Source organism: Pseudomonas sp. Z1-29 (assembly GCF_051131995.1).
GTDB lineage: Bacteria > Pseudomonadota > Gammaproteobacteria > Pseudomonadales > Pseudomonadaceae > Aquipseudomonas.
The window spans coordinates 3,260,533-3,375,875 of record NZ_CP071645.1; the positions used below are offsets into that span (position 1 = coordinate 3,260,533).

Here is a 115,343-nt window from a genome sequence, read left to right on the forward strand (position 1 = left end):
CCAGCAAGGGCGCCACGCTGGTCTATGGCGATGGCAGCTATGTCAGCGCCACCGTGCCGATGACCACCGTGCAAGGCACGGCGGGCAACGACGTCCTCACGGGCACCGCCGCCAGCGAAATTTTCTACGGTGCGGCCGGCAACGACACCATCAATGGCGCGGCCGGGAGCGATATCCTGGTGGGCGGCGCGGGCGTCGACAAACTCACTGGCGGCACGGGCGCCGACACATTCCGCTTCACCAGCCAGTCCGACAGCTATCGCAATGCAACGGCGAGCTTCGACGACACCATCACCGATTTCGACGTGACCCAGGACAAGATCGATCTTGCCGGCCTCGGCTTCACCGGCCTGGGCAATGGCCGTGGCGGCACCCTGCAAGTCAGCTACAACGCCAGCAGCGACCGCACCTACATCAAGGACTACGACGCCGATGCCAGCGGCAATCGCTTCGAACTGATTCTCTCGGGCAACCTGGCGAGCACCCTGACGGCGAGCAACTTCATCTTCAATCGGGTCATCACCGGCACCACCGGCAGCGACTCTTTGTTGGGCAGCGACACCGCCGATACCTTGCTCGGCCTGGCCGGCAACGACAGCCTCAGCGGTGGCGCGGGCGACGACAAGCTCGACGGCGGCGCCGGCATGGACACCCTCACGGGCGGCGCCGGGGCGGACACCTTCGTGTTCGCCAACCGGCTGGACAGCTACCGCAACTACAACACCGGTGGCGCCAACCTGGGCGATTTGATCACCGACTTCAACATCGCTGCCGACAAGATCGACCTCTCCGCCATGGGCTTCACCGGCCTGGGCGACGGCAAGAACAATACCGTCTACCTGGTGCTCAACAGCGCCGGCACCAAGACCTACATCAAATCCCTGGAGGCCGATGCCAACGGCAACCGCTTCGAAGTGGCACTGGACGGCAATTACCTCAACACCCTGACCAGCGCCAACTTCGTCTTCGCGACAACATCGCCGACCAACCAGGCACCGGTGCTAGCCACGCCATTGCTGGACCAGAACGCCAGCGAAAAGACGCCCTTCAGCTACGTGGTGCCGGCCACCAGTTTCACCGATCCGGACAATGACAGCCTCAGCTACACCGCCAAGCTGGCCGATGGTAGCGCCCTGCCCAGCTGGCTGACGTTCGACGCCGCCACCCGCACCTTCAGCGGCACGCCACCCGACACGGCATCGGGCACTTACTCGATCCAGGTCACCGCGACCGACGGCAGCAACGCCACCGTCAGTGACAGCTTTACCCTGGCGGTGCAGGACGTGCCCGGCTCGGTGGTGATCAACGGCACGCCAAACAACGACACGCTGACCGGCACCGTCGCCAACGAACAGATTTTCGGTGGCGCGGGCAACGACACCCTCAATGGCGCAGCGGGCAACGACATCCTGGTGGGCGGCACGGGCGTGGACAAACTCACCGGCGGCACGGGCGCCGATGTGTTTCGCTACACCTCCAAGCTCGACAGCTACCGCACCGGTTCCACCAGCGCCAGTGACCAGATCCTCGATTTCGACGTGGCCGCCGACAAGATCGATGTCGCGGCGCTGGGCTACACCGGTCTGGGCAACGGGCTCAACGGCACGCTGCAAGTCAGTTACAGCTCGTCAACCAACCGCACGTACCTGAAGGACCTCACGGTCGATGCCAACGGCAACCGCTTTGAAATCTCCCTGGCGGGAAATTTCGTCAGCAGCCTGACCGCCAATCACTTTGTCTTTGCCGACCAGAACACCCCGACCAACGTGGCGCCGGTGGTAGTCACTCCGCTACTCGACCAGAACGCCAGCGAAAGCACGCCGTTCAGCTACACGGTGGCCAACAACAGCTTCAGCGACGCCAACCAGGACGTGCTGACCTACACCGCGACCCTGGCCAATGGCAGCGCCCTGCCCTCGTGGCTGAGCTTCAACGCCAGCACGCTGACTTTCAGCGGCACGCCCACCAGCACTGCGTCCGGCAACTACGACGTGCTGGTCAAGGCCACCGATCCGTCCGGCGCATCGGTCAGCGACAGCTTTGCCCTGGTGGTCGCCGATGCGCCCGCCAACACCATCACCGGCACGGCCAATGCCGAAAGCCTCAACGGTACGGCAGGCGCCGACCTGATCCTCGGCCTGGGTGGCAACGACACCATCAAGGCTGGGACCGGTGCCGACATCATCGACGGTGGCGCCGGAAGGGACTCGCTGTATGGTGACGCCGGCGCCGACACGTTCCGCTACAGCAACCTGTCCGACAGCTACCGGGACTACGACACCGGTGGCGTCACGGCCACGGACACGATCTATGACTTCACCGTCGGCGTCGACAAGATCGACGTCTCCGGGCTGGGTTTCCTCGGCCTCGGCGACGGCAGCAACGGCACGCTCTACATGACGTTGAATGCGGCCGGCGACAAGACGTATGTCAAGTCCAGCCAGGCTGATGCCGATGGCAACCGTTTCGAGATCGCCCTGAACGGCAACTACCTCAACACCCTGACCGCCAGTGATTTCGTCTTCGGCGAACGCGCCCAGCAAGACATCCTCTATCTGCCGACGCTCGGCCAATCCAACGCACGCCTGCTGCGCATGAGCGAGGATGACGATCAGTCCGGCACCTCGATGCTGGTCAATGACCTGAACAAGTACACCACCTATGACGTGCGCAGTCAGTTCAGCGACGCCGACGGCAACGGCATCGACATCGCAGTGGGTGGCAGCACGGTCAACGGCTTGTCGACCCTCGGCGCCGAGGAGCTGAAGTTGTGCTGGTGGCTGACCGACACCAACCAACCCGGGCCGGCATTGCTGCGCGCCGTGACCTTGTTGCGCGACCAGCTCACCGAACTCAAGGCCATCGACAACGTGACCATGGGTATCATCTGGGGCCAGGGCGAGGAAGCCGCCCAGGAGATCGCCCGCTCCACCGACAAGGCAGCGGCTGCGGCGGCCTACAAGGCGTCGACGCTGAAGGTTTTCGATTACCTGCACGCCCAACTCGGCAATTTCAACGTGTACCTGATGGAAACCGGTCACTACGAGCAGGACGCCGCGCGTGCCCGTGGTTACTCGGAGGAAAAGATTGCTTCCATCGTCGAGGGTGTGGGCTACGTCCGCGCCGTCCAGGAAGCCATCGCCGCCGAGCGCGCCGATGTGAAACTGGCGGTGGACTACAACGACCTGCCCTTGCGTTATGAAGTCGATCCGTTGGTGTATCCCGACGATGTCTGGCACCTGCACGAGGAGTCGGCGGAAATCGTCGGCCAGCGCCTGGCGGACTACATCGCCAATGACCTTGGCTTCCAGGGCAACCCCAACGACAACAACAGTGTGCAGGACATTTTCGACGGCGCGCAGAACGAGGGCGGGAAGATTTCCGGCACCGACCAGGCCGACACCCTGGTAGGCAGTTCCGGCAACGACATACTGGACGGTGACCTGGGTGCCGACTCGTTGACCGGCGGCGATGGTAACGACATCTACGTCGTCGACAACGCGTTCGACAGCGTGGTGGAAACCAATACCTCGACTTCGCAGATCGATACGGTACAGGCCTCGGTCAGTTGGACCCTGGGCGCCAACCTGGAAAACCTGGTGCTGACCGGCGTGTCGGACATCGACGGCACCGGTAACGAACGGCGCAACTTCATCACCGGTAACGCCGCCAACAACGTGCTCAATGGCGCGGTGGGAGCGGACAGCATGAGCGGCGGCGACGGCAACGACACCTACTACGTCGACAACGCCAGCGATACCGTGATCGAGACCAGCAGCAACCCAGTGTCCGGCGGCATCGACGGCGTCCACAGCAGCCTCGCTACCTACACCTTGGGCAACAACGTGGAGAATCTGTACGTCGACAGCGCCGGGGCCGCCAACGGGATCGGTAATGCACTGAACAACACGCTGTTCGCCGGCGTGGGCGACAACGTCCTGGACGGACGCGATGGCAACGACACTGCCTCCTACGACCGGGCCCTGGCCGGGGTGACCGTGAACCTGTCGACGTCCGCGCAGCAGAACACGGTGGGTTCCGGGCTCGACACGCTGAAGTTCATCGAGAACCTGACGGGCAGTGCCTACGCCGACACGCTGTCGGGCAACAGTGCCGGAAACATCCTCAACGGCGGTGCCGGCAATGACACGCTGGTGGGCGGCTCGGGCGATGACCGGCTGATCGGCGGCGCCGGCGCTGATAACCTCACCGGCGGCACTGGCGCGGATACCTACGCGTTTACTGCGCTGTCGGACATGGGCGTCGGCGCCGCGCGGGATGTGATCAACGGCTTCAAGACGGCTGAGCTGGATAAACTGGACTTCACCGGCCTGGACGCCAACCCGCTGACCGCCAGCATCGATGCCTTTACCTTCATCGGCAGCAACGCCTTCGACGCCAGCAACGCCACCGGCCAACTGCGTTTTGTCGATGGCATCCTCTACGGCAGCGTCAATGCCGACGCCACCGCCGAGTTCGAGTTCGAACTGGTGGGCGTCAAGGAGCTGCACGCCAGCGACTTCACCGCCTGAGTGAACGAGGGGGCTGCTGCGCAGCCCAGCGGGAGCAAGCTCCCTCGCCACAACAGCACTGATGAAGCAAACCCTGTGGGCAGGAAGCATCGGGGCCCAGGGCAGTGCCCCTTGTGGGAGCGAGCCTGCTCGCGAAAGCGGTGTGCCAGGCTGAACGGCGTTGAATGTACTGCCGTCATCGCGAGCAGGCTCGCTCCCACACGGTGCATCCGTGGCGAGGGAGCTTGCTCCCGCTGGGGTGCGCAGCAGCCCCAAAAAGGTTGATGGGGTCCAGCCTGACACCGCGCGGTGATTGGCTTTGGGGGCGCTTCGCACCCCAGCGGGAGCAAGCTCCCTCGCCACAACAGCATTGATGAAGCAAATCCTCGTGGGCAGGAAGCATTGGGGCCCAGGGCAGTGTCCCCTGTGGGAGCGAGCCTGCTCGCGAAAGCGGTGTGCCAGGCTGAACGGCGTTGAATGGACTGCCGTCATCGCGAGCAGGCTCGCTCCCACACGGTGCTTCCGTGGCGAGGGAGCTTGCTCCCGCTGGGGTGCGCAGCAGCCCCAAAAAGGTTGATGGGGTCCAGCCTGACACCGCGCGGTGATTGGCTTTGGGGGCGCCTCGCATCCCAGCGGGAGCAAGCTCCCTCGCCACAGAAGCGATGCGGCTCGGCCGGTTCCTTAGAACAGGCTTTGCACCTGTTCCAGCACCGCGCGGTTCATCTGGCCGGTGTGGGTGTGCAGGCTTACATAACTTTCGAGCATGTCCAGCTTGGTATCGAGCAGGTCGCGGCGTGCCTGGAACAGGCGTTGCTGGGCATCGAGGATGTCGACCGTCGAGCGCACGCCGCCCTGGAAACCCTTCTCGGTCGACGTCAGCGCCCGCTGGTTGGATTCCACCGCCCGTAGCATCGCCTTGCTCTTGGCGAAGCCCGCCACCACGCCCAGATAGTCGGTTTCGATAGCCTCGGCCAGCTCCTGACGCTGCACATCGTAATCGGACTGGGCCCCGGCCAGCTGGGCCTCGGCCTTGGCCACCGATGCACGCACCGCGCCGCCGCGATACAACGGGATATCCAGTTGCACCCCGACGTAGTAAGTGTCCTGGCGCGGGTCGAGCTCCTGGTACTGGCGGGTTTCCCGACGGGTCAACTGAGTGGTGAGCGACAACGTCGGATAATGCCCGGCGCGCTGGCTGTCGGCCTGGGCCTCGGCGACTTTTACCGCCGCCAACCGCGCCGCCAGCTCCGGACTGGCCTCACGGGCAATCGTTGTCCAATACGGCAGATCCTGCTCCGGCGGGATCGGGCTGCCGGCGGGGAGTTCTTCGCGCATCGCCTGGATGTCGTCGATCGGCACGCTGGCCCGCCCCGACAGTGCTCGCAGCGCAGCCACGCGGCGGGCCTGGGCTTCGGTTTCCTGAGCCTCGACCAGATCGAGCCGGGCCTGGGCCTCGTCGATATCGGTGATCGCTCCCTGGCCGCCCTCATAGAGCTTTTTGCTCTGGAGGACCAAGCCACTGATAGCGGTTTTCTGCTGGGCGATCAGCTTGAGTTCGTTCTCGGCCCGGGCCACGTCGAAATAGCCCTTGGCGACCCGATCGAACAGGGTCTGGCCGGCCACATCGAATTGTTGACTACCCAGCGCCCCCCGCGCCTTGCCTTCCTGATAAGCCGCCCAACGCCCCTTGTCATAGAGCGCCTGCTGCGCGGCCAGGGTCACACTGTTCGCCTGGTAATCGTTGCTGTTGACGTAACTGCTGTCGTCGCCGCCATCGGTACGCCCGCCATAGCCATAACGCGACGACAGCGACACTTGCGGATAAAGACCGCCACGGCCGATCGCCTCCTCCTGCCGCGACGCGTCGTAGGCATGGGTCGCCGCCTGCAAGGTCGGATCGTTGAGGCGCGAGGCATCGTAAGCGGCGATCAGGCTCAGCCCGCCCTCCGCCGCCCAGACGGGGCCGATCACCGCCCAACTGGTGCACAGGCTCAACAGCACACGGACGCCATAACGGCAACGGTCGGTCATGCTCATTCCTCTTTGAAGGCCGCCAGCAAGCGTTCGCGCAAGGGTTTCATCAGGTAATTCATCAAGGTCCGTTCACCGGTCACCACGGTGACGTCGGCAAGCATGCCGGGGCGCACCAGCAGCCCGGCGCTCTGCAGCGAAACGACGGTGTCGGCGGGAATCTCGACCTTGGCGGAGAAATATGGCTGGTGGGTCTGCTGGTCGATCAACTGGTCCGCCGACACGGTGGTGATCGTGCCGGTTACCGTCGGCGTGTCCACCCGTTGCAACGCAGTGAAATGCACGTGCACCGGCAGCCCTGGGCTCAGCTTGTTGGCCATCAGCGGATCAAAACGCGCGGTGATCGCCATCGGCGCATCCAGCGGCACCACCTGCATCAGCGTCTGCCCGGCCTGGGCGACGCCGCCGACCGTATGGATCGACACGTCCATGACCTGCCCCGCCACCGGCGCGCGGATCGCCCCGTTATCCACCTCAAACTGCAAGGCGCGGATCTGATCGGCATAACCGGCGGCCTCGGCCGAGACCTCGCTGAGTTGGGTTTCGGCATCGCGCCGGAATTCCTGCTGCGCCTGCAAGGCCTTGAGCCGGCTTTCGTTGATTGCCTGGCGCGTGCGGCCGACATCGCCAATGCCGGAAGCGATCTGCCCGGCCAGTTGCGCCGCGTTGCGCTCGGCCTCGAAGAGTTTGTTGCGCGGCACGTAGCCTTCCCGAGCCAATTCGCGCAAACCTTCAAGCTCTTGCTGCTGAAAACGCATCTGCGCGTCGTAGTTGCGCTTGACCCCTTCATAGCCCTGCAACTGTTGCTGCAAGGCGCCGACTTCATGTTCGATGATCTGCAGGCGGCTGCCCAGTTCGGCACGGCGTGTCAGGAACAGTTGCTTCTGCAGCGCCATGGCCGCCTTGACGCGCGGCTCCTCGGCGCGCTCCAGCAATTGCGCCGGCCAGTGGATTTCATCGGCGCCGAGGCGCTCGGCCATCAAGCGCGCCTCGATGCTGCGGTCATTAAGCAGCTTGCCCAGGGTCACGTCCAACTGCGCTTGGGCCTGCACCGTGTTGAGCTGCACCAGCAACTGGCCCTGGCTGACGCGGTCGCCGTCGCTGACCAGCAGCTTTTCCACGACCCCGCCCACCAGCGATTGCACTGCCTTGCGCTCGCCCGCCACCACCACGGTGCCGCTGCCGACCACACCCTGGTCGAGCGGCGCCAGGCACGCCCAAAGCAGGAAACCGCCCAAGGTCAGGGCCAGGAAGACCACGCCGTAGCGCGCCGCGCCGCCGGCATCGGTACTGGCGTTGGGTAGCGTGTTGCTGCTGAGCACGCTCAAGCCGTGGTCGCCGTGGGCCGGCGTCGCCGGTTTCAAATCACGCATCTTTACCCGCCTCCCGCACGGCCGTCGGCCTTGGGCCTGGCATCAGCGCCTTGAGCACCCGGTCGCGCGGGCCGAACGCCTGCTGGGTACCGTCCTTCAGCACCAGGATGTGATCCACTACCGCCAGAACGTTGGGCCGGTGGGTGATCAACACCACCGTGCTGCCGGCGGCCTTGAGCACACCGATGGCCTGCACCAGCGCGAGTTCGCCGGCTTCGTCGAGGTTGGAATTGGGCTCGTCGAGGACGATCAGCGAAGGGCTGCCATAAAGCGCACGGGCCAGGCCCAGGCGCTGCTTCTGTCCGCCGGACAGGCCAAGCCCGCCGGGGCCCAGCGGCGTGTCGTAGCCCTTGGGGAATCTCAGGATCATTTCGTGAATGCCCGCGTGACGACTGGCGGCGATGATCTTGTCGGCGTCCTGCTCGCCGAAACGGGCGATATTGTCAGCGACACTGCCATCGAACAGTTCGATGTCCTGGGGCAGATAACCGAGGTACGGGCCCAAGGCGTCATGGGACCACTGGCTGATCTCGGCATCGTCCAGCCGCACCGAGCCACCCATGGCCGGCCACACGCCAACCAATGCCCGAGCCAAGGTCGATTTGCCGCTGGCGCTGGGCCCGACCACCGCCAGTACCTCGCCCTTGTCCAGGCTGAAATTGATGCCACGCAGGAGCGGCTGCGTCGCACCCGGCGGCCCCACGTAGAGCTGCTCCAGGCGCACCGCGCCCGTTGGCGGCGGCAATGGCATGCGCAGGCGATCGCGAGGATGTTGCGCGAGCAGCTGGCTCAGACGCTGGTAACTCTGGCGCCCGGCGTTGAATTGCTTCCACGAACCAATGGCGATTTCCACCGGCGCCAGGGCGCGCCCCAGCAACAACGACATGGCAATCATCATGCCCGCCGACAATTGCCCTTCGAGTACCAGCAGCGCCCCCAGCCCCAAGGCCAGGGACTGGCCGGAAATCCGCACGAAACGGGTCGCCGAAGTGATACGCGCACCGCGATCACTGGCATGCGCCTGCGCCGCGATGATCCGTTGCTGCAGCAGGCTCCAGCGCTGGCGCAGCGGCCCGAGCATGCCCAGGGCCTGGATGACCTCGGCATTCTGCAGGGTGCTGTTGACGTAGATCGACGATTGCACGCCCAGCCGATTGGCCTCCCCCAGGCGCGTGCGGGTCGCCAGCTCGCCCCACAGTGCCAGGCCGACCAGCAACGCTGCGAGGATCAGGGTCAGCACGCCGAACCAGGGGTGGATGATGAACGCCACCAGCAGGAAAATCGGCAACCACGGTGCATCGAGCAAGGCGATCAGCCCCTGGCCGGTAATCAGTTGGCGCAGGGTGGCCAGGTCACTCAGCACCTGCGCCGGGTTGGCGTTGTGCTCGCGCAGGCTGCGGGCGAACGCTGCATCGAAAATCCGCTCGCCCAAGGCATCGTCCAGCCCGGCGCTCATGCGGATCATCACTTCGCCACGCACCCACTCGATCAACGCACTGAACATGAACAGCCCGAGAGCGATCAAGGTGAGCATGAACAGCGTGGTTTCGTTGCGACTGGTGAGGACCCGATCGTAGACCTGCATCATGTACAGCGATGGCACCAGCACCAGCAGATTGATCACGCCGCTGAAGAGGGCCAGCGACCAGAATACCCGGCGATAACTCAACAAAGCGGCGCCGATGTCATGCCGAGGATCAAGAAAAAAACCCATAGAGAATCAACCCGCAAAAGGAATAAACGGTCCCGGCGCAATCCATTGCGAGCTATTTGCCTTGAGGCGTCAGAAAAAAAGCGCCATGTAGCTGACATTGTCGCCATCGGTGGCGAACGTCGGTGCTACGGGCGCCAAGTACTGACAACGTAAGCAAGGGTTAGTTGCCGGGGGGAGTTTGGGGTTTTTTAGGCGATCAGTAAAGGAAGGGGCTGCTGCGCAGCCCAGCGGGAGCAAGCTCCCTCGCCACGGGAATGTCTTAGGCCGAGGGTCTATGGAGGCTAGCCGAGGAAACCGCCTCTTCAGGCTGCGGAGATTGCCGCGAAGTCACCAGGCCGACAAAGGAAATGACCAAGGCCAGGCCTAGGGTGGTGCTCACTTCGCTGCGGTGCTCGGGAGTCACCATCATCACCGCCAGGGCCGCGCAGATAAACACGATCACCGCCCAGGTGAGCCAGGGAAACAGCCACATGCGAAAGCCCAGCTCGACGCCTTGGCGAAGCAGCTTGCGGCGCATACGCAACTGGGACACAGCGATCGCCAGGTACACCAGCAAGGCGATGGCGCCGGAGCTGGCGAGCAGGAACTGGAACAACCCGGCCGGCATGAAGTAGCTGAACAAGGTGATGCCCAAGCCCAGTACCGTACTGGCTATCACCGCTGCCCGGGGCACGCCAGCGGACGAAGTCACTTCCACCACCCTCGGCGCATCACCACGCCGGCCGAGGGAATAGAGCATGCGTGAAGCAATGTAGATGGAGGAGTTCATGCAACTGGCCACGGCAATCAATACCACCACGTCCACCATGAATTTGGCGTGGGGAATGTTCATCAACTCCAGCGCCCGCTGGTAGGAGCCCACCGAGGCCAGGAGCGGATCGTCCCAGGGCACCACGGAAATCACCACGAAGATCGACAGCAGATAAAACACGCCGATGCGCCAGATCACCGAGCGCGTGGCCTTGGCGATGTTCTGTGCCGGGTTGCTGGATTCGGCGGCGGCAATCGTCACCGCCTCCGTACCAATGAAACTGAACATGATGGTGATGAAGGCCCCGACCACGGCGGACAAGCCATTGGGCGCGAACCCGCCGTGTTCCTCCATCAAGCGACTCAAGCCGCTGGCTTCGCGCTCGGGAATCCAGCCCATCAGCACGGCGAATCCCAGGGAGATGAAACCGATGATCGCGATCACCTTGGCCATGGCGAACCAGAACTCGAACTCGCCGTATTTGGACACGCTGAACAGATTGGTCACGGCCAGGGCAATGATCGACACCGAGGCAAACAGCCAGGCATCAACGGAGGGAAACCACTGGTTGAGTACATGACCCGCGGCGAGCGCCTCGATGGGAATCACCAGCACCCAGAACCACCAGTACAACCAACCGATGGTGAAGCCTGCCCAGCGCCCGATCGCCTGGTCGGCGTAGGTGGAGAACGAGCCGGTGTCTGGCCGGGCTACCGCCATTTCGCCAAGCATGCGCATGACGAGCACCACCAGCAGACCGGAAAAAAGATAAGCCAACATGACGGCCGGACCGGCAGCGGCGATCGCATGGCCCGAGCCGACAAACAGGCCGGCGCCGATGATCCCGGCGATTGAAAGCATGGTGACGTGACGAGGCTTGAAGCCCTGCGCCAAGTGGCCGTTCGAATCCTTGAAGCTCGGGCTGGTCATGGTTTTTTATTCTCTTGTCGACATTGTGGCGTGTCGAGGGACCGTCGGTGCTGCTGGTTTCGCTCCTCCTCAAAGCGGCACACCCTGGATGTCTGATCCGTCCCTCGCGAATTGGGCTCTGCAGTAAAGTTGAGCCACGTTACCCGCCTACACTCCCGATTTAGTTACCTGTGAGCGCCGCCTTTTTGCCTGATCTCGCCAAACCCGGTCCTGCGTAGAGGCTCTGCGGCTGACGACGAAGGCGGCTCATCGCCTTAAGCATATAACTCTATGTTATTTGTTTTATTTTTTTTAGATCATTTAGATTAAGCCTTAAGCCCAATGGCTTCGCACGGTGATACCACCAAGGAGCGTTGGTCCTCACCCAATCATCACCGCACTCTCATAAACGGGCCACCGTCATGCAGCTTCTTACGCTTCCTCCCTCCCCCGGCCTGGCTACCTCGATCCGCGCCACGGCCCAAGTGTTCGCCGATCCCAGCTCCCAGGCACTGCTGACGCACTTGCAGCAAGTCGCGCCCAGTGACGCCAGCGTGTTGATCATTGGCCAGACCGGTACTGGCAAGGAGCTGGTCGCCCGCCACGTCCATAACCTCAGTGCTCGACGCGACAAACCGTTCGTGGCGGTGAACTGCGGGGCGTTTTCCGAGACGCTGGTGGAGGCCGAATTGTTCGGCCATGAAAAAGGCGCGTTCACCGGCGCCTTGACCGCCAAGGCCGGGTGGTTCGAAGAAGCCGACGGCGGCACGCTGTTCCTCGATGAAATCGGTGACCTGCCATTGCCGATCCAGGTCAAGCTTCTGCGCGTTCTACAAGAGCGTGAAGTGGTCCGCCTCGGCTCGCGCAAGCCCATCAGGATCAATGTGCGGGTGCTGGCGGCCACCAACGTGCAACTGGAAAAAGCCATCAACGCCGGGCATTTTCGCGAAGACCTGTATTACCGACTGAGTGTGGTCAGCCTGGTGCTCAAGCCGTTGCGCGAGCGTCCCGGCGACATCCTCCCGCTGATTCGCCATTTCATCGCCGAGTACAGCCGCAGGCTCGGTCATGGCGAGGTGACGCTGGATGCCCAGGCCCAGCGCAAACTGCTCGACTACTCGTGGCCGGGAAATATTCGCGAACTGGAAAACGTCATCCATCACACCTTGCTGATCTGCCGCAACAAGGTGATCGGCGTGCAGGACCTGCACCTGTCGAACTTTCGCATCGAGCGCCAGGACGCGTCCCAGGACAACACGCCGCAAACCACCGAGGCACTGCTGGAAAAAGCCTTCGAGCAACTGCTTGAGCAAGCGCACGGCGATGTCTATGAAAAAGTCGAAGCTGCCCTGCTGCGCACCGCCTACCGCTACGCCAGTTGCAACCAGGTCCACACCGCAAGCCTGTTGGGCCTGAGCCGCAACGTCACCCGCAGCCTGCTGATCCGGATCGGCGAGCTGGTGGTCAACAAACGGCGCCCGGCGCTGAGTACGCGCGATGGTCGGGTGGTCAACCTTTCAACCTGAGCCAACGTTCACCTGTGGCGAGGGAGCTTGCTCCCGCTGGGCTGCGAAGCAGCCCCAACCTGTCGCTGTGATGTCAGATCCACTCAATCAGCTGCATTGGGGGCGCTATGCGCCCCAGCGGGAGCAAGCTCCCTCGCCACGGGTTCGCTGTCTGGACGAAAGGCCATCACCACGCCGGGCGGCTTTCGCAAAAGCGACCCAAGTCGTCAGGATTCCTTGCTGCAATCGCGCGGCGTGATGCCTTTGTCCTTGGCGTATTGCTGCGAAGACGCTTCGATGATCGGCCGCAGCAACGCGCGGTCGGCCTGCACCCAGTCACTGATCAGCTTCCACTGCGTGCCGTCCCACTGCTGGAAGCGCACCGCGCCGCCGCCCTCGTGGTCCGAGCAGGACAATTGCAACGGCTGCACCAACCCCAGCGCCCCCAGCTCCTTGAGACGTGCATCATCGAGCTTGAGATTCTCGAAGCCCCACCGAACCTGCTCGCCGGTCAACGGTTGCTGGCCGAACTTCTGCTGGGCAATGCGCAGCGCCTCGACGTTGAGGATGCCGTTGACCACGCCCAGGTTGTAATACACCGTGCCGAAACGCTTGGGGTCCGCCAGGTCGCCATGGCCGGCGTCGACCACGTCCTTCTTGATGCCTTGCAGCACCGGGAAACCGGTGCCCGACGGGTGCGTGGTGATCGCGATGAAACCCTTGGCCGCAGCACCGGCAGGCGCGGCGTCATCCTCGGAGTTGCTCCAGATGTTGCCGATGATGTGATCGGCCGGGAACCCGACTTTCTGCGCGGTTTTCAGCGCCACCGGGTTCATCACACCCCAGCCGCGCAGGATTACCCAGTCAGGTTTTTCCCGACGGATATTCAACCACTGCGACTGTTGCTCGTTGCCCGGATGCGGCACTTCGAGCAAGGTCAGCGCAAAACCGTATTTATCCGCCAGGGTCTGCAACACCTTGTTGGTTTCCTTGCCGTACGGCGAGCCGTGGTACAGGGTGACGATCTTCAGGCCCCTGAGTTTGTCCAGCCCACCGGCGCGCTGGCCGATGTAGTTGATGATCGCCGACACCTCGGAGTACGGGTTCAATTGCAGCGGGAAGACATAGGGAAACACGCTTCCATCGGTGGAGTCGGTGCGGCCGTGGTTGATGGTGATCAGCGGCAGTTTGTCGGCGGTGGAGCGCTCCAGCGTGGCGTAGGCGATGCCCACTGACAGCGGGTTGGTCGCAGCCGCCGGTGTGCCATTCAAACCTTTCTTCAGGCGCTCGTAGCACTCGACGCCCTTCTCTACCACGTACTCGGTTTCGCATTCGCTCCAGGTCAGCTTCACCCCGTTCACGCCGCCGTTGGCGTTGACGTACTTGAGGTAGTCGATGAAGCCACCAAAAAAACCCGTACCGCCGGCCGCATAGGGACCGACGCGATAGCTTTGCAGCGGGAAATATTGCTCGTTGTCCGCCTGCACGGTGAACGCGGCGGCGGTGAGGCTCAGGGCCAGTGCGAGGGTGCTGGCGAATGATCGTTTGAACATCGGATTTTCCTTGTTATGGAGCCATAGAGAAATCAACGGTGGCGCTGTTCAGTAGCGCAGCGGCCACAGCCGCGCACGCTGGCGAAGTCGTTGCCAGAGGCGCGCAAGGCCCTCCGGTTCCTTGATCAGGAACAGGATGATCAGCGCGCCGAAAAACATTTTTTGCAGGTTTTCCACCTGGCCGGCATCGATCAGCCCGCCGGGCAGCAGCGACACCAGGTTGGAAAGCAGCACCGGAAACAGCACGATGAAGGCCGCCCCGAGGAAGTTGCCCAGCAAGCTGCCGAGCCCGCCGATAATGATGATGAACAGGATCTGGAATGAGCGATTGAGATCGAAGCCATGGGGTTCGACGGTGCCCAGATAGGCGAAGGCCCAGAGCGCGCCGGCCACGCCGAGGTAAAAGCCGCTGATGGCAAAGGCCAGCAGCTTGGTTTTCGCCAGAGGAATGCCGATCACCGCCGCGGCCGTGTCCATGTCGCGCACGGCCATCCACTGGCGGCCCAATTCGCTGCGCACCAGGTTCTTGCCCAGCCAGAACAGCGCCACCACCACCGTCAGGGTCAACAGATAACGGCCGGCCGGCGCGTCCAGGTTCACGCCGAAAATATCCAGGCGCGGCGCGCTGACCACCCCCGACGCGCTGTCGTTGGAAAACCAGCCAAAGCGGGTCAGCGTCCAGATCACGAAGAACTGCGCCGCCAATGTCGAGACCAGCAGATAGAAGCCCTTGATGCGCAGGCTCGGCAGGCCGAACAGGAGCGACACCAGCGCCGCCGTCAGCCCGCCCAAGGCAATGCTGAACAACAACGGCAAACCGCCGACACGCACTTCAAGGTTGTAGGTGGCGAACGCCCCCACGGCCATGAACGCCGCAGAACCCAGGGACAACTGCCCGGCGTAACCGGTGAGCAGATTGAGCCCCAACCCGGCCAGGGACAGCACCAGAAACGGAATCAATATCGCGCTGAGCCAGTAGTCATTGCCCAGCCATGGCACCACGACGAATGCAACCAGCAGCAGCGCCGCCAGCCCGTGGCGATCCTGGCGCAAGGCAAAGACCCGGCGGTCCTCGGCATAACGGGTGTTGAACTGACCTGCTTCTCGATAAAACATGCTGCTCTCCTAGACCCGTTCGATGGCGCGTTCGCCAAACAGCCCGGCCGGACGCACCAGCAGGAACAGCAGCGCCAGCGCGTAGGGAAACCAGTTTTCGATGCCACTGCCGATGAACGGCCCGAGATATACCTCCGCCAATTTTTCCGAAGCGCCGATGATCAGCCCGCCGACAATCGCCCCGCTGATCGAGGTGAACCCGCCAATGATCAACACCGGCAAGGCCTTGAGCACCACCAGCGACAACGAGAACTGCACGCCCAGGCGAGCGCCCCAGAGCAGGCCGGCGACCAGCCCGACGAACCCCGCCACCGTCCACACCACGACCCAGACCCGCTGCAAGCGAATACCCACGGCCAGCGCCGCCAGCGGGTCATCCGCCACGGCTCGTAGCGCCAGGCCCAAGCGGGTCTTGTTGAACAGCCAGGACAGCAGCGCCACCAGTGACGCGGCGGTCAGCGCGGCGAAAATGTCGAACTGCGACAACAGCATCCCGCCCAGCTCCAGCGGTTCATCACTGATGCCCAAGTCCAGGCCATGCACCTGGGCACCCCACAACGCCTGGGCGAAACCTTCGATGACATAGGAAAGCCCAAGGGTGGCCATGAACAGCGTGATCGGCGATCGATTGACCAACGGGCGCAACACCACACGCTCCACTGCCACGGCGATCAGCAGCATCGCCACCAGGCTGATGAGAAACGCCAGCCAGAACGGCACGCCGCGCTCCAGCAGGCTGACGAAGGTCAGCGCCGAGAACAGCACCATCGCGCCCTGGGCGAAGTTGAACACCCCGGAGGCCTTGTAGATCAGCACAAAACCGATGGCCACCAAGGCGTACATCACCCCGGCCAGCAGCCCGCCAATCAATACTTCAAAGAAAAATTCCATAGCGTTTCCTGTTTTGCGGGCGCAGCTTGCCGACCCTTCCTGACGGAAAGGCGTCGCATTGCAAAAAATCAGTGTCGAGTGCCGAGGTAAGCCGAAATGACCTCGGGGTTCTGCCGTACCACATCCGGGGCGCCGTCGCCGATCTTGCGACCGTAATCGAGCACCACCACGTGGTCGCTGATGTTCATGACCACGCCGATGTCGTGCTCGATCAACACCACCGTAGTGCCCAGCTCACGGTTGATGTCGACAATGAATCGGCTCATCAGCTGTTTCTCCTCGGCGTTCATGCCCGCCATGGGCTCGTCGAGAAGCAACAACCGCGGCTCCGCCGCCAGGGCGCGGGCCAGCTCCACGCGCTTCTGCAAACCGTAAGGCAAGGTGCCCACCCATGCGTCGCGCCACGGCTGCAAACGCAAGAACTCGATGACCCGCTCGGCCGCTTCGCGCTGGCTGTCGTCCTCCTTACCGGCCCGCCCGATACGCAACACCTGCTCAATCCAGGTGCTGCGACGCTTGAGGTTGCGCCCGGTGAGCACGTTGTCGAGCACGCTCATGCCCTTGAACAGCGCGATGTTCTGGAACGTCCGGGCGACGCCCCGCACCGCCACGTCGTGGGCGCGCATGCCGCGGCGCTCGCGATTCTCGAAACGTATGCGCCCTTGCTGGGGTTGGTAGACCCCGCTGATGATGTTGAGCAATGAACTCTTGCCGGCGCCGTTGGGGCCGATCAAGGCGCAGATCTCGCCGGCGGCAACGCTGAAGCTGATGTCGGTGATCGCTTTGACGCCTTTGAACGACAGCGAAATGTTGTCCAGCTCGAGGAGCTGCGTGGCGGCCGTTCGGGTCATGTGGTCGCCTCCTTCCAGGCGCGTTGTGATTGGCGTTCGTCCCGTTCATTGGTAGTGGGGGCCAATGAAATCGTCGGCACCTCCCAATGGGCCGCACCCTCCCACTGGCGGACGTTGATACCCAAGGTGTCAAAAAATGCCTGGGTCTCAGGCTTTAGCGCATCACCCACCAGCAGCGGTGCATGGATTCGTGAAAACCCAAGCACGTCGCGCAGAGGCCGGCGCACCAGCCAATGACCGATGAACCTTCGCAACGGCCCCGGACGTGCCGCCAGGGCCCAATCCACCAGTCTGCGTGCCCCATCGCCCGGTGCCGGCAGGCGCTCCAGCACATAGCCGTGCAGACGCTCGTAGGTTTCCGGGGTGCCGGCCACCAGCGTCGGGCCCAGCTCACGTCGGTCGCGGTCACGGGTCGCCAGGTTTTCCGGGAAGTTCAAGCGGAAACCGGCGATCAGCCAGGGCGCGAGCAGATACCGCGCCTGGCCGCCCGAGGCGAAACCGCGCGCCGCCAACGCTTCCTCCTGCCGTCGCAGTCCTTCGCGCTGTACCAGTTGCTGCCCGTGTTGCAACAGCTCGGCGTGGCTGATGCATTGTTGCTCGATGGCTTGTGGCCCCCGGCGATAGAAAACGAACGCCGTTTGCTGCGCATGTGCCAGCGGGACGCGTTCATCGAGCGTCCTCGCCTCGATCAACGTGGCGTAATCCAGCGCCTGATCAAACGCGACCGAGCCTGACAGTCCGCGCTTGTCCAGATAGATCACCACGCGGGGGGCCAACTGCGCCGCGCCTAGACGCGACAATTCTTCGTGCCCCTCGGCCAGCACAAAATCCGGCTGCAATTCGCCGAGCAGTTCGACCTGCCCCGCGACTCCGTCCAACGGATCGAACAGGCTCGCCGCACCACCCAGCCATTGCGCCGCCAACGCCGCCACGATCGCCTGTGGTGTCGGGCGACTGATGATCGTCAGGGTCGCGCTCACCGAGAATCCCCGAGCTTGCAGGGCACTCGCCAGGCGCTGCACCTCATCGGCCAGCTGCCGCCAGGTCCGCACCTGCCAGACACCCAGGTGCTTGTGGCGCAGGGCGACGTCCGTACCGTGCCCCAGCGCCTGTCGATGCAGCCAATGGGGCAACGTGTCGAAGGTTTCAGTGAGCGTGCCCATGCTGCCTCCCCGCCTAAGCGACCGCCGCCGTCTTGACCGTCAATTTCCCCTGCTCCAGCTCACGCACCAGCGGCAGGACCCGCTTGCCGAAATACTCGACTTCCTCCTGGAAATGCAGGAACGCGGCCAGTACCAGGTCCACTCCCACGGCTTTCAAGGCGACGATGCGCTCGGCAATCTGCTGGGGTGTGCCGATCAGGTTGGTCTTGAAACCGTCGTTGTATTGCACCAAGTCTTCGAAGCTGGACTTGGCCCAGTTACCCTCGCCTTCGGGGCTGGCCTTGCCGGCCTGTTTTGCCGCGTCGCCAAAAGCGTTGACGGCTTCCGGGTCGGCCTGGTCGATGATCTGGGCCAGCACCGCGCGGGCCTCTTCCTCGGTATCGCGGGCAATGATGAAGGCGTTCACGCCGACCTTCACCTTGTGGTTGTTGGCCGCCGCTTTGGTCCGCAGGTCATCGACCTGAGCCTTGACCCCTTCCACTGTGTTGCCGTTGGTGAAGTACCAGTCGGAGACCCGCGCAGCCATGTCCCGCGCCGCCCGTGAGCTGCCGCCCTGGAAAATTTCCGGATGCTGCTGCAGCGGCTTGGGCTTGAGCGTGTAGTCGCGAAAGCGATAGAAATCACCGGCGAAGGTGTAGTTGTCGGTGGTCCAGATGCCCTTGAGCGTGGTGATGAATTCCTCGGAACGGCGATAGCGTTCATCGTGCTCCAGCCAGGGCTCGCCGATGGCGGTGAATTCGCCCTTGAACCAGCCGGACACCACGTTGATCGCCACGCGGCCGCCAGTGAGCTGATCGATGGTTGCGATCTGCTTGCCCAGCACCGAAGGCGTCCACGGCCCTGGCAAGACCGCCGCGATGACTTTCAGGCGCGTGGTGGCCGCCAGCAACGCGTGACTGAACGCCACCGATTCGTGCTGGTATTCGGCGCCATAACCGGCGGTAAAACGGATCTGGGTCAGGGCATAGTCGAAGCCGGCATCCTCGGCGATCTGCGCCAGCTTGCGGTTGTAATCGATCCCCCAGTCGGTGCGCTGCGGGATTTTGCTGACCACCAGCCCGCCGCTGACATTGGGCACCCAGTAGGCAAACTTGATCGTGTCCTGGCTCATTGCGTGTACTCCCGGCTCGTTGAGATATAGGCGTCGTCGCCTTTGCTCAACGGCTAGAGCAGCAACCGTGCCACTTGGATTTTCCCCTTATTTTCAGTGAGTTAATTCGCCCACTCAGTTTTGCGACTGTCGTGCGGCGAGCAAGCTGCTGGATCGCTGTTGCACAGCCAACACCCGGCGTACTGCCGCGCAAAAGGTGGACTGTTGCCTGTCGAACAGTCGCCGGACAGATTGCTCGCGGGACGACAGCATTTAAGCAGGGAAACCCGGCGAACCCCTTGTTTTGATTGGCTTCGAGCAGCGGCATGGAGCGTGCAATGGCTGTCGGCAACGGCAGGCCTTGGCCTTGCCCGCCCTCTTTTCCTCAGAAGGAACACCGCCATGACCGCACAGCAACAATACCTGCCGCATGTCCTTTCCACCGGCACCCACTACGAAGCCCTGGCCGAGCGCTTCCGGCCGATTTTCGCGCGTATCCAGGCCGGGGCGCTGGAACGCGAACAGACCCGCAGCCTGCCTTTCGAACAGGTGAAATGGCTCAAGGAAGCGGGTTTTGGCGCCGTAAGGGTGCCGGTCGAATATGGTGGCGCCGGCGCCTCGCTGCCGCAATTGTTGCAACTGCTGATCGAACTGGCCGAAGCCGACTCCAACCTGCCCCAGGCGCTGCGCGGGCACTTCGCCTTTGTCGAGGATCGCCTCAACGCCCATGCCACCCGCCCGCAGGACGTCTGGTTCAAGCGCTTCGTCGACGGTGACCTGGTGGGCAACGCCTGGACCGAAATCGGCGCGGTAAAACTTGGCCAGGTCATCACCCGGGTTTCCCGCCAGGGTGACCAATGGGTGGTCAACGGCACCAAGTACTACAGCACCGGCAGCATCTTTGCCGACTGGATCGACCTGTATGCCCAACGCGACGACACCGGCGCCGACGTGATCGCCGCCGTCAGCGTTCATCAGCCGGGCGTCAGGCAAAGCGATGACTGGGATGGTTTCGGTCAACGGACCACGGGCAGCGGCACGTCAGTATTCGAGAACGCCGTGGTAGAAGACGAAAACCTCATCGACTTTTCCACCCGCTTCAAATATCAGACCGCGTTTTACCAGTTGGTATTGCTCGCCGTGCAGACCGGCGCCGGGCGCGCCGCCGTCCGCGACATCAGCGAACAGGTGCGCCAGCGCACGCGGGTGTTCAGCACCGGCAACGCCAGTGAAGTGAGCCAGGATGTGCAAGTCCAGCAAGTGATCGGCAGGGCCTCGGCCCAGGTCTACGCCGCCGAAGCCACCACCCTGCGCGCCGCCGATGCCTCGCAGCGGGCCTATCAAAGTCGCTTCGACCTGGACGCCGAGAAGGAACACACCGCCAACCTCCTCGCCGAACTGGAATCGGCCCAGGCCCAGGTGGTGGTCGCCGACCTGACACTGCGCGCCACCAGCGACCTGTTCAACGCCCTCGGCGCCTCCGCCACCAGCACCAGCAAAGCCCTCGACCGCCACTGGCGTAACGCCCGGACGGCGGCTTCGCACAACCCGCTGATCTACAAGGAACGCATCATCGGCGACTGGGAGATCAACGGGACGGAGCCGCCGTATGTCTGGCAGATTGGTGGGGGGTCTAAGCAGCGCTAGGCGATAGCACCGGACGTAGGAATTTCAGCCAAAGGTGGGTATCGCATGGTCAACACTGCCCACCTCAACGCGTCTATCCCGGGAATCGTGCCGGATGTCCGGGATGAATGCCCAACGTAGCCGGCGTACTCTTCGACTCCTCGCAGATGCGCCTCCCAGCGTGCCTTGTCAAAATTCACCCCAAGGATGATCACGCTACCCGTGGCAACCCTCTCCGCCTGGACCTTGAGCCGGGTCATGTACCAGTAATCCATGGCCGCGCTGTTGAACAGCTTGCCCTGATTGCCGTTGGCAAAAGGCGTCTTGAGTTCGATGAAGTGGAAGCGCTGCCCATCGCTGTCGCGGATCCACAGGTCACATTGCTTGCTGACAATATCCATTTGCGGCCAGTGTTGATCGAGCGCGACCTTGTACTCGACTCCGACGTCCGCCAGCTCGCTGTCGGGACCGCGCAGCCCGCAGGAATGGATCAACCAGAAGTAGAACTCGAACTTCAACCAACCTTCGAATCCGTTGGCCAGGGCGCTGACAGCGCAAGGCAGGTGTTTGCGATCAGCTTCCCATGAGCGCATGAAACTACCAAAGGCTGCCGCCACGTCAGGGATACCGGCCATGGTTACGTCCTGTGAGGGTCGAGTTGACGAAGCCTTACGCAGGCTCCGGTTGTTTACGTTGAGGTACATCAAGCGAGGTACTGACGTGCGCTGTCGACACTAACTGTTCACCCTCCTCAGCGGACAACTTCGCCCAGTGCCTCCCGGAACGCCGATACAGATCAGCATCACGCGGGATCTCGACGCGCTTGAGCAGCCGTTGCTGGTAGCAGCCAAACAGATGCTTGAGAAAAATAGGCGGCATCACGACGTCGGTGCTTGGTACATCGAACGAAATGGCCCTAGTCCATTCTTTTTGAAAAAATGAGCCGAGAAAGATGGACCTGACCTCCTGTGGCTCGCCTATGGAAATCCAGGTCGCCGGGCTTTTACCATCCTGCAATTCGGCCAACCATCTGAACAGCCGACCGCTCTTCACTGGGTAAGGTATCAATGCTCCCGCTTGCAGCTTCGCCGCGAGATGTTCCTCTGATAACCGGTGCGTAATTCGTACCATCGGATTTTGCTGTATCCGTGCCAGGAAAAACTGATTGTCGGCCATGGCCCCCCGGTGGAGCGCCCAATGAAACACCACCAATATGGAGAGGACCACCGCGCCAACGACGTAGTATTCAATAGAAAGCGGGATGTCGACGTAGCGAGGGGAGAAAGTAATGAATACGGCACTGAGGAGAAGCGTAAGCGCAGAATTGCGGAGCTTTTTGTTCACGTTATCGCAACCATGGAATTGGCCGACGATATTACATCGCCACCACCCGACTGGACACCCCTATCCAAGGCTGATGAGTCAATCCAAACCATGACACAGGGTATAACCATGCGCATCGAGCCTTTTACCATTTACATTCCCGAACGGACTCTTGATGACCTGCGCCATCGCCTGCAAAACACTCGACTACCGGTGCCACTGGCCAGCCAGGGCTGGAGCGAAGGCATACACATGGACGTGCTTGGGGAACTTCTTACCCAGTGGTCGACAACCTTCGACTGGCGCGCCCAGGAAGCCGCGCTCAATCGCCTGCCGCAATTTGTCGCCACGCTCGGCGAGCAGCAGGTTCATTTCGTCCATCAGCGCGGCGTCGGGCCCAATCCGATGCCGCTTGTGCTCACCCACGGCTGGCCCGGGTCGTTCATCGAGATGCAGCGCATCATCGAACTGCTGACGGATCCGGCCAGCCATGGCGGCGATCCAGCCGATGCGTTCGATGTGGTGGTGCCGTCCTTGCCCGGCTACACCTTTTCCGCGCCGTTCAAACAGGCGGGTTGCGGGCCTTTCGAGGCGGCGGGTTTGTGGAGCGAGCTGATGACGGGGCTCGGCTATGAGCGGTTCGGAGCCCAGGGCGGCGATGTCGGCGCGGCCGTATCCACCTGGTTGGGCGTGCGTTTCCCCGAGCGACTGACCGGCATCCATCTCAACTACATTCCCGGCGCCTACCGCCCGCCCCTGGGCGAAACCGACCCACCTTTGAGCGAAGAAGAAACCGCTTACCTGCAACGCGCCGCTGCCTTCAGCGAAGCCGAAGGCGCCTATGCGCATATCCAACGGACCAAACCGCAAACCCTGGCCGCGGGCCTCAGCGACTCTCCGGCGGGGTTGCTGGCCTGGATGGGAGAAAAGATTCTTTCGTGGTGCGATACGAGCCCCGCCATCAGTCATGAATGGCTGCTGACCAATGTGACGCTCTATTGGCTGACGAACTGCATCGGTTCGTCGTTTCGCCCGTATGTGGAAGGCAGCAGGCGGCCCCTGCTGTTCAACAGCGGCGAGCGGGTGAAACCACCGCTTGGGGTCGCGCTGTTTCCCAGGGAACTGCCGCTGCCGCCACGCAGTTGGGTGGAGCGTGGCTATAACGTCAAGCGATGGACGCAGATGCCGCGCGGTGGTCACTTTGCTGCGTTGGAGCAGCCGGAGTTGCTGGCGGAGGATATTCGGGCGTTTTTTCGGGATTTGCGATGAGCTAAAAGACCGTCTGCAAATCTTGTAGGAAATGACTACCCGTGGCGTGGGAGCTTGTTCCACCGGGGCGGCGAAGCGGCCTAGGATCGAGGGCTCCATTTCGTCAGACGCTCCGCATCGCCCGGTTTTTCGGCGGCTGCGCCACCGAGCGGGAGCAAGCTCCCTCGCCACGGGTTCGGTGTGCGTCCTACAGGTCGGTTGTGGGGGTTGGGATCGACTTCTATAGTCGGGTCGTCGCTGGCTTTGGCTGGTGACTGGGTTTCGCAGCCCGAGTGAACAATCTGGATACCGTCAAATGATTTCAGGCAAACTTGCCCGTGTTCATTTTATGGCGGTTGCGCGCGGGAGATCTTCGGGTCTGCCGAGTTTTGGATTCGTTCCTCGGTCTGCGAACCCTCGCGCAACTGCCACCCATATGATTCGCAGCAGAAAGGTGGCTATTCTTCCTATCGAATGAGTTCAACCTAATGACCACGAATCAAGCATCTTCCCGCTACACCCCCCTCACCCCGATCGCCACTACCTACCCGGTCCTGCTGATCGACACTCACGCGCCACTGCCCGAGCTCCACGCCTGTGTCAGCGAGCGCCTGCACGCCACGCTCGATTACCTGACGCTGGTGGCCTGCTCCAGCCTGCGCGACTCATCCACCAGTGATATCAACACTCTGACCAACGTTGCCCGGATCCTCGTGCAGGACGTGGCCGACGTGTTCGGCGTCATTGAACGACGCGGTCTGGAAGGTTGATTTAAAACCCGTGGCGAGGGAGCTTGCTCCCGCTGGGCTGCGAAGCAGCCCTAAGTCAGCGACTCAATATCGCCAGGCACACTGCGGTGTCTGATCCAAGGGGTGCCTCGCACCCCAGCGGGGATAAATCCCCTCGCCACAAAGAGCCTCCCACCGGGAGTTACATCAGAGTTCAACAAACGGAGTTAATTACATGGAAGTCGACAACCAGCTGTCCCCCGCGCAATGCACCGGCATGGAAGACATCCGCCGCGAAATCGATGCCCTGGACCAGACTGTCATCAAACTCTTGGGCAAGCGCTTTCAATACGTATTGGCGGCATCGAAGTTCAAGACTTCGGCGACCTCGGTCCGCGCCCCGGAGCGTTTCCAGGCGATGCTGGCAATTAGGCGGCAATGGGCCGAGGCCGAGGACCTCAGCCCGGATGCCATCGAAAAGATGTACAGCGACCTGGTCAATCACTTCATCTCTGAAGAGATGAAACACTGGGCGGCGCAACAATCCAAAGCCTGAGCCATGCACCTGTGGGAGCGAGCTTGCTCGCGATGACGGTGGCAAGTCAGACACTTTCGTCACTGAACGACCGCTATCGCGAGCAAGCTCGCTCCCACACTGGATTTTCGGCGGATATAGATCTCACGGTACACATAGGACCCTGTGGGAGCGAGCCTGCTCGCGAAGGCGTCGGCACATTCAGCATCTTAATTGGCTGACACTCCGCCTTCGCGAGCAGGCTCGCTCCCACAGTTGGATCAGAGTACGACAGCGAGATCCAGGTCGGCTACTAGGCCGCCTCGCGGGGGACGTTGATCTCGGGCGCCCCGTTAACCACGCTGGCTGAACGAAGGTGTTGTGGAGTGGGCAACCCGGCATGGATGCCGGGTTAGCCGCGCTGGGCCAGGGACGGCCCTTCGCGGCGGGCCCACGGAGCAATGCCTTCGTTCAGGCACACCGAGCCCGGGCGAGGTGCCGAGTGGTGGGGCAAAGCGTTTTTGGTTACTTTTGGCGCTCTTCCAAAAGTGACCCGCCGTAAGGGCGGAACCCTAAGTAGCCGTTACCCAAGCAATGGATATGTACTCAGCAGCGGGCGCCAGCTCCCTCGCCACAGGGCCCCGCATGTCAGTTCATGGCTTCAGGCTCCTTCAACGCCGCCAACACCAACGGATGCAAAACCGCATCCGGATGCTTCTCCTCCCAACCCTGCAAATCCCTGCGCATGCCCGGCGTCCAGAAGTTCTTGATATGTTGACGAATGCCAGCCACCGCCAGCGCCTGATCAGGCTCCGTGGCGAAGTAGCGAGCAATCTCGTTGGCCATCTTGATCAGGTTCTGCGAGCTCATCGGCGCACCTCGGCTTTCTCGGCGTGACGACGTTCCTTCAGCAGGCGCCGCTGTTCGTCGCTGAAGGCCTGATAACGCTTCTGCCATTCCGAAGGCTGGCTGACCCGCACGATTTCCACCGCCGTGACTTTGTATTCCGGGCAGTTGGTGGCCCAGTCCGAGTTGTCGGTGGTGATCACGTTGGCCCCGGATTCAGGGAAGTGGAACGTGGTGTAGACCACCCCCGGCGCCACCCGCTCGGTGACCTTGGCGCGCAGCACCGTCTGCCCGGCGCGACTGCTGATACCGACCCAATCGTCCTCGGCGATGCCGCGATTCTCAGCGTCGGTCGGGTGGATTTCCAGGCGATCCTCCTCGTGCCACGCCACGTTGTCGGTGCGCCGGGTCTGCGCGCCGACGTTGTACTGGCTGAGGATCCGTCCGGTGGTCAGCAACAGCGGATAACGGCCATTGACCTTCTCCTCGGTGGGCACATAGCCGGTGAGCATGAAGCGCCCTTTGCCGCGCACGAATTGGTCGATGTGCATGGTCGGCGTACCGTCCGGCGCGGCATCGTTGCAAGGCCACTGCAAGCTGCCGTGACGCTCCAGTTCGGCGTAGCTGACACGACTGAAGGTCGGCGTCAGGCGGGCGATTTCATCCATGATTTCCGAAGGGTGGTTGTAGTGCATCTTGTAGCCCAGGGCATCGGCCAGGGCGATGGTGGCTTCCCAGTCGGCCTTGCCGGCCAACGGGTCCATGACCTTGCGAACACGGGAGATACGGCGTTCGGCGTTGGTGAAGGTACCGTCCTTCTCGAGGAACGAGCTGCCCGGCAGGAACACGTGGGCAAACTTGGCCGTTTCGTTGAGGAAGATGTCCTGCACGATCACGCATTCCAAAGCGGTCAGCGCCGCAGTCACATGCTGGGTATTGGGATCGCTCTGGGCGATGTCCTCGCCCTGGCAGTAAAGCGCCTTGAAGGTGCCGTCCAGCGCCGCCTCGAACATGTTCGGGATGCGCAGGCCCGGGTCGGGTTGCAACGTCACGTTCCAGGCCTGCTCGAACTGGGCCCGCACCGCTTCATTGGAGATGTGCCGATAGCCCGGCAGCTCATGGGGGAACGAGCCCATGTCGCAGGAGCCCTGGACGTTGTTCTGCCCACGCAGCGGGTTCACCCCGACGCCCTCGCGGCCGATATTGCCGGTGGCCATGGCGAGGTTGGCGATGCCCATCACCGAGGTGCTGCCCTGGCTGTGTTCGGTGACACCGAGGCCGTAGTAGATGGCCGCGTTGCCGCCGGTGGCGTAGAGCCGCGCGGCGGCGCGGATCTGCTCGGCGGGCACGCCGCACACCGGGCCGAGGATTTCGGGGGCATTTTCCGGCAAGCTGACGAAGTCGCGCCAACGGGCGAAATCTGTCGCCTCGCAACGCTCTTTGACGAAAGGCTCATCAACCAGCCCCTCGGTGACAATCACGTGGGCCAGCGCGTTGAGCATCGCCACGTTGGTGCCCGGACGCAGCTGTAGATGCAGCTCGGCACGGGCGTGAGGCGAATCCACCAAGTCGATGCGCCGCGGGTCGATGACAATCAACCGCGCGCCCTGGCGCAGGCGGCGCTTGAGCTGGGAGCCGAACACCGGGTGCGCATCGGTGGGGTTGGCGCCCATCACCATGATCACGTCGGCTTTCATCACCGAGTCAAAATTCTGCGTGCCGGCCGATTCGCCCAGCGTTTGCTTGAGGCCATAACCCGTCGGCGAATGGCAGACCCGCGCGCAGGTGTCGACGTTGTTGTTGCCGAACGCCGTGCGCACCAGTTTCTGCACCAGGTAGGTTTCTTCGTTGGTGCAGCGGCTGGAGGTGATACCGCCGATGGAATCGCGCCCGTACTTGAGCTGGATGCGCCGCAGTTCGCTGGCGGCGTAGGTGACCGCCTCCTCCCAGCTGACTTCCTGCCACGGGTCGTCGATGTGCTTGCGGATCATCGGCTTGGTGATGCGGTCCGGGTGCGTCGCGTAGCCCCAGGCGAAGCGGCCCTTGACGCAGGAGTGGCCGTGGTTGGCCTGGCCGTTCTTGTCCGGAACCATGCGCACCAGTTGTTCGCCTTTCATCTCGGCGCGGAACGAGCAGCCCACGCCGCAATAGGCGCAGGTGGTGACGACGCTGCGCTCCGGCTGGCCGATTTCGACGACGCTCTTGTCGATCAGCGTCGCTGTCGGGCAGGCCTGGACGCAGGCGCCGCAGGACACGCATTCGGAGTCGAGGAAGTTGTCACCGCCGGCCGCTTCGACACGGGAATCAAAGCCGCGTCCGCTGATGGTCAGGGCGAAGGTGCCCTGGATTTCCTCGCAGGCGCGCACGCAGCGGCTGCAAACGATGCACTTGCTCGGGTCGTAGTCGAAATAAGGGTTGGACACGTCCTTGGCTTCGGCCAGGTGATTGGCGCCTTCGTAGCCGTAGCGCACCTCCCGCAAGCCCACCTGCCCCGCCACGGTCTGCAACTCGCAGTTGCCGTTGGCCGGGCATGTCAGGCAGTCCAGCGGGTGATCGGAGATGTACAGTTCCATCACGTTGCGACGCAGCGTGGCGAGCTTTGAGGTCTGGGTGCGGACCACCATGCCGTCGGTCACCGGCGTGGTGCACGAGGCCGGGTAACCGCGCATGCCGTCGATCTCCACCAGGCACATACGGCAGGAGCCGAAGGCTTCCATGCTGTCGGTGGCGCACAGTTTCGGGATGGTGGTACCGAGCAAGGCCGCCGCGCGCATCACCGACGTGCCGGAGGGAACGCTGATTTCACGGCCATCGATGGTCAGGCTGACCTGCACGTCGCTTACTCGGGCCAGGGTGCCCAGGTCGATGTCGCTGGCTGGATCGAAGATGTTGATCATTGGTCGGCCTCCGTGGTCGCCAGACCGAAGTCGGCGGGGAAGTACTTGAGGGCACTGGCGACGGGGTAGGACGTCATCCCACCGAGGGCACAGAGCGAGCCGTATTGCAGGGTGTCGCAAAGGTCTTGCAGCAACGCCGCCTGTTCCTGGCGGGCGTTGGCATCGGTGCTGGCGATCAAGCGATCCACCACCTCGACGCCACGGGTCGAACCGATGCGACACGGCGTGCATTTGCCACAGGATTCCTCGGCGCAGAATTGCAAGGCGAACCGGGCCATCCGGGCCATGTCCAGGCTGTCGTCGGCAACCACCACGCCACCGTGCCCGAGCATCGCGCCCATGGCGGCGAACGCTTCGTAGTCCAGCGGTGTGTCGAACTGCGCGGGGGGTACCCACGCGCCCAGCGGGCCACCGACTTGCGCGGCCTTCAACGGCCGACCGCTGGCGGTGCCGCCGCCATACTCCTCCACCAACTCGCGCAGGCTCAGGCCAAATGCCCGCTCCACCAGCCCGCCGCGACGAACGTTGCCGGCCAGCTGGAACGGCATGGTGCCCAGTGAACGGCCCATGCCGAAGTCCCGGTAGAACTGCGCGCCCTTCTCCAGAATTACCGGCACCGAGGCCAGGGTCACCACGTTATGAACCAGCGTCGGCAAGCCGAACAGGCCCTGCAACGCCGGCAGCGGCGGCTTGGCACGCACCATCCCGCGCTTGCCTTCGAGAGATTCCAGCAGCGCTGTTTCTTCGCCACAGATATAGGCGCCGGCGCCCACTCGCACTTCCAGCTCGAAGGCGCGGCCACTGCCGCCGACATCGGCGCCCAGGTAACCGGCTTCGCGGGCGATGTGCAGCGCTTCGTTCAGCGTGCTGACGGCGTCGGGGTATTCCGAGCGCACATAGATGTAGCCCATGGTGGCGCCCACCGAGATCCCGGCGATGACCATGCCTTCGATCAGCAGGAACGGATCGCCTTCCATCAACATGCGGTCGGCGAACGTACCGGAGTCGCCTTCGTCGGCATTGCAGACCACGTATTTTTGCGGGCCCTGCGCGTCGCGCACGGTGCGCCACTTGATGCCCGCCGGGAACGCCGCGCCGCCCCGGCCGCGCAAGCCGGAATCCAGCACTTGGGCAACCACCTCGGCGCCGTCCATCCGGATCGCCCGGGCCAGGCCGAGGAACCCGCCTTTGGCCCGATAGTCGTCGAGGGACAAGGGCCGGGTGATGCCGGCACGCGCAAACAACAGGCGCTGCTGGCTTTTCAGATACGCAATGTTCTCCACCAGCCCCAAGGCCGAAGGATGACCGCCCGGGTCGTGGCCAAGCGCATCGAGCAGGCCTGGCACATCTTGCGCGGTGACCGGGCCAAACCCCAACCGCCCTTCGGGCGTTTCAAGCTCTACCAGGGGTTCCAGCCAATACAGCCCGCGAGAGCTGGTGCGCAGCACCTCAAGCGGCAATTGCCGACGCTCGGCCTCGCGCACCAGCGCATCCGCCACCTTGTCCGCACCGACGGCGCGGGCCACTGAATCACGGGGAATGCAGAGGGTCAGCATGGGCCATCCTCCAGGCAGCCGTTCACCAACTGGCGCAGGCGTTCGGGGGTCAGCCGTGCGTGCAACTTCCCGTCCAGCTCCAGGGCCGGCGAGCACACACAGGCGCCCAGGCAATAGACCGGCCGCAGGCTGATCGCCCCGTCGGCACTGGTGCCGTGATCGTCCAGCGCCAGTTGTTCGCGCAACTGCGCAGCCAGGCCTTCTGCCCCCATGCTCTGGCACGACTCCGCCCGGCACAGGCGCAGGGTATGGCGCGCCGGCGGCGTGGTGCGAAAGTCATGGTAGAAGCTGATTACCCCGCGCACTTCAGCCTGGCTGAGATTGAGGGCATGGGCGATTTCAGGGACGGCGGCGTCGGGAACGTACCCGCAACCTTCCTGGATGGCATGAAGGATGGGCAACAAGGCACCGGGGGTGTCCTTCTTGCGCGCCAGCACGCTGTGAATCAGAGGCAGGTGAAGCGTCTCATCAGGCATAAACGTACCTCGGCATCTCGAACGACACCGCCGCGTGGCGGTAGTCGTCCGGAGTCTTGGCTAGGGCGTGCGGCCCACGTCACGGTAGCGTGGCAAATCCGATCGCCATTCCTGCTCTCCGGCCAGGTGTCTTCGGCGCACCTGGTCCGGGGCATCTTCACAGCTTGCCACTCCCGGGGGGCGGCGATTGCACGTGGACGACGAAACGTGTCCTGAAAGCGACTGGGGTGCGAGCAATTTCTTCTAGGAAGTGGCTTCCTGGCTAGAATTGTAGTCATTCGAATCGTTTATGGAGGGTGAACTGAAGCGAAGGGGGAACGTGTAAGGGATGAATAGGTCGACTCCGACGCGCTCGACAGACAGGAGGAAGTCGGGCGTTCCGGTTGCACTGAAGACTTTGTCCAAGCGCAAAAGTGCAACCTGAAGTGATTCCTATTTTACCGGGCACCTGCGAAACCCAAAATTAAATTATTCAAAGTCCCTAACAGGGATCCAGCGTTAGTGTACCTTTGCAATTATTTAGCTTTTGTACGTTGCCGAGAGGGAGACTAATTGCTTGGCGTGTCCGATCCTTCCCGTAAATAACCTTACTAGACGAAGTTAGGCCTTTAGCTGTGTGAGCCCCCGCCCCCCCCTACACAAGTTTGGTAAAGCTGGCAAGTGCCAACTGAAGACTGAGCAGTCCAACTATCTCCGGTGCAAGTCTTATAGGCAGACGACTTGCTCCATGCGGCTTGGCGTTCAGCATCATGCGCTGCCTCCGCAAAATTAAATTGCAACGCAAGAAGAGAAAACGACGCAACGCACAATTCATTTCTTTTACCCTCAGATATTGCGCCAACGGCAGATAGACTATCAACCGGTTAGCAACGAATTAGGTCCGATCATCAGGCTCAGCCCTGCCTAAAGAATGGCCCAGAAGGCACGAAGTCGTATAAGAACACTGGTCTGTAATAACTTAGACCGTATGAAGATCATCTATTAACAGCATTCTTGTTTTACCCTGCCGAAGCGCAGCTAAGCACGCATACTCTGTTACTGCAGAGCCTTATTAGCAGCTGCCTTTTTTTAGGGTGCCATTGCAATTATTTAGTTTGCTAACATCCCCGAGGGGAAAGAAATTCGTATTTCGTATATTAGAGTTAGCTTGAGTCCCCCTGCAGGTCTGATCCAGGTTGCAAGTGCCCGTTGGTTTCTGAGTCATATAAGTCATTCCGGAGCACGATGAACGTGCCGACGATTTGTTCCATTCGGCTAGGCAGTCCGGGTCATGCGCTTTAGGCCCTCCCTGGTATAGGTTAGTATCTGCCTGCGCAAAATTACATTGCGCTGCAAAAACAACAAGGGACGTAATGCATAATTTTGGAAAATTCATTTTTGTTGTCCTTCATGCGTATTTGTGTCGATGGCAAGCTGGCATCAGCCTCCTGCCGATGGGTCAGTACTGACAAAGAACCTCAGCGCTGATCAGAGAATGGTCCAACAACACAATCACTGAACCTGTAAAGGTTGACAGTTCTTTAGAGTGTTTTGCTTTTATGTACATCGCATTTCGCTATAGCAGGCAGCCTTTCGACGTTACTACAAGATAACGCCGAGCCGAATCTCGCCTTCTGGCGGCTGTGGTTCCTCGGCCGAATCCCTTGGCAACGTCGTACCGTCACCCCGAAAAGCTTGCTTCAAAGTTCGGAGGTGCGCATCATTTTCGACTCCCAGGCGAGTGGCACGGCATGATCCAACCAGCACCAAAACACCATGGATGAACACCAGGAAGCCATCAAGAACAAGATCCGCGCCGCAGTAGAAACCAGCGATTCTGACGAGATCACCTATCGCTCTGAGTGGCTCGGTTACATGCCCTTCCCGGTTTTTCGATGGGTTGAACATCAAGGAAAGGATTTTTCCGGCGACTTTCCTGCCGATTGGACCCTTGAGCATCTGGCCAGTCTTGAGCGCGCGGGGTTCCTTGAAATGCTTGAGACCTACGAGAACCCGGAAGACCCGTTTGATCGGGACATCAGGTATCGCGTCTTGATTGGGCGCGAGTAGCAGTCCCCCGAAAAAATCCAGAGACAGCTCAATGACCACCGAACGCTACGACCAACTCGCCATCTTCTCAGTCGTGGCCCAGGAGCGCAGTTTCACTCGGGCGGCGGCCAGGCTTGGCATGTCGCAACCGGCACTGAGTCGGGCGATGCGACAACTGGAAGAACGGCTGGGAGTCCGGCTGTTGTCGCGTACCACGCGAAGTGTTGCCCCGACCCAAGCGGGCGAACGCCTGTTGCAGGTGGTTGCGCCGCGGTTTGAAGAGATCGATCAGGAGATGGCGATGCTCAGTGAGTTTCGCGACAAACCGGCCGGAAAATTGCGCATCACCGCTGGCGAGCATTCTGCAATCACCGTGCTCCAGCCGGTTCTCGCCAAGTTGCTCCCTGACAATCCCGACCTGAACATCGAGATCATCGTCGACTACGCTTTTACCGACATCGTCGCTGAGGGGTTCGATGCCGGCGTGCGGCTGGGCCCGCAGGTCGCCAAGGACATGATCGCCATGCGCATTGGCCCCGACATGCGCATGGCGGTCGTCGGCTCGCCGGCGTACTTCGCCCAACATCCCAAGCCGCTGATTCCAAACGACCTGACGGCGCACAACTGCATCAACTTGCGCATGCCGACTCATGGTGGCCTGTATGTCTGGGAATTTGAAAAAAGCGGTCAGGAACTGCAAGTCCGGGTAGAAGGCCAACTGGTTTTCAACACGATTGCCATGCGCCTGGAGGCGGCGCTCCAGGGCTTGGGGTTGGCCTTCATGCCGGAAGATCTGGTGCAGGAAGCTGTCGCGCAAGGCCGGCTGATCCGGGTACTGGACGATTGGTGCGAGCCGTTTTCCGGCTATCATCTGTACTACCCGAGTCGCCGCCAGACCTCTCCGGCCTTCACGCTGCTGCGCGAAGCCTTGCGTTACGAAGACTGACTGGCATCCAGTGCCTCAGCGGCACGCTTGGCCGCAGCGGCCTCGCCCTGCTCGTCCAGCAGCTGGATCAATTGGCGCAATTGCGCAGCGCTCAATCCGACCCGCAAGCTCGCAGCCATGTGTGAACGCAGTTGTGACTCCACCCCTGGGGTCACCGCCAGAGCGGCGACCGTCGCCAGCTCCCGGCTTTGCCAGTCCAGGTTGTCGCGCTCGAAAATATCGCCGAACAGGTGCGTCTGCAGATATTGGTTGATGACCGGGACGAAGTCGAACAGCGGCCCTTGGACAGGCGCGCCGGCGATCCGTGTCTGGTTGGCCTTGCCCGCCACCAGTAATGCATCGCCGGTAGGGATCGGGCGAGTCGGCTCGCGCACCGGAGCATCCTGCACGCCGCGTTGCTTTCGGGCCTCCACGACTTTCATCAATTCGCCCAGCGCGTTGAGGCTGCGGGGAAACCCGCTGTAAGCGTAGAGCTGCACCAGGATTTCCTTCGCCTCGCTGACGCTGAGACCCGCATCCAGCCCTTTATTCAAGGCGCTATCGAGAGCCGGCATGTTGCTTGTGGCCATGGCGGCGGCGATCTGCGGAATGGCTCGCTGTTTGGCCGACAGGGTTTGTGAAACCGCCGCAGCATCTGGCTTGGCCGATGATGTCAGCGTTCCACCGGCGCCGTATTGCTCCTCGCTGACCTTCTCCAACCACTGCACATTCTTGCCCTCCACCGTGCCGGTCACGGCCAGATGAGTCATGGCGGTGTCCGGCGCCGCGCCATGCCAGTGCTTGACGCCCGCAGGACAAACGACCACGTCGCCGGGATGGATTTGCTGCACCGGCTTGCCCCATTCCTGCGTCAGGCCCACGCCGGAGACCACTACCAATCGCTGACCGGCGGGATGGGTATGCCAGGCCGAGCGCGCGCCCGGTTCGAAAGTGACGTAGGCGCCAGACACGTTGATGTTTTCCGTCGCTGGGAAAAGCGGGTCCACACGCACCTGTCCGGTGAAATAGTCCGCCGGTCCTGCGGCGGAAGCCTGGCTGCCCGCCCGGCTGATCTGTTGTGAATTGCGCGACTCGCTGGCGCTTTCCGGGCCGGCGGCGTCGGCAAAAGGCGCCGCCGCGCATAAAGCAAGATAAAAGGTGCTTGCCTTCATTGGGTTTGCCTCTCTATGGATATCCTTGAGAAGCAAACTACCCGGGCATCATTGATCGATAAACCATGGCAATGACATAGGACTCATATCGAAATCACATAAATAAGCCAGTACGAGAGCGGCGGGCTGCCCTATCTACGCGGACGAATGCATCAACCGTGGCGAGGGAGTGTATTGGCATCGGAGCGTCAGCCCAATTCAGGGCCTGACTGCGCGCTTTTGAGCAAACGCGGCTAGGCATGCTCTGCGCGTATAGTCGACTCTGACGCCGACCGCACCTCCAAGAGCCTTCCCCCGTGCCTGAGCTACCAAACGATTACGCCTACAAAAAACGCTTCGACGCTGTACTGGCGTATATCGATGCCAATCTGGAAGATGATCTGTCGGTGAGGACGTTAAGTCATGTGGCGAACTTCTCGGCGTTTCACTTCCATCGCCAGTTCACGGCGTTCATGGGCGTGCCTGTTTCGCGCTACGTCCAGCTGATGCGGCTACGACGCGCGGCACATCGCCTGGTCGCAGTTGCCGATTATTCGGTACTGGACGCCGCGCTGGATGCGGGCTTCAGGAGCCCCGAGGCGTTCTCCAGGGCGTTCAGCCGGGCGTTCGGCGCCGCGCCAAGCGCGTTCAGGAAGAATGCAAACTGGCAGGTCTGGAACACGGTATTCGCCGTCCCACATTTTTCCAGGACTCTTCTCATGCAAGTACGCATTATCGAACTCACTGAAATCAACGTAGCGGCCCTTGAGCACCGCGGGCCGCCCGGGCTCGTCAATGCGAGCGTCCGCCAGTTCATCGAGTGGCGGATGCGCAGCGGGCAGTCGCCGGCGGCATCAAGCCGCACGTTCGGTATTCCTTATGGCAATCCCGATACGACACCTGCGCACGCCTTCCGATTTGCGATCTGCGGTGAGATTCACGAAGACGTGACGCCGAATGAGTTCGGCGTAGGCCCACTCGTCATTCCCGGCGGCCGCTACGTCGTGGTACGCCATGCGGGGTCGCCCGATCATATCGGCGAGACGATCTACCCGATCTACCGCGACTGGCTCCCCGCGAGCGGTGAGGAGCTGCGTGATCAGCCACTGTTTTTCCACTACCTGAGCGCCTATCCCGAGACGCCACAGGATCAATGGCAAACCGATGTGTATGTCCCGCTGCAATAGCGGATAAACGCCCGCTACCGAAAGCGCCCTACTTTATCTCTACCAACCGCAGGGATTGTGCACCAGCCAAGGACAGATGAATAACTGCCGCTCTGCTAGGGAAGTTCGGCGCATCGTCGTCGGTGTTTTCCATTGCCGCGATGTCGATCAGGGTCTGCTCACCCGCCGGGTCGCTGACCAGCCTGGCGTCCATCTTATCGATCGCTCGCCAGCTGTCTCCGCCGATTCGCATCACATCCAGCAGGCTGTAATGCGGCACGCCCTCTTCGTTCTCCTCAGGGGTAAAGGCCGCCAGGTACTGACTGTAATTGTTGCCCATCCCAAAGCCCTCGATAGTGAAGACCGCGAGCGTGACCTGGCTGTCCTCGCCGGTATCGAGCGTTTGCACCAGCGCCGCGTCGGGGTAGCCGGTGGCATAGCTGTCCTTGAGCAGCGCCACCAGATGCCCGATCTGTGCCTCCAAGGCTTGCGGAATGGGTTTCGGTTCTTCGGCTTGAGCCAGGGTGCAGATGAAAAACAAGGCAGCGGTCAGCAGGCGCAATTTCATAAGGTGGGTCCGCGATGTCCAAGGATTGGCGCGGATATTAGCGTCTGGACTGGAGGTTGGTGACGATTTGTCATGGGTTTTGCGGTGGGGCGCACACTCGGTGCCCCCCTTGGAAGACCAAGCCATCACTCTTGCGAACGAATACGCTCCACCAGCCGCGCCTGCAACGCTTCAAGCTCCTGCGGATCAGCCTTGCCCCGTCCATGAGCCTCAGGCGCGGCGCCGTCCCAGCGCGGGATGATGTGGACGTGGATATGGAAGACCGTCTGCCCGGCGGGCGCCCCGTTAAACTGCGCGATCTGCACGCCATCCGGCTGCAGCTCGTCGACGAGGATGCGAGTGAGGCGTTGCGTCGCCGACATCATCTTGCCCAGCACCGCGGGGTCGACATCAAGAATATTGCGCGCCTGGGCCGCCTTTGGGATGACGAGCACATGACCGCGCGATTGCGGAAAAATATCGAGGAAGGCCAGTACATCAGCGTCTTCGTAGATTTTATAGCAGGGCGCTTCGCCGCGAAGAATCAGCCCAAAGATGTTCTGCGGATCGTATTGGCCGTACAAGCTCATGGTTGCTCCTCGCAAATACTTCAACTTTTCAGCGTCAGCGCTATCTTCAGCTGCAATTCGTTTTCGGAAAAGGGCTTGTGCAGAACCGGACACTGGGCGAAGTCAGCGGGCAGGCCGCTGACGCCGTATCCGGTGCTGAACAGGAAAGGAACGTTACGTGCACGCAGGATATCAGCCACCGGGAACACTCGTTCACCAGCCAGATTGACGTCCAGAATTGCCAGGTCAACCTCCAGGGTGTCCGCTTTTTCCCGAGCCTGGGCGAGTCGTGGGACTGACGCCACCACCGTGCAGCCCAGCTCTTCGAGCATTTCCTCGATCAACATGGCGACCGCGCCTTCGTCCTCGACAAGCAGAACCCTGATACCAGCAAACCGGGTCATGCAGACTGCTCAACGACCATGAACGAGAAGCGACAGAGAACGCCCTCAGGTGCAAAAGTCAGGACAAAGATTCCGCCAAGATCGCGCTCGATGCAGCGCTTCATCAACCGCGAACCGAGCCCTTCACGTTCCGGCGGAAACACCGGAGGGCCGCCCTGCTCGCGCCAATCCAAGGTCAGCAAGGTGCCGTTCGATTGCGACTGGACGTTCCAGTTCAGCGAAAGCCTGCCCGTCTCGACCGACATCGCGCCGTACTTGAGCGCATTGATCGCCAGTTCGTTGAGGGTCATGGTCAGGCCGAGCGCGACCCGGGTATCGACGTCGATGGCATCACCCTCGAAGGTGATACGGCCAGGGTCGGCCCCGAATATCGGCACCAGCACTTCCCGGGCCAGGGAGGCCAGCGGGGTCTGGCCCCAATGCCGCCTCGTCAACAGATCGTGGGCGCGGGACAACGCGAGAAGCCGGGCTTCGAAACGGTTGTAACCATCCTTGGCATCCACCGCATTGCGGGCGGTCTGGGCTGCCAGGGATTGCACCGTGGCCAGGGTATTCTTGACCCGGTGGTTGAGCTCGTCTATCAGGGTTTTCTGCCGGTCTTCGGCCTGCTTGCGCTCGGAGATGTCCACCAGCATGTTGATGGCGCCGACCAGGTTGCCCTCCGCGTCGTGCAGCGGCGTGGGATAAGGCGCGAACGGGACCCGGCTGCCGTCGGGACGCTCCGCGACTGCCTCGACCCCGCGTATCGGCCGGTTTTCCTTCAAGGCCACCGCCATCGGGCACTGGTCGTGGGGCAGGAAATTGCCATCGGTGGTGAACAGTTTCCAGGTCACGCACCAAAGGTCGCCCAGTTCAGGCGTACGCCCCGACAACTCGACCGCTGCCCGGTTGAAAAAATTGATCCGGCCTTGCGCGTCCGTGGTATAGACCGCCGCGGGCAGCGCCTCGAGCAGGTTGCGCATGTGCCGTTCGCTTTCGAGGATCTGGTTTTCCATGCGCCGCGCCTGCGTGACATCCTGGATAACCCGCACGCCATAACGAAACACGCCTTGGGAGTCCCGGACCGATGAGCTGTGGATGTCCAGGTAGACGGTTTCTCCGTCAGGCTTGAAGGCGCGTTTGCGCAGCACGTAGTTATCCAGCTCGCCGGCCACTTGGCGCGCATACAGCGCGGCGTCTTCGTCGGTACTGTCGGAGTGGGTATACCCCAGGAAAGTCATGTTCAGCAGTTCTTCGCGCGAGCGCCCGAGCATGTTGCAGAGCGCATCGTTGACCCGCAACAGACGGCCATCCGCCCCGGCTTCGGCAATGCCGATCGTCGCCGCCTCGTAGGTTGCGGACAACCGGTCGTCGCTCTCCTGGCGTGCCGTCTCGGCCGCATGGACCGAGGTCACGTCCACGGTGAAGCACCGGGTGTTGAAAAGCTTGCCGTCCTCGAATCGCCCGTTGGAGGTGATGGTGACATGCTTGATCGAACCATCCTTGGCTCGAAGGCGAGCCGGATAGTCTTCCAGGCATTCGCCGTTGCTCAATTTGCTCAGGATGTCGCCGATGACCGGCTCATCGACATGGAACTCGGTGATGTGGCGGCCGATGTACTCCTGCGCCGAATAACCGAGCAAGGCCAATTCAGCCTTGTTGGCACGCACAATGGTGCCCTCGCCGCTGACGATGTGCAGGCCGACCGCACTGTTTTCGAAGAAGTCTTCCAGGTCGGCATTCTTGCGCCGTAGCTCGTCGGCCATCGCGTGGTGCGCCGAGACATCCTGGAAGCAGTTGATCGCCCCTTGGATAGTGCCCTGCTCATCCCTCAGGGCCCGGATGTTCACCAGCGCGACGATCCGCGAGCCGTCCGGACGCTCGATAAACACTTCCTGGTTGCGCGTCGCCGTACCCGACTCCAGCGCCCAGGCCATCGGGCAGTCTTCCAATGCCAACGGCGTACCGTCGGCCAGGAACAGGCGATAGGAACCGCAAAAACGGTCGCCGCCCTCCCCTAATACCGGCGCTCGTCCCCACAACGTGGCCGCCTCGCTGTTGTAGCGGACCAGCCAGCCGTTGTGATCACACAGATACACCGCGCCAGGAATGGCGTCGAGCGCATTCGCGCCCATCGCCAAAAGTCCTTCGTACTCGCTCGGTGTACGCGTCTCCCTGGGAAACGCTTCAATATTCGACATTTCTATCCCCAATCCGCCTGGCTGAATGCGCCTGCTACACAACGACTCGGTATCCCCTGAGTCGGCGATCCCAGCCCGGACTATTCCTTTACATGCCGGAGCGGATTTTTTCATGCAGCTGCAATGGATACTAGATCCTTATTCAACCTGCGAGTTCAGGAAAATTCGGCGACATGGCACGCCAGTCTCAAAATCGGAACAACGCGCGGGGCGTTTCTACCATAAGCGCGCGCATAAACGGCAAAGAAATCTGCAAATCCAGCAACTGGCGCATCACCGTATCGAAGCCGATGACTGCCTCGTGTTGTGTATGCGGCCAGTCACTCCCCCATACCAGGCGATGGGCGCCGAAACTCTGCTCCAGCAGGCCCAATGCGGACCTGGCGAATGCCAGATTCTGCTGCTCGGTGCCCGCCAGCCGATAGATGCCGGAAACTTTCATCCAGACTTGCCCACTGGCGCCCAGCGTCATCAGCTCGGGATATCCCGGTTGATCAAGGCCCGAACGCGCATCGGGGCGACCGAAGTGGTCGACCACCAAGCGCACGCCGAACGGCATCAACTGGCGAATCAGTCCCGGCAGTTGTTCTACCGGGGCATGCAATTCGACATGCCAATCCAATTCGGCAAGGTGGCCAAGGAAGTCTTTCCACAGGGTTTCGCGAAAGTCGGGCGAGGCCGTGCCCATCAGGTTCAAGCGAACGCCGACCACGCCCAGCCGCGCCATCTCCTCCAGCTCGACTCGGCTGATATCCGGTTCCACCACCACGACCCCGCGCAGTTGCTCCGGCGCCTGTTCCAGCGCGGCGAGCAGGTAGCGGTTATCGGTGCCGAGAAAGCTCGGCTGAACCAGAACACCATGGCTCAAGCCATGGGTCTGCAGATGGTTCAGGTATTGCGCAAGCGTAGCGTCATAGTCCGGTGTGTAACGCCGCACGGCAGCCAGCTCCAGCTCACGGCTGAACACGTGGGCATGGCAGTCGATGCCGGTCATCGACGTAGTACAGGAATCAACCATGGTTCTCATCTATCAAAATTAAAGTGATCAGGCGCGGGCGCTCTCGCTGGCAGATGCCACGGCGGGCGCCGGTGACGCAGATGCCTCAAGGCTACGGCCGCGGGTTTCCGGCAGGCAAAGCGCCGCGAGCACAGCCACGCCGTAGGCGATGCCCGCATCAATGCCGATGGCTGATCCCAGGGACATGGAATCGCTCATGTGCCCCACCAGGAACGGGAATACCGCCGACAGCACCCGGCCGAAGTTGTAGCAGAAACCGACGCCGGCACCGCGTACATCCGCCGGGTACAACTCGTTGAAGAACGCCCCGAGGCTGGCCGGAATGCCGGCTGCGAAAAAGCCGAGCGGGAAGCCCAGGAACAACATCTGCGTATTGCTCAACGGCAGGAATACGTAGCACTGCACGGTCACCACACAGCACAGCGCGAACAACAGGATGTTCTTGCGCCGGCCGATGCGATCGATCAGCAAGCCACTAATGACACAACCGCACCAGAAGGCAAAGATGATCACCGCCAGGTAGCCGCCGGAATTGAGCACCGACAGGTTGCGCTCGGTCTTGAGGAAGGTCGGCAGCCAGGTCATCACCGCGTGATAACCGCCGTGGGCACCCAACCCGAGCAAACCGCCGAACAGGGTCACGCGAATCAGTTCCGGGCGAAAGATGCCGCCCAGGGACTTGAAGAAGCTCTGCGGAATCGCCTGTTCCTTTTGCAGCCGCTGGAAACTGTCCGGCTCCTCGACGTTGCGGCGCACCCAGATGATCAGGAACGACGGCAGCAGGCCGACGATGAACATCACCCGCCAGGCCATGTCCTGCGGCACCAGGGAGTAGATCAGCGTAAAGACCCCGACAGCCAGCCCCCAACCCACCGCCCAGGCGCTCTGGACCGTGCCCATGACCTTGCCGCGGTATTTCGGATTGATCGTCTCGGCCATCAGCACCGCGCCGGCGGCCCACTCTCCGCCAATGCCAAAGCCCTGCAATGCCTTGACGATCAACAGTTGGTGAAAGCCCGTGACGAACGCCGACAGGAAGGTGAAGAACGAGAACCACAGGATCATCCATTGCAGCGTGCGCACCCGGCCATAACGGTCGGATAGCGTCCCGCCGACCCAGCCACCCAGGGCCGAGGTCACCAGCGTAACGCCGCTGATCAGCCCCGCATCGCCCTTGGACAAGGCGAACGCGGCGATCAACGCCGGTATCGCCAGGCCGAACATCTGGACCTCCAGCGCGTCGAGCGACCAGCCGCCAAAACACGCCCAAAACGTCTTGCGCTCCCGCGAAGTGATCTGGCGATACCAACTGAACATGATTCTTATCCTTATGAGTGAAACAAAAGGCAGCCGAGAGCGAACCGCGCCGCTGCAGGGCCAGTCAGGAAAAACACACAGGGCAAGGGCAGCGGCGTTCGAGACGCCGCTAGCCCGCCGAAGTCAGCGGATTTCGACGCTGTAGCGGAAATGCTCGGCATGCCCGCGCGAACGGCGCCATTCCAGCGGGTTGCCGGCGTAATCGCGGGCCAGGCGCTCGATCACCACCACCGGGCTGTGGACCGGAACCTGCAACAGGCGCGCATGCACCTCGTTGACCGATTCGGCCGTGAGGGTTTCCTGCGCATAGGCAACCACCTGCCCGCAGATTTCCTCGTAGATGGGATAGAGCAACGGCCCTTTCTGGTTCAGGTCGATCTCCAGCAACGGCTGGAATCGGCCACGTGGCAGCCAGATTTCTTCGGCGAGCACCGGCTCGACTTCCAGCAGACGCACCCGGACGATGCGGATCACCGGCGCATCGACCGGCAACCCCAAGGCCTGTGCGACCGCCGATGGCGCCGCCACCGGCTCGACAGACAGGATGCGACTCTGCGGAACCCGGCGTTCACCGGACGCCGACTGAAAGCGAAAGAAACGAAACAACGATGACTGGAACTGCGGACGACGAATGAAGGTGCCCCGCCCTTGCTGGCGCTCCAGGATGCCCTCGCTGACCAAGGCATCAATTGCCTTGCGCACGGTTCCGGTGGACAGCTGGTATTCGGCTGACAACGCCGCCTCGGTAGGAATCGCCTCTCCCGGACGCCAGCGATTATTGGCGATCTGCTCCGCCAACTGGTCACGCAAACGTTGATAAAGCGGCAGGCGGGCGTCGCTGGACAGGGCGTTCATAGGACTATATTCACCTTGTTATCTAGTCATCTATATGAATTTGAGCCGAGTATTTGCTTCGACCCGCCGTGTTGTCAAGACGGGGCCTGATACTTTGCAGACCAACGGAAACAGCAAGGGCAGCGAATCAGTGCGTTGCGTGACGAGGCAACGCCAACGAAATCAGGGCAGCGAGCAACACGAATGCACTGGAAATCCACAGGCATGCCGCCAGCCCGTACCCTTGGTAGACCCAACCGGAAAGCAGCGTCCCGGCCAGCCGGCCGATGGCGTTGGACATGTAATAGAAACCCACGTCCAGCGACACGCCGTCCTCCTTGGCGTACGACACGATCAGATAACTGTGCAGGGAAGAATTCACCGCGAACAGCCCGCCAAAGACCATCAGCCCGCCCAACAGCATCGCCTGTTGTGACAGCCCCAGGGCCATCGCCGCCGGCAAGCCCGCCAACGCCAGCGCCCAGAGGAACGCGGCGCGCCCATCCGGCACCTGCCCGCGTTTCTTGCCGGTGATGTTCGGCGCCAGGGATTGCACGATGCCGTAGCCGATGACCCACGCGGCGAGAAATCCGCCCACGGTCGAGAAATTCCAGCCGTAGACACTGCTCAGGTAGACCGGCAGGGCCACCACGAACCAGACATCCCGGGCGCCGAACAGGAACATTCTCGCGGCCGACAAAATATTGATCGCCCGGCTCTTGGAAAGGATGTCGCGAAATCTGGGCTTGGCCTTGGCCTTGCCCAGGTCCTTCTTCAGCAGGATCAGGCTACCGCCCCAGATCAGTGCCAACACGGCGGCCATCGCCAACAATGCGCCCTGGAAACCGATCCATGCGAGCAACGCCCCGCCGAGAAAAAAGCCGACGCCTTTGAGCGCGTTCTTCGAGCCGGTGAGGATCGCTATCCAGCGATAAAGCCTGCCCTGCTCACCGTCAGGCACCAGAAGCTTGATGGAGCTCTTGGCGCTCATCTTGTTCAGGTCCTTGGCGATTCCCGAAAGCGCCTGGGCCATCATCACCCAGGCGATGGTCAGCCAGGCGGACGGAACCGTCAGCATCAGCAGCGCCACCACTTGCAGGCCCAGGCCGATGTTCATCGTCCGATTCAGGCCCAGCCGGGCACCGAGGTAGCCGCCCAGCAGGTTGGTGACCACGCCGAAGAGTTCGTAAAACAGGAACAGCGCGGCAATCTGCAACGGGCTGTAGCCCAACGCGTGGAAGTGCAGCACCACGAGCATCCGCAGGGCGCCGTCGGTCAAGGTAAAAGCCCAGTAATTACCGGTGACGAGCAGGTACTGTCGCACTTGCGGCGCTAAGGCTGACAAGGCTTTCATCACGACTCCTCAGACAGCCAGGCCAACCATCCGGGCCAGTTCGACGGTGCGGTTGGCGTAGCCCCATTCGTTGTCGTACCAGGCATAAAGCTTGACCTGGGTGCCGTTGACAACCAGGGTCGACAGCGCATCGATGATCGACGAGCGCGGATCGGTGCGGTAGTCGATGGACACCAGAGGGCGCTCCTCAAAACCGAGGATGTCCTTGAGCTCGTGCTCGGCTGCGTCCTTGAGAAAACCGTTCACTTGCTCCACCGTGGTAGCTCGCTCGACCTCGAACACGCAATCGGTCAGCGACGCATTGGCCAGCGGCACCCGCACGGCGTGGCCATTGAGGCGCCCGCGCAGCTCGGGAAAGATTTCGGCGATGGCGGTGGCCGATCCGGTGCTGGTGGGAATCAAACTCATACCCGACGCCCGGGCGCGACGCAGGTCCTTGTGCGGCTGGTCGAGGATGCTCTGGGTATTGGTCAGGTCATGGATGGTGGTGATCGAGCCGTGACGGATGCCGAGCTTCTCGTGGATTACCTTGACCACGGGCGCCAGGCAGTTGGTGGTGCAGGAAGCCGCAGTCACGATGCGATGCCGGTCCGGCTCGAACTGCTGGTGATTGACCCCCATGACGATATTCAAGGCGCCCTGCTCTTTCACCGGGGCACTGACCACCACGCGCTTCACGCGCTGATCGAGATACGCCTGGAGCACCGCGACCGTCTTCATCTTGCCGCTGGCCTCGATCACCACATCGCAGCCCGACCAGTCGGTGTCGGCAATCGCTTTGTTGGCTGTGACCTTGATGCGCTGCCCCTCGATGATCATGCTGGCGCCATCGGCGTCGGCCTGGCGGTTCCAGCGGCCGTGCACCGAATCGAAGTTCAACAGATGCGCATGGGTCGCCGCGTCGCCCGCCGGGTCGTTGATCTGCAGGAACTGGAATTCCGGCCAGCCCCAGGCCGCGCGCAAGGCAAGGCGACCTATGCGTCCGAAACCGTTGATGCCTACTTTGATCGTCATTTTGAAGGGGGCCGTCTATTGGTGTTCAGTCGAATATATGTTTTTCCGGATACAAGAGGAAATCGAAAGTGGCGCGTCCCTGTGGCGAGGGAGCTTGCACCCTCGCCACGGAGTCCGTTGTTATTTCAGAAGGGAGAGTGTTCCGATCACGCTCTCGTAGTACAGTCTGCACCCGATGTCAGCCCCCATTTGAACGGCATGAGGTGTCCGGGAAATTTGTTTGAACAGACCCGTGCTTCATGTTCTTCGTCAGCCGAAGCGGTAACAGCATGATTGAAATCACCGAAGTCTCCATTGCCCAGCTCCGGGCTGCGCTGGAATCCGGCCAGACCACGGCGGTCGAGCTGGTCCAGGCCTATCTCGCCCGGATCGACGCCTATGACGGTCCCGACACGCCTACCGCCCTCAACGCGGTGGTGGTTCGCAACCCTTCTGCGCTGAACGAGGCCAAGGCGTCCGATGCCCGGCGGGCCAAAGGCCAGACTCTGGGCCCCCTCGATGGCATTCCCTATACCGCCAAGGACAGTTATCTGGTGAAAGGGCTGACCGCTGCGTCTGGAAGCCCGGCCTTCAAGGACCTGGTTGCCCATCGCGACGCCTTCACTATCGAACGCCTGCGTGCCGCCGGTGCGATCTGCCTGGGCAAGACCAATATGCCGCCGATGGCGAACGGCGGCATGCAGCGCGGTGTTTATGGCCGCGCCGAAAGCCCTTATAACGCGGATTACCTCACCGCGCCTTTTGCCTCCGGTTCGTCGAACGGCGCGGGCACTGCCACCGCTGCCAGTTTCGCCGCCTTCGGCCTTGCTGAAGAAACCTGGTCCAGCGGACGCGGCCCGGCCTCCAACAATGGCTTGTGTGCCTACACGCCCTCGCGCGGGGTGATCTCGGTGCGCGGCAACTGGCCCCTGACGCCGACGATGGACGTTGTCGTGCCCTACGCCAGGACCATGGCCGACCTGCTGGAAGTGCTGGAAGTGGTGGTGGCGAACGACCCCGACCCCCGTGGCGACCTGTGGCGCCTGCAACCCTGGGTGCCGATTCCGTCCGTCGATTCGGTCCGTCCCGCCTCGTACCCGAACCTTGCCGCCAATCCCGAAGCGTTGGCCGGCATCCGTTTCGGCGTGCCGCGCATGTACATCAATGCCGACCCCGAGGCGGGCACCGCTGAAAAGCCAGGCATTGGCGGCCCGACCGGGCAACGAATCATCACTCGCCCGTCGGTGATCGCCCTCTGGGAAGCCGCGCGCAAAGCCTTGGAGGCCCAAGGCGCCGAAGTGATCGAGGTGGACTTCCCGCTGGTGTCCAACTGTGAGGGCGATCGTCCTGGCGCGCCGACGGTGTTCACCCGCGGCCTGGTGTCCAAGGAGTTCCTGCACCATGAACTCTGGGATCTGTCGGCCTGGGCGTTCGATGATTTCCTGCGGGCCAACGGCGATCCGAAACTCAATCGCCTGGCCGACGTCGACGGACCGCTGATTTTCCCTCACGATCCGGGCACCCTGCCCAATCGCGAGGATGATCTTGCCGCCGGCATGGACGAATACGTGAAGATGGCCCAGCGCGGCATCACGCCGTGGGACCAGATCCCGACGTTGCCCGATGGCTTGCGCGGCCTCGAAGAGACACGCCGGATCGATCTCGAGGACTGGATGGAGCGCCTTGGCCTGGACGCGGTGATCTTCCCTACCGTGGCGGACGTCGGGCCCGCCGACGCGGACGTCAACCCGGAATCAGCCGACATTGCCTGGAGCAATGGCGTATGGGTCGCCAACGGCAACCTCGCCATCCGCCACCTGGGCGTGCCTACGGTCACCGTGCCGATGGGCGTCATGGCGGACATCGGCATGCCGGTCGGGTTGACGTTCGCGGGCCGTGCCTATGACGATTCGAAACTGCTGCAGCTGGCCTCGGCATTCGAGTCGACGGGCTCGAAACGGATGATCCCGCCGCGGACTCCGCCGTTGTCTGGTGATCATCCGCGCGCGTGATCGCGGCGGGTACATGAAACAGGAAAGCAGGCTCACCGCTTCAATAGCTGTGAGGCCTGCGTCATCAGCGCCTGCTGCAGGCTAATCGAACCTGCCCACCGCAAGCCGCCCCGTCTCGGGCCGCGCATAGAGATACCCCTGCATCAGCTCGATGCCCAACTCCAGCAGCGTCGCGCTTTCTTCTCGCGTCTCGACGCCCTCGGCGATGACGGTAATCCCCAGCCGGCCGGCGACCAGGATGATCCCCTCGACAATCGCGCGCCTGACCGGGTCCTGGTCGATGCCTCGGGTCAACGCCATGTCGATCTTCAGCACTTGGGGCTGGAACAGCGCAAGCAGATTGAGCCCCGAGTAGCCAGAACCGAAATCATCGATTGCGGTAGTGAAACCCTGACGTTCGTACTCCAGAAAGATCGACTTGAGGTGCTCGGGGTCGTCCACCCTTTCGCCTTCCGTGACCTCGAACATGAGCCTGTCCGGCGGAAAGCGGCTTTGACGCGCAGCCTCCAATGTCGCCCGTATACAGGTCTCGGCCCGGTACACGGCGTTGGGCAGGAAGTTGATGCTGAGCAGGCAATCGGGAATGTCGAGGATACCCAGCCTGGCAGCCTCCTCGATCGCTTTTACTCGGCAGGCCTGGTCGAACCGGTAGCGGTTGCCGTCATTCACAAGCCCGAGGATATAACCTGCCGATTCGCCGTTTACGCCTCTGACCAGTGCCTCATAGGCAAAGGCCGTGCGCGTGCGGACATTGAAGATTGGTTGGAACGCCATGGTGAAATCAAATCCCAATGCCGAATGGTCGCGACACTCGGCGCAACCAAGGGATTTGAACGTTTGAGGAGAAGAGGATGCGGTCATATCAGTGTTCCGTCGCGGCAGCGGGTGTCCCTGTGTTGCAGAAACTATAGGCAATCTCCCTTGAATCGGCACGGGTCGCGCTTTCTGGAGTGCGGTCGGGCCCGCGTTACGCAATTAACAACGTTTAACTCGCCCCTGCGCGCGACCTCACCAAGAATGGCGCTCTGTCCAGGCCTTGGTTCACACGGAAAAGACGCATGTCGCCCGCATCCACAAACATGATTGTCCCCGGGCCAGCACCGGTCGCCCTGAAGCCGATCTGGCTGCTGGCTTTGCTGGCGGGAAGCGCACCCGCACTGGCAGGACAAACCGCCGAGGGTTTCCTGCAAGGGGCGACATTTGAGGTGCTGAGCCGCAACTTCTACCTCAACAATGACTACCGGTCCCCGACCCCGGCGGGCAAGAGCTACAAGGCGGAATGGGCCCAGGGCTTCATCGCCACGTTCGAGTCCGGCTTCACGCCCGGCATCGTCGGTGCAGGCATCGACGCCCATGGGTTCGTCGGTTTGAAACTGGACGGCGGCAAGGGCCACTCGGGGACGGGACTGCTGCCGCTGGACGAAGACGGGCGCAGTGAGGACGAATACTCCAGCGCCGGCGCTGCGCTGAAATTCAACACCTCGCGAACCACCTTGGCGCTGGGCGAAATGACCGTCGCGACACCGGTATTCGATACGGCTGACAAGCGCCTGCAACCGGAATACGCCAGCGGCGTGTTGTTGTCGAGCCAGGAAATCGATGAGGTCGATTTGCAGGCGGGTCATTTCAACGCCTTCAAGAATCAGGATGCCTCCACCGCCAAAGGCGATTTCTCCGGTTATGGGGCAAGTACCCGCCACGGCAGTATCGACTTCATCGGTGCCGACCTGTTCAGCGGCCGCACGGTGGGCGGCGCGCTCTATGCTTCCGAGCTGAGCGACACCTGGCGCCAGTACTACGGCAATCTGCATTCGACGCTGGGCCAGCTGTTCCTCGACGGTAACGTCTACTACACCCGCGACCATGGCCAGGCCAGCGCAGGCGCCATCGACAACACGGCCTTCAGCCTGTCCGGCAAATATCGACATGAAGCCCAGGCATTCACCTTGGCGTACCAGAAAATCAACGGCGACACGCCTTTCGATTTCGTTGGTGGTGACTCCATCTACCTGGCCAACTCGATCAAATACGCTGATTTTAATGGCCCGGGCGAGCGCTCCTGGCAGGCTCGTTATGACCTCGACCTGGGCATCTTGGGCATCCCCGGCTTGAGTTTCATGGCCCGCTATGTAACCGGCAACGGGATAGATGGCAGCCATGCGCCAAGGGGCGGCGCCTACAACCCGTTCGACAGCGACACCGGAACCTACAGCCCGCAGCAGGGGGACGGCGGCCGTCATTGGGAGCGCGACCTGGACCTGCATTACGTCGTGCAATCAGGGCCGGCCAAGGACCTGTCGCTGCAACTGTCCCACGTCACCCACCGCGCCAACAGCGCCCAGGCCGGCGATGACATCGACAGGCTGTACGTCGTCATCCAGTACCCGCTGAAGCTCGGGCCGTTCTGAAAAGACGCATCATCAAACCTTCACGCTGCTGACGGCATGATAGTTGGCATCGAGCCCAGCGAGGAAGCGCCATGCCGTCATCAGGACTAGCGACGAACGTCTCTCACCGACCAAGGCTTGCGGATCTCAAACCGCTTGTCCAATCCTTGCGGGCAGCTCCCGCTGCCCTGCGCAGACAGGCGGAACCCAGGATCACTCCGGCAACACAGCTGGAAAATCGAGAGGGTTATCGCAGCGACTTCCTTGGCGATTTCATCGTGCCCTGGCCGTCCCTGGATCCAGCCCAGGCAGAGGACGTCCACCCGACGGGCGCAGCCATGAACCGTCTGGATTACACCCATTTCTCCATCACCCTGTCTCGAAGTCGACGATTGGCGCTCGTGGCGGGTGTCAATATCGATGGCGCCAGCAGTGTCGAAGTCGATCGCGGGCGCGATGCCTGGGCCTATGACGGGCGACTGCCCAGCGATGCGCAGCTCGGCGAAGAGCTCTATGCCGACAACCTGCTGGATCGCGGCCATCTGGTGAGGCGCCAGGACCCCAACTGGGGCCAGGAGGCGCACACGGCCAACACCGACACCTTCCACTTCACCAACTGCTCGCCACAGATGGCCGCGTTCAACCAGAAAACCTGGCTGGAGCTCGAGGACTATATCCTCGACAACACTCGCCGCTGGAAAGCCCGGGCGACGGTATTCACCGGGCCGTTGCTGCGCGAAGATGATCCGACCTATCGGGGCGTGCAGATCCCCACCGCGTTCTGGAAAGTCGTGGCATTCCTCGGTGACGACGGCAAGCCCTCGGCCAGCGCCTACATGATTGACCAACGCCGGGAACTGGGGAAACTGGAACTCCTGTTCGGAGCGCTCAAGACCTACCGACACAGCGTTGATCAGATCGAAACGCTGACGGGTGTTCGTTTTGGTGATCTGGCCGACTACGACGGTTTCTCGAACGAGGAACGCTTGACCGGAACACGGATTGAAGCGGCCATCCGCGGGCCCGAAGATATCCTTCTGTAAAACGGACCGGCCGGCGCCCGGTACAACGGACGCCGGTCGGGCTATCAATGCTCCAGACCAGGAAAATCAGCTCCACGCGCCGTGGCCTCCCACGCGCGAAACTCTTCCTGCATGGCGGACAGCTTGGCCATCGCCACTTCGAACGCGCGATTGCCCAACAGCAACCGCTGAGGCGGCTGCTCGGCATTGACCGCGGTATAGATCGCCGCGGCCGCACGCGCCGGGTCGCCTTCCTGCCTGCCGACCGAGACGTGATAAGCGCGGCGTGCGGCGCCTGCGGTGGCGTCGTAGTCGTCGATCGACTCGCTTACCTCGGCTGCCGAGCCGGCCCACTCGGTGCGAAACGCGCTGGGTTGCACGGTCATGACCCGGATGCCGAGCGGTTCGACTTCGGCCCGCAAGGCATCGCTGAGCCCTTCCACAGCAAACTTGCTCGCGCAGTAATAACCCACCGCAGGAAAGCCGGCGAGCCCGCCGATGGACGTCAGGTTGACGATCATCCCCTGCCGCCGCCGGCGCATGCCAGGCAGCACCGCGTGGATCATGTTCGCGGTACCGACCAGGTTGACCTCCAGAAGCCGACGCGCTGCCTGCGGATCGGTCTCCTCGACGGCGGCGAAGTAACCGATACCGGCGTTGTTGATCAATACGTCGACCTTACCAAAGACTCGCTCGGTGGCGGCCACTGCGTCGCGGGCCTGCTGTGGGTCAGTGACATCGAGCGGCAGCACCAGAGCTTCGCCGAGGCGGCCCAGGTCCTGCACTTGCTCGACTTTGCGGGCGGTGACGACCACGCGCTCACCCTGCTTGAGCAGATGCTCGGCAATGTATCGACCAAAACCAGTGGAACAGCCGGTGACCAGCCAGGTTTTACGATTGCTCATGACGGTTCTCCTCTGTTGGCTCAGCCGGCGGTGACTGTCATGCCGCCATCAGCCATGACCACCGAGCCGACCATGAAGCTGGCACGGTCCGAGGCCAGGAAGGCGACCACCTCGGCGATTTCTTCAGGTTGCGCGGCCCGGCCGATGGGGGCGGCTTCGCCGTGCTGGGCGAGAAACTGCGGGCCGTCCTCGACCACGTCATTGAGGATATTGGTGACCACATCGCCAACGCCGACCGCATTGACTCGGATGCCATGCTCGATGGCTTCCAGCGCCAGCGTGCGGGTCAACTGCGCCAGGGCGCCCTTGGACGCGGTGTAGGCGGCGATGGTCGGGAAAGCGAAATAGGATGCATAGGAGGCGATGTTGACGATGGCCCCGGACTTGTTGGGCATCATTGCCTTGACCGCTTCGCGTGAGTGCAGGAACGCCGCGGTGGCGTTGACGGCCTGGATGCGTTCCCAATCCTGGCGCGTCATGTCGACCACAAGTTTGTTGATGATGATGCCGGCGTTATTGACCAGGATATCCAACCGGCCGAACTGCTCGACCGCCAGGCCCACCGCGCGCTCGGCGGCGCCGTCCTCGGTAATGTCAGCCACCAGCGGCACCAGTCCCGGGCGGGCCAGCTCGTTGACGGCGGGGTTGATGTCCTCGGCGATCACCTTGGCGCCACGGGCGTGTAGCAACAGGGAAATGGCCTTGCCGATACCGCTGGCGGCGCCAGTGACCAGGGCGACCTTGCCTTCGACTTCGTGGGGAACGTTGTGTTTGATATCGCTCATGGTAGCTCTCCTCGTTGACCGACCGACGAGACATTCGCCGGTGCGCTGTCGTGATTGACGGCTTCACTGTCGCGCAACGAGGGTTACCGGGCTTTGGTGATGTTGCGGGGACTGTCGGGGTTTTGCGCAAACCTGCAAAACCGGCGGGATTACCCGGGACGGCAGCGCGTCCCGGGCATCGGGTTCATGGCTTGCGAGTCACCCGCCACACGGTGTTCGCCAGGTCATCGGCGATGATCAACGCACCGCGCGGATCAACGGTCACACCCACGGGCCGCCCACGGGTCTTGCCATCGTCGCCGCGGAAACCCGTGGCGAAGTCCACCGGTTCACCAGCGGGACGACCATTGCGAAACGGCACGAAAATGACCTTGTAGCCCACCGGCTGGTCGCGATTCCAACTGCCGTGCTCACCCACGAAGGCGCCTTCGGCAAATTGCTCGCCCATGGCCGGGATGGAGAAATCGACACCGAGTGCCGCGACGTGGGACCCGAGGCTGTAGTCGGGTTTGACCGCAGCGGCGACTTTTTGCGGATCCTGCGGTTGTGCGCGCGGGTCGACGTTCTGCCCCCAATAGCTGTAGGGCCAGCCATAAAACGCGCCTTCACGCACCGATGTCAGGTAATCCGGCACCAGGTCGGGGCCCAACTCGTCACGCTCGTTGACCACCGCCCACAACTGTCCGGAGCCAGGCTCGACCTTCAACGCCGTCGGGTTGCGCAGACCTGTCGCATAGGGTTTGTGGGCGCCTGTCTCGGCGTCGATCTGCCAGACCATGGCCCGGTCGATTTCGACTTCCATGCCGCGCTCGGTGACGTTGCTGTTCGAACCGATGCCAACGTACAGCGAGCGTCCGTCGGGACTGATGGCCAGCGCCTTGGTCCAGTGGTGGTTGATCTCGGACGGCAGGTCGGTGACCTTGGTGGGCGCTCCACTGGCCTTGGTCTGGCCTTCCTGATAATCGAAGCGCACCAGTGCATCCTGGTTGGCGACGTACAGCTTGCCGTCGGCAAACGCCAGGCCATAGGGTGCGTTGAGGTTTTCGGCGAAGACCGTCTTGAGCTCGTAGGTGCCGTCACCGTCAGCGTCGCGCAACAGCGTCAGGCGATTGCCGCCCTTGACCTGGGTGTTGCCCTTGGCCTTGATGACACTGGCAATCACATCCTTGGGCTTGAGCTTCGCAGCGTTTCCGCCACGGCCTTCGGCCACCAGGATATCGCCGTTGGGCAGTACCAGGGTCTGGCGCGGAATCTTCAGGTCGGTGGCGATAGCGGTGATGTCGTAGCCTTGCGGTACCGTCGGTTTCTGCTCGCCCCAGGGCACCGGCTCGGCGATTTTCATGCTGGGCAACAACCCGCGCTGGGGCTCCGGCAATTTGGGGTCCGGACCGCGTGCCTGAGTGGCGTCCCCTTCTCCTCCACAGGCGCTCAACAACAACGCCATGCTCAGGGCTGTCAATGCGATGCGCGGTTTCATTGCTCACCTCCGGAACGCAGATTGGTCAGCCCGACCCACGCCGCAGCGCAGGCCAACAGGGTCACGACGACCGACAGAACCAGGCCCTGGGGCATGATGGCCCAGGCGTCCTTGGCATGTTCGAAGGCATTGATCAGCCCGAGTACCCAGGTCACCAGCAATAGTAGGAAATACACCACCGGACGCCCGCCCTTGCGCTCCGCACGGATCAGATTGACCAGCGCAAACAGCAATGCCAACCCACAGAACAGCAGTCCGCCGGCAATCAGCCAGGAGGCGAAATTGCTCCATTGGATCTGGTAGGTCTTGTAGTACGCGATGTCATTGAGCAGCGCCCCGAGAAACAACGGAACGCTACCGGCGAGCAGGACCGCGTGAAGCGGACCTGGCGTGCTTCGGTAGAGGGGATGGGTGGTAACGGTCATGACAGCTCCTTATCGTTCAGCGTCCCGTGGCGGTTTCCGTGAGATCCGGGCCGGCGGGGTCGCGTTGATTAACGCCTAGGGAAATGATCGTGCCGCCAAAGCGATAGTTCCGATTTTTCGCTTGGGATAAGGCGGCAGCTCCCAGCGTTTTTAATGACAAGGAGTACGGGGCATGCCGATACAAACCGTGGCGAGGGAGCTTGCTCCCGCTGGGCTGCATAGCGGCCCCAAGCCCTATCACCAAGGTGTGTCAGGCTGATCCCGACCAGCCTTTTTGGGATTGCTGCGCAATCCAGCGGGAGCAAGCTCCCTCGCCACGAAGGGCAGTGCTGGGTGTCAGCTTCAAAGGCTTGAGGTCATGGTTTTCTGTGGCGAGGGGATTTATCCCCGCTGGGCTGCGTAGCGGCCCCAAGCCTAATCACCAAGGTGTGCCAGGCTGATCCCGAACAGCCTTTTTGGGATTGCTGCGCAATCCAGCGGGAGCAAGCTCCCTCGCCACGGGGGAATGGGGTTTCGGGGTGGTTCGTGTTAAACCCGCACCATCAGGGCCTCGTCCGCATCCGCCGCGCCATGCAGCAACTCGATCAGCCAATCGATGAACACCCTCACCCTCGGCGACAGCTGTCGATGAGGCGGGTAGACCACTGAAATCGGCCATGACGGCACCGGATGATCGCTCAGTACCTCGACCAACCGCCCCTCGGCGAGTTGCCGTTGCACGTGGTAACGCGGCGCCTGGATCAGGCCGAATCCTGCCTCACAAGCCGTTACGTAGCCGTCGGCGTTGTTGACGGTCAGCTCGGATGACATTTGCAACTCTCGTACCTGCCCTGCCACTTCGAATTCGAACGGGAAATAACGACCGTTACCGGACGCGAAACCGATGGCCCGGTGCTCTGCCAGGTCCTCCAGCGCCACAGGCGTACCTGAACGAGCCAGGTAGCCAGGGCTGGCGCAAGTCACCTGGCACAACCGCACGATCGGTCGCGCCACCAGTGCCAGGTCGCTGATGGCGCCGGCCCGGATGGCGCAATCCACGCCTTCACGCTGCAGATGAACCAACCGGTCATGAAAACCCAGGTCCAGTTTCAATTGCGGATAGCGCCGATAGAAGTCCGCCAGGTTCGGCACGATCCATGTGCAGCCGAAGGCGATGGGCATGTCCACGCGCAGGGTGCCGCGAGGTTGGCTGCGTTGCGCGGACAGCGAGGTTTCCAAGTCGTCCAGTTCATCGAGCAACTGGCCGCAGCGCTGGTAATAGGCTTCGCCATCCAGGGTTGCGCGCACCTGCCGCGTGGTGCGCTGTAGCAGTTGCACCCCCAGATGCCCCTCCAGTTGCTGGATCAACAGGCTGACGGTAGCCCGGGGCAAACCCAGATCGTCGGCGGCCTTGCCGAAACCGCCCAGTTCGACGATGCGCCGGAACACCTGCATAGCCTGTAATCGATCCATGGTTCTACTCACTATTCAGAAATCACGAATAGTTAAACCAAAAACAGCGGCTTTATCCAGAAAACCGTTTTACGGAGACTGATCGCGTCACTTCAACCCAAAGGAACAACCTCATGATCACTCGTCAACTTGGCCACCAGGGTCCACACGTCAGCGCCATCGGCCTGGGCTGCATGGGCATGTCGGATTTCTACACCACGGGCACCGACGAGCGCGAATCCATCGCCACGCTCCACCGCGCCGTCGAGCTGGGCGTGACCCTGTTCGACACGGCCGACATGTACGGCCCGCACACCAACGAAGAACTGCTCGGGCGTGCCTTGCGCGGCAAGCGTGAAGGTATCTACCTGGCGAGCAAGTTCGGCCTGGTGCGCAGCGATGATCCGCATGCCCGGGGCGTCAATGGTCACCCCGAATACGTCCGGCAGTCGATCGATGGCAGCCTCAAGCGCCTGGGTACCGATTACCTCGACCTCTACTATCAGCATCGCATCGACCCACAGGTACCCGTCGAAGAAACCATCGGCGCCATGGCCGAGCTGGTCAAGGCCGGCAAGGTCCGCCACATCGGGATTTCGGAGGCCAGCGCCGAGACCATCCAGCGGGCCCATGCCGTGCATCCGTTGGCAGCGGTGCAAAGCGAATACTCGCTGTGGTCCAGGGAGCCGGAACACAACGGCGTGCTCGACACCTGCCGACGCCTGGGGATCGCTTTTGTCGCTTACAGCCCCCTGGGCCGCGGCTTTCTGACGGGCGAGCTGAAGACCCCTGATGACTTTGCCGCAGACGACTACCGCCGCTTCAACCCGCGTTTCCTCGCCGACAATTTCCAGCGCAACCTGGCCTTGGTCGAACGGGTCAAGGCGTTGGCTGAGCAGAAGCAGATCAGCGCCTCGCAACTGGCCTTGGGCTGGGTCCTGGCCCAGGGCAGCAATGTGATTCCGATCCCGGGCACCAAGCAGCGCAAGTACCTGGAAAGCAACGTCGCCGCCGCCAGCGTCTTCCTGAGCGCCGAGGAGCTGGCTCACCTGGATGCGATTTTCGGCGCCCAAGGCGCGGTGGCCGGCGAACGCTACAGCGCCGAGGTGATGACCTTGCTCGACGGCTGATCAGGCAGGGCTTTTTACCTGCAACGGCACCGGGGATATTCGTCCCCCGTGCCACCCCGGCACGTTTTCGATCCGATTCTTGACCTGCGGCGCCAAATCCCGCTGCGATATTCTGGCTTACTGCAAATCCTCTGCTATAGCTTAAGCCCTTCACTTCATGCATGTGAGGCAAGGGAATGTCAGTCGCCAAGAAGATGAGTGTGAGCCAGCTGACCATGCTGACCGCCGTCAACATGCTAGGGTCCGGCATCATATTGTTGCCGACCAAACTCGCCGAAGTCGGCGGCATCTCCATCCTGTCCTGGCTGATCACCGCCACGGGCTCGCTGGCACTGGCCTACGCGTTCGCCCGCTGCGGCATGCTCAGCCGCAAGACCGGCGGCATGGGCGGTTACGCCGAATATACCTTCGGCAAATCCGGCAACTACATCACCAACTACACCTACGGCCTTTCGCTGTTGATTGCCAACGTGGCGATCAGCATTACCGCAGTCGGCTATATCCAGACGTTGTTCAATATCAAGCTGGATTCGCTGCAAGTCGGCCTGGCGACCATCGCTTTGTTGTGGCTGACCACCTTCGCCAATTTCGGCGGCGCAGGCATCACCGGCAAGATCGGCGCCGTGACGGTGTGGGGAGTCATTGCCCCGGTGGTGCTGGTTTCCACCGTCGGTTGGTTCTGGTTCGACAGCAGCGTTTATGCCGCCGGCTGGAACCCTCACGACAAGACCTGGTACGAAGCGGCAGGCGCTTCGGTTGCGATCACGCTCTGGGCATTTCTCGGGCTCGAATCGGCCTGCGCCAACGGTGACGCGGTGGAGAATCCCGAGAAGAACGTGCCGATTGCGGTCCTCGGCGGGACCCTTGGTGCCGCGGTGATTTACATTGTTTCCACCAACGTCATCGCCGGCATCGTCGACAACGCCGAGCTGGTCTCCTCCACCGCGCCGTTCGGCCTGGTGTTCGCCAAGATGTTCACGCCGCTGGTGGGTGACATCGTCATGGGCCTGATGGTGCTAGCCTGCATCGGCTCGTTGCTTGGCTGGCAATTCACCGTGGCACAGGTCTTCAAGAGTTCGGCGGATACCGGCTATTTCCTGCCGATCTTCGCCAAGGCCAACAAGCATGGCGTGCCGATCATCAGCATGCTGATCCTGTTGGCGATGCAGACAACCATGGCGCTGCTGACCATCAGCCCGGACCTGGCCAAGCAGTTCGATACGCTGGTGAATCTCGCCGTGGTGACCAACCTGGTGCCCTACATTCTCTCCATGGCGACGCTGGTGACCCTGCAAAAGGTTTCGAATGTCCCGGCGAACAAAGCCCTGGTCACCAATATCGTCGCAGGCGTCGCGGCGGCCTACAGCTACCTCGCGCTCTACAGCTCAGGCGAACAGGCGCTGATGCTCGGCGGCGTGGCGGTCATCGTCGGCTACACGCTGTTCGGTTACGTCAACACCCGCCTGATCCGCCTGGAGGCGTTGAACAACAGCGTACCGACCCAGACCGTCGCGGCGCAGCACATCGTTGGCGAGCCCGTTCCCGTCAACCACCTGAAGGCAGCTAACCTGGAGCCCTTGCCATGACGGAACATCGAAATCTGTTGGGGATGCTGGCCTTGCTGGTCTCCAATGCGCCCGACAAACGCAGCGTATTCGGCCGCGCGCTGATCCAACTGATCAGCGACGTGGAGGACCGCGCCGTCAGCGTGCTGACCTCCGAAACCCTGAGTGATGCCAAGTCGATCCTGAGTTCCGACCCGGCCATCCAATGCGTGTTGCTCAGCTGGGAAATCGACACCAGCGACGACCACCGCGAATGCATCGACCTGCTCACCGCGCTACGCGAGCGCAACACCCGCGTACCGGTGTTCCTGATCAGCGATCGCAGCACGGCGTCCAACGTGCCGTTGATCGTCATGCAACATGCCGATGACTTCATCTGGTTGCCTGAAGACACCAGCCGTTTCCTCAGCGGGCGGATACTGGCGGCTATCGAGCGCTATCGCCAGGCGGTGCTGCCGCCGATGTTCGGCGCGCTGCTGAAGTTTGCCCGCAGCTACGAATATTCCTGGCACACACCGGGTCATGCGGGCGGCACGGCGTTCTTGAAAAGCACCGCAGGCCGGGCATTTTATGAATTTTTCGGGGAGAACCTGCTGCGTTCGGACCTGTCGATTTCCGTCGGCGAGCTGGGTTCCCTGCTCGACCACAGCGGCCCCATCGGACAGGGCGAGCGTTATGCCGCCAAAGTGTTCGGCGCGCACCGCACCTATTACGTCACCAACGGCTCATCGATGTCCAACCGCGTCATCCTGATGGCCAGTGTGACCCGTGACCAGATCGCATTGTGCGACCGAAACTGCCACAAATCCGCCGAGCATGCGATGACCCTCTCCGGGGCCATTCCGACCTACCTGGTGCCGACCCGCAACCGCTTCGGCATCATCGGCCCGATCCTGCCGCGGACCCTCAGCGCCGAGGGGGTGAAGGCCGCCATCGCGAGCAACCCGCTGGTCAAGAGTCACATCGACCCGACGCCGGTGCATGCGATCATCACCAACTCCACCTATGACGGCCTGACCTACAACGTCACTCGCGTCGAAGAGTTGTTGGGGCAAAGCGTCGACCGCCTGCATTTCGACGAAGCCTGGTATGGCTACGCGCGTTTTAATCCGCTGTACAAGGATCGCTTTGCAATGCATGGCAGCCCGGACGATCACGACCCGTCGAAACCGACCGTGTTCGCCACCCAGTCCACGCATAAGCTGTTGGCGGCGCTGTCCCAGGCCTCGATGATCCATGTGCGCAATGGCCGCAATCCGATCCCCCATGGGCGCTTCAACGAGTCGTACATGATGCACGCCTCGACTTCGCCGAATTACGCAATCATGGCCTCCTGCGACGTCAGCTCGGCGATGATGGAGGCGCCCAGCGGGCAGATCCTCACCAGCGAGGCGATCGAGGAAGCCATCGCTTTCCGTCAGGTCATCTCGCATATGCAGAACGAGATGCGCAGCCATGACGACTGGTTCTTTTCCTGCTGGCAGCCGCCGTCAGTGCAGGTCGACGGGTTGTCGATTGTGTTCCACGAAGTCGACCCGGCCAGGCTCAAGGTCGACCCAGGCTGCTGGGTCCTGCACCCCAATGAGGTCTGGCACGGCTTCGGTGACATTGAAGACGGCTACTGCATGCTCGACCCGATCAAGGTCTCGATCCTAAGCCCCGGGATGGGCGACGACGGCAACCTGCTGGACTTCGGTATTCCGGCCTGTGTGCTCAGTGCCTACCTGGGCACGCAAGGCATCGTGGTGGAAAAAACCACTGATTTCACCATCCTGTTCCTGTTTTCCATCGGCATCACCAAGGGCAAGTGGGGCACGCTGGTCAACGCGTTGCTCGATTTCAAGCGCGACTACGACGCCAACCTGGAGCTGGAACTCTGCCTTCCCGACCTGTTGAGCGCCAACCAGCAACGTTATTCCGGCATGGGGCTCAAGGACCTCGCCGAGGAAATTTTCGCCGCCATGAAACAAACCAGGACCACTGCCGCCATGGCCCAGGCGTTCGGCACACTGCCTGAGGCGCACTTCAGCCCGGTGGAGACGTACGAGAAACTGGTCAAGAACGAGATCGAGCAAGTCACCCTCGAAGAAGCGGCCGGACGCATCGCCGCGACGGGTATCGTGCCGTATCCACCAGGAATTCCCTTGCTGATGCCGGGAGAGAATGCAGGGCCGTCGGAGGGACCGGTGCTGACCTACCTCAAGGCGCTGGAAAGCTTTGACCGATCGTTCCCCGGGTTCACCCATGACACCCATGGAATTGAAAGCGAAGCGGGCACTTATCGATTGCTGGTGCTGAAACAGTAGCTCAAGCCGGGATGAGTCCGGCTTCCTGGTAGCTGAGGATCAGTTCGTCGAACAGGTTGATGTCGAGCCGCGTCCGGGCGATCAACTGGGCACCGGCGACAGCGGTGTAAATGGCCAGGGCGCGGCGTTCACACTTTTCCACGCTGCCCGTGCCGGCGGCTGCCAGCACCTCGGCCAGCCACGCCACGTTGGCGTCGGCGAAGGCCTTGACCTCGCGCTTCACCGGCTCAGGCAAGTCTTCGTGTTCGGCCGCCATGAAGCTGGACAGGCAGAGTCTGTTGCCGTCTTCCAGTGACTTGCGAAAGATCAAGGGGTACAGCCGCAAGCAACCATGGGGATCGGGGTTCTCCTCACGAATCGTCTTCAGAACGGCGGCCGCGTCCTGCCAGTAGCGTTCAGCTACCGCCGCGCCCAGGTCGGCCTTGCTGGGGAAGTGGTAGTAGATACTCGCGTTCTTGATCCCCACCGCTTCGGCAATGCTTCGAAAGTTGATTCCGCTGTAGCCATGGGTCTGCGCAGCGCTTTTAGCGGCTGCCAGGATGGCTTCCCGAGCGTTTTCGCTCACGTCCCGTTCCTCATTCTGAATGGCTGAAACCGGGCTGATTGTACCCGCAGCCAGTTTACCTGCCAAGTGACAGGTAGGGGTTGACAGTCCGAGAATTGTCGCCCAATCTTTTACCTACCAATTGACAGGCAGGTAACTTGATCATGACTCTTCCCCACTCCCACCACGACGCTTCCGAACTCCCAATGATGAAAATCCATGACTGGTTTGACGGCCCGTACCCGGCGCGAGTACGCATCGCCCTGGCAGAGAAAGGTCTACTCTCGAAAACCGAATTCGTCTCGGTCAATCTATGGACGGGCGAACACAAGAAGCCGGCGTTCCTCGCGATCAATTATTCGGGAACGCTGCCGGTATTGGAGCTGGAAGACGGCACGCTCATCGCCGAATGCACGGCGATCACGCAGTACCTGGACGCCCTGGTTGGCCCCCCTGCCCTGACCGGTGAAACGCCTTTGGAGAAAGGCCTGATCCAGATGATGACCAAGCGCGCCGAAATAGAATTCCTCGATGCGGTCAGCGTGTACTTCCACCATGCGACGCCGGGGCTAGGGCCGGAAGTCGAGTTGTACCAGAACGCTGAGTGGGGCATGCGCATGCGCGACAAGGCGGTCAGGGGCATGCGTTATTTCAACGACCTGCTGAGCCAACGCCCTTTTATTGCAGGCGAGCGTTTTTCGATGGCAGACATCGCGGTATTGGGCGGCATGATCTTCGCCTCGCTGGTCAAGTTGCCAGTGCCCGAGGAATGCCAGGCGTTGCTGGCATGGCATTCGAAGATGCAGGCAAGACCCAGCGTCCAGCAGTGGCGAGCGATGGTCGAGCGCGGTGCAGCGCAACGTTGAAGTAAAAGCGCATCCGCCATTCGACGTAACGGCGGCGGATGCGCCTTGTCAGCCAGTCGCGGAACAGCTCGAGCGGCTCACGCCAACAATTCGCTGATCCAGCGAATCTGCCGCGCGATCTCCTGCACCTTTTCCTGCGCCACGCCCTGCTGCGCCCGGGTGAGGTTAGCCAGGTTTTTTTGTTTGAAGCGCAGCATGCGCTGCCACTTGTCCAGGAATACCGGGCTGCGAGCCTGCATCTGCAGCGGGCCGAAGTACAGTTCCTCGGCGCTGTACGTCACCGGCCCATCGCGCTCGGCGACGATGATTTCGTAGTAGAAGCGGTTCTCCCGCAGCATTTCCTCATGAAGGATGCGGTAGTCGTGGGCCATCAACCATTGGCGCAATGGCTGCTCGCCGCCGTTGGGCTGCAGGATCAGCCGTTCCCGACCGCTCAGGCGGGACTTGCCGGCCTCGAGAATGTCGCGAATCGTCTCGCCCCCCATGCCGCACAGGCTGATCGCCGTTATACCGTCGCCGGGTTCGATCGCCCCCAGGCCGCTGGCCAGGCGCACGGCAATCGTTTGTTCAAGACCGCTTTCGCGCACCGTGCGTTCGGCCGAGCGGAACGGCGTCAACGCCACCTCCCCGGCCACCGCTGCGCTGATCACACCACGACGTAGCAATGCCACCGGCAGGTAGCCGTGATCGGAGCCGATATCGGCAAGCCGGGCACCCGCCGGCACATGCGCTGCCACGCGCTCCAGGCGCATGGATAATGTCTGTTCGTTCAAACTTCCAATCCTATTCTCGCCAGGCAGGCCCGGCGTCTGTAGCCACGGTCAGGCGCGACACTGTACCAGCGACGGAGGCAGCCAGGCTTGTGAACCCTCGCGCAGCCGGCCCGGCACGGCACGCAACTGAGGGATCGTTCTCATAACGGAGCCGCAGCCGTCGTCAGGCACGTGTTTGGGTCTATGCTTGTCTTGGGTTCGCTCAGGAACGGCGAACCGCCTATCAGGAGAACATGTGAAGCATTCGATGCCTGCCGCAGCGCTGCTCTGTCTATTGCTCGGTTCAGGGGCCGCGGCCGAGCCATATCAGGTCGTGACCGAGGAATGGGCACCCTACAACTACGTCGAAAACAGTCAGCTCACCGGTATGACCACGGAAATCGTCCGAGCCATCATGGCCCAGACCGGGGACGACTTCGAAGTAGTGCTGCAGCCCAGCATGCGGGCCACGCAAATATTGCGGACCCGGCCCAAGACCATCATGTACTCGCTGTTCCGCACGCCGGAGCGCGAGCCGTTGTACAAGTGGGTCGGGCCGATCGTCGAAGAATCCATCCACGCCTATCAATTGGCTGACGCGCCGCCGATCACTTCGCTGGAACAACTGCTGCGCGCCCCGCAAATCACCACCCGCCATGCCGGCCTGGTGCCCCAGATGCTGAAATCGCTGGGCTTCAACAACCTGGACAAGAGCGCCACCGAGAGCAAGCTGCTCTACCGCATGTTGCTGGCCGGGCGGACGAATATCATCGTCGGCGATACCGATGCGGGAGTGGCGTATTACAGCCGCCAGTTGAAAATACCCGCCGGAACATTGCGCAGGATTCCCATCGAACTCTACCGCTCCTCGCTGTACATCGCCTTCAGCGTCGACAGCGACGAGCAGGTGATTGCCAAGTGGGCCAGCGCGCTTGAGCAACTGCGCCGGTCCGGTGAACTGGCGCGCATCCAGCAACGCTACGAGCAACCCGCCGAACGCTGAAGCACAGCGGCTTCACGACTCGCCGGCAACCCGCCTGACCCGGTGACAATCCCACGGTTCGAGTTTCCGGCCGCTCGATGAACGAACCTCGATCGGCATCAGCGGCTGCCCTGACTCGTTGTCTACCAACAGCGACCTTGTCTCCTGCGGAGTGAACAGGAACCTTTCACCCCACTGCCTCAAGCTGACGACCAGCGCAAAAGTTGCCTGGCCTTTTTCCGTCAGGACGTACTCCTTGTAGGCGCTCCCATCCGAGGCGGGCCGCACCTCGAACACGCCGACCTCGACCAGGGCCTTGAGTCGCGACGCCAGGATGTTCTTGGCCACCCCCAGGTTCTTCTGAAACTCGCTGAAGCGGCGAAGCCCATCGAAGGCGTCGCGGATGATCATCAGCGACCAGCGATCACCGATGACTTCCAGCGTGCGTGCCACGGGGCATTCGCGGTTATGCGACACATCGTTCTCAACCATTTTGTTTACCTTCGGACGGGGCTGCGGTACGCCGTTTACTCGTCGGTCAGTCTCGCCCAAGTGGTTGCAATTTAAAACCCAATCCCGCATAAATCGCAGACAGGTTTTAAATTGAAACCAGCATAGCCCACGGAGAGGAACATGAGCGCATTTACCCCCCTGGAACGAGGCTTGTCCAAAACGCTGACGTTATTGTTTTCGGTGACTTGCGCACTGGCCGTTGCCAATGTCTATTTTGCCCAGCCGTTACTCGCCTCCATCGCACAAAGCCTCGGCGTGACGCCCGGATCGATCGGCATCGTGGTGACGGCCACTCAGGCTGGATACGCGCTGGGGTTGCTGTTCATCGTGCCGTTGGGCGACAAGGTCGACAGCCGGCGGCTGATCCTGACGCTCGTGACCTTGTCGGTGCTGGCGCTGGCGGCCGTCGGCGCTTCCAGGCACTGGCTGGTCCTGCTGGCAGCCATGAGCCTCACGGGCTTGATGGCGGTGGTCGTGCAGGTACTGGTCGCCTACGCCGCGCTGCTGTCTCCACCCGCCCAACGCGGGCAGGCCGTGGGAGCCCTGACCAGCGCGATTGTGCTGGGCATTCTCATGGCTCGGTTCACTTCAGGGCTGATCGCCGACCTGGCGGGCTGGCGTGCGGTTTATTTCGTTTCGTCAGGACTGATGCTGACGATCGCGGCAGTGTTATGGAAAATAGCGCCACCCGCCAAACCGCTACGTAACCAGCATACCTACCCAGCGCTCATTCGATCGCTGTTCAAACTGTTCCTGACTGAACCGGTCCTGCGCAGCAGAGGCCTGTTTGCCCTGCTGATCTTCGCGGCTTTTTCCGTGCTATGGACCGCCATGGTATTGCCCCTCAGTGCCGCGCCGCTGTCGCTTTCACACAGCGCTATCGGCCTGTTCGGCCTGGCCGGCGTTGCCGGGGCGCTCGCCGCCAGGAGGGCTGGCCGTTGGGCTGACCGAGGCTGGGGGCGACGGGTGACCGGCCTTTCCCTGGGGCTGCTGGCGCTTTCCTGGGTACCCATCGCCTTTGCCGAGTCGTCGTTGATCGCGCTGGTCGTGGGGGTGATCCTGCTCGATTTCGCCGTGCAGGCGGTGCATGTGACCAACCAGAGTTTTCTTTTCGCCGCGCGACCCGACGCCCAAAGCCGCATGGTTGGCGCGTACATGTGTTGCTACTCGGTCGGCAGCGCGCTGGGGGCGGCAGCTGCCACCCAGGTGTATGCGCTCTGGGGCTGGCAGGCGGTGAGTTTACTGGGCGCCTCGATCAGCCTCGCGGCGCTGGTTGCATGGTATTTCTCGGCGCGGAGTTAGGCCTTTTCGACCCCTGGCAAAAACTATCGATAACGGCGCTTTCGCCAATATATTGGCGACAGAAACGGCAGTTTTAAAAACATTCGAAAAAGTGACAATATTCCGACAAATGGCACTGGCGTGCCATTGCTGAAGGTTCGATGAAGCGCTCATCATCCGCCTCATCGGCCCTGCCTGTTCAACTGAACAGGGGCAGGCGCAGAGGTAGTCAATCGCATCGCCCAGCGGAGCAATACAAGGATGATGACCGTATATTTTGTCGTTATGACAATTTGCAGTGGCTTCGAGGGCTGCGTTGAAGAACGCAGACCGGGGCCGACCTACGCTTCAAGGCAGATCTGCCTTGAGACGGCCAGGGAGATGACGCCGCGCAAGGGCGTGAAGTTCAAGTGCCGCAGCGAGCGTTCCAACGTGATTTTCACCGAGGCGCCGCATCCGGAAAGTTACGAGAGTCTCGTCTCGACCAAAGTCCAGGGACAGCCTTGACCTCGAACCTGTTCCCGCGCCAATCGGGTTTTCCCTGGCCCAGCCGTTTGACGCCTCGTTTCAGCAGGCCCCCTGCCCCAGCAACCATTCACTGAACGCCCGTACCGCTGGCTGCCGCTCCCGTCCCGGTACGCACACCAGGGTATAGCGCGCACCCGCCAGGCGAACCTCCGGCCGATAAGGCACTAACTGCCCACGGGCCACAGCCTCTGCAACCAGGACCTGGCTGGCGAGCACCAGACCGTGTCCGACGATTGCCGCCTGCAGCGCGTGTTGCTCTTCGTCATAGCCTCGCACGCGGGCATTATCCAGCCAGACCGAAGTGCCGGCCCGGGCGCACCAGGCCGGCCAATCGACCGCGACATCGGAACTGCTCAGCCACGGCACGTCGATCAACTCGACGGGAGTCCCCGTTGCGGGCGGCTGCCAGCCGGGGTGGCAGTAGACGGCAAAATATTCATCCAGCAATGGCTGCTCGAACAGTTGCGGATCCGAGGTGAACACAGCGCGAATCGCCAGGTCGATGCTGGCGTCACGCTGCAGGTCGACGAGGTCATTGCTGCTGTGCAGTCGGACGCTGATGTCCGGGTGCGCTCGATAAAAATCACCGAGCCGCGGGATCAGCCACAGGCTGGCGAAGGCCGGCGTCGTGCTCACCACCAGTGATTGCGCGACACAAGGCGGCGCCAATGTCTGCAAGCCATGCTGAATCTCCGCCAAGGCCCGGTGGATATGCGGATAAAGCCGCTCGCCATCGGGGCTCAGGCGTACGCTTTGGCTGGAGCGTTCGAACAACCGCACACCCAGAAACGCTTCGAGGCTCTTGATCTGATGGGAGATCGCCGCGGCGCTGATACTCAGCTCTTGGGCCGCCGCCTTGAAACTGCCCAGCCGTGCGGCGGACTCAAAGCCGCGCAAGGCGGTCAGGGGCTGTCTGGCAAACATGGCGGCAAGCATTACTCAGGTTGAGCGAGGCTCAATTTAGCTCAATTGTGCGCCGTCGCTCAACTCGCCAGGCTGTGGTCCTGCCCCGTTTCCAGGAGACCACCGATGCAAGGCGCACCTCGAAAAATTCTTCAAGCCATCCTCTACGAAGCCGGCGGCGTGCTGTTCGTGGCCCCCGCACTGGCGTTGATCTACCAGCAAGGCATGGGTTATTCGACCCTGCTGTCGTTGCTGATTTCTTTCGTCGCGCTGGCCTGGAACATGCTGTTCAATGGTTTGTTCGAAGCCTGGGAGCGGCGCCAGGACAATCGCCAGCGCAACTGGCGGCGGCGTCTGGGGCATTCGCTGGGATTCGAAGGCGGCCTGACGCTGATCCTCACGCCAGTGATTGCCGCATGGCTGGATATCAGCCTGTGGCAGGCATTGGCGACAAACCTGGGGCTCTTCGTGTTTTTCTTTTTCTACGCCCTGGTTTTTCAGTGGGGATTCGACCGGGTGTTTGATGTTCCGCTCTCGGCGCAGCCCGACCAGGCCTCGACCTGCAAGGCCAACGCCACCTGAACCAGACCGCCTACAGTCGAAAACGCTGCTGCATGGCCTGGCCAAGCAGGTCTACCGCTTCATTGCCGCGTGATGCCTGGGAGCGCATGAACACCACTGCATGGTCGGGGATCACCGGCAGGCCATCGAGAATCCGCATGTGCTCGGTCACGCGGGCACGGTCGATCAGGCTGATCGCCAGGCCGGCTTCGACACAGGCCTTGACGGCCTGGTTGGACGGGCTTTCCAGAACTACGCGCAGCCGGTAACCGCTCTCCCTGAGCGCCTGCATCATGGCTTGCCGATAAGGGCACTGCGCTGCATGCACAGCCAACGCGAGCGGCTGCGCCGGGCTGGCCGTCGCGTGAACCGCGCCGACCCAGACCGGCGTCGTGGTAGTCAACACCTCGGTTTCCTCCCTTGGCTGATCCATCGGCTGAGCGAGCACGGCCGCTTGCAGTTTCCCGCGCTGCACCTGCTCACGCAGGGCATAACTGGGGGCCGTCCTGAGCTCGAGGATCACGTTAGGCCAGGCTGCCGTGAATGTCGGCAGGATGTCGCGGATGACGTGGTCGGCGTACTCGTCCGGCACGCCTAACGTGATGCGACCCGCCAGCCGCGTGCCGTGCAGGTCGGCCAGCACCCGATCGTGGGTGGTGAGCAACTCGGTGGTGGAAAGCAGCAAGCGTTTGCCCAGCGCGGTCAGGGATACCGCCTGATTGTCGCGGTTCAGCAGCCGACCTCCGGCGACCGCTTCCAATCGCTGGATGTGCACGCTCACCGCCGCCGGGCTTTTGTGCAGCTGCTCGGCTGCGGCGCTGAATTTGCCGATGCGCGCGACGGCGTGAAAGGTCCGTATCAGCTCGATATCCAATATGGCGGGCATGATTCATCTTTCCTGAACGACTGCTGCAAGATATTTTGATTTATTAGATTAGGCTGCTTTCGTAGCCTGTGACCATGAACCAGCCCAAATCGATCACTTGCCCTTTGCCGTCCAGCGTTTATTGGCTGATCCCCTTGCCTTTGCTGGAGGCCGCCCTGCTCCTGGCCTGGAGTTCCGGGTTTGTCGGTGCGCGATTCTCCATTGATTACGCGCCGCCACTGCTGGTGGTGTTCTGGCGCTGCCTGGTAGTCACACTGGTGCTGTTTCCTTTTGTCGCCGGGCAGTTGCGGCGAGCCTCGCGGGTCACTTTGTTGAAAAACGCCGGCATCGGCCTGCTCGCGATGGCTGGGTACCTGGCTGGCATCACCCAGGGCATCGCCTTGGGCGTGCCGGCCGGGCTGGCGGCGTTGTTCGCCGATCTGTTGCCGATCGGCCTGGCGTTGCTGGCCGCCGGTGCACTGGGCCAGCGCTTGGCGCCGCGAGTCTGGACCGGATTGATCGTCGGCCTGATCGGCGTTGCGCTTGGCACCCACGGCGCACTGGCTTGGGGCCACGCGCCACTGTGGGCGTACGGGCTGCCATTGCTGGGAATGTTTTCGCTGGCTATCGCGACCCTCTGGCAAAAGCGGCTGCCTGCCTCGCAATCGCTCGGCCTGCTGCCTAACCTCTGGCTGCAATGTTGCGTCTCTGGCCTGGCATTCGCCGTGATCGAGGGCACGCAAGGCAGCCTGGCGCCGATACCGAGTACCGGGTTCGCGCTGAGTGTGTTGTGGACGGCAGGTTTGTCGACAATGGGCGGTTACGGGCTCTATTGGCTGTGCCTGCGCCGGGCGTCCACCACCCGGGTCGCCAGCGTCCTGTACCTGAGCCCACCGATCACGATGCTGTGGGCCTGGGCGATGTTCGACGAACCGCTTTCATGGCAGATGGCACTGGGGATGGCGGTGTCCGCCATCGGGATCTGGCTGGTGGTGCGCGAAGAAGCCCGGCAGACGCGGCGGACTGAAATCGGCAGGAGTCATCGCGAGCGCACTGAGTCAGGCGGATAAGTCAATTTGAGCCCGATCACAGTGCTACAGTCGCGCACCAATTACGAGGGACCGCCATGCGCATCGTGGGAATTGCTTTAACCATCGCACTGCTGACAGGGTGCGCGACGGCCAACGAAACCTTTGGCACCGGGCAGCTTTGCGGTATTCATCCTTATTGCGGCGTGTCCGTCGACCTCCAGGTGCTCAAGGCGACGACCGAAGATAACGCGACCATCGCGCGCGCACTGGCGCCGTTCGCAGTCATCGATCTACCCCTCAGCTTCGTCGCCGATACGCTGATCCTGCCCTACACCATTTTTCATATGAGACCGGCTGAGGAATAAATTCACTGTCCTGGGTGTTGAACACACAGGCCCTTTCGCGAGCAGGCTCGCTCCCACACTGGAATGGGCCAGGCGCTGGATGTGTATGCGCCGTAGGACCCATGTGGGAGCGAGCCTGCTCGCGAAGGCGGCGTGTCAGGCAGTGAGGATATTGAATGTGCTGGCGAAGGAACAAGCGCCAGCGCTGCACGCTAGGCCTCCAGCACCAAAGGCTCGCTGCCCTGGGCCGGTACGGCGCAGCAGATCAGCACCTCGCCGGGGGCCACGGGCTCGGCCGGATGGGTCAGGTAATGCACCTGACCCTGGGTAATTCGGGTCTTGCAGGTGCCGCAGGATCCACCGCGGCAACTGAACTCCGGATTCAGACCCCGCGCCTCGGCCAATTCCAGCAGCGTCCCGCTTTCCGGTTCCCAGCGGGCCTCCTTGGCCGAACCGGCGAACAGCACCTTTACCGCTTCGGTGGCCGCCGGCACTTGCTCGGGCGCCGGTACGCTGACTTCAACGTCGCGCACCAGCGTGGACGGACCGAAGGTTTCGGCGTGAATGCGATCATCGGGAATGCGCAGCTTGCGCAAGCCGTCGTACAACGCCTGGGTAAAGCTGCCCGGCCCGCACAGGTAGTAATCGTAATCATCGAGGGGCAACAGTTGCTTGAGCAGCGTCACTTCGATTCTGCCGGCCACGTCGTAGCCTTGCCCGACCGTCCCGTCGCTGGGCGGCTGGCTAACCATGCGCAGCACTCGCAACTTGTCACCGGCACGGGCTACCAATTCGTCGATCTCCTCGCGAAAGGCCAGGTCGGCCACGTGGCGAGCGCTTTGCACCAGCCAGACCGGGCGCATCCGGCTGATGCGTTTCCCCTGATAGACCACTTCGCGCAGCATCGACAATAGCGGTGTGATACCGACGCCCGCCGCCAGCAGTACCAAAGGCCGGCGCTCAGTCGGATTAACCGTGAAATGGCCCTGAGGCGCCCGGGCGTCAACCTGGTCGGACGCCTGGATCTGCTCATGCAGGTGCGAAGATACCGCGCCGTCACGCTTGACGCTGATGCGCAGAAAATCGTCCGACGGTGCGCTGGACACGCTATAGGTCCGGATCGACGGCACTTGCTGTCCTTCCAGCGTTATCCGTACGGGTAGATGCTGCCCGGCTTCGAACCGGGGTAAACCGACGCCGTCGTTGGTTTGCAGGTAGAAGGACCGAATGTCGTGACTTTCGTCCACCACCCGGGTGACCTGCAGCGCCCGCCATTGGCTGCGCAGGGCCTCGGCCTGCAAGCGCTCGGCGGTCTGCTCCCAGCTGCCGGTCATCAATGAATTGGGCGAGTCACCCTCGTCCTGGTCCTTCCAGCGCAACGGCAGCGCCGCCGGACGATGGACAATGCGCTGCGGAGTAAACCGCAACAGCCGCTCGGCGCCCTGGAACGCGGCGATCTGCGGATCGTCCAGCAACACTTGCGCCGAACCGCTCATCTGCAGCAAATCGCCCGTTTGGAAATCAACGAAGACCAGGCCCGCACGCGGGTTCAGCAGGATATTGCCCAGCGTATTGAAGAACAGGTTGCCAGAGAAATCCGGAATGGTCAGCGTGCCGTCCTCGTCCATGCGCACAAAACCTGGTTTGCCGCCGCGATGGGACGCATCGACTTGCCGCTCGCCGTCGCGTACCACGTAGGTGGCGATGTAGAACGAATCGGCCGCGGTGACCAACCGCCGGACCAACGGGTCGGCCGCCTCCAGTTGGCGCGATTCGGCGGGCTGCTCATCGACGAAACGGTACTGGCGCAGGTTGATGTAGCGTGGGCAGTTGCCATAGGCCTGGCTCACCGAGATATCCAGCCCGCGCTCAAGCCGACGCCGGACGACGCCGTTCATGCGGTTGCGGCGACGGGTGTGCAACTCGATACCGAGCATGCCGATGGCATCGCCCTCGCCCATACCTTGCTCGGCCGGGTCTTCGGGCTCCGGGTCGAAATGGATGTGCAGCGTTTCCGGGTCCGGTGAATTCATGAAGCCGGGCTGCCCGGTGCGCAGGGTCGCCCAGACATCGCCCTGGCGATCCACCGCGCCCAGCACCACGAAAGGCAACTGAGCGTAAAACTCGCGGTGCTGATCCGGCATCCAGCTACGCGCCAGTTGCCGCTGGCCGACACCCGCCATCATTTCTACTGCCCCGACGGTGCGCTGCAAGGCCAACTCGCCTTCATGCCAGGGCGAAGGGGCTACTTTCGAGGCTTCGTTCATCGGTTACTCCTTGCGCCTCCGGCATTGCTGCCTGGGCCAGTGCGCTACGGTCAGGGTTCGTCCGTCACCCCCTTTTGACTGGGTGTGTGGGCGGGTGGAGTCATCTTCTGCCCAATGCGCCGGCGCAGGAATACGCACGGATTGAAATCCATTGTTTCATCAAATGAAATGACCGTTGACCCTCGGCATTATTTTCGACGGCCCTTGTCTGCCTGACAGAGCGCCCATAGATTAGAGTCCATGTCCCCGACCTGAGCCATAGCGCAAATGTGCTATGGCTTCGCTTCAGGATCAGCGCATTCAAACGATAAGGTACGTCCCATGAGCCAAGCGTCTTACGTCCCGCCCAAAGTCTGGAAGCACGAAGCCCCCTCGGGCGGCCACTTCGCCAGCATCAACCGCCCTGTCGCCGGGCCGACCCATGAAAAAACCCTGCCGATCGGCGAGCACCCGTTGCAGCTCTATTCGCTGGCAACGCCCAATGGCGTGAAAGTGACCATCCTGCTTGAGGAACTACTGGCGCTCGGGCACACCGGCGCGGAATACGACGCCTGGCTGATTCGCATCGGCGAAGGCGACCAGTTCTCCAGCGGTTTCGTCGAGGTCAATCCGAATTCCAAGATCCCGGCCCTGCTGGACCGCAGCGTCGAACCTGCGATCCGGGTGTTCGAGTCCGGTTCGATCCTGCTGTACCTGGCGGAAAAATTCGCTGCGCTGCTGCCGACCGATCCGGCCGGGCGCACCGAAACCTTGAACTGGCTGTTCTGGCAGATGGGCTCGGCGCCTTACCTGGGTGGCGGCTTCGGACATTTCTACGCCTACGCGCCGGAGAAACTGGAATACCCGATCAATCGCTTCACCATGGAAGCCAAGCGCCAACTGGATGTGCTGGATCGTCGCCTGGCTGAAAACCGTTACCTGGCCGGCGACCAGTACACCATTGCCGACATCGCGGTCTGGCCCTGGTATGGCCAACTGGTGCGGAACAACGTGTACTCGGCGGCCGAGTTCCTGGCAGCCCACGAATACACCCACGTGCAGCGTTGGGCGGAGGAAATCGCCAAGCGTCCAGCCGTGGTGCGCGGACAGCGCGTCAACCGGACCTGGGGCGACGAAACGAGCCAGGTGCCGGAGCGGCATAGCGCGCAAGACCTGGACTGACTGACACCCCCTCGTGGCGAGGGAGCTTGCTCCCGCTCGGCTGCGCAGCAGTCGTCAGCCGGTCAATGCGATATGCCTGAATGACTGCGTTGGCTGGGTTGGGTCTGCTGCGCAGACCAGCGGGAGCAAGCTCCCTCGCCACAGGAGCTTCCGCCAGCGCGTTAGCTTCCGGGCCCGATCAGCACGCTCTCGATCTGCACGCCGGGCATCATCGACTGCAAGCCTTCTATCAGCCTGTCGCCCGCTTCGGTCAGCGCTTCGAGCGGCATCGCCGGCAGGCTTTCGAGGATGAACCACATCTGCCTGGCATCCGCGTCCAGGCGGGTCCTGACGCCCTGGCGCCAGTTCCAGCAACGGCACGTCACGCCCTGGTCGTCGCGCCAGACCACTTCGCCGGCGTCGGGATATTCATGGGCAGGCGCCCCCTCTTTCATCGTATCGAACGGTTCGCCACCCTCGGCAATCACCAGTCGCGGCGAGCCTGTGTACGCCTCGATATTTTCCCCGCCCACCGGGATCGCATATTCGAGACTGATGGCGTTGTAGAGATCAACGACCGGATCAAGGCTCGGCAAACCGCCGTCGCGCAGCACCCGCTTGCGCAACGCTTCGGCTGAACATGGCGTGCGTTGCGGCTTGGCACCGAACAGTCGGAACGTTTGGGCCCACTGCTGCAAATGGGCCTCCGCCCAGGCCGGCCCGCCCGCCAGCACCGATTGACAGGCCCGCTCCAGCGCCGCGCGGGCGACGTCGGGATCGGTGAGCGGCGCAGCCTGTGCGACGATGCTCAGGGCCCTGAACCCCGGCGCCAGCTCGGCAACGGCTTGGTCGATCAACGGCTGTACCGACAGCATCAGCATTCTCCAGCAATTCAAAATCGGTTTTCATGCTAGTCACCGCCGGCCGCCAAAGTCAATATATCGACTTTTTAGTCGGCAAACTGCGATGAGCCGATTGACGCCGTCCCCGCCAAACGCCGAGAATCCCTGGCACATTTATTCGCGATCCTTGGTGATGCCCCTGAACAGCCCTCTATCGACCGTCCCTGGCGCGGACGCCCACGCGGTGAGCCTGGCCGTTGCGCGCACGCTCAAGCAGGCGCGCAAGGCTCAGAAAATCACGCTTGACGAACTGTCCCGGCGCTCGGGCGTGAGCAAAGGGATGGTAGTGGAAATCGAGAAATGCACGGCCAACCCGAGCATCGGCATCCTGTGCAAGATCGCCGCGGCGCTGGGCCTTTCGGTAGCCGATATCGTCAACGTGGCGGAAGCACCTTCGGCCCATGTCATCGACAGCCAGGATATTCCTACACTCTGGACCGGAGAGCTGGGAGGCAGCGCACGCCTGCTGGCCGGCACGCCAGGCCCAAACATGATCGAACTGTGGCGCTGGGAAATGTTTCCCGGCGAAACCTTCGCCTCGGCCGGACACCCTCAAGGCACGCTTGAGCTGTTCCATGTAGAAAAAGGCACACTGAAATGTGTGGTGGGAGAAACGGAACTGATCGTCCCCGCCGGTAGCTCGGCGGTCGCGAAAACCGACGTGGCGCATACGTATTCCAACGCCGGCAAGTCGAAGCTGATCTTCACCATGTCGGTTGCCGAAATACATCAATAGGCAGGCCGCGGGCCCATCCCCCATGAGGATGGGCCCGCTCGCCATTCAGTCGTAGAACGGCTCGACCAAGGTCCGGCTGCCGACGAAAAAGCTGTCCGCAACCAGGCGCAGCGGTTGCAGGTCCATGTCACTGGCCTTGTTACCGATCAACTGCTGGAAATGCCGATACACCGCCGCGTACTCGCCCTCCTCCGACACCGACTGGCGCACGCCGTCGATGCTTAACAACGCACCACCGTTGTCCAGTCGCAACACGCCTTCGGCGCAGCGAATCTCGATGCTCCAGAGCTCATCATGACCATGGTCGAAATCGAATTCGGCGCGGATATCGAGATGGCGGGCATCCGACATCCTGATGCTCGCGGCAATCGGTGACTGGCAATTGTCGGGAACGCGCAACTCGGCCGACTCGACGAACAGCGACAGCGGCAGCAGATGGGTGACGATCGACAGGGCATTGATGCCCGGATCAAAGACCCCGAGGCCGCCCGGTTGCCAGATCCACGCCTGGCCGGGGTGCCATTTGCGCACGTCTTCCTTCCAGTCGATCCGGACGCTTTGCAGCGTGCGGCTGGCGAGCCAGTCCCGGGCAAGCTCGATGCCCGGAGCGTAACGCGAATGCCAGGCGAACAGGCCGCTGACGCCTTGCTCGCTCGCCTGCTCCACCAGCGCCATCGCTTCGCCCAGGGTGGCACAGGGCGGTTTCTCCACCAGCACATGCTTGCCGGCCACCAGCGCCTGCCGGACCAGACCGAATCGCCCTTGTGGCGGCGTGCAAAAGGCAATTGCATCGACGTGCGGGCCGTTTTCCAGCAACTCGCCCAAGGACTGGAAATTCTCCACACCGGCGCAGGGCTTGCCTTGCGTGGCGACCGCTACCAGTTCGAACGCGGGGTTGGCCTGGATGGCGGGAACGTGTTGATCCTGGGCGATCTTGCCGTAGCCCACCAGGCCGAGACGAATCGGTTGCATCGATGACTCCTGACTTTTGTACTTATGATGGGCCAGCAAACTAGACGTAAATCGTCTGGCGGACAATGGGTCGAATCCCCTTGCCTTGCGTTATTGCTGTTCGACCGCCCTCACGACCTTGGAGATTCGCTCGAAAAAGGGGCCGAGTCGCTCTTGCGGCGCGTCCTGCTCCACCACCAGCGTGGTCACCTCTTCACAAGAAGCCACTTGATAATGAGCGACGCTGGACAGCTTCTGGTTGGTCACCGCCACCACCACCTGACCGCTGGCCGCGACCACCGCGCGCTTGAACTCGGCGTCGTCCAGGCCAAACGCCGTGACACCATTGTCCGGGTCGATGGCGCAGGCCCCGACAAAGCACAAGTCGAAATTGAACTGGCGCAATTGCTGGACGGCGGCCAGACCGATCGCCCCGCCCGCGACGCGGTTCATGCGACCGCCGAGCAGGATGACCTCGGCGCGGGGCAGCTTCATCAGCTCTACCGCGATCAGCGGGGAGTTGGTGCTGAGCGTCAATTGCAGCCCCGGGTCGATGGCACGGGCAATGGCCAGGTTGGTCGAGCCGGCATCCAGGAATACATGCTGGCCTGCGCTAAGCAGCGCGGCTGCCGCCTGGCCAAGATTATCCTTGCGCGCAGGATCCTGGTGGATCCGCACATCAATCGGCGCTTCGGCGGCCGGCAGGCGAATCGCGCCGCCATAGACGCGCTTGCACAAGCCCGCCGCCGCCAATGTGCCCAGGTCTCGGCGTATCGAATGTTCAGAAACGTTGAATTCAATCGCCAGATCAGCCGCGATGACCCGGCCATACAGGGCAAGCCGCTCGCTGATCAAGCGTTGGCGTTCGCCGGGAAATACTTCGTGGGTAGCACTCATGACAGCTGAACCTGCATAAACGAGCATGAATATACACAACCGAGCACAATATGCCGCGTCTCCCTCGGGTCGTCAAACCCTCGACGTTGCCCAAGGGCAAGGCTGCCTTTCGTCACTCTCTGCCGCCAGGTCGCTGAACAGTCTTTTCTTCATGCAGGTCAACACAAGGTCGGTAGCGTCAATTGGTCAACGAGCGACTCCTCGGGTCGCCGAGGATGGAACTATGAACAGAATCATTATCGCGGTCCTGCTGGGCGCTGCGCTCTTATCAGGCGTCAACGGGGCCCAGGCGGCGGAAACGAAGAAGGTCGACGTGCTGCTGGTAGGCGGCGGCATCATGAGTTCGACGCTGGGCATCTGGCTCAACGAGCTTGAGCCTGGCTGGTCGATGGAGATGGTCGAACGCCTGGATGCGGTGGCCGAAGAAAGCTCCAACGGCTGGAATAACGCCGGCACCGGGCATTCGGCACTGGCGGAGCTCAATTACACGCCGATGGATGACCAGGGCAACGTCAACATTTCCAAGGCTATCGAGATCAACGAAGCCTTCCAGATCACCCGCCAGTTCCTGGCCTGGCAGGTGCGCAACAACGTGTTGAAGAATCCGCCTTCATTCATCAATTCCACCCCGCACATGAGTTTTGTCTGGGGTGACGACAACATCAAATTCCTTAAAAAACGCTACGAGGCGCTGCAAGCGAGCCCGCTATTCCGGCCGATGCAATATTCAGAGGACCCGGAGCAGATCAGGAAGTGGGTACCCTTGATGATGGAGGGCCGCGATCCGAACCAGAAGCTCGCGGCCACCTGGACGCCGATCGGCACCGATGTGAATTTTGGCGAAATTACCCGCCAGTACGTCAGCTACTTGCAGAGCCGGCCCAACTTCAGCCTGAAGCTTTCCAGCGAGGTGCGCGACATCACCCGCAACGACGACGGTACCTGGCGCGTGGAATACAAGAACCTCAAGGACGGCGAAACGACCACCACCGACGCCAGGTTCGTATTCATTGGCGCCGGCGGCGGCGCACTGCATCTGCTACAGGAATCGGGTATCCCGGAGGCAGACGACTACGCCGGGTTCCCGGTCGGCGGCTCGTTCCTGGTCGCCGAGAACCCTGGCATTGCCGAGCGACACATGGCCAAGGCGTACGGCATCGCTTCCACCGGCGCGCCACCGATGTCAGTGCCGCATCTGGACACCCGCGTACTGGATGGCAAGCGCGTCATCCTCTTTGGTCCGTTTGCGACCTTCTCCACCAAATTCCTCAAGGAAGGCTCGTACTTCGACCTTTTCACCAGCATGACCCCGCACAATATCTGGCCGATGACCAAAGTAGGCATCGAGCAGTACCCGCTGGTTGAATACCTGGCCGGCCAGCTCATGCTTTCCGACGATGATCGGTTCAAGGCCTTGCAGGAATATTTTCCCCAGGCCAGGAAGGAAGACTGGCGCCTCTGGCAAGCCGGCCAGCGCGTGCAGGTCATCAAGCGCGACGAAGAAAAAGGTGGCGTGCTCAAACTGGGCACCGAAGTAGTGGCCTCCCAGGACGGCAGCATTGCCGGCCTGCTTGGCGCATCCCCTGGTGCCTCGACGGCAGCCCCGATCATGCTGGAAGTGATGCAGCGGGTCTTCAAGGACAAGGTGGCCTCGCCGGCCTGGCAGGAAAAACTGCACCAGATCGTTCCCAGCTATGGCACACGGCTAAACGATGATCCTGATCGTGTCTATGAGGAATGGAAATACACCAGCGATGTGCTAAAACTGGCGCCGCCGCCGGACATCCGTGGAAACGCCGAATCGAAGGCCCCGACCAACAGCGATCCCGTGGGGCAGAAAAACAGCGATTCCGACCCGGATCTGGCGTTGTGAATGCTTCGACTGACAAGGATGGGAAACGTGGACAAGGAAGCCATCAGGATTCGTACCCTGCAAGTCGCCGATGCCGAGTCATTGCTGGCGTTTGAAGTGGATAATCGCCAGTGGTTCGAGCGGCACATCGATGCGCGCGCCTCGGCGTTTTATTCGTTGCGGGGAGTCAGCGAGCACATTGGCGATTACCTGTCCGGCTTCGCCGCCGGGACCTGGCACCCGTTTGTCATCGAGGACGCCGGCGGAATGATCATCGGACGAGCGAACCTCAAGGACATCGACACCAGCGAGCGAACGGCGCAGGTCGGCTATCGAATCGCCCAACACGCTTGTGGCAAGGGACTGGCGACGCTGGCAGTGAAGCACTTGATCGAGCAGGCCCGGTCACACTGGCGACTCGAACGGTTGCTAGCCGATGTCTATGTACAAAATGCCGGCTCGGTGAAAGTGCTCAAGCGTTGTGGTTTTCTGGTGGAGCCTACCCAGCCGGAGGCCAACGGGCAGCATCATTGGTATTCGCTTTCAATCCAGCCCCGGTAGTTCTGGACGTCCGATGAGCGATTTTTTCATCGAGCTACAAACGGATAATGCTCGATACGGCAAGGATAGTCGTTGCCGTCGCCCTTGCAGATTCCATCCAGATAGCGGTACTTGATCCGGATCGCCTGGCCTTTCCCGGGCCATTTGCGGCGTGGCAGCGTGGCCTGGTAGTCGGCGGTTTCCGGAATGAAGCTGATCACCGCGCCCTCTTCCGGGCATTCCACACTGGGCGAGGCCGGGCGCGCCTTCAGGACTTGGGCCTGGAGCTTCGGCGTGGGCCGTTTCACCACTTCGGTGACGTGCAGCTGGATATCGCAGATCTGCCACGTCGCGGCCTGCGCCGGTGCGCAAAAGGCTGCAAGCGCCAGGGCGAATGGCGCGGAGTACGCTGGGAGCATGGTCATTTCGGTCCTTTTTTCTGCGGCGGATTTGCGTCCGCCATCCTCTCACACCAAGGTATGTGAGGTCCCCGGACAAAAAAAAGCCCCGCGACCGAAGACGGTGCGGGGCAAGGGAATTGGTTGGTTGCGGCCAACCAAAGGAGCACGGAGAAAAGCGTTTACGGGCCGGTCAGATGCATTCCTGTGCGGCGCGCTCGAAACTCGAAGGCAGGAGATTGGACGCCAGCAGGTGGCGCTCGTAGACAAACACCTTGCCACCACTGCCGGCCTTGTAGGCTTCCAGCACGTTGTCCGCCGAAATCTTGCTCGGCACGACGATGCGGTAGCTGCGCTGGCTCTGCGAGACCATCGGGTGCAAAGCGCTGCCTTGCAACTTCGGCACGACGCACTCAGCGTATTCGGCCGGGGTCTTGCTGGTCTGCAAGGTCAGGGTCGGATCGTTCGGTGCCGAGGCACATCCCGCCAATAACAGCGGGGAAAACGCCAGGGACAGTAGAAATAAAGGGCGCATGGATCGGTCCTGAAAATAAAAACGTTGGGCTGTGTCTCGATGGCGCTGATTTTCCAATGATTGCCCGCAAAGCAGAACTTGCATTTGCTAATGGTCACTATTACTCATAGCAATAGTTGCAAGCCGGAATGATGAGGAACGGATGAGAACGTTTGACTTGATTCGTGACGCGGTACTGCCCGACTTCCGTGAGCGGGTGGCTGAGTACCTGGTCCAGTACGAAAGCGTGCTGTTGAGCAATGCCGAAATCGCCCCCCAGCTCAAGCGGGACACGGCCAATCAACTGCGCGGTTACCTGCGGGGGTTGAACACTACCCGGGTGTTGGGCATGGCGGACTGGGAGGAACTGGATCGGCGGGTGATGAGTACCTGGCTATCCGACTGACTGGCGAAATCCCCGAGGCGTACAGCCGAATTCGCGGCGAAACACCGTGTGCAGGTACTGCGCCGACTTGAAGCCGCAATCGCGGGCGATATCGGCAATCGCCAGCTCGGTGTTCTCCAACCCGCTGGCCGCCGCCGCCAGCTTGAAGCGCAGGATCTCGTCGTGAACACTGCAACCACGCTCCTTGCGAAAATGCGACTCCAGGGATGAACGCGACACGCCGACATACGCCGCCACTTGCGCGGTCTTGATGCCCTGGCAGGCGTATTGGCGAATGAACAACAAAGCCTGCATGACGTAAGGATTGCCCAGTGGCTGGTGCAGGCTCGACGCTTGCACGTTGATCGCCCCGGGCGGGATCAACACCTGGGTGCCGGTGGCAGGCATGCCGTGCAGCATCTGGTGAAGCAGGCGCGCGGCGGTCCGGCCCATGGTTTCGGTGCCCTGCACCACCGAACTGAGCGGCACCCGGGTCAGGCTGCGGGTCAGCGGGTCGTTGTCGATGCCGATCAACGCGACTTGCTCCGGCACGGCGATCCCGGCTGTCAGGCAAGCTTGCAACAACTGCCGGGCCCGCGCGTCGCTGACCGCGATGATGCCGATGGGTTTGGGCAGGCTCTGCAGCCAGGCGATCTGCTGCTCGACCGCGCTGTCCCAAAGCGGCGCGCTGGTGCCCATGCCCCGGTACACCTGCGCCGGCAGGCCATCGCGCTGCATCAACTGGCGGAAGGCCTTTTCCCGTTCCTGGGCCCAGCGATTGGCCTGGGCTTCAGGCAGGCTGAAACAGGCGAATTGCGTCAACCCGGCTTCGATCAGATGCGCGTAGGCCAACTTGATCAGCGCGTGATTATCCGTCGCGACATATGGAATGCCCTTCGGATAGGCGCGCTCGTCCTGATACGAGCCCCCCACCGCCACCACGGGCAGCTTGATCCCGGCCAGCGCCTCGCCGATCAGCGGGTCATCGAAGTCGGCGATGATTCCATCGCCCTGCCAGCGCTCGATCCCTTTCAACCGGCAGTGAAAATCTTCCTCGAGAAACAGGTCCCAGGACGCGCGCGTGCTGCTCAGGTAGTTGCCGATGCCGCTGATGATGCCGCGGTCGTAGATCTTGCTGCCGTTGAACAGCAGGGCGATGCGGTGAACGGGCGGGACGATTTTCATTGTTTTTATCCTGGGCCGATTGACACAGACTAGGCGCGCGAACGGCGAATCTCAATACTCAAAATCGAACTGCCGATTGGTGATTTTCATAATCAGCAGCCTGCGGGCCGGCGGTAGTATCGGGACACCGCCAAGAATAAAAAGGAAACCCGCCCATGTCGTACTTTCCCGATGTCGAGCCGATTCGTTATGAAGGCCCCGGCAGCGACTCGCCGCTCGCCTTCCGCCATTACGACGCCAACAAGCTGGTGCTCGGCAAACCCATGCGCGAGCACCTGCGCATGGCCGTCTGCTACTGGCATACGTTTGTCTGGCCAGGGTCCGATGTGTTCGGCGCCGGGACCTTCAAGCGCCCGTGGCAGCACGCCGGGGACCCGCTGGAACTGGCGATCGGCAAGGCCGAGGCCGCGTTCGAGTTCTTCTCCAAGCTGGGCATCGACTACTACTGCTTCCACGACACCGACGTCGCGCCGGAAGGACAATCGCTGAAGGAATACCGCAACAACTTCGCGCAGATGGTCGATCACCTTGAGCGCCATCAGGAACAAAGCGGAATCAAGCTGTTGTGGGGCACCGCCAATTGCTTCAGCAACCCGCGTTTTGCCGCCGGCGCCGCCAGCAACCCGGACCCACAGGTCTTCGCCTGCGCCGCCGCCCAGGTGTTCAGCGCCATGAACGCCACTCAGCGTTTGAAGGGCTCCAACTACGTATTGTGGGGCGGCCGTGAAGGCTATGAAACCCTGCTCAATACCGACCTTGCGCGCGAACGCGAACAGTTGGGCCGCTTCATGCGCATGGTGGTCGAGCACAAGCACAAGATCGGCTTCAAGGGCGACCTGCTGATCGAGCCCAAGCCCCAGGAGCCGACCAAGCACCAATACGACTACGACAGCGCCACCGTGTTCGGCTTCCTGCAACAGTTCGGCCTGGAGAACGAAATCAAGGTCAACATCGAGGCCAACCACGCGACCCTGGCCGGGCACAGTTTCCATCATGAAATCGCCACGGCGGTCTCCCTGGGAATCTTCGGCAGCATCGATGCCAACCGTGGCGATCCGCAGAACGGCTGGGACACCGACCAGTTTCCCAACAGCGTCGAGGAAATGACCCTCGCCACCTACGAAATCCTCAAGGCCGGGGGCTTCGGCAACGGCGGATTCAACTTCGACTCCAAGGTCCGCCGCCAGAGCGTCGACGACGTCGATCTGTTCCACGGTCATGTTGCCGCCATGGACGTGCTCGCCCTGTCCCTGGAGCGCGCGGCGGCCATGGTGCAGAACGATCAACTGCAGAAATTCAAGGACCAGCGCTACGCGGGCTGGCAGCAGCCGTTCGGCAAAGCGGTTCTGGCGGGGGACTTCAGTCTCGAATCACTGGCCGAGCATGCATTCACCAACGAGCTGAATCCGCAGGCCGTCAGCGGTCGGCAGGAGATGCTCGAAAACGTCGTCAACCGGTTTATCTACCCCTGACCGCAGGCAACCTTCACGGGCGCAGGGAGGTTGTTACATTCTCGCGACAAATCTGCGCCCGGAACGCCGAACAAGTCTCTACAGTTCTACCGGCATCATGTTCATCGTCAGGCAGTGTCTTTCAAAAAACAATAAAAGGACGCACCACCATGAAAACCTTCAAACGTACCCTGCTCGCCGGCGCCCTCGCCCTGCTGTCGCTTCCGGCCATGGCCGACGCGACCCACCCGAAAATCGGTTTTTCCATTGATGACCTGCGCCTGGAGCGCTGGTCGCGCGACCGTGACTACTTTGTCGCGGCGGCGGAAAAACTCGACGCCAAGGTCTACGTGCAATCGGCGGACGCCAACGAGCAGAAGCAGATTTCCCAGATCGAAAACCTCATTTCCCGGGGCGTCGATGTGATCGTCATCGTGCCATTCAACGCTACCGTGCTGACCAACGCCGTCGCCGAAGCCAAGAAGGCCGGGATCAAGGTGGTGTCCTATGACCGGCTGATCCTCAACGCCGACATCGACGCCTACATTTCCTTCGATAACGAAAAAGTCGGCGAGATGCAGGCCGGCGGTGTCCTGAAGGCAGCGCCGAAGGGTAACTACTTCCTGCTCGGCGGCGCCCCTACGGACAACAACGCCAAGATCCTGCGCGAAGGCCAGATGAAGGTGCTGCAACCGGCCATCGACAAGGGCGACATCAAGATTGTCGGCCAGCAATGGGTGAAGGAATGGAACCCCACCGAAGCCCTGAGCATCGTTGAAAACGCCCTGACCCGGAACAACAACAAGATCGATGGCATCGTCGCCTCCAACGACGCCACCGCCGGCGGCGCCATCCAGGCCCTGGCCGCGCAGAAGCTCGCCGGCAAGGTGCCGATCTCGGGTCAGGACGCCGACCTGGCGGCGGTCAAGCGCGTGATCGACGGCACGCAGACCATGACGGTCTACAAGCCACTGAAATTGATCGCCTCCGAAGCCGCCAAGCTCTCGGTGCAACTGGCGCGCAACGAGAAGCCCACCTACAGCTCGCAGTACGACAACGGCAACAAGAAGGTCGACACCATCCTGCTCACGCCCACCGCACTGACCAAGGACAACATCGACCTGCTGGAAAAGGACGGGTTCTACACCAAGGCGCAGATTGCCGGGCAGTGATCAAAGCGCACCCCGGGGACTTTTTGCCAAACAGTCCCTGTGGGAGCGAGCTTGCTCGCGATGGCGGCCTGACAGTCAACATTGGTGTCGGATGTGACGGCCTCATCGCGAGCAAGCTCGCTCCCACAGGGCTGGGTGGTGCTCCTCAACGCTGCCTGTGAGCCCTTTTTTTACGAGCCCTCGCCATGTCCGAATACCTGTTGCAAATGAACGGCATCGTCAAGACCTTTGGCGGTGTCAAAGCCCTCAACGGCATCGACATCAAGGTCCGGCCCGGGGAATGTGTCGGCCTGTGCGGTGAAAACGGCGCGGGCAAATCCACGTTGATGAAAGTCCTCTCGGCGGTCTACCCCTATGGCACCTGGGAGGGCGAAATCCTCTGGGACGGCCAGCCGCTGAAAGCCCAATCGATCAGCGAAACCGAGGCCGCCGGGATCGTCATCATCCATCAGGAACTGACACTGGTCCCCGACCTGTCAGTGGCCGAAAACATCTTCATGGGCCACGAGCTGACCCTGCCCGGCGGGCGCATGAACTATCCGGCGATGATCCATCGCGCCGAAGCCCTGATGCGTGAACTCAAAGTGCCGGACATGAACGTCTCGCTGCCGGTCTCGCAGTACGGCGGTGGCTACCAGCAACTGGTCGAGATCGCCAAGGCGCTGAACAAACAGGCGCGCCTGCTGATCCTCGACGAGCCCTCCTCGGCCCTGACCCGTTCGGAAATCGAGGTGCTGCTGGACATCATCCGCGACCTCAAGGCCAAGGGCGTGGCCTGCGTGTATATCTCCCACAAGCTCGATGAAGTGGCGGCGGTGTGCGACACCATTTCCGTCATCCGCGATGGCAAACACATCGCGACCACCGCCATGGCCGACATGGATATCCCGAAAATCATCACCCAGATGGTCGGGCGGGAAATGAGCAACCTCTACCCCACCGAACCCCACGAGATCGGCGAGGTGATTTTCGAGGCGCGCCACATCAGCTGCTACGACGTCGACAACCCCAGGCGCAAACGGGTCGACGATATTTCGTTTGCGCTCAAGCGCGGGGAAATCCTCGGCATCGCCGGGCTGGTGGGCGCCGGTCGCACGGAACTGGTGTCGGCCCTGTTCGGCGCCTACCCCGGACGCCATGAAGGTGAGGTCTGGCTGGACGGCCAGCGGATCGACAGCAGCACACCGCTCAAATCGATCCGCGCCGGCCTGTGCATGGTCCCCGAAGACCGCAAGCGCCAAGGCATCATCCCGGACCTGGGCGTCGGCCAGAACATCACCCTGGCGGTGCTGGAGAACTTCTCGAAGATGACCCGGATCGATGCTGAGGCCGAACTGGGCAGCATCGACCGGGAGATCTCGCGCATGCACCTGAAGACCGCAAGCCCGTTCCTGCCAATCACCAGCCTGTCCGGCGGCAACCAGCAGAAAGCCGTGCTGGCGAAGATGCTCCTGACCAAGCCACGGGTGTTGATTCTCGACGAGCCCACCCGAGGCGTGGACGTCGGCGCCAAGTACGAGATCTACAAGCTGATGGGCGCGCTGGCGGCCGAAGGCGTGTCGATCATCATGGTGTCCTCGGAGCTGGCCGAAGTGCTCGGGGTGTCCGACCGCGTGCTGGTGATTGGCGACGGCCAGTTGCGCGGCGATTTCGTCAATCGTGAACTGACCCAGGAGCAGGTGCTTGCGGCCGCGCTCAGCCATCCCGAAGCCCCTGACAACAATGATCGGAAATCCGCGTAGATGAATCAGGTCAAACAAGTGTTCACCCGCTACAAAATGCTCGCCCTGGTGATTGCCGTGGCAGTCATCTGGCTGTTCTTCAGCTGGCAGACCGAGGGCGGATTCCTGACTCCGCGCAACCTCTCCAACCTGCTGCGGCAGATGTCCATCACCGGAATCCTAGCCTGCGGCATGGTGCTGGTGATCATCAGCGGTGAGATCGACCTGTCGGTGGGTTCGCTGCTGGGCTTGCTCGGCGGGCTCGCGGCGATTCTCGATGTGGTCTATCACATTCCGCTACTGGCGAACCTGAGCCTGGTCGCCCTGTGCGGGCTGGTCATCGGCCTCGCCAACGGCTACATGACCGCCTACCTGCGCATCCCCTCGTTCATCGTCGGCTTGGGCGGCATGCTGGCGTTTCGCGGAATTCTGCTGGGCATCACCGGCGGCACCACGATCGCCCCGGTATCGCCGGAGCTGGTTTATGTCGGCCAGGGTTATCTGCCCCATGCGGTCGGCACAGGCCTTGGCGTGGTGCTGTTTGCCCTGACGTTGTTCCTGACCTGGAAACAACGCCGCAATCGCGCCTTGCACGGCCTGGCCGCCCATTCATTGGTGCGCGACGTGGTGCGGGTGGTGTTGATCGGCGCAGTGCTCGCCGGCTTCGTCTACACGCTGAACAGCTACGACGGGATTCCGGTTCCGGTGCTGCTGCTGTTGGTCCTGCTGGGGGTGTTCAGCTACGTGACCAGCCAGACCGTGTTCGGCCGGCGTGTCTATTCCGTGGGCAGCAACATGGAAGCCACCCGCCTGTCCGGCATCAACGTGCAAGCGGTGAAACTCTGGATCTTCGGCATCATGGGCGTGATGTGCGCCCTCGCCGGCATGGTCAACACCGCGCGCCTGGCGGCCGGCTCCCCCTCGGCCGGCAACATGGGCGAACTGGACGCCATCGCTGCCTGTTTCATCGGCGGCACCTCCATGCGCGGCGGCTCCGGGACGGTCTACGGTGCGCTGCTCGGCGCGCTGGTCATCACCAGCCTGGACAACGGCATGTCGATGCTCGACGTCGACAGCTACTGGCAGATGATTGTCAAAGGCAGCATTCTGGTCCTGGCCGTCTGGGTAGACGTCAGCACCCGAACTGGACGGCGTTGATGGCCGCTCCTTGGGTGATTGATCACGACTCGTGTGCAACGCCTTCACTTTTGCGTGCTTGATGCTTTCAGGGCGGGGCATATGCTGTTCACAGCAAGCCCCGCCAGGACAAGAAGCGCGCGAAAATGAATAGCCCGAGAACGCTTTATCAGAAACATATCGACAGCCATACCGTTTGCCCGCTGGATGATCAGGGCCACGTGCTGCTGTACATCGACCGTCAGGTCGCCAACGAATACACCAGCCCGCAAGCGTTCAGCGGCCTGCGCGAAGCCCACCGCAGCGTCTGGCGCCCCAGCGCAACCCTCGCGGTGGTTGACCACGTCAACCCGACCACGCCTCAACGCATCGCGGCCATGCCGGATGCGGGCGGCGCCCGGCAGGTGTCCTACTTTGCCGAAAACTGCCGAGACTTCGGCATCGAACTGTTGGATGTGCTGGACAAGCGCCAGGGCATCGAGCACGTCGTCGCTCCCGAGCAAGGCTTCATCCTGCCGGGCATGGTCATCGCCGCCGGCGACAGCCATACCACCACCTACGGTGCGCTCGGGGCGTTCGGTTTCGGCATCGGCACTTCTGAAATCGAACATTTGCTGGCCACCCAGACGCTAGTCTACAAGCGTCTGAAAACCCTGCGCGTCACGGTCGATGGCGCCCTCGGCGCGGGCGTCACCGCCAAGGACGTCATCATGGCGCTGATCGAAAAAATCGGCGCCTCGGGCGCTACGGGCTACGCAATTGAATTCACCGGCCCGGTCATCAGCGCACTGAGCGTCGAAGCGCGGATGACCATCTGCAACATGGCCGTGGAAGCGGGTGCGAGAGGCGCCTTCATGGCCCCGGATGACAAGGTCTTTACCTACCTGCAAGGCAAACCCCGTGCGCCTCGGGGCGAGCTGTGGGAACAGGCCGTGGCCAAGTGGCAAGACCTGCGCAGCGATGAGGATGCGGTATTCGATCGGGAAGTGAGCCTCGATGTCGCTGCGCTGGAGCCGATGGTGACCTGGGGCACCAGCCCCGACCAGGCAGCGCCGATTGGCGGCCAGGTACCGGATCCGGCGGCGCAGCCCGACCCGATCCTGCGCCAGGGCCTGCAGCGGGCGCTGGACTACATGGGGCTGACGCCAGGGATGCCCCTTGGCGAAGTGCAGATCAGCCATGCCTTCATCGGCTCCTGCACCAATGCGCGCATCGAAGACCTGCGCGACGCGGCACGGGTCGTTCGCGGCAAGCGGGTCGCGGCCCATGTTCGGGCAATGATCGTGCCCGGCTCCACCGCGGTGCGCGACCAGGCCGAAGAGGAAGGACTGGCTGCGATCTTCCGCGACGCGGGTTTCGAATGGCGCCAGTCCGGCTGCTCGATGTGCCTGGCGATGAACGACGACGTGCTTGCGCCAGGTGATCGCTGCGCATCCAGCACCAATCGCAATTTCGAAGGACGCCAGGGCGCGGGCGCGCGGACTCACCTGATGAGTCCGGCCATGGTCGCCGCCGCCGCGATAACCGGTCACCTGACTGACGTTCGCTCACTGCTCCCGGAGGCCTGAAGATGCAACCCTTTGACACCGTAACCGGCATCGCCGCCCCGCTGCTGGCCGCCAACATCGACACCGACGTCATCATGCCCAAGCAGTTCCTCAAGGGCATTGACCGCCAGGGGCTGGACCGGGGCCTGTTCTTTGACCTGAGATGGCGCGAGCCCGGCGTTGCCAATCCGGATTTCGTGCTCAATCAACCTGGCTGGCGCGATGCGACGTTCCTGGTGGTGGGCGAAAACTTCGGCTGTGGCTCAAGCCGTGAGCATGCGGTCTGGGGCTTGAAGCAGGTAGGGATCAGGGCGCTGATTGGCACAAGTTTCGCCGGGATCTTCTACGACAATTGCCAGCGAAACGGGGTGCTGCTGATTGAGCTTGCCGAGCTCCAGTGGAAAAAGATTGCCGAGCTCGTTGGCCACGCGGAAACGGCCGCTGTCAGCGTCAACCTTGCCGAGCAGCGCATTGAGCTGGCGGACGGCAGCGTTATGGCGTTCGAGATTGACGGACTGCGCAAGGAGTCGTTGCTGCTGGGGTTGGACGCCATTGGCGCAACGCTCCAGCGTGCCGAGCAGATTCGCCGGTTCGAGCGTCGGCATCTGGCGGAGAATCCTTGGTTGTAGGGGTTGGGGTTGGGGTTGGGTTTGACCTGGTTTTGGTAGGTTCGGGCTTCCCCTGTGGGAGCGAGCCTGCTCGCGAAGGCGGCGTGTCAGTCAGTGAAGATTTTGAGTGAGCCCCTTCGCGAGCAGGCTCGCTCCCACAGGGTTCCGTTTATACCGTGAGGTCTGTGCCTGTCGAAAATCCAATGTGGGAGCGAGCCTGCTCGCGAAGGCGGCGTGTCAGCCACCGAAGACGTTTGATGGGCCGGCCCCTTCGCGAGCAGGCTCGCTCCCACAGAGGACGCCACTACGCCTGACCAACCGACAAATCCCGGAAGCACTCCTCGAGAAACTCGACACATACCCGCAATTTGGCCGACTGGCTGAGCCGGGTCGGGTATACGGCCCAGACGTTGGCGCTTTGCGAATAGTCTGGCAGCACCTGGACCAGCCGCCCTTGCTCCAGCAGCGGCTTGACGTCCCACATCGAGCGCAGCAGGATCCCGCCGCCGCTCAACGCCCACTCCAGAACGATCTCGCCACTGTTGGATGATAACGGGCCGCCGACACGTACCGTTGCCTCCTCGCCATCCCGGGTCAGCGTCCATAGGCCGAACGCGTTATTGCGCTCTTTGAGCACCAGGCAATCATGAGCGTCAAGCTCTTCCAGCGAATGCGGGATGCCCCGCCGTTGCAGATACTCCGGACTTGCGCAGAGTATCCGCCGATTGCTCGCCAGCTTGCGCCCCAGGTGTTGGTCCGGCAGGTCATCACCGACGCGGATCTCCAGGTCGAAGCCTTCGCCGACGATATCGACGACGCGGTCGAATACGTCCAGGCGGATGTCGAGCCGGGGGTACGCCTGCGACAGTTTGCCGATGGCCGGTGCGACGTGGTTGCGACCAAAACCGAAACTGCTGCAGATGTGCAGAGCGCCGCTGGGCTGATGTCGCGCCTGGGCGATTTCACCGACAAATTCCTCGAAATCCCCCAACAGCTTTTCGGCCCAGACTCGCACACGCTCGCCATCGTCGGTCAGGGCGATACGCCGGGTAGTGCGGTGCAGCAGGCGCGTGGCGAGCGTCGCTTCCAGTACCGAAATGCGCTTGCTGATATAGGCCGCTGAATAACCCAGCGCTTGCGCGGCACTGGCAAAGCCGTTTTTTCGAACGACGGTGAGAAAGACCTTCAGGTCCTCCGGTAATGGAAACTGATCACGACTCGTGTTCATAAGCCCCACGGCAGCGCTATTCTTCGCAGATTTTGCGAAGAATAGCATCGATCCGGCCCGGCTCAACCGCCGTATTTATTCATCAGCTTCAGTGTTACTCCGTTCGTCCAGCCGAAGCCGTCCTGCAGTTCGTATTCGCCGCCCCCACCGCCGTCGCCCTGTCCGGACACGTCGTACTTCTCGACCAATTTGTCCTCTTTGAGATAAAGGTCTTGGACCTGCTTCAGAAAGCGGCTGCCAATTTCCCGGGCCAGTTCCGTTTGTCCGTAGCGGTCCAACCCTTCGACCGCCACCCATTGCAACGGCGCCCAGCCATTGGGCTCGTCCCATTGCTGGTCGTTGTTGACCTGGGTGGTGGCGATGCCGCCCGGACGCAACAAACCTCGACGCACCGCATCGGCGGTACGATCGGCGCGTTCGGCAGAGGCCATGCCGGTGTAGAGCGGGAACAGCGTTGCGGCAGTCAATCCCGGCCGTTGCCGGTTCTGCTGCCAGTCGTAGTCCACGTAATAACCACCCTCGGCGTTCCACAAGTGCGTCTCGATGGCGCGCTGGCGTTGCTCGGCACGCTGCCCATAGGCCTGGACGCAAGGCGTGTTCGCCACCGTCTCACAGGCCTTGGCGATGGTGCGCTCCAGGTGGAACATCAGGGCGTTCAGGTCCACCGGCACAATCGACGTGGTTCGGATGGTCGCCAGGTTCTTGCCGTCCCCCAGCCAGCGGGAGCTGAAATCCCAGCCGCTTTCGGCCCCGGCGCGCAAGTCGCGCCAGACCTCCTCCTTGGGTCGCTGTGGCGCCTGTTCGGCGGTCTTCGTGTCTTGCAGCCATGACTCCTGCCGAGGCGTAGCGCTGGCATCCCAATAACGGTTGAGCACACTGCCATCGGCGAGCTTGACGACATGTTGCACGGCCTCACCGGCCTTGAGGGCCTGCGCGCCGTCCATCCAGTAGGCATATTCCTTTTGCAACTGGGGAAGGTAGCGCCCGTAGGCCTGCTCGCCTTCGATGTGCGCCTGCAACTCGACCATGTAAGCAAAGAACGGTGGCTGCGAGCGGCTCAGGTAGTAGCTGCGGTTGCCATTGGGGATATGGCCGTAGGTATCGATCATGTAGGCAAAATTGTCGGTCATCTGGCGAACCTGCGTCTTGTCGCCGCTTTGCTCCAGACCGAGCATGGTGAAATACGAGTCCCAGTAATACATTTCGCGGAAACGTCCGCCCGGGACTACATACGGTTGCGGCAACGGCAGCAGGCTGCTGTAGGGCGGCACCTGGGTGTAGGTTCGGCTGAGCACGGGCCAGAGATTATCGATGTGCTCCTTGATCGGCGCACCCGGTTCGGGAGCAGGACTTTCAGCCTGGCCGGATTCGATGAAGTTGTCTTTTATGAAGGCATCGAGATCGAAATCGGCGCCCTCCCGACCGGCCAGGTAATCGGCACGGATCTTCGCCGGGTCACGCTTGGGCAACGCATCGACGAAATGCTTCTGGTCGGTGAACACCTGCTGACGCTGCACGGCTTCGAACAGCTCGGGGTACATCTGGTCGGGCGGCTGATTGGCCCGGTCCCGGGCGTCGGCGTAACCCCACATGGCGGGCGGTTGGCTTGAACAGGCCGTGCACAGCACGGCAGCGAGAGACAGGCTGGGGAAATACAGCGGTCGCATCGGCGGCTCCATCATTTGTCGTTCCTGACCAACGAGTGACATAACGAGGTGGAGCGCGGTTCACTCGAAATGCCTTTCCTCACCTCGACGGAACCCCTGCCTGACCCCTGCTCTCTATGGCAGGACCAACAGGACGGAGGTGTTGATCATGATTGCCCCAGCAACCGGCATGCGGCACGGTGAGCGTTACGCCGTTGAAAGCATCGAGCGCGCGCCTCACTTCCCAGGTTTCTTCCTTGATGGAAAGTATTACCTGGGCCCTGAATTAAATACGGCGGTGGGCTGGCTGGAAGGCCAGACCTTCCTCTACGACCAGCTCGACCCCGAGGGCGAGCCGGTGTACCCCGGCAGAGTTGCTGGCACCATTGAGGACCTGACGCTGATAATGGCCGATGGCGTGCGCCTGAAGCTGGCACCCTTGCAGCCCGATATCGGCCGGCCCACGGGCCCCGCCGCTACCGCCGCTCAGACCCAATCGCATCCCTTGGCTGGAAAACTCGTGGTCATCACCGGAGCGTCCAGCGGAATCGGTCGTGCCACCGCTCTGGCGTTTGCCCGGCAACGGGCGCGCCTGGTGCTGGCGGCACGTGATCGCGAGGCGCTCGCTGAAGTTGTCGACGAATGCCAGGCCCAGGGCGCCGCCGCATTGGCGGTGTGCACCGATGTCACCCGCAGCGAACAGATGCAGGCGCTAGCCGCCGAGGCCGCCGCGTTTGGCGACGGGCGCATCGATATCTGGATCAATAATGCCGGCGTCGGCGCGGTGGGCAGTTTCGAGCAAACGCCGCTTGAGGTACATGAACAGGTCCTGCAAACCGACCTGCTCGGCTACCTGCGGGGCGCCTATGTGGCATGGCCCTATTTCAAGGCGCAGAAGCGCGGGATCCTGATCAACACCCTGTCGCTGGGCAGTTGGGTCGCCCAGCCCTATGCCGCTGCCTACTCGGCAAGCAAATACGGCTTGCGCGGCTTGTCCGAAGCCCTGCGCGGTGAACTCGGCGAATACCGGGACATCCACGTCTGCGACATCTACCCCGCCGTCATCGACACGCCGGGCTTTCGCGACGGCGCCAATTACACCGGCCATGCGCTCAAGCCACCGCCTCCCGTCTACGACCCGCAGCGGGTTGCCGAAGCGATGGTCAGCTGTGCGCTCAACCCCAAGCCCAGCACCACCGTGGGCAGCGCGGCGATACTGGCGAGAGTCGCGCACTTCCTGGTGCCCGGTTTCCCGCAACTGTCCGGCTGGTTGACGCGTCTGGGCCTGAACCGCAGCCCGGCGTTGGCGTCATCCTCGGGCAACCTGTTCAACCCGCCCAGCGGGCCGCGTAAAATCGAAGGCGGCTGGCGCAAGCCTGCGCGACGACCATCGCCCGTGCTGGTGGCGGGCGCGGCGCTGTTGCTTGGCGGGTGCCTGGTGGCATTGGGTCGGGAGCGTGGCCGCAGGTGACGGCACAGCCAGGCAATCGGATCAGTCCGGCGCCGAACGGAACGCTTCGACCTTTAGCCCGAACCGGCTCATCTTGTTGTACAGGCCGCCCCGGGACACGTTCAACCGTTGGGCGGCCAGACGGATATTGCCGCGCGTGTCCCGCAGGGCGGCGATGATTGCGTTCATTTCGTGCGTGCCCAGATCGAGGGCCGCCCTGGGTTCAGGAGTAGCTTGGCGGGCCGAGGGCCGCCCGCCCTGCCTGATTTCCAGGGCCAGGTCATTCGCCTGGATGAGTTCGGTGGTTGCCAGGTTGGTCGCGCGCTCAATGACGTTTTCCAGCTCACGGACGTTCCCCGGCCAATGATAGGCATCGAGAACCTCCAGCGCCTGTGGTGACAGGTCACGTATCGGCTTTCGCAGCGACCGGGCACACCGCGCGAGGAAATGCCGCGCCAGCAAGGGCACATCCTCCCGCCGCATCCGCAGCGGCGGCACCGTCAGGCTCAGCACATTGAGGCGGTAATAAAGGTCCTCGCGAAAGGCCCCGTCGGCGACGGCCTGGCTCAGGTTGCGGTGAGTGGCGGCAATGATGCGCACATTGACCCGCAGCGATTTTTTCGCCCCCACCCGCGTCACTTCGCCTTCCTGCAGGACGCGCAGCAGGCTGACCTGCGCATTAAAGGCCATGTCACCGATCTCGTCGAGGAAGATCGTCCCGCCATCGGCCAGTTCGAATCTGCCCGCCGAGCCACCGCGAGCCGATCCGGTGAACGCACCTTCGACATGGCCGAACAGTTCGCTCTGCACCAGATCCCGGGGAATGGCCCCGCAATTGACCGCCACGAACGGACCGCCACTGCGGTCGCTGGCGTTATGGATGGCCTGGGCAAACAGCTCCTTTCCGGTGCCACTCTCACCGAGAATCAGCGTGGTCGAGTCACTGCGACTGGCGATCCGGCCCAGTTGCAAGGCGTCCTGAATCGCCCGTGAACGACCCTGGATGGTCTCGAAGGTGTAGCTGGCCTGGGTGCCGATGAGGCGCCGGGTAATCTCACGGATGCGCCGATTCTCGCGCAGCGAAACGATACGACCGCCCTGCTCCAGAGGGCAGACAGATACCAGGCAGGCCAGATGACTGTGGTCATGCAGCTCGAAGGTGCAATCCAGGTCCCTTGCCCCTTCGCCATCCCCTCGCAGGATCTCGCCGCTCTGCTCGGTCTGCCCCAGGCTCTGGAACGGCTTGCCCAACCAGTCACGGTCGACGCGGAACAATTGCCGGGCGTAATGGTTGAGGGCCTTGATGCAACCTGTTTCATCGAGTACCACCAAGCCCTCGTTGAGCACTTCAAGCACTGTCTGTTGTTCTTCCAGCAGTGCCTGCAGCGCCATTTGCCGGGAGACCGCTTCAGCCGCGGCCTGGACGGTGCCCAGGGTATGGAAGTGAAACCAGCCGGGCTCGGCGGTCAGGGTCAGCATCGCCAGGGTCCGGCCATGAGCATCGCGGATAGGCGCGGCGGCGCAATGCATACGCCGCTGGCGCAGGCCTATGCCGAAATTTTCCTCGGCCAGCACATACACCAGCCGGTCCTCGACCAGCGCCAGCCCGGTGCAATTGGTGCCCTGCACCGATTCGAGCAACCGGCTGCCGATGGGCGTGAGGTCCAGCCCGCAGAAATACAGGGTCGTGCCTTCGGCATCGGTCAGGTTGATATGCCCGTTGGGGTTGTAGGCGAGCAAGCCGCGCATGACCTGTGCGGCGGCGGCAATCAACAGGCGATTCGCCGTCAGCGTGGCGGTCAGCTCGGCGGGCGCGACAAAACGGTACTCGCCGTCCTCCGGATCCAGCCCGGCATCGACGCTGCGCCGCCAGGAATTCCAGATCACTTGCCTGACATCGGCGGGACGCTCGGTGCTGGCGTTCAGGCATGCTCGCCAGGCCTCTTCCAGCGCCGCGTTTGATCCTCCATTCAACGACGCGGGGCCGAGGGCGGTCAGATAGTCCCGGTCTTCAACGCTCAGGGCCATGGGTTGTGCATTCATTGTCGGCTCTATGTTCAGGTTTTCGACATGTCAGTGTAGACATGTCCACGAAATGAACATCCCTCTTTCAAGATCGCAGAAAAAAACCTTTAAATTCAGCTCGTTGAATATTGGCACAGCAGTTGCTCCCCGATGTATAGCGACACCGGCGTTCCAGCCAGCGAGTCGCGAACAACAATAAAAGGGAGTCATTTCATGAGCACCTCGAAAACCATTCGCCTGGGTCTTATCGGCGCTGGCCGCATGGGCAGTTTTCACGGCCTGACCGCCGCCCGGCACATCCCCGGCGCCTGCCTCGCCGCCATCGCCGACCCTACTCCCGGCCAGGCCGCGCGCCTGGCGGCGGAGCTGGATGTGCGCAAGACCTACGCCGACCCGCAGCAACTGCTGGACGACCCGGACATCGACGCCGTGCTGATCGCCGCCCCGGCACGCAGCCATGCCGAGCTGGTGATCAGCGCGGCCCGGGCCGGCAAAGGGGTGTTCTGTGAAAAACCCATGGCGATCACGCTGGACGAAGCCGACCGCGCCATCGCCGCCGCTGCCAATGCCCGGGTGACGCTCCAGGTCGGTTTCAACCGGCGCTTCGCCAGGAGTTTCCGCACAGCTCATCTGGACGTGGTCGCCGGCCGGATCGGCACACCCCAACTGCTGCGCTCGCTGACCCGCGACCCGGCGCTGAACAACCCCGCCGCCTCGCCGCAATGGGTGATCTTCCTGGAAACGCTGATCCATGACTTCGATACCCTGCGCTACCTGAATCCGGGCGCCGAGGCGGTCGAGGTATTCGTGATGGCCGATGCCTTGATTGCACCCGCCTACAGGGAGAACGGTTTCCTCGACACGGCAGTGGTCACGATCCGTTTCGACAATGGCGCCATTGCCACCGCGGAGGCCAACTTCCAGGCCGTCTATGGCTACGACGTCCGGGGCGAAGTGTTCGGCAGTGCCGGCATGCTGACCATGGGCAGCGTCAACGACTCCGACTTGTTGCGCTATCTGGCCAATGGGGTCCAGGCCGATACCCAACGCCTGGACACCGACTTGCTGCGTGATGCGTACGTGGCCGAGCTGAATCACTTCGTCAGTTGCGTGCGCAGCGGCGAGAAACCGCTGGCCAGCGGTGAAGATGCCCGGGCCGCCCTGGCCATTGCACGGGCTTGCATCGAGTCCTTCCAGCAGGGTAAAGCGGTACGTGTGCAAGGAGCCTCGTCATGAGTTTCATCCCCTTCAAACTGGCGGTCAGCGCCGAGATGGTCTTTCTTGACCTGCCCTTTGTCGAACGGGTCAAACGCATCCACGCGCAGGGTTTCAGCGTCGAGATATGGAACTGGACGAGCAAGGACATCCAGGCCCTCGCGGCGACTGGCGCGGATTTCACCTCGATGACCGGCTACATCTCGGGCAACCTGACCGATCCCGAGGCCGTCCGGCAACTGCTCGACAGCGCCGGGGAATCCTTGGCCGTCGCAGCCCGGTTGAACTGCCCGAGCCTGAACCTGCACGGCACCGGCCTGGGTGATCAGGGCTTGCCGGTCAAACCGGTAGCCCGAACCACCGGACGCATGTGGTTGAGCGCCTGCAAGACCCTGGAAAAGATCGCCCGCCTGGGCGAAGACGCCGGCCGGGTATTCCTGCTGGAAAATCTCAACACCGAAGTCGACCATCCCGGCACACCGTTCGCCCGCGCCGACGATACCCTGGCGCTGATCGAAGCCGTGGGCAGCCCGCACCTAAAAATGAACCTGGACCTTTATCACGCGCAAATCGGCGAAGGAAACCTGATCGAGCTGATCCAGCGCGCCGGTGACGCCATCGGCGAAATCCAGGTCGCCGATGTTCCGGGTCGCATGGAGCCCGGCACCGGTGAAATTCACTATCCGGCCATTGCCCGGGCGCTGTTCGGCATGGGATACAGCGGTGTCGTCGGCCTTGAAGGCTGGGCCAGCGGTGACAGCGAACGGGCGCTTGAGCGCTTCAGGCAGGCCTTCACGCTGGACGGGTGAGGCCAGTGCGGAAGTCCTATTGATGACTCACTCCATAACAACAAAAGGAAAACCATCATGCGTCGTTGCACACTGCTTTTCGCCACATTGCTCGTGCTGTTCAGCCAATGGGCCGCCGCCGATTATCGCATCGGCGTCAGCATCGCCAGGGTTGACGACAACTTCATGACCTACGTGCGTAACGGCCTGGACGAGGCCGCCAGGAAGGATAACGTCCAGATCCAGTTCGAGGATGCCCAGGGCGACGTGGTCCGCCAGCTCAATCAGGTCCAGGGCTTCATCAATCAGAAAGTCGATGCGGTCATTGTCCTGCCGGTAGACACTTCCGCCACGGCCAACATCACCCGCGCCGCCGTCGAAGCCAAGACGCCGCTGGTCTACGTCAATCGCCACCCGGACGAGCGCACCTTGCCCAAAGGCGTGGTTACGGTGGCGTCCAACGACATCGAGGCCGGCCAACTGCAGATGCGCTACCTGGCGGAAAAACTCGGCGGCAAGGGCAACCTCGCGATCATCATGGGCGACCTCGCGCAAAACGCCACCCATGACCGCACCGAAGGGGTCAAGCAGGTGCTCAAGGACTTCCCCCAGATCAGGGTCGTCGAGCAGCAGAGCGCCGAATGGCAGCGTAGCAAAGGGATGGACCTGACCAGCAACTGGCTGCTCGCCGGCAGCCGTTTCGATGCCATCGTCGCCAACAATGACGAGATGGCCATCGGTGCGGCCATGGCCTTGCAGCAAGCCGGCAAAGCCAAGGGCGAGATTTCGATTGTCGGCATCGACGGTTTGCCTGATGGCCTGGCGGCGATCAAGCGTGGGATGCTGGTCGCCTCGGTATTCCAGGACCCCAAGGCCCAAGCGACCAGCGCGGTGCAGGCGGCGCTCAAGATGATCAAGGGCGAGCCGGTTGAACCGGAGGTCTGGGTGCCGTTCCAGTTGATCAAGCCTGAGCAACTGGCGGTGTTTGAGCAGCGTTACAAGTAGCAGTAATCACCTGAGAAAAATGATGGCCTCGTGGCGAGGGAGCTTGCTCCCGCTGGGTTGCGTAGCAGCCGCAAGATTTTTGGGGCCGCTGCGCAGCCCAGCGGGAGCAAGCTCCCTCGCCACGGGTCGATTGCCTCACGTCAACAGCCAGCGCCTGCTCAGGCGATGTGCAACGCCCTGCCCTTGGTCTCGGCGATGGCATTGTTCAAGGCCACCCGGAACAGCTCGACCAGCACATCGATTTCCTCAGCCTGGATGATCAGCGGTGGCAGGAATCGCACAACGGCGCCATGGCGCCCGCCCAACTCCAGGATGACGCCCAAGCGCAGGCACTGGCGCTGGATGGCCTGGGCCAGTGCCGTATCCGCGGCGGGCACACGGGCATCGCTCGGGGTATCGCTGACAACCTCTACGCCCACCATCAAGCCACGACCACGCACCTGGCCCAGGCAAGGGTAATCGCCCTGCAACTGACGCAGCTGCTCCATCAGGCGTTGCCCCATGATGTCAGCGTGCGCTGGCAGGTGTTCGCTGATGATATGACGCAACGTCGCGCCCCCCGCTGCCATCGCCATCTGGTTGCCACGGAACGTGCCGGCATGGGCACCGGGTTTCCAGGTGTCCAGCTCTTCGCGATACACCATCACCGCCAGTGGCAGGCCGCCGCCGATGGCTTTGGACAAGACCAGAATGTCCGGCTCGATGTCGGCGTGCTGGAAAGCAAACAGCTTGCCGGTACGTCCCAGGCCGGTCTGTACTTCATCGATGATCAGTGCCACGCCGTGTTTGCGGGTCAATTGGCGCAAGCCCTGGAGCCAACGGACCGGTGCCGGGATCACCCCACCCTCGCCCTGCACGACTTCCACGACCACCGCTGCCGGTGGCAGCACACCCGACTCCGGGTCGCTCAACAGTTGTTCGATAAAGTGCAGCCCGGCATCGATGCCGGCTTCGCCGCCGATGCCGAACGGACAGCGGTAGTCATAGGGGTACGGCAGGAACTGCACGTCGGCCATCAACGAGCCCAGCCCCTGTTTTGGCCCCAGGTTGCCCATCAGGCTCAGTGTCCCCAGGGTCATGCCGTGGTAACCGCCGGAGAACGTCAGGATCGGTTTGCGCCCGGTGGCGATCCGCGCCAGCTTCAAGGCCGCCTCGATGCCGTCGGCACCGGTCGGTCCGCAGAACTGGATGCGCGCGTGACGGGCGAAGTTTTCCGGCAAGGCGTTGAACAGGTCCTCGACGAAACGATCCTTGACCGGTGTCGTCAGGTCCAGGGTGTGCAAGGGCAGGCCGGAATCGAGTGTCTGGCGCATGGCCGCGATGGCCACCGGATGGTTATGGCCCAGCGCCAATGTCCCCGCACCCGCGAGGCAGTCCATGAACAATTGGCCTTGGGTATCGCGCACATAAAGACCATGGGCTTCTTGCAAGGCCAACGGAATGCGCCGCGGGTAAGAACGGGCGTTCGACTCCCGGGCCGCCTGGCGTTGCAGATACGGGTTGGTGTTCAGTTCACGCGGCGCTTGCTGGCGAAACTGCTCCAGCGTGAAGGTTGCGCTGGAGGATGAACGGGGCTGGACACTTTCCATTTTGACTCCCTGAGTAACCACTCGGTTGTAGGCGATCAGCCCTGTCCTTGTACCTGCATGGCCTGACGCAGGCTCAGCGGGCGCATGTCGGTCCAGACTTTCTCGATGTAGGCCAGACACTCTTCCTTGCTGCCCTGCATGTCCACGGTGCGCCAGCCGTCGGGCACGCTGCGGTAGTCCGGCCAGATCGAGTACTGCTCCTCTTCGTTGACGACAACCAGAAACCGCGTATCCGGGCTATCCAAACTCATTGCTTGCTCCTTTGACTGGCATGACGGAAAAGATCGCTACGATACAATACTAATGGTAGCGATTCTCATTAATATTATAGAAATCTTACGTTGCGCACATATTTCATTGCTGGCGAGCAGTCGCAAGACAGCAGTGCGCTGTTTATACTTCGCCCCTGAACGATAACCTCTCTCGATTCGCGGTCACGGATGAGTCAATGATTCCCAGCCTTGCTCCGCTGTTCATCGGGCCGCTCGCAGCCTTTGAAGACAAGCTGCAACTGCGCAGCCACCCGCGCGCCGATCTGCCGGCCGCCGTGTTCTTCCAGCATGAGACGTTCAGCGCATTCGTCGACGATCTGCTGGCACGCTACAAGACTGATGAGCGTCTGGCCCTGGTGTCGCTGTGGTCCAAATGGTATTTCAGTACCTTCCTGGCGCCAGTGATGGCCGCCAACCTGCTCCAGCAACGGGAGCTGCCGCTCGCCCTGGCTGATGTCGGCTTGAAACTCGGCGACGACGCCAGGCCCCAGGCCCTGCATTTGCGCGACGATGGCCAGGTACTGCCCCCGTGCACGGCTTTCGAGCGGTTCCATACGCTCGTCGAATGCCATCTGGAACCGGTCATCGAGATTCTTGCCAGTGTCAGCCGGGCATCGCCCCGGTTGTTCTGGAGCAACGCCGCCAACACCTTCGAATTCGTCACCACGCGGATCGAACTGCACCCCCTGGCTGATGCCTCCAGCACCCTGCCGGCCAGGGAGATCCTCACTGCCCGGCTGCGCCCCGACGGCCGGCGCAACCCTCTGTTCGCGCCCGTACGCTACCAAGACATTGGCGAGGACGAGCCGCAGCGCCTGAGGCGCATCTGCTGCATTCGCTACCGCCTCCCCGGCGTTGGCTATTGCAGCAGCTGCCCCCTCGATGAATCCAGACGCCAGGTTCAAGGCGCCTGAGCGCAGCCGTCATTTCACCAGCTGAAAGGGGTTCTCCGTGGCCCGGTCGTAATCGACGAGGTGGCCGTAGTCGAGGCGATAGACCCGGTCCGCCACATCGAAATAACGATCATCATGGGTGATCGCGATGACAGTCTTGCCGGCGGCCTTCAGCTCGGGCAGCAACTCGTTGTAGAACACATGGCGGAAGACCGGGTCCTGGTCCGCCGCCCACTCATCCAGCAGGAACACTTCCCGGCCTTCCATCATCAGCAATAGCAACGCGAGGCGTTTGCGCTGGCCCTGGGACAAGGCAGTGGTAGACAGGCGCCCGGCGGCGAATTCGACCTTGTGGGCCAGCCCCAGGCGCTCCAGATAATGGTCCACCCGGGCTTCGAGCCCGTCATGTTCACCCGCCTCGCCCAGCACATCGGCAAACAGATAGAAGTCGGCGAAGATCGCGGCGAAATGCTCCCGGTGCCACTCACTGGTACTGGCATCGAGTACCACGCCATTGAGCGACACCTCCCCGGAAGCGGGCACGTAGAGGCCGGTCAGCAGCTTGGCCAGGGTCGACTTGCCGCTGCCATTGCCACCGACGATGAAAATCAGCTCGCCACGGCGAATCGTCAGGTCGATCGGGCCCAGTTCAAATGCAAACTCCTCATTCTTGCCGGCATAACGGTAATGCACGTCTGCCAGGCGCAGTTCGCGAAACGGCTGAGCCGCTTGCGCCGGGGTCTTGAATTGCACCGTCTCGCCCAGCGCCAGCGCGTCGATGGCTTGCAACGCGACATGACCGCGGATCACTGCGGGAATGGCGTCGAGGATCATCGAGATGGGCGTGCGCAGGAACATGATCGCCAACACGTAGCCGACCACCACCTGCTGGTCCAGCAAGCCCAGCCCCTGGCCGAGGAAAAAGAGGGTGCCGATCAACATGAACACCAGCAGTGTCGTCCAATTGAGGTTCACCGCCCAGAGGGTGTCGGCGCGCACCGAGGCGTCCAGCGAGGCGCGCGCGATGGGTTCCAGCTTGTGTTGATAAAGCAGATGCCGGCGCTCGCGGCTCAGGCCCAACTCGCAGCGCCCCTGGATCGTGGCTTCGAACTGCTCGGTCAATTGGTCGTCCTGTTGCCGCACAGCCTGCATCAAGGTCTTGACCTTGCGCCCCAGCAACACATCGAGACCAACGCCAGCGGCGATCACCGCCAGCGTCAGGCAAAAGAACGGCAAGCTCAACCAGCCCATGTAGGCCAGCCCCGCCAACAGCAGCAGACCGTTGTACAAGGAGATCGGCAGTTGCTTGAACGCCGTGGCGACGGTGGTCACATCCTTGGTCAGGGCGTTGTAGATACGTGGGCTGCCCAGCCGTTCGACGCGTTCGAGCACGGTGCCCAGGACCTTGCCCACCAGCCGCAGGCGCAGCTGGTAGACCAGGCGATGACCGATCTGCACCAGCAACCATTGCGAGATGACACCGCTGATGAACAACAGCACCAACAGCCCACCGAACAGCAGCAAGCCCCGACCGAGGTCATCGAGGCCTTGTTCCAGGCAACGGTTGATGTAGCCGATCAGGCCGATACTGGTGGCCGCGCTCAAGGCACTGCACAGCACCGCAAGGAGGATGCGCCATCGCGCGTCATGCAGCAGTTCTTTCAATAACATCATGGGACCGGCACCACCTTGGCAGAGTTTTGCAACAGTAAAGGCAGCAGGTTTTCGACCAGTCGCGGCTCGCCGAGCATTTCATGATGCCCCACGTCCAATGTCCACTGGCTGACCGGTTGCAAGGCATGGCGTTGCCACGGCGCGCGCAAATCGCCGTGGGCATTGCCGCGCCAGAGCCAGACCGGCACATCGACGGTCGGCAAGGCCTGCTCGTACAAGCGGGTCTTGATCGCGCGATATTGCGCCATCAACGCCAGTAATTCCGCGTCGGCCGACTCCCATTGCAGATGCGCGCGCACCTGTTCGTCGTCCAGTAGCCGGGCGACACCCTCGGCATAGTCAAGGCCGGCCAACCGGCCCGTCAACCGCTCCCGTAGCGACTCGCCGAGCGGCTGGGCGTGGCTGCGGCAATAAAAAGCGAAATCGGCAAGCAACTGGCCGGCTTCATCCCCCTCGCCGGCCAGGCTGCGCTGCGCATCGTGATCGAGCACCACCAACCCGGCGACACTGAAACCGCTGGCTTGCAGATGCGGTACCAGCAACATCGCCAGGCGCGCGGCCAGGCTCCAGCCCAACAGTACCAGTGGGCGCTCTTTGAGCTGCGCCGGGATACTCGCCACGTATCGGCGCAGCAATGCATTCATGTCGCCTTCGGCCCAGCCGCTTTCAAGCGCGGCGAGGCCAAACACCGCGACGTCGCCGCGCAGGTTGTCCACCAGCGGCTGGTAAGCCTGCAGGTGCCCTTGCGCCCCATGCACCAGCAACAGCGCCGGGGCATGCGGATCGGCAGTGTTCAGGACCTTCCACGGACCACTGTCGATCTCGCCCAGGCCTTGCACAAGGTCACGCACGGTGTGGCGTTCGAACAGCAGGTTGGTCGGCAGGTCGAGACCCAACCGTTCGCGAATCAGCGACACCACCTTGATCGCGGCCAGCGAATGCCCACCGACATTGAAGAAGTTGTCGGTGACGCCAAGGTCCTCGACTCCCAATACTTCGCACCAGATGGCGAGGATCGCCGCCTCCAGCTCGCCGACCGGTGCCACGCGGTTATTGTGCAAACGCTGCCGGGCGCGTTCGAGCAGGTTCTTGCGATCGAGCTTGCCATTGTTGTTCAACGGCATGGCTTTCAACGCCAGGACAGCGCTAGGCAGCATGTAGTCCGGCAACTGGCGGGCCAGGCTGGCGCGCAACTGATCCGTTCCTTGCGAATACGCCCCCTCCGTAACCACGAAGGCCAGCAATCGGGCGTGGTCACCTTCGCCGTCCAGCAGCACGGCAGCCTGCGAGATGCCTGGCTGGGCCAGCATTGCCTGCTCGACCTCGGCCAACTCGAGGCGAAACCCACGGATTTTCACCTGCTGGTCGTTGCGCCCCAAAATGCGCACGGCCCCATCGGCCTGGCGCATGGCCAGGTCGCCCGTACGGTATAGACGATGACCATTGGCAGGCTCGACAGCAAAGGCGTTGCCGCCGACATTGCCGACGTAACCCCGACCAACGCTGGCGCCGCTGATGCACAACTCGCCGGCCTGGCCTGACGGTACCGGCCGCTGCCGCTCGTCGAGCAGGTGGATACGGTTGGCACCCAACACCTGGTCCAATGCGCAGCCACTCACCCCCTGCTCCAGATCGATCGCCCGCCACAACACCCCTACCGTGGTCTCGGTCGGACCATAGTGATTGTAAACACGGCAGGTCGGTCCGGCCTGCGCCAGGCGGGTCAACAGCGCCTCGCCGATCGGCTCTCCGCCCAGCACCAGGACCTGGCGTGGAAGGACGTCGGCGGCCTGCTCGCCCATCAGCGCTTCGAGGTGCGAAGGTACGATCTTGAGCACGTCCAGTGGGTAGCGCCGAAGCTCATCGGCAAACGCCCGCGCATCGGTCACGGTCGTCTGCGCCAGGACATGCACGCAGCCGCCCTGCAGCCACGCCGGGAACAGCACGGTATTGCCCAGGTCTGCGAGCAACGAGGACACCAGCCCGTAATGCCCGCCCTCGGGCAATTGCAGCGCGCGGGTCACCTGGGTGGCGTAGTGACGCAATTGCCCTTGTTCAATCTGCACACCCTTGGGCTTGCCGCTGGTGCCCGAGGTATAGAGCACGTAGGCCAGGTCCTGCGCTGTGCCGGAGACTGGCGCGGCGAACGCCGGCCCGTTGCTCGCCTGCGACCAGCACAGGGTCCGCACCGATGTCTCGGGCAACAGCCCCTCCAGGTGCAGCAACAGCGCCGGTTGGGCGTCGTCGAGTATGCCGGCCAGACGCAGCGGTGGCTGCTGTGGGTCCAATGGCAGATAGGCGGCCCCCACCTTGAAGCAGGCCAGCATCGCGATCAGCATCTGCGCGCCACGCGGCAGATACAGCCCAACGACCTGGTCGCGGCCCACGCCAGCCTCGTTCAGGCTGCCGGCGACACGATCACTCAGGGCATCCAGGTCAGCGTAGGAAAATACCTGCTCGGCATACCGCAGCGCCGGACGCGACGGTTGTGCCTGGGCATGGCGGCGCAAGGTCGCGATGATATCGAGGTCCGGTCCAAGGGCAGCAGTCTGCGCCGAGGCCAGCCATTCTTCAGGCAGGCGCGCGTCAATGTCAGCGATGAGCCCGTCGGGCGATTGCACCAGTTGGCCAAGCCAATGGGCAAAACGCTTGAGCAGCGCCTGCATCTGCCCCTCGCGATACAGGCCGAGGTCGTAGGCCAACGCCAGCTCGCCGTGGCCCTGGGCATCGAGCGTCAATTGCAGTTGCAGTTCGACCGGTGTGTCGAAAGACAGCCACTGCGACATGTCCAGTTGCGGCACGGGCGAGACCCGCAGGCCGGCCTGGAAGCTGGCCCGCCATTCGGGCAACAACTGTGCCTGGCCGACATATTCCTGCCAGTCCACGGCGCTCTCCAATTGCCGGGCCAGTTGCCGGGCCAGGTTGGTCAGCGTGCTGTGTTCGGACACTTGCAAGACCATCGGTAAAGTCTGCTCGAACAGCCCATACGCGCCGGACAATTCCTCGTAGTTGTCGCGAGGATCGTGTTGCAACCCCAACTGCCCCTGTTGCTGCCCGTTGAGCCTGCCGAGCAATGACCCCCAGGCGGCCAGCACCCACTGCTCGACGGCCACGCCTTCACGATCGGCCAGTGCCGTGAGCATCGTCGGCAAGCGCTGCTCAAGTTCCTGGCGGACGACCGCGTGACGTCCGCTGGCGATGCCATAGCGCTCGACCAGGCGCATGCCGGGAATGTCCTGCAAGGCCAGGTTGCGCCAGAACTGCGCGCCCTGCTCCGCGTCTTCATCCAGTTGCAGGCCGTTGATCCACTCGACATAGTCGGCGTACTGCATGGGCTCGTCGTCAAGCGCTGTGGCACGCCCGAGCAAGTGTTCCTGCAAGCCGATCAGGCTGCGCTGGTCCAGTGAGTAAACCGGGACTGCCAACAGCAACAGATCGTCGAGCAGCCAGGCGAGAATGTCGGGTTGTTCGGCATCGCAACGACGCCGGGCCGCCTCCAGCCACGACTGTCCATCGTGACCGTCGGCTGCCCGCCCCTGGCGCCAGTCCAGCCGCAGTGCATCAGGTTCGATAACCCGCTGGCGCAGGCCGGTGGCGCCCAGTGGGCGCTCGTAACGCAGGCGCAACGCCTGATGCTGCGCCAGGGCGTCGCGCAAGCGTTGCTCGACGATGCCCTCGGGCACGCCCGCCAAGCGCATGCGGACCCAGCGCCAGGCTTGCGGATTGGCCTGGGCCAGTTGTTTCTGTTGCGGTGAAAGCGTCAGTCCAAGATCCATCATGGGGTCAACTCTGCGGAATGCTCTTCGGTCTGCGCAGGGGCAGCCATTACCTGGTGACGACCATAGATCTCGCCCATGGCCACGACAATCTTGCGCTCGCCCTCGAACGGATCCCGGGCATGCGCCGCCAGCATGTTATCGAGCATGACCACATCGCCCTGTTGCCAATCGAAACGCACGGCGCAGCGGTCATAGGCGGCATTGATGGCATCGATGGCAGCCGGCTCGAGGTCCGAGCCGTCACCGTAGAACACCTGCCTGGGCATGGCGGCTTCGCCATCGCGCAGGAACTGCTCGCGGATATCGGCATCGAGAAATGCCGGGTGGTACAGCTGGATCTGATTGAAGAAGCTCTCTTCGCCCGTCAATGGATGCAGAATCACCGCCGGGCAAACCTGGCGGGTGTGCAGGTCATTGGCGCCGCGCCATTGGAATTCAATGTTGCTCTCACGGCAGATTCGCTCGACCTCGGCCCGATCCTCGGTCTGGAAGAAATGCTGCCAGCTGACGTCCAGGCTGGCGCTGAAATTGCGCACGTACATCAGCTGTTTGCGCCGCAGGTTTGCCTGCAACCAGGCCGGCAGTTCGCCGTAGACCTGGCGGCTGTCGACGATCGGCGTCGCGCCACCGGAGGTCGCTGGCGTCTCGCAGTAGAACCACTGGCGGCGCGGCCAACGGTGCTGATGCGCACTCTCGTTATGGAACAGGATCATCCGGTCCTTGGGGTATGGCGTGGACTTGTAGATGTTCTTGCCACCTTCTTTCTTCGGCAGGTCGCCGTACTGTCCATACAGCTGCGGGCACAGCGCCTGGCAGAACGCCTCGAAATCCGCCGGTGTCGGCAGGTCGAACCCTCGGAACAGGATACCGCCATGCTCGCGCAGCCAGTTTTCGACCTTGTCGCGGTTGGCTTCGGCCCAGATAGCCGGGGCCAGTTCACGGTCACGCAGCGAGACCAGCAGCGGAAATTTCGCCTCCTCTCGCAGCGGCCGGGCTTCGATGGGCTCACGGGTCGCCGCCGATCCGCTCTGGCGCATCTTGCCCAACTTGCTCATTTTGCGTTGCAGCGGGTTGTCCGTGGACATTGCAGCGGCTCCCTTTACAGTCGGAATCAAGGTATCGATGGGATTGTCCGGCGCGCCGAGGGCCAGCTCCAGCAATGACTCGAAGGCATGGCGCAAGCGCTCGACGGTGGCCTGGCGGAACAGGCTGGTGCGGTACACCCAGCGCAGGCTGATGGCATCAGAGTCTTCGCTGGCGAACAGAGCCATGTCGAACTTGGAGTGGTGTTGCTCGCCGGCCAGCGGCTCGACCTGAAGATCGCCCAGCTGACGCTGCTGGCGTGGTGTGTTGTCGAGCACGAACAAGGTCTGCAACAGCGGGTGGACATTGGCCACGCGCGGCAGCTCGAGGCACTCCACGACCTGTTCGAACGGCGTGTCTTGCCAGGCGAACGCTTGCAGGCAAACCTCACGCACCTGGAGCGCCAGCTCACGGAAACTCAACTCCGGTTGCAGGCGGACACGCAAGGCCAGCAGGTTGACGAAGAAGCCGATCAGCGATTCGGTGGCCGGATGGTCGCGGTTCGCAACGTCCGTACCGATCACCAGATCGCGGCCCTGCGTCTCGCGTTGCAGCACTGCGGCATAACAGGTCAGCAGCACCATGAACGGCGACGTGCCACTGTCCTGGGCGAACCTTTTAAGCCGGCCAACCGTGGCGGGCGATAACTGGAAATCCACTGCGGCCCCGGCGCCACTGTCACGCTCCGGACGCGGGAAATCGAACGGCAGCGGCACCTGCGCGGGAATGCCGGCCAGGGTCCGTCGCCAGAAGTCCAGGCCTTCACGCTGACGCAACCGGACCGCGGCCGAACCTTGCCATACGGCGTAGTCGACGTACTGGATCGGCAACGCTTCCTGGCTCGGTAGCACGCCGGTGCTGTAGGCCTCGTAGCCCTCGATCAGCTCATCGACCAGAATAGCGCCGGACCAGCCATCGGAGGCAATGTGGTGCATGATCATTTGCAGCACATGATCCTGTTCGCCGAGGCGATACAGGACCACCCGCAGCGGAGCCTGGCGAACCAGGTCGAAGGGGCGCAGTGCCCTGTCCCGGGCTTCAACCGGCCACTGCGCTTGCGTCGACGCGACGGTTTCCAGGGCCACTATCGATTGCGAGTGGATGCGCTGGCGCGGTTCGCCGTCCCGCTGGTGATAAGTGGTGCGCAGGATGGCGTGGCGGCTTACCAGCCGCTGCAATGAACGCTCCAGGGCCTGGATGTCGAGTTGCCCGCGCAAACGGACATTACTGCTCATGTTGAAACTGCTGTCGGCAAGGTCCAGCTGCTGCATCAACCAGACTCGCTGTTGCGCTGATGACAAGGCTTGCTCGACCTCATGATCAACCGGCGAGATCGTCAGCGAAGCCAGGTCCTGCTGCCCCGCAAGCCCTTCGATTCGCTCAGCCAGTTGCGCCAGCACCGGCGTTTCGAACAGCCAGCGCAATGGCACGTCAAACCCCTGCTCGCGCAAGCGCCCACGCACTTGAGCGGCCATCAGCGAATGCCCGCCAATCTGGAAGAAATGGCTATCAACCGGCACGTGTTGCACGTGCAACACCGAGGTCCAGATCTGGATCAGCAAGGCCTCGCTCGCCGACAAGGCGCGCTCGGTAGCAGGTGCACTGTCGACCACCGCGAGCAGGCGCGGCAGCTGCTTGCGATCGACCTTGCCGTTGGTGTTGAGCGGCAGCCGCTCCAGCGCTTGCAGGTGCGTCGGCAACATGTAGATCGGCAAACGTGTCTGCAGATAGTCGCGCACAGCCGCCTCGTCAGGTGCGTTTTCAGCCTGCGCCACCCAGAACGCCGCCAGGTGCTCGCCTTGCACGGCCACGACCGCCTGCAGCAGTTGGGGATGGCTGAGCAGAACCGCCTCGATTTCTCCCAGTTCGATACGGTACCCGCGCAACTTTATCTGGTCATCGGTACGCCCGAGGTAGTACAGCTGGCCGTCGGGCTGCCAGCGCGCCAGATCGCCGGTGCGATACAAGCGCCCGCCGTTACCCACGAACGGGTCGGCAATGAAGCGCTCGGCGGTCAGCCCCGGCTGCCCGGCATAACCGCGGGCCAGGCCGTCGCCGGCAATATAGAGTTCGCCCACGCAGCCAGGCGGCACTTCGCACAGGTGTTCGTCGAGAACATGACAGCGCGTGTTCAGCAGCGGTCGGCCAATCGGCGCGACGGGCAGTTGCAGCGCATCGATCGGCGCCTGGGTCGACCACACCGTGGTCTCGGTCGGGCCGTAGACATTGATCAGTTGCGCCACGCACTGCTTCAGCTCGTGCGCCAACTCGGCCGACACTGCCTCGCCACCGGCCAGGGCCACGCGCCCCTTGAGCATCTGGCGATCGCCTTGCAGCAACATCGCCCAGGTCGCCGGTGTGGCCTGGATCAGGTCGACATTCCTTTCCTCGATCAAGCGCGCAAGCAGCAGCGGATCCTGGCGCTCTTCATCGTCGGCGAGGACGACCGCGCCGCCACGCACCAGCGGCAGGCACAGCTCCAGGCCACAGATGTCGAAGGTGACCGTGGTCAAGGCCAGATAGCGCTGCACATTTGCCAAGGGCAGCGCCTGTTCCATGGCCAGCAGGAAGTTGGCGAAGTTGCCGCGACTGATCTGCACGCCCTTCGGCTGGCCGGTCGAGCCCGAGGTATAGAGGGTGTAGGCCAGTTGCCCAAGGTTGGCCGCCAATTCCGGCGCCTGGGTCGCGAATTGCCCCAGCGGCAGGTCCGCCCATGGGCACACGCGCAACGGCGCCGGCAGATCGACGCTCGGCGAATCGCAGAGCAGCAGATGCGGCTGCGCCCGATTGAGGATTTGCGCCTGGCGAGCCGGCGGATGGCCGGGATCGAGCGGCAGGTAAGCCGCGCCGGCCTTCTGGATGCCCAGCATGCACACCAGCAACCGCTCATCCCGAGGCAGGCAGAAGGCAACCATCGACTCGGCGCCCACGCCTTGGCCCAGCAGCCAATGAGCGAGGCGGTTGGCTTGGGCATCCAGCGTCCCGTAGCTTATCTGCCGATCAGCGCAGTACACCGCGATGCGCTCGGGATGCGCAGCGGCTTGCGCTTCGAAGCGCGTCACGAAATCCGTTTCGCCGGACAATCGCATCGGCTCACCGGCAGTCGCCAGGGTCGCAACGGAGCGCAGCGGGATTTCCAGCAAGCGTGTCTGAAGGTCTATACCCGCCAGGCTGGCGAGCAATCCCTGATAGTCCTCCACCAGCCGCCGGGTGGTGCCCGGTTGCAGCAGCGCGGTCGCGTATTCGACGATCAACCCGGTACTGGCCTCGGCACCACGCCCTTGGGTGAACAGGTTGAAGGTCAGGTCGAACTTGGCGCTCACCACCCCGCCCGGCAATGCCAGGGCCTGTGCGCTGACGCCGGGCAGGTTCAGGCTGCGGGACTGCTGGTGGTCGACCTGGTAGTTGAACATCGTCTGGAACACCGGCGTGCGATCCAGGCTGCGCTCGATATTCAGCACGTCGAGCAATTGCTCGAACGGCAGCGCCTGATGAGCCAGGTCCTCGCTCAGTCTGCCGTTCAAGGCCTGGACGAACGATTGCAGGCTCTGGCGAGCATCGATCTGCACCCGGTGCGCCAGCGTGTTGACGAACAGGCCGACCAGCGTCTGGCTCTCTGCCGACTCGCGTCCGGCCACTGGAACGCCGACGGCGAAGTCACTGCGGCCGCCATGACGCCAGAGCAGTAATTGATACGCAGCGAAATACACCACGAACGGTGTGACGCCCAACGCCCTTGCCCGCGCCTCCACAGCGGCACTCAACGTACCGGGCAAAGCGAACTCGTCCCGCGCACCGGCGTATGCCTGCACTGTCGGCCGAGTGGGTTGTCCGGGCAATTCCAGAGGCTCGTTGCCCAAGCCTTCCAGGCGTTGCCGCCAATAAGCCAACAGCGTCTTGCCGTGGTCCCCTTCCAACTGTTGCCGCTGCGCATTGATCAACGGCAGCAGAGCGCTTGTTGAAGACAGCGTCCGCTCCTGATAGAGCGACGTCAGATCCTCGACCAGCAGGCCCATGGACCAACCGTCCACGGCAATGTGATGCACATTGAACAGCAAGCGGTAGTCAGCGGGTGCGACACAAAACACATCGACCGCCAGCAAGGGCCCCTGCGTGAGGTCGAACACCCGCTTGGCCGCGCTGGCGATGGCCGCATCCTGCTCCGCCCCGGTCAGACCGCCGATATCGTGGACGTTGAAGATAGCCGCGGGCGTATCGTCCAGGCGCTGCCAGACTTGCCCTTGCTCTTCGAAGAAGCGGCAGCGCAACGCATCATGACGGGCGACCAGCGCCTGGCAGGCACGTTGCAGACGCGGCACATCCAGATCGCCGCGCAAGGCCAGCAACTGGGTGACGTTGTAGGCGGTTTCAGCCGGATCAAGCTGCTGCATGAACCACACACGTTGCTGGGCGTGGGACAGCGGCTGTGGTTGTTTCGCCACGTCGCTCGGCTCGACCGCCGCGACGACAGGCGCCACGACCGGCGTCAGCGCCTTGGCCAACTGCCGAGGGGTTGGGTTCTCCAACAATTGCCGAGGCATCAGGCGCAGCTCGGCCTGACGCAAGCGCGCGATCAGTTGCAGGCTGAGGATCGAATCGCCGCCCATGGCAAAAAAATCCGCATCCGCGCCCAGCGCGGGTTGGCCGAGCAGCTCGCGAAAGGCCGTCAGCACCGTGAGCAAGGCGGGCTCGGCGCGGCAATCGATGCACAGCGCCATGGCCGCCAATGTCGGATGCTGCAAGACATCGCGAGGTTGCAGCCTCAGCCCTTCCCGTGAAGCCAGGCCGATCAATTGCAGGCTGAGAATCGAGTCGCCGCCGAGGGCGAAAAAATCATCCCCGCGCCCGACTTGCGCACAACCGAGAATCTGGCACCACAGTAGCGCCAGGCGCTGTTCGGTCGCGCCGTTCGGTGGCTCGGCGGCTTCAGCGGTCGGCTCATCCGTTGCGGGCTCGGGCAATGCGCGCCGGTCGAGCTTGCCGTTGGCGGTCAGCGGCAGTGTATCGAGGGCCAGCCAATAGGCCGGCAGCATGTGTTCCGGCAGTTGGCGCTTGGCCTCGGCTTGCAGCATCGCCAAGGCTTCGGTGGTCATCGAAGAGCCGATCCCGGGGGTGAGGTATGCCACCAGTTGCGTGCGTCCTTTCACTTCGCAGGCGAGCACCGCCCCCTCGCGCACCTGGGGTTGGGCGTTGAGCCAGGCACTGACCTCGCCCGGTTCGACGCGAAAACCGCGGATCTTGACCTGATCGTCCTGGCGCCCGAGGAATACCAGGCGTCCGCTGCGATCCAGGCGCACCCGGTCACCGCTGCGATAGAATCGCTGCCCCTGGGCCGTGCAACCGAACGCGCGCGCCGTCAACCCGGGTTGCCCGAGGTAGCCTTGGGCAACCTGGGGCCCGCCAATCAACAGCTCACCGGCAACCCCGAGCGGTACGGCTCTGTCATTGCCATCGACGATGCGCAACTCGCAGCCGGACAAAGGCTGGCCCAACGGCAAGTACTGACCCGCTTCGAGTGCGTCGGACCCGGTGATTTCCCCGCAGATCACCCCAACCGTGGTTTCCGACGGGCCGTAGTGATTGAAGATACGCAGTTGCGGCGCCAGTTCATGCACCTTGGCGAACAGGGCCTGATCGAACCCCTCGCCGCCGAGGATCAATATTTCCCTGGGCAACACACGGCGGGCGTCGTCCAATGCCAGCAAGCCGCGCAGATGCGAAGGCGCGATCTTCAGGCAATCGACGGGATTCTGATCAAGAAAGTCAGCCCAGCCGGGTGGATCGAAAGCCAACGACGCCGGCGGCAAGACCAGCGGGTCGCCAGCGGCGAGCGCGGCGAATACCGAGGTCAGCCCCAAGTCCGCGGCGACGGTCGCCAGGGTCGCCCAACGGCTGCCGGGTAAGGCGTGCAAGCGCTGGCCGACTGCGCTCGCGTAATGCGCCAGGTTGGCATGGCTGACCAGCACGCCTTTGGGTTGGCCGGTCGAGCCCGAAGTATAGATAAGGTAGGCAGGTAATTGCGGCTGGCTGAGGCTTTCGCCCTGCCCGGCATTGGCATCGGCCGACCAGTCGGCGTCGCTCATCACCAGATGCGCGAGGCCAGCGCCGGCTTCAGGCGCGTGCGCCAGCGTCACCCACAGGCTCGCGCCGCTGTCTTGCAGTAACTGCGCGAGGCGCTGCGGCGGTTGCGCCGGGTCGAGGAACAGGCAGGTCGCGCCACGCTGCCAACAAGCCAGGGTCGCCAACAGCTGTTCAGCGCAGCGTGGCATGCACAGAGCAACCACCTGCCCAGGTCCGATGCCCTGCCCGGCCAGCCGCGCGGCCATCGACCGACTGGCGGCGCCGAGCGTGGCGTAATCAAGGGTCCGCCCAACGCTGCAGAGTGCCGCAGCGGACGGCGTCTGATTGGCCCAGTGCAACACTTGCCGGTCCAACGGCAACGGCGCCGTATCCAGGGCGGGGCCATGCAACTCGCTGGGCGGCGAAACCAGTTGCAGATCCGCCAGGCGTCGCTGCGGATGCACCGAGCCCTCCTGCAGAATCGCCAGCAAGTCGTCGAGCATCTGCTCGACCGTCGCCGCATCAAACAATTCGTCGCTGTACTCCAGCTCGCAGCGCAGTCGCGCGTCAGCGCTACGTACCATGCGCAGCGTCAAGTCGAAACGTGCATGCCGTTGCGGCGGGTCAAGCACTTCGACCGCCACACCCGGCAAGGCCAGGGTGCGGCTTTCGGGTAGATCAACCTGAACGAACATGACCTGGAACAGCGGGCTCGAACGCGGACGCTCAAGGCTTTCAAGGATATTTTCGAAGGGCAACTGCTGATGGTCGAATGCGGCCGCGACCGTATCGCGGGTCCGCAGCAAGGCGCTGCCGAAGTCCGGGTTGTCCTGCAGACGCTGGCGGATCACCAGGGTATTGAGCAACGGGCCGATCAGCGGCACCAGCTCCGGACGGTCACGTTGGGCCGCCGACGTGCCCAGGCACAGATCCGTCTCGCCGCTGTAGCGCGACAGCAAGCAGGTAAAGGCCGTCAGGCCGTAGATATACAGCGTCACCCCCTGGTTGCGAATGGCCGCCTCCACCGTTGCGGTCAGTTGCGGCGATAGCTCCCGGGCCAGGATCGCGCCACTCTGGCGACGTTGGGTGGCCGCAGGGCGCGGCCGGTCCAGTGGCAACGCCAGGGGAGCCGGCGCGTCCGCCAGTTGGTCGCGCCAGAAGTCGATGTGCTGCCGGCAAGTGTCGCTGTCCAGCCACTCGCGTTCCCACGCGGCGTAATCGGCGTATTGAATGCTCAACTCGGGTTGTGCGGCAGGCTGGTTCGAAGCGAGCGCCCGATAGGCCTCGGCCAGTTCAAGGGTGAGTTGCTGGGCCGACCAGGCGTCATAGGCGACGTGATGGATGGTGAAAAACAGCCAGGTGGATTGCTCCTGGGCGTCACTGAACGCTTGCCAGCGCCAAGGCATCGACTGAGCCAGGTCAAACGGTTCGGCAAGTTGGCGGGCGTACTCATCGGCGCA

Annotated in this window: 90 protein-coding genes (2 of these 90 only partly in view); 38 read left to right on the forward strand and 52 right to left on the reverse strand. The window is 62.4% G+C overall.

Features of this window, described 5'->3' with window-relative positions; genetic code table 11:
- On the forward strand, window positions 1-4,532 hold the 3' portion of the coding sequence (locus tag J3P84_RS14795) for a putative Ig domain-containing protein (protein ID WP_434623929.1). 1,081 nt of this gene lie to the left of the window's left edge; the window shows 4,532 of its 5,613 coding nt (coding positions 1,082-5,613); its start codon lies beyond the left edge, outside the window; its stop codon occupies window positions 4,530-4,532.
- A 660-nt stretch (window positions 4,533-5,192) separates the two neighbouring features.
- Here J3P84_RS14795 and J3P84_RS14800 read toward each other — a convergent pair.
- From J3P84_RS14800 to gabP, 4 genes are all read right to left on the reverse strand, one after another.
- On the reverse strand, window positions 5,193-6,542 hold the full coding sequence (locus J3P84_RS14800; protein ID WP_434568613.1) for a TolC family outer membrane protein: 1,350 nt from the start codon (window positions 6,540-6,542) through the stop codon (window positions 5,193-5,195).
- A 2-nt stretch (window positions 6,543-6,544) separates the two neighbouring features.
- Complete coding sequence (locus J3P84_RS14805) at window positions 6,545-7,915, reverse strand: HlyD family type I secretion periplasmic adaptor subunit (protein ID WP_434623931.1); 1,371 nt, start codon at window positions 7,913-7,915, stop codon at window positions 6,545-6,547.
- Window positions 7,908-9,629 (reverse strand): type I secretion system permease/ATPase, encoded by a 1,722-nt coding sequence (locus tag J3P84_RS14810; RefSeq protein WP_434623933.1) that lies wholly within the window; start codon window positions 9,627-9,629, stop codon window positions 7,908-7,910. The genes J3P84_RS14805 and J3P84_RS14810 overlap by 8 nt, the downstream gene beginning before the upstream one ends.
- 259 nt (window positions 9,630-9,888) lie before the next feature.
- Window positions 9,889-11,310 (reverse strand): GABA permease, encoded by a 1,422-nt coding sequence (gene gabP, locus J3P84_RS14815; RefSeq protein ID WP_434623935.1) that lies wholly within the window; start codon window positions 11,308-11,310, stop codon window positions 9,889-9,891.
- A 401-nt stretch (window positions 11,311-11,711) separates the two neighbouring features.
- On the opposite strand from gabP, the gene J3P84_RS14820 reads away from it, so the two are divergent.
- Entirely contained in the window at window positions 11,712-12,815 is a 1,104-nt protein-coding gene (locus J3P84_RS14820; RefSeq protein ID WP_434623937.1) for a sigma-54 interaction domain-containing protein, read from the forward strand.
- Window positions 12,816-13,021: 206 nt separating this feature from the next.
- Here the strand turns inward: J3P84_RS14820 and J3P84_RS14825 are convergent, their stop codons facing one another.
- The 6 genes from J3P84_RS14825 to sfnG form a co-directional block, all read right to left on the reverse strand.
- Window positions 13,022-14,347 carry an ABC transporter substrate-binding protein gene (locus J3P84_RS14825; RefSeq protein WP_434623939.1) on the reverse strand — a complete coding sequence of 442 codons (1,326 nt, stop codon included), beginning with the start codon at window positions 14,345-14,347 and terminating at the stop codon, window positions 13,022-13,024.
- A gap of 48 nt (window positions 14,348-14,395) precedes the next feature.
- Window positions 14,396-15,463, reverse strand: a complete 1,068-nt coding sequence (locus tag J3P84_RS14830; RefSeq protein ID WP_434623941.1) for a branched-chain amino acid ABC transporter permease — start codon at window positions 15,461-15,463, stop codon at window positions 14,396-14,398.
- Between the two features lie 9 nt (window positions 15,464-15,472).
- The gene (locus tag J3P84_RS14835; RefSeq protein ID WP_434623943.1) at window positions 15,473-16,354 is read right to left on the reverse strand and encodes a branched-chain amino acid ABC transporter permease; all 882 of its coding nucleotides are present in this window, start codon (window positions 16,352-16,354) and stop codon (window positions 15,473-15,475) included.
- Between the two features lie 68 nt (window positions 16,355-16,422).
- A complete protein-coding gene (locus tag J3P84_RS14840) occupies window positions 16,423-17,205 on the reverse strand; it encodes an ABC transporter ATP-binding protein (RefSeq protein ID WP_434623945.1) in 783 nt (260 codons plus the stop codon).
- Window positions 17,202-18,368 carry an AMP-binding protein gene (locus tag J3P84_RS14845; RefSeq protein ID WP_434623947.1) on the reverse strand — a complete coding sequence of 389 codons (1,167 nt, stop codon included), beginning with the start codon at window positions 18,366-18,368 and terminating at the stop codon, window positions 17,202-17,204. Before J3P84_RS14845 ends, J3P84_RS14840 begins: the two co-directional genes overlap by 4 nt.
- Before the next feature lie 13 nt (window positions 18,369-18,381).
- On the reverse strand, window positions 18,382-19,479 hold the full coding sequence (sfnG, locus tag J3P84_RS14850; protein ID WP_434604743.1) for a dimethylsulfone monooxygenase SfnG: 1,098 nt from the start codon (window positions 19,477-19,479) through the stop codon (window positions 18,382-18,384).
- A 381-nt stretch (window positions 19,480-19,860) separates the two neighbouring features.
- Between sfnG and J3P84_RS14855 the strand changes: the two genes are divergently transcribed.
- The gene (locus tag J3P84_RS14855; RefSeq protein WP_434623949.1) at window positions 19,861-21,105 is read left to right on the forward strand and encodes an acyl-CoA dehydrogenase family protein; all 1,245 of its coding nucleotides are present in this window, start codon (window positions 19,861-19,863) and stop codon (window positions 21,103-21,105) included.
- Here J3P84_RS14855 and J3P84_RS14860 read toward each other — a convergent pair.
- Together J3P84_RS14860 and J3P84_RS14865 are read right to left on the reverse strand one after the other, a co-directional pair.
- Window positions 21,102-21,719, reverse strand: a complete 618-nt coding sequence (locus J3P84_RS14860; protein ID WP_434623951.1) for a hypothetical protein — start codon at window positions 21,717-21,719, stop codon at window positions 21,102-21,104. The two genes, J3P84_RS14855 and J3P84_RS14860, sit on opposite strands and share 4 nt — an antisense overlap.
- 34 nt (window positions 21,720-21,753) lie before the next feature.
- The gene (locus J3P84_RS14865) at window positions 21,754-22,260 is read right to left on the reverse strand and encodes a hypothetical protein (protein ID WP_434623953.1); all 507 of its coding nucleotides are present in this window, start codon (window positions 22,258-22,260) and stop codon (window positions 21,754-21,756) included.
- Between the two features lie 21 nt (window positions 22,261-22,281).
- Here J3P84_RS14865 and J3P84_RS14870 point away from each other — a divergent pair, with 21 nt between their 5' ends.
- The 3 genes from J3P84_RS14870 to J3P84_RS14880 all read left to right on the forward strand — a co-directional run bounded on the left by J3P84_RS14870 (window position 22,282) and on the right by J3P84_RS14880 (window position 24,939).
- Window positions 22,282-23,676 carry an epoxide hydrolase family protein gene (locus tag J3P84_RS14870; RefSeq protein ID WP_434623955.1) on the forward strand — a complete coding sequence of 465 codons (1,395 nt, stop codon included), beginning with the start codon at window positions 22,282-22,284 and terminating at the stop codon, window positions 23,674-23,676.
- A gap of 467 nt (window positions 23,677-24,143) precedes the next feature.
- Entirely contained in the window at window positions 24,144-24,425 is a 282-nt protein-coding gene (locus J3P84_RS14875; protein ID WP_434623957.1) for a fructose-bisphosphate aldolase, read from the forward strand.
- Window positions 24,426-24,618: 193 nt separating this feature from the next.
- A complete protein-coding gene (locus J3P84_RS14880; protein WP_434623959.1) occupies window positions 24,619-24,939 on the forward strand; it encodes an isochorismate lyase in 321 nt (106 codons plus the stop codon).
- 606 nt (window positions 24,940-25,545) lie between these two features.
- On the opposite strand, the gene J3P84_RS14885 is transcribed toward J3P84_RS14880, so the two are convergent.
- From J3P84_RS14885 to J3P84_RS14900, 4 genes are read right to left on the reverse strand one after another with little or no spacing between them, the layout of a single operon-like run.
- Window positions 25,546-25,767: a formate dehydrogenase subunit delta gene (locus J3P84_RS14885; RefSeq protein ID WP_434623961.1), complete on the reverse strand. Its 222-nt coding sequence runs from the start codon at window positions 25,765-25,767 to the stop codon at window positions 25,546-25,548.
- A complete protein-coding gene (fdhF, locus tag J3P84_RS14890; RefSeq protein WP_434623963.1) occupies window positions 25,764-28,640 on the reverse strand; it encodes a formate dehydrogenase subunit alpha in 2,877 nt (958 codons plus the stop codon). The genes J3P84_RS14885 and fdhF overlap by 4 nt, the downstream gene beginning before the upstream one ends.
- On the reverse strand, window positions 28,637-30,196 hold the full coding sequence (locus tag J3P84_RS14895; protein ID WP_434623965.1) for a formate dehydrogenase beta subunit: 1,560 nt from the start codon (window positions 30,194-30,196) through the stop codon (window positions 28,637-28,639). The genes fdhF and J3P84_RS14895 overlap by 4 nt, the downstream gene beginning before the upstream one ends.
- A complete protein-coding gene (locus J3P84_RS14900) occupies window positions 30,190-30,672 on the reverse strand; it encodes a formate dehydrogenase subunit gamma (protein WP_434623967.1) in 483 nt (160 codons plus the stop codon). Before J3P84_RS14900 ends, J3P84_RS14895 begins: the two co-directional genes overlap by 7 nt.
- 1,755 nt (window positions 30,673-32,427) lie before the next feature.
- Between J3P84_RS14900 and J3P84_RS14905 the strand changes: the two genes are divergently transcribed.
- Together J3P84_RS14905 and J3P84_RS14910 are read left to right on the forward strand one after the other, a co-directional pair.
- Window positions 32,428-32,721 (forward strand): hypothetical protein, encoded by a 294-nt coding sequence (locus J3P84_RS14905; protein ID WP_434623969.1) that lies wholly within the window; start codon window positions 32,428-32,430, stop codon window positions 32,719-32,721.
- Between the two features lie 31 nt (window positions 32,722-32,752).
- The gene (locus tag J3P84_RS14910; RefSeq protein ID WP_434623971.1) at window positions 32,753-33,646 is read left to right on the forward strand and encodes a LysR family transcriptional regulator; all 894 of its coding nucleotides are present in this window, start codon (window positions 32,753-32,755) and stop codon (window positions 33,644-33,646) included.
- On the opposite strand, the gene J3P84_RS14915 is transcribed toward J3P84_RS14910, so the two are convergent.
- Window positions 33,634-34,797 carry a (R)-mandelonitrile lyase gene (locus J3P84_RS14915; protein ID WP_434623973.1) on the reverse strand — a complete coding sequence of 388 codons (1,164 nt, stop codon included), beginning with the start codon at window positions 34,795-34,797 and terminating at the stop codon, window positions 33,634-33,636. The genes J3P84_RS14910 and J3P84_RS14915 overlap by 13 nt on opposite strands.
- 296 nt (window positions 34,798-35,093) lie before the next feature.
- Between J3P84_RS14915 and J3P84_RS14920 the strand changes: the two genes are divergently transcribed.
- Window positions 35,094-35,963: an AraC family transcriptional regulator gene (locus J3P84_RS14920; protein WP_434623975.1), complete on the forward strand. Its 870-nt coding sequence runs from the start codon at window positions 35,094-35,096 to the stop codon at window positions 35,961-35,963.
- A 28-nt stretch (window positions 35,964-35,991) separates the two neighbouring features.
- Here the strand turns inward: J3P84_RS14920 and J3P84_RS14925 are convergent, their stop codons facing one another.
- The 9 genes from J3P84_RS14925 to J3P84_RS14965 form a co-directional block, all read right to left on the reverse strand.
- Complete coding sequence (locus tag J3P84_RS14925; protein WP_434604708.1) at window positions 35,992-36,510, reverse strand: hypothetical protein; 519 nt, start codon at window positions 36,508-36,510, stop codon at window positions 35,992-35,994.
- 125 nt (window positions 36,511-36,635) lie between these two features.
- Window positions 36,636-37,079 (reverse strand): HIT family protein, encoded by a 444-nt coding sequence (locus J3P84_RS14930; protein WP_434623977.1) that lies wholly within the window; start codon window positions 37,077-37,079, stop codon window positions 36,636-36,638.
- 20 nt (window positions 37,080-37,099) lie between these two features.
- Window positions 37,100-37,462 carry a response regulator gene (locus tag J3P84_RS14935; RefSeq protein ID WP_434623979.1) on the reverse strand — a complete coding sequence of 121 codons (363 nt, stop codon included), beginning with the start codon at window positions 37,460-37,462 and terminating at the stop codon, window positions 37,100-37,102.
- A complete protein-coding gene (locus J3P84_RS14940; protein WP_434623981.1) occupies window positions 37,459-39,576 on the reverse strand; it encodes a PAS domain-containing sensor histidine kinase in 2,118 nt (705 codons plus the stop codon). The genes J3P84_RS14935 and J3P84_RS14940 overlap by 4 nt, the downstream gene beginning before the upstream one ends.
- 253 nt (window positions 39,577-39,829) lie before the next feature.
- Window positions 39,830-40,660 (reverse strand): amidohydrolase family protein, encoded by an 831-nt coding sequence (locus J3P84_RS14945; RefSeq protein ID WP_434623983.1) that lies wholly within the window; start codon window positions 40,658-40,660, stop codon window positions 39,830-39,832.
- A gap of 27 nt (window positions 40,661-40,687) precedes the next feature.
- Window positions 40,688-41,977: an MFS transporter gene (locus tag J3P84_RS14950; protein ID WP_434623985.1), complete on the reverse strand. Its 1,290-nt coding sequence runs from the start codon at window positions 41,975-41,977 to the stop codon at window positions 40,688-40,690.
- Between the two features lie 123 nt (window positions 41,978-42,100).
- Complete coding sequence (locus tag J3P84_RS14955; RefSeq protein ID WP_434623987.1) at window positions 42,101-42,832, reverse strand: GntR family transcriptional regulator; 732 nt, start codon at window positions 42,830-42,832, stop codon at window positions 42,101-42,103.
- A 127-nt stretch (window positions 42,833-42,959) separates the two neighbouring features.
- Entirely contained in the window at window positions 42,960-44,165 is a 1,206-nt protein-coding gene (arsJ, locus tag J3P84_RS14960; protein WP_434623988.1) for an organoarsenical effux MFS transporter ArsJ, read from the reverse strand.
- A gap of 9 nt (window positions 44,166-44,174) precedes the next feature.
- Complete coding sequence (locus J3P84_RS14965; protein ID WP_434623990.1) at window positions 44,175-45,179, reverse strand: ArsJ-associated glyceraldehyde-3-phosphate dehydrogenase; 1,005 nt, start codon at window positions 45,177-45,179, stop codon at window positions 44,175-44,177.
- Window positions 45,180-45,448: 269 nt separating this feature from the next.
- On the opposite strand from J3P84_RS14965, the gene J3P84_RS14970 reads away from it, so the two are divergent.
- Complete coding sequence (locus J3P84_RS14970; protein ID WP_434623991.1) at window positions 45,449-47,170, forward strand: amidase; 1,722 nt, start codon at window positions 45,449-45,451, stop codon at window positions 47,168-47,170.
- 81 nt (window positions 47,171-47,251) lie between these two features.
- Here the strand turns inward: J3P84_RS14970 and J3P84_RS14975 are convergent, their stop codons facing one another.
- Window positions 47,252-48,031, reverse strand: coding sequence for an EAL domain-containing protein (locus tag J3P84_RS14975; protein WP_434568647.1), 780 nt, complete (start codon window positions 48,029-48,031; stop codon window positions 47,252-47,254).
- A 218-nt stretch (window positions 48,032-48,249) separates the two neighbouring features.
- Here J3P84_RS14975 and J3P84_RS14980 point away from each other — a divergent pair, with 218 nt between their 5' ends.
- Window positions 48,250-49,578 (forward strand): OprD family porin, encoded by a 1,329-nt coding sequence (locus J3P84_RS14980; RefSeq protein ID WP_434631329.1) that lies wholly within the window; start codon window positions 48,250-48,252, stop codon window positions 49,576-49,578.
- A 71-nt stretch (window positions 49,579-49,649) separates the two neighbouring features.
- Window positions 49,650-50,600, forward strand: coding sequence for a DNA/RNA non-specific endonuclease (locus J3P84_RS14985; RefSeq protein ID WP_434623994.1), 951 nt, complete (start codon window positions 49,650-49,652; stop codon window positions 50,598-50,600).
- Window positions 50,601-50,644: 44 nt separating this feature from the next.
- Here the strand turns inward: J3P84_RS14985 and J3P84_RS14990 are convergent, their stop codons facing one another.
- From J3P84_RS14990 to J3P84_RS15010, 5 genes are all read right to left on the reverse strand, one after another.
- Complete coding sequence (locus tag J3P84_RS14990) at window positions 50,645-51,484, reverse strand: oxidoreductase (RefSeq protein ID WP_434623995.1); 840 nt, start codon at window positions 51,482-51,484, stop codon at window positions 50,645-50,647.
- A 20-nt stretch (window positions 51,485-51,504) separates the two neighbouring features.
- On the reverse strand, window positions 51,505-52,269 hold the full coding sequence (locus J3P84_RS14995) for an SDR family NAD(P)-dependent oxidoreductase (protein ID WP_434623997.1): 765 nt from the start codon (window positions 52,267-52,269) through the stop codon (window positions 51,505-51,507).
- 184 nt (window positions 52,270-52,453) lie between these two features.
- Window positions 52,454-53,746 (reverse strand): PQQ-dependent sugar dehydrogenase, encoded by a 1,293-nt coding sequence (locus J3P84_RS15000; protein WP_434623999.1) that lies wholly within the window; start codon window positions 53,744-53,746, stop codon window positions 52,454-52,456.
- Window positions 53,743-54,171: a DUF2231 domain-containing protein gene (locus J3P84_RS15005; protein ID WP_434624001.1), complete on the reverse strand. Its 429-nt coding sequence runs from the start codon at window positions 54,169-54,171 to the stop codon at window positions 53,743-53,745. Before J3P84_RS15005 ends, J3P84_RS15000 begins: the two co-directional genes overlap by 4 nt.
- A 528-nt stretch (window positions 54,172-54,699) precedes the next feature.
- The gene (locus J3P84_RS15010) at window positions 54,700-55,623 is read right to left on the reverse strand and encodes a LysR family transcriptional regulator (RefSeq protein ID WP_434624004.1); all 924 of its coding nucleotides are present in this window, start codon (window positions 55,621-55,623) and stop codon (window positions 54,700-54,702) included.
- A gap of 113 nt (window positions 55,624-55,736) precedes the next feature.
- Here J3P84_RS15010 and J3P84_RS15015 point away from each other — a divergent pair, with 113 nt between their 5' ends.
- From J3P84_RS15015 to J3P84_RS15025, 3 genes are all read left to right on the forward strand, one after another.
- Window positions 55,737-56,732, forward strand: coding sequence for an aldo/keto reductase (locus J3P84_RS15015; protein ID WP_434624006.1), 996 nt, complete (start codon window positions 55,737-55,739; stop codon window positions 56,730-56,732).
- Window positions 56,733-56,908: 176 nt separating this feature from the next.
- Window positions 56,909-58,318 carry a putrescine-ornithine antiporter gene (potE, locus tag J3P84_RS15020; RefSeq protein ID WP_434624008.1) on the forward strand — a complete coding sequence of 470 codons (1,410 nt, stop codon included), beginning with the start codon at window positions 56,909-56,911 and terminating at the stop codon, window positions 58,316-58,318.
- Window positions 58,315-60,603, forward strand: a complete 2,289-nt coding sequence (locus tag J3P84_RS15025; RefSeq protein ID WP_434624010.1) for an Orn/Lys/Arg decarboxylase N-terminal domain-containing protein — start codon at window positions 58,315-58,317, stop codon at window positions 60,601-60,603. Before potE ends, J3P84_RS15025 begins: the two co-directional genes overlap by 4 nt.
- 1 nt (window position 60,604) lies before the next feature.
- Here the strand turns inward: J3P84_RS15025 and J3P84_RS15030 are convergent, their stop codons facing one another.
- Complete coding sequence (locus tag J3P84_RS15030) at window positions 60,605-61,168, reverse strand: TetR/AcrR family transcriptional regulator (protein ID WP_434624012.1); 564 nt, start codon at window positions 61,166-61,168, stop codon at window positions 60,605-60,607.
- 188 nt (window positions 61,169-61,356) lie between these two features.
- Between J3P84_RS15030 and J3P84_RS15035 the strand changes: the two genes are divergently transcribed.
- Window positions 61,357-62,013: a glutathione S-transferase gene (locus J3P84_RS15035; protein ID WP_434631332.1), complete on the forward strand. Its 657-nt coding sequence runs from the start codon at window positions 61,357-61,359 to the stop codon at window positions 62,011-62,013.
- A gap of 77 nt (window positions 62,014-62,090) precedes the next feature.
- Here J3P84_RS15035 and J3P84_RS15040 read toward each other — a convergent pair whose 3' ends face one another.
- Window positions 62,091-62,786, reverse strand: a complete 696-nt coding sequence (locus tag J3P84_RS15040) for a tRNA (adenine(22)-N(1))-methyltransferase (protein ID WP_434624014.1) — start codon at window positions 62,784-62,786, stop codon at window positions 62,091-62,093.
- 247 nt (window positions 62,787-63,033) lie between these two features.
- Between J3P84_RS15040 and J3P84_RS15045 the strand changes: the two genes are divergently transcribed.
- Window positions 63,034-63,768, forward strand: coding sequence for a substrate-binding periplasmic protein (locus J3P84_RS15045; protein ID WP_434631335.1), 735 nt, complete (start codon window positions 63,034-63,036; stop codon window positions 63,766-63,768).
- Between the two features lie 12 nt (window positions 63,769-63,780).
- Here the strand turns inward: J3P84_RS15045 and J3P84_RS15050 are convergent, their stop codons facing one another.
- On the reverse strand, window positions 63,781-64,239 hold the full coding sequence (locus J3P84_RS15050; protein WP_434624016.1) for a winged helix-turn-helix transcriptional regulator: 459 nt from the start codon (window positions 64,237-64,239) through the stop codon (window positions 63,781-63,783).
- Window positions 64,240-64,380: 141 nt separating this feature from the next.
- Between J3P84_RS15050 and J3P84_RS15055 the strand changes: the two genes are divergently transcribed.
- Together J3P84_RS15055 and J3P84_RS15060 are read left to right on the forward strand one after the other, a co-directional pair.
- Window positions 64,381-65,562 carry an MFS transporter gene (locus J3P84_RS15055; RefSeq protein WP_434624018.1) on the forward strand — a complete coding sequence of 394 codons (1,182 nt, stop codon included), beginning with the start codon at window positions 64,381-64,383 and terminating at the stop codon, window positions 65,560-65,562.
- Window positions 65,563-65,922: 360 nt separating this feature from the next.
- A complete protein-coding gene (locus J3P84_RS15060) occupies window positions 65,923-66,048 on the forward strand; it encodes a hypothetical protein (RefSeq protein ID WP_434624020.1) in 126 nt (41 codons plus the stop codon).
- Between the two features lie 60 nt (window positions 66,049-66,108).
- Here the strand turns inward: J3P84_RS15060 and J3P84_RS15065 are convergent, their stop codons facing one another.
- The gene (locus tag J3P84_RS15065) at window positions 66,109-66,993 is read right to left on the reverse strand and encodes a LysR substrate-binding domain-containing protein (protein ID WP_434624022.1); all 885 of its coding nucleotides are present in this window, start codon (window positions 66,991-66,993) and stop codon (window positions 66,109-66,111) included.
- Window positions 66,994-67,098: 105 nt separating this feature from the next.
- On the opposite strand from J3P84_RS15065, the gene J3P84_RS15070 reads away from it, so the two are divergent.
- On the forward strand, window positions 67,099-67,554 hold the full coding sequence (locus J3P84_RS15070) for a PACE efflux transporter (RefSeq protein WP_434624024.1): 456 nt from the start codon (window positions 67,099-67,101) through the stop codon (window positions 67,552-67,554).
- A 10-nt stretch (window positions 67,555-67,564) separates the two neighbouring features.
- Here the strand turns inward: J3P84_RS15070 and J3P84_RS15075 are convergent, their stop codons facing one another.
- Window positions 67,565-68,419 (reverse strand): LysR substrate-binding domain-containing protein, encoded by an 855-nt coding sequence (locus J3P84_RS15075; RefSeq protein WP_434624026.1) that lies wholly within the window; start codon window positions 68,417-68,419, stop codon window positions 67,565-67,567.
- 74 nt (window positions 68,420-68,493) lie between these two features.
- Between J3P84_RS15075 and J3P84_RS15080 the strand changes: the two genes are divergently transcribed.
- On the forward strand, window positions 68,494-69,468 hold the full coding sequence (locus J3P84_RS15080; RefSeq protein ID WP_434624028.1) for a DMT family transporter: 975 nt from the start codon (window positions 68,494-68,496) through the stop codon (window positions 69,466-69,468).
- A gap of 56 nt (window positions 69,469-69,524) precedes the next feature.
- Window positions 69,525-69,794, forward strand: coding sequence for a YceK/YidQ family lipoprotein (locus tag J3P84_RS15085; protein ID WP_434568665.1), 270 nt, complete (start codon window positions 69,525-69,527; stop codon window positions 69,792-69,794).
- A 191-nt stretch (window positions 69,795-69,985) separates the two neighbouring features.
- Here J3P84_RS15085 and J3P84_RS15090 read toward each other — a convergent pair whose 3' ends face one another.
- A complete protein-coding gene (locus J3P84_RS15090; protein ID WP_434624031.1) occupies window positions 69,986-72,040 on the reverse strand; it encodes a 2Fe-2S iron-sulfur cluster-binding protein in 2,055 nt (684 codons plus the stop codon).
- A gap of 321 nt (window positions 72,041-72,361) precedes the next feature.
- On the opposite strand from J3P84_RS15090, the gene yghU reads away from it, so the two are divergent.
- On the forward strand, window positions 72,362-73,201 hold the full coding sequence (gene yghU, locus J3P84_RS15095; RefSeq protein WP_434624034.1) for a glutathione-dependent disulfide-bond oxidoreductase: 840 nt from the start codon (window positions 72,362-72,364) through the stop codon (window positions 73,199-73,201).
- A gap of 161 nt (window positions 73,202-73,362) precedes the next feature.
- Here the strand turns inward: yghU and J3P84_RS15100 are convergent, their stop codons facing one another.
- The gene (locus J3P84_RS15100) at window positions 73,363-74,055 is read right to left on the reverse strand and encodes a B3/B4 domain-containing protein (protein ID WP_434624036.1); all 693 of its coding nucleotides are present in this window, start codon (window positions 74,053-74,055) and stop codon (window positions 73,363-73,365) included.
- Between the two features lie 160 nt (window positions 74,056-74,215).
- Between J3P84_RS15100 and J3P84_RS15105 the strand changes: the two genes are divergently transcribed.
- Window positions 74,216-74,818, forward strand: a complete 603-nt coding sequence (locus J3P84_RS15105; protein ID WP_434624038.1) for an XRE family transcriptional regulator — start codon at window positions 74,216-74,218, stop codon at window positions 74,816-74,818.
- A 45-nt stretch (window positions 74,819-74,863) separates the two neighbouring features.
- Here the strand turns inward: J3P84_RS15105 and J3P84_RS15110 are convergent, their stop codons facing one another.
- Entirely contained in the window at window positions 74,864-75,790 is a 927-nt protein-coding gene (locus J3P84_RS15110; protein ID WP_434624040.1) for a Gfo/Idh/MocA family protein, read from the reverse strand.
- Between the two features lie 90 nt (window positions 75,791-75,880).
- Entirely contained in the window at window positions 75,881-76,666 is a 786-nt protein-coding gene (locus J3P84_RS15115) for a DeoR/GlpR family DNA-binding transcription regulator (RefSeq protein WP_434568671.1), read from the reverse strand.
- Window positions 76,667-76,889: 223 nt separating this feature from the next.
- On the opposite strand from J3P84_RS15115, the gene mqo reads away from it, so the two are divergent.
- Window positions 76,890-78,539, forward strand: coding sequence for a malate dehydrogenase (quinone) (mqo, locus tag J3P84_RS15120; RefSeq protein ID WP_434604652.1), 1,650 nt, complete (start codon window positions 76,890-76,892; stop codon window positions 78,537-78,539).
- Between the two features lie 18 nt (window positions 78,540-78,557).
- Window positions 78,558-79,079: a GNAT family N-acetyltransferase gene (locus J3P84_RS15125; RefSeq protein WP_434631338.1), complete on the forward strand. Its 522-nt coding sequence runs from the start codon at window positions 78,558-78,560 to the stop codon at window positions 79,077-79,079.
- 26 nt (window positions 79,080-79,105) lie between these two features.
- Here J3P84_RS15125 and J3P84_RS15130 read toward each other — a convergent pair whose 3' ends face one another.
- Window positions 79,106-79,483 (reverse strand): hypothetical protein, encoded by a 378-nt coding sequence (locus tag J3P84_RS15130; RefSeq protein WP_434624043.1) that lies wholly within the window; start codon window positions 79,481-79,483, stop codon window positions 79,106-79,108.
- A 166-nt stretch (window positions 79,484-79,649) separates the two neighbouring features.
- Entirely contained in the window at window positions 79,650-79,991 is a 342-nt protein-coding gene (locus J3P84_RS15135) for a hypothetical protein (protein WP_434604648.1), read from the reverse strand.
- Window positions 79,992-80,133: 142 nt separating this feature from the next.
- Here J3P84_RS15135 and J3P84_RS15140 point away from each other — a divergent pair, with 142 nt between their 5' ends.
- Window positions 80,134-80,376: a hypothetical protein gene (locus tag J3P84_RS15140; RefSeq protein ID WP_434568676.1), complete on the forward strand. Its 243-nt coding sequence runs from the start codon at window positions 80,134-80,136 to the stop codon at window positions 80,374-80,376.
- Here J3P84_RS15140 and J3P84_RS15145 read toward each other — a convergent pair.
- Window positions 80,365-81,540 carry a XylR family transcriptional regulator gene (locus J3P84_RS15145; RefSeq protein WP_434624045.1) on the reverse strand — a complete coding sequence of 392 codons (1,176 nt, stop codon included), beginning with the start codon at window positions 81,538-81,540 and terminating at the stop codon, window positions 80,365-80,367. The two genes, J3P84_RS15140 and J3P84_RS15145, sit on opposite strands and share 12 nt — an antisense overlap.
- Window positions 81,541-81,695: 155 nt before the next feature.
- Here J3P84_RS15145 and xylA point away from each other — a divergent pair, with 155 nt between their 5' ends.
- The 6 genes from xylA to leuD all read left to right on the forward strand — a co-directional run bounded on the left by xylA (window position 81,696) and on the right by leuD (window position 89,197).
- Entirely contained in the window at window positions 81,696-83,012 is a 1,317-nt protein-coding gene (gene xylA, locus J3P84_RS15150; RefSeq protein ID WP_434568678.1) for a xylose isomerase, read from the forward strand.
- 149 nt (window positions 83,013-83,161) lie between these two features.
- Window positions 83,162-84,163 carry a D-xylose ABC transporter substrate-binding protein gene (gene xylF / locus J3P84_RS15155; protein ID WP_305494967.1) on the forward strand — a complete coding sequence of 334 codons (1,002 nt, stop codon included), beginning with the start codon at window positions 83,162-83,164 and terminating at the stop codon, window positions 84,161-84,163.
- Between the two features lie 185 nt (window positions 84,164-84,348).
- A complete protein-coding gene (gene xylG / locus J3P84_RS15160; protein ID WP_434624047.1) occupies window positions 84,349-85,905 on the forward strand; it encodes a D-xylose ABC transporter ATP-binding protein in 1,557 nt (518 codons plus the stop codon).
- On the forward strand, window positions 85,906-87,042 hold the full coding sequence (locus tag J3P84_RS15165; RefSeq protein ID WP_434568680.1) for a sugar ABC transporter permease: 1,137 nt from the start codon (window positions 85,906-85,908) through the stop codon (window positions 87,040-87,042).
- Between the two features lie 125 nt (window positions 87,043-87,167).
- Entirely contained in the window at window positions 87,168-88,589 is a 1,422-nt protein-coding gene (gene leuC, locus J3P84_RS15170; RefSeq protein ID WP_434624050.1) for a 3-isopropylmalate dehydratase large subunit, read from the forward strand.
- 2 nt (window positions 88,590-88,591) lie between these two features.
- Window positions 88,592-89,197: a 3-isopropylmalate dehydratase small subunit gene (leuD, locus tag J3P84_RS15175; protein WP_434624051.1), complete on the forward strand. Its 606-nt coding sequence runs from the start codon at window positions 88,592-88,594 to the stop codon at window positions 89,195-89,197.
- Between the two features lie 283 nt (window positions 89,198-89,480).
- Here leuD and J3P84_RS15180 read toward each other — a convergent pair whose 3' ends face one another.
- The gene (locus tag J3P84_RS15180; RefSeq protein ID WP_434624052.1) at window positions 89,481-90,404 is read right to left on the reverse strand and encodes a LysR substrate-binding domain-containing protein; all 924 of its coding nucleotides are present in this window, start codon (window positions 90,402-90,404) and stop codon (window positions 89,481-89,483) included.
- A gap of 62 nt (window positions 90,405-90,466) precedes the next feature.
- A complete protein-coding gene (treA, locus tag J3P84_RS15185; protein ID WP_434624053.1) occupies window positions 90,467-92,086 on the reverse strand; it encodes an alpha,alpha-trehalase TreA in 1,620 nt (539 codons plus the stop codon).
- 133 nt (window positions 92,087-92,219) lie between these two features.
- On the opposite strand from treA, the gene J3P84_RS15190 reads away from it, so the two are divergent.
- Window positions 92,220-93,521 (forward strand): SDR family oxidoreductase, encoded by a 1,302-nt coding sequence (locus tag J3P84_RS15190; protein WP_434624054.1) that lies wholly within the window; start codon window positions 92,220-92,222, stop codon window positions 93,519-93,521.
- 21 nt (window positions 93,522-93,542) lie between these two features.
- On the opposite strand, the gene J3P84_RS15195 is transcribed toward J3P84_RS15190, so the two are convergent.
- Window positions 93,543-95,543 (reverse strand): sigma-54 interaction domain-containing protein, encoded by a 2,001-nt coding sequence (locus tag J3P84_RS15195; protein WP_434624055.1) that lies wholly within the window; start codon window positions 95,541-95,543, stop codon window positions 93,543-93,545.
- Between the two features lie 195 nt (window positions 95,544-95,738).
- Between J3P84_RS15195 and J3P84_RS15200 the strand changes: the two genes are divergently transcribed.
- From J3P84_RS15200 to J3P84_RS15210, 3 genes are read left to right on the forward strand one after another with little or no spacing between them, the layout of a single operon-like run.
- Window positions 95,739-96,761 (forward strand): Gfo/Idh/MocA family oxidoreductase, encoded by a 1,023-nt coding sequence (locus J3P84_RS15200; RefSeq protein ID WP_434624057.1) that lies wholly within the window; start codon window positions 95,739-95,741, stop codon window positions 96,759-96,761.
- Window positions 96,758-97,549 carry a TIM barrel protein gene (locus tag J3P84_RS15205; protein ID WP_434624059.1) on the forward strand — a complete coding sequence of 264 codons (792 nt, stop codon included), beginning with the start codon at window positions 96,758-96,760 and terminating at the stop codon, window positions 97,547-97,549. Before J3P84_RS15200 ends, J3P84_RS15205 begins: the two co-directional genes overlap by 4 nt.
- Before the next feature lie 57 nt (window positions 97,550-97,606).
- Window positions 97,607-98,533, forward strand: a complete 927-nt coding sequence (locus J3P84_RS15210) for a sugar ABC transporter substrate-binding protein (protein ID WP_434624061.1) — start codon at window positions 97,607-97,609, stop codon at window positions 98,531-98,533.
- Window positions 98,534-98,691: 158 nt separating this feature from the next.
- On the opposite strand, the gene J3P84_RS15215 is transcribed toward J3P84_RS15210, so the two are convergent.
- On the reverse strand, window positions 98,692-100,122 hold the full coding sequence (locus tag J3P84_RS15215; RefSeq protein ID WP_434624063.1) for a diaminobutyrate--2-oxoglutarate transaminase: 1,431 nt from the start codon (window positions 100,120-100,122) through the stop codon (window positions 98,692-98,694).
- 35 nt (window positions 100,123-100,157) lie between these two features.
- A complete protein-coding gene (locus J3P84_RS15220) occupies window positions 100,158-100,373 on the reverse strand; it encodes an MbtH family protein (protein WP_186610593.1) in 216 nt (71 codons plus the stop codon).
- 197 nt (window positions 100,374-100,570) lie between these two features.
- Here J3P84_RS15220 and fhuF point away from each other — a divergent pair, with 197 nt between their 5' ends.
- Window positions 100,571-101,308 (forward strand): siderophore-iron reductase FhuF, encoded by a 738-nt coding sequence (gene fhuF / locus J3P84_RS15225; protein WP_434624065.1) that lies wholly within the window; start codon window positions 100,571-100,573, stop codon window positions 101,306-101,308.
- Between the two features lie 9 nt (window positions 101,309-101,317).
- On the opposite strand, the gene J3P84_RS15230 is transcribed toward fhuF, so the two are convergent.
- The 3 genes in view from J3P84_RS15230 to J3P84_RS15240 are tightly spaced (each overlapping or abutting the next) and all read right to left on the reverse strand, a layout consistent with a single transcriptional unit that may run on beyond the window.
- Window positions 101,318-102,961 carry a cyclic peptide export ABC transporter gene (locus J3P84_RS15230; protein ID WP_434624067.1) on the reverse strand — a complete coding sequence of 548 codons (1,644 nt, stop codon included), beginning with the start codon at window positions 102,959-102,961 and terminating at the stop codon, window positions 101,318-101,320.
- Window positions 102,958-106,740 carry a non-ribosomal peptide synthetase gene (locus tag J3P84_RS15235; RefSeq protein WP_434624069.1) on the reverse strand — a complete coding sequence of 1,261 codons (3,783 nt, stop codon included), beginning with the start codon at window positions 106,738-106,740 and terminating at the stop codon, window positions 102,958-102,960. Before J3P84_RS15235 ends, J3P84_RS15230 begins: the two co-directional genes overlap by 4 nt.
- A protein-coding gene (locus J3P84_RS15240) for an amino acid adenylation domain-containing protein (RefSeq protein WP_434624071.1) crosses the window boundary here: on the reverse strand, window positions 106,737-115,343 show its 3' portion. The gene runs 426 nt beyond the window's last position; 8,607 of the gene's 9,033 nt are visible here — the last part of the coding sequence; the start codon falls outside the window, past its right edge — the gene reads right to left on this strand; it ends in the stop codon at window positions 106,737-106,739. The genes J3P84_RS15235 and J3P84_RS15240 overlap by 4 nt, the downstream gene beginning before the upstream one ends.

What these genes read in the sequence shown, in the direction of transcription:
- J3P84_RS15195 (WP_434624055.1), bottom strand. Translation starts at nt 95,543, where the DNA reads ATGAATGCACAACCCATGGCCCTGAGCGTTGAAGACCGGGACTATCTG.
- leuC (WP_434624050.1), top strand. Translation starts at nt 87,168, where the DNA reads ATGAATAGCCCGAGAACGCTTTATCAGAAACATATCGACAGCCATACC.
- J3P84_RS15130 (WP_434624043.1), bottom strand. Translation starts at nt 79,483, where the DNA reads ATGACCATGCTCCCAGCGTACTCCGCGCCATTCGCCCTGGCGCTTGCA.
- J3P84_RS15110 (WP_434624040.1), bottom strand. Translation starts at nt 75,790, where the DNA reads ATGCAACCGATTCGTCTCGGCCTGGTGGGCTACGGCAAGATCGCCCAG.
- J3P84_RS14905 (WP_434623969.1), top strand. Translation starts at nt 32,428, where the DNA reads ATGGATGAACACCAGGAAGCCATCAAGAACAAGATCCGCGCCGCAGTA.
- J3P84_RS15100 (WP_434624036.1), bottom strand. Translation starts at nt 74,055, where the DNA reads ATGCTGTCGGTACAGCCGTTGATCGACCAAGCCGTTGCCGAGCTGGCG.
- J3P84_RS14990 (WP_434623995.1), bottom strand. Translation starts at nt 51,484, where the DNA reads ATGAGCAATCGTAAAACCTGGCTGGTCACCGGCTGTTCCACTGGTTTT.
- J3P84_RS14830 (WP_434623941.1), bottom strand. Translation starts at nt 15,463, where the DNA reads ATGTTTTATCGAGAAGCAGGTCAGTTCAACACCCGTTATGCCGAGGAC.
- J3P84_RS15165 (WP_434568680.1), top strand. Translation starts at nt 85,906, where the DNA reads ATGAATCAGGTCAAACAAGTGTTCACCCGCTACAAAATGCTCGCCCTG.
- J3P84_RS14950 (WP_434623985.1), bottom strand. Translation starts at nt 41,977, where the DNA reads ATGTTCAGTTGGTATCGCCAGATCACTTCGCGGGAGCGCAAGACGTTT.
- J3P84_RS15080 (WP_434624028.1), top strand. Translation starts at nt 68,494, where the DNA reads ATGAACCAGCCCAAATCGATCACTTGCCCTTTGCCGTCCAGCGTTTAT.
- J3P84_RS15035 (WP_434631332.1), top strand. Translation starts at nt 61,357, where the DNA reads ATGAAAATCCATGACTGGTTTGACGGCCCGTACCCGGCGCGAGTACGC.
- J3P84_RS15140 (WP_434568676.1), top strand. Translation starts at nt 80,134, where the DNA reads ATGAGAACGTTTGACTTGATTCGTGACGCGGTACTGCCCGACTTCCGT.
- J3P84_RS15045 (WP_434631335.1), top strand. Translation starts at nt 63,034, where the DNA reads ATGCCTGCCGCAGCGCTGCTCTGTCTATTGCTCGGTTCAGGGGCCGCG.
- J3P84_RS15180 (WP_434624052.1), bottom strand. Translation starts at nt 90,404, where the DNA reads ATGAACACGAGTCGTGATCAGTTTCCATTACCGGAGGACCTGAAGGTC.
- J3P84_RS15090 (WP_434624031.1), bottom strand. Translation starts at nt 72,040, where the DNA reads ATGAACGAAGCCTCGAAAGTAGCCCCTTCGCCCTGGCATGAAGGCGAG.
- J3P84_RS14970 (WP_434623991.1), top strand. Translation starts at nt 45,449, where the DNA reads ATGATTGAAATCACCGAAGTCTCCATTGCCCAGCTCCGGGCTGCGCTG.
- J3P84_RS15135 (WP_434604648.1), bottom strand. Translation starts at nt 79,991, where the DNA reads ATGCGCCCTTTATTTCTACTGTCCCTGGCGTTTTCCCCGCTGTTATTG.
- J3P84_RS15055 (WP_434624018.1), top strand. Translation starts at nt 64,381, where the DNA reads ATGAGCGCATTTACCCCCCTGGAACGAGGCTTGTCCAAAACGCTGACG.
- fhuF (WP_434624065.1), top strand. Translation starts at nt 100,571, where the DNA reads ATGATTCCCAGCCTTGCTCCGCTGTTCATCGGGCCGCTCGCAGCCTTT.
- leuD (WP_434624051.1), top strand. Translation starts at nt 88,592, where the DNA reads ATGCAACCCTTTGACACCGTAACCGGCATCGCCGCCCCGCTGCTGGCC.
- treA (WP_434624053.1), bottom strand. Translation starts at nt 92,086, where the DNA reads ATGATGGAGCCGCCGATGCGACCGCTGTATTTCCCCAGCCTGTCTCTC.
- J3P84_RS14900 (WP_434623967.1), bottom strand. Translation starts at nt 30,672, where the DNA reads ATGCCTGATGAGACGCTTCACCTGCCTCTGATTCACAGCGTGCTGGCG.
- J3P84_RS14885 (WP_434623961.1), bottom strand. Translation starts at nt 25,767, where the DNA reads ATGAGCTCGCAGAACCTGATCAAGATGGCCAACGAGATTGCTCGCTAC.
- J3P84_RS15010 (WP_434624004.1), bottom strand. Translation starts at nt 55,623, where the DNA reads ATGGATCGATTACAGGCTATGCAGGTGTTCCGGCGCATCGTCGAACTG.
- J3P84_RS14805 (WP_434623931.1), bottom strand. Translation starts at nt 7,915, where the DNA reads ATGCGTGATTTGAAACCGGCGACGCCGGCCCACGGCGACCACGGCTTG.
- J3P84_RS14985 (WP_434623994.1), top strand. Translation starts at nt 49,650, where the DNA reads ATGCCGTCATCAGGACTAGCGACGAACGTCTCTCACCGACCAAGGCTT.
- J3P84_RS15025 (WP_434624010.1), top strand. Translation starts at nt 58,315, where the DNA reads ATGACGGAACATCGAAATCTGTTGGGGATGCTGGCCTTGCTGGTCTCC.
- J3P84_RS14925 (WP_434604708.1), bottom strand. Translation starts at nt 36,510, where the DNA reads ATGAAATTGCGCCTGCTGACCGCTGCCTTGTTTTTCATCTGCACCCTG.
- fdhF (WP_434623963.1), bottom strand. Translation starts at nt 28,640, where the DNA reads ATGATCAACATCTTCGATCCAGCCAGCGACATCGACCTGGGCACCCTG.
- J3P84_RS15220 (WP_186610593.1), bottom strand. Translation starts at nt 100,373, where the DNA reads ATGAGTTTGGATAGCCCGGATACGCGGTTTCTGGTTGTCGTCAACGAA.
- J3P84_RS14910 (WP_434623971.1), top strand. Translation starts at nt 32,753, where the DNA reads ATGACCACCGAACGCTACGACCAACTCGCCATCTTCTCAGTCGTGGCC.
- J3P84_RS14895 (WP_434623965.1), bottom strand. Translation starts at nt 30,196, where the DNA reads ATGCTGACCCTCTGCATTCCCCGTGATTCAGTGGCCCGCGCCGTCGGT.
- J3P84_RS15230 (WP_434624067.1), bottom strand. Translation starts at nt 102,961, where the DNA reads ATGATGTTATTGAAAGAACTGCTGCATGACGCGCGATGGCGCATCCTC.
- J3P84_RS15065 (WP_434624022.1), bottom strand. Translation starts at nt 66,993, where the DNA reads ATGTTTGCCAGACAGCCCCTGACCGCCTTGCGCGGCTTTGAGTCCGCC.
- J3P84_RS15200 (WP_434624057.1), top strand. Translation starts at nt 95,739, where the DNA reads ATGAGCACCTCGAAAACCATTCGCCTGGGTCTTATCGGCGCTGGCCGC.
- J3P84_RS14860 (WP_434623951.1), bottom strand. Translation starts at nt 21,719, where the DNA reads ATGGCCGGTATCCCTGACGTGGCGGCAGCCTTTGGTAGTTTCATGCGC.
- J3P84_RS14915 (WP_434623973.1), bottom strand. Translation starts at nt 34,797, where the DNA reads ATGAAGGCAAGCACCTTTTATCTTGCTTTATGCGCGGCGGCGCCTTTT.
- J3P84_RS15190 (WP_434624054.1), top strand. Translation starts at nt 92,220, where the DNA reads ATGATTGCCCCAGCAACCGGCATGCGGCACGGTGAGCGTTACGCCGTT.
- J3P84_RS15205 (WP_434624059.1), top strand. Translation starts at nt 96,758, where the DNA reads ATGAGTTTCATCCCCTTCAAACTGGCGGTCAGCGCCGAGATGGTCTTT.
- J3P84_RS14825 (WP_434623939.1), bottom strand. Translation starts at nt 14,347, where the DNA reads ATGTTCAAACGATCATTCGCCAGCACCCTCGCACTGGCCCTGAGCCTC.
- J3P84_RS14940 (WP_434623981.1), bottom strand. Translation starts at nt 39,576, where the DNA reads ATGGGCGCGAATGCGCTCGACGCCATTCCTGGCGCGGTGTATCTGTGT.
- J3P84_RS14820 (WP_434623937.1), top strand. Translation starts at nt 11,712, where the DNA reads ATGCAGCTTCTTACGCTTCCTCCCTCCCCCGGCCTGGCTACCTCGATC.
- J3P84_RS14840 (WP_434623945.1), bottom strand. Translation starts at nt 17,205, where the DNA reads ATGACCCGAACGGCCGCCACGCAGCTCCTCGAGCTGGACAACATTTCG.
- J3P84_RS15235 (WP_434624069.1), bottom strand. Translation starts at nt 106,740, where the DNA reads ATGATGGATCTTGGACTGACGCTTTCACCGCAACAGAAACAACTGGCC.
- J3P84_RS14810 (WP_434623933.1), bottom strand. Translation starts at nt 9,629, where the DNA reads ATGGGTTTTTTTCTTGATCCTCGGCATGACATCGGCGCCGCTTTGTTG.
- J3P84_RS14995 (WP_434623997.1), bottom strand. Translation starts at nt 52,269, where the DNA reads ATGAGCGATATCAAACACAACGTTCCCCACGAAGTCGAAGGCAAGGTC.
- xylA (WP_434568678.1), top strand. Translation starts at nt 81,696, where the DNA reads ATGTCGTACTTTCCCGATGTCGAGCCGATTCGTTATGAAGGCCCCGGC.
- J3P84_RS14935 (WP_434623979.1), bottom strand. Translation starts at nt 37,462, where the DNA reads ATGACCCGGTTTGCTGGTATCAGGGTTCTGCTTGTCGAGGACGAAGGC.
- J3P84_RS14945 (WP_434623983.1), bottom strand. Translation starts at nt 40,660, where the DNA reads ATGGTTGATTCCTGTACTACGTCGATGACCGGCATCGACTGCCATGCC.
- yghU (WP_434624034.1), top strand. Translation starts at nt 72,362, where the DNA reads ATGAGCCAAGCGTCTTACGTCCCGCCCAAAGTCTGGAAGCACGAAGCC.
- xylG (WP_434624047.1), top strand. Translation starts at nt 84,349, where the DNA reads ATGTCCGAATACCTGTTGCAAATGAACGGCATCGTCAAGACCTTTGGC.
- J3P84_RS15015 (WP_434624006.1), top strand. Translation starts at nt 55,737, where the DNA reads ATGATCACTCGTCAACTTGGCCACCAGGGTCCACACGTCAGCGCCATC.
- J3P84_RS14855 (WP_434623949.1), top strand. Translation starts at nt 19,861, where the DNA reads ATGACCGCACAGCAACAATACCTGCCGCATGTCCTTTCCACCGGCACC.
- J3P84_RS15105 (WP_434624038.1), top strand. Translation starts at nt 74,216, where the DNA reads ATGCCCCTGAACAGCCCTCTATCGACCGTCCCTGGCGCGGACGCCCAC.
- arsJ (WP_434623988.1), bottom strand. Translation starts at nt 44,165, where the DNA reads ATGAAAGCCTTGTCAGCCTTAGCGCCGCAAGTGCGACAGTACCTGCTC.
- J3P84_RS14835 (WP_434623943.1), bottom strand. Translation starts at nt 16,354, where the DNA reads ATGGAATTTTTCTTTGAAGTATTGATTGGCGGGCTGCTGGCCGGGGTG.
- J3P84_RS14875 (WP_434623957.1), top strand. Translation starts at nt 24,144, where the DNA reads ATGACCACGAATCAAGCATCTTCCCGCTACACCCCCCTCACCCCGATC.
- J3P84_RS14870 (WP_434623955.1), top strand. Translation starts at nt 22,282, where the DNA reads ATGAAACACCACCAATATGGAGAGGACCACCGCGCCAACGACGTAGTA.
- xylF (WP_305494967.1), top strand. Translation starts at nt 83,162, where the DNA reads ATGAAAACCTTCAAACGTACCCTGCTCGCCGGCGCCCTCGCCCTGCTG.
- J3P84_RS14975 (WP_434568647.1), bottom strand. Translation starts at nt 48,031, where the DNA reads ATGACCGCATCCTCTTCTCCTCAAACGTTCAAATCCCTTGGTTGCGCC.
- J3P84_RS14980 (WP_434631329.1), top strand. Translation starts at nt 48,250, where the DNA reads ATGATTGTCCCCGGGCCAGCACCGGTCGCCCTGAAGCCGATCTGGCTG.
- J3P84_RS15145 (WP_434624045.1), bottom strand. Translation starts at nt 81,540, where the DNA reads ATGAAAATCGTCCCGCCCGTTCACCGCATCGCCCTGCTGTTCAACGGC.
- J3P84_RS14955 (WP_434623987.1), bottom strand. Translation starts at nt 42,832, where the DNA reads ATGAACGCCCTGTCCAGCGACGCCCGCCTGCCGCTTTATCAACGTTTG.
- J3P84_RS15000 (WP_434623999.1), bottom strand. Translation starts at nt 53,746, where the DNA reads ATGAAACCGCGCATCGCATTGACAGCCCTGAGCATGGCGTTGTTGTTG.
- J3P84_RS15050 (WP_434624016.1), bottom strand. Translation starts at nt 64,239, where the DNA reads ATGGTTGAGAACGATGTGTCGCATAACCGCGAATGCCCCGTGGCACGC.
- J3P84_RS15060 (WP_434624020.1), top strand. Translation starts at nt 65,923, where the DNA reads ATGACGCCGCGCAAGGGCGTGAAGTTCAAGTGCCGCAGCGAGCGTTCC.
- mqo (WP_434604652.1), top strand. Translation starts at nt 76,890, where the DNA reads ATGAACAGAATCATTATCGCGGTCCTGCTGGGCGCTGCGCTCTTATCA.
- J3P84_RS14930 (WP_434623977.1), bottom strand. Translation starts at nt 37,079, where the DNA reads ATGAGCTTGTACGGCCAATACGATCCGCAGAACATCTTTGGGCTGATT.
- J3P84_RS15070 (WP_434624024.1), top strand. Translation starts at nt 67,099, where the DNA reads ATGCAAGGCGCACCTCGAAAAATTCTTCAAGCCATCCTCTACGAAGCC.
- J3P84_RS15215 (WP_434624063.1), bottom strand. Translation starts at nt 100,122, where the DNA reads ATGGAAAGTGTCCAGCCCCGTTCATCCTCCAGCGCAACCTTCACGCTG.
- J3P84_RS15085 (WP_434568665.1), top strand. Translation starts at nt 69,525, where the DNA reads ATGCGCATCGTGGGAATTGCTTTAACCATCGCACTGCTGACAGGGTGC.
- sfnG (WP_434604743.1), bottom strand. Translation starts at nt 19,479, where the DNA reads ATGAGCCAGGACACGATCAAGTTTGCCTACTGGGTGCCCAATGTCAGC.
- J3P84_RS15005 (WP_434624001.1), bottom strand. Translation starts at nt 54,171, where the DNA reads ATGACCGTTACCACCCATCCCCTCTACCGAAGCACGCCAGGTCCGCTT.
- J3P84_RS15125 (WP_434631338.1), top strand. Translation starts at nt 78,558, where the DNA reads ATGGGAAACGTGGACAAGGAAGCCATCAGGATTCGTACCCTGCAAGTC.
- J3P84_RS15075 (WP_434624026.1), bottom strand. Translation starts at nt 68,419, where the DNA reads ATGCCCGCCATATTGGATATCGAGCTGATACGGACCTTTCACGCCGTC.
- J3P84_RS15115 (WP_434568671.1), bottom strand. Translation starts at nt 76,666, where the DNA reads ATGAGTGCTACCCACGAAGTATTTCCCGGCGAACGCCAACGCTTGATC.
- J3P84_RS15210 (WP_434624061.1), top strand. Translation starts at nt 97,607, where the DNA reads ATGCGTCGTTGCACACTGCTTTTCGCCACATTGCTCGTGCTGTTCAGC.
- J3P84_RS14845 (WP_434623947.1), bottom strand. Translation starts at nt 18,368, where the DNA reads ATGGGCACGCTCACTGAAACCTTCGACACGTTGCCCCATTGGCTGCAT.
- potE (WP_434624008.1), top strand. Translation starts at nt 56,909, where the DNA reads ATGTCAGTCGCCAAGAAGATGAGTGTGAGCCAGCTGACCATGCTGACC.
- J3P84_RS14965 (WP_434623990.1), bottom strand. Translation starts at nt 45,179, where the DNA reads ATGACGATCAAAGTAGGCATCAACGGTTTCGGACGCATAGGTCGCCTT.
- gabP (WP_434623935.1), bottom strand. Translation starts at nt 11,310, where the DNA reads ATGACCAGCCCGAGCTTCAAGGATTCGAACGGCCACTTGGCGCAGGGC.
- J3P84_RS14880 (WP_434623959.1), top strand. Translation starts at nt 24,619, where the DNA reads ATGGAAGTCGACAACCAGCTGTCCCCCGCGCAATGCACCGGCATGGAA.
- J3P84_RS14865 (WP_434623953.1), bottom strand. Translation starts at nt 22,260, where the DNA reads ATGGCCGACAATCAGTTTTTCCTGGCACGGATACAGCAAAATCCGATG.
- J3P84_RS14800 (WP_434568613.1), bottom strand. Translation starts at nt 6,542, where the DNA reads ATGACCGACCGTTGCCGTTATGGCGTCCGTGTGCTGTTGAGCCTGTGC.